This window comes from Rhizobium sp. BK176 (assembly GCF_024808055.1).
Genome location: NZ_JANUBV010000012.1, coordinates 1 through 114,424, shown reverse-complemented (window position 1 = coordinate 114,424; position 114,424 = coordinate 1). Strand labels below are relative to the sequence as shown.

General features: G+C 58.4%; 107 protein-coding genes and 6 pseudogenes (1 of these 113 cut by a window edge). 51 read left to right on the top strand and 62 right to left on the bottom strand.

All coding sequences use genetic code 11. The features are described from left to right. Positions 1 to 311, top strand: partial view of a sensor histidine kinase gene (locus tag FHT76_RS28080; protein WP_259186075.1) — the end only. The gene continues 1,225 nt to the left of window position 1, outside the view; only the last 311 of its 1,536 coding nucleotides appear in the window; its start codon lies off the left edge, out of view; its stop codon occupies positions 309 to 311. A 193-nt stretch (positions 312 to 504) separates the two neighbouring features. Here the strand turns inward: FHT76_RS28080 and FHT76_RS28075 are convergent, their stop codons facing one another. Continuing rightward, entirely contained in the window at positions 505 to 2,271 is a 1,767-nt protein-coding gene (locus tag FHT76_RS28075) for an adenylate/guanylate cyclase domain-containing protein (protein ID WP_259186074.1), read from the bottom strand. A 1,011-nt stretch (positions 2,272 to 3,282) separates the two neighbouring features. Here FHT76_RS28075 and FHT76_RS28065 point away from each other — a divergent pair. Continuing rightward, on the top strand, positions 3,283 to 3,585 hold the full coding sequence (locus FHT76_RS28065) for a hypothetical protein (RefSeq protein WP_183756669.1): 303 nt from the start codon (positions 3,283 to 3,285) through the stop codon (positions 3,583 to 3,585). A 74-nt stretch (positions 3,586 to 3,659) separates the two neighbouring features. Here FHT76_RS28065 and FHT76_RS28060 read toward each other — a convergent pair whose 3' ends face one another. The 3 genes from FHT76_RS28060 to FHT76_RS28045 form a co-directional block, all read right to left on the bottom strand. Then, complete coding sequence (locus FHT76_RS28060; protein ID WP_183756668.1) at positions 3,660 to 4,070, bottom strand: hypothetical protein; 411 nt, start codon at positions 4,068 to 4,070, stop codon at positions 3,660 to 3,662. Positions 4,071 to 4,172: 102 nt separating this feature from the next. After that, on the bottom strand, positions 4,173 to 4,355 hold the full coding sequence (locus tag FHT76_RS28055; RefSeq protein WP_246712726.1) for a hypothetical protein: 183 nt from the start codon (positions 4,353 to 4,355) through the stop codon (positions 4,173 to 4,175). A gap of 1,101 nt (positions 4,356 to 5,456) precedes the next feature. Next, positions 5,457 to 5,789: a hypothetical protein gene (locus tag FHT76_RS28045; protein ID WP_259186072.1), complete on the bottom strand. Its 333-nt coding sequence runs from the start codon at positions 5,787 to 5,789 to the stop codon at positions 5,457 to 5,459. A 275-nt stretch (positions 5,790 to 6,064) separates the two neighbouring features. Here FHT76_RS28045 and FHT76_RS28040 point away from each other — a divergent pair, with 275 nt between their 5' ends. Further along, a complete protein-coding gene (locus FHT76_RS28040; protein ID WP_183864325.1) occupies positions 6,065 to 6,655 on the top strand; it encodes a hypothetical protein in 591 nt (196 codons plus the stop codon). A gap of 18 nt (positions 6,656 to 6,673) precedes the next feature. On the opposite strand, the gene FHT76_RS28035 is transcribed toward FHT76_RS28040, so the two are convergent. From FHT76_RS28035 to gcl, 5 genes are all read right to left on the bottom strand, one after another. After that, positions 6,674 to 7,273, bottom strand: coding sequence for a hypothetical protein (locus FHT76_RS28035; protein WP_259186069.1), 600 nt, complete (start codon positions 7,271 to 7,273; stop codon positions 6,674 to 6,676). Positions 7,274 to 7,317: 44 nt separating this feature from the next. Then, entirely contained in the window at positions 7,318 to 8,586 is a 1,269-nt protein-coding gene (locus tag FHT76_RS28030) for a glycerate kinase (RefSeq protein WP_183756665.1), read from the bottom strand. A 56-nt stretch (positions 8,587 to 8,642) separates the two neighbouring features. Continuing rightward, a complete protein-coding gene (locus FHT76_RS28025; RefSeq protein WP_183756664.1) occupies positions 8,643 to 9,527 on the bottom strand; it encodes a 2-hydroxy-3-oxopropionate reductase in 885 nt (294 codons plus the stop codon). Between the two features lie 3 nt (positions 9,528 to 9,530). Next, a complete protein-coding gene (gene hyi, locus FHT76_RS28020; RefSeq protein WP_183756663.1) occupies positions 9,531 to 10,346 on the bottom strand; it encodes a hydroxypyruvate isomerase in 816 nt (271 codons plus the stop codon). Positions 10,347 to 10,417: 71 nt separating this feature from the next. Further along, positions 10,418 to 12,202 carry a glyoxylate carboligase gene (gene gcl, locus FHT76_RS28015; protein WP_259186067.1) on the bottom strand — a complete coding sequence of 595 codons (1,785 nt, stop codon included), beginning with the start codon at positions 12,200 to 12,202 and terminating at the stop codon, positions 10,418 to 10,420. Positions 12,203 to 12,523: 321 nt separating this feature from the next. Between gcl and FHT76_RS28010 the strand changes: the two genes are divergently transcribed. The 4 genes from FHT76_RS28010 to FHT76_RS27995 all read left to right on the top strand — a co-directional run bounded on the left by FHT76_RS28010 (position 12,524) and on the right by FHT76_RS27995 (position 14,486). Next, positions 12,524 to 13,165 carry a DUF1326 domain-containing protein gene (locus FHT76_RS28010; RefSeq protein ID WP_259186066.1) on the top strand — a complete coding sequence of 214 codons (642 nt, stop codon included), beginning with the start codon at positions 12,524 to 12,526 and terminating at the stop codon, positions 13,163 to 13,165. Between the two features lie 8 nt (positions 13,166 to 13,173). After that, positions 13,174 to 13,989 carry a DUF2182 domain-containing protein gene (locus FHT76_RS28005; protein ID WP_259186065.1) on the top strand — a complete coding sequence of 272 codons (816 nt, stop codon included), beginning with the start codon at positions 13,174 to 13,176 and terminating at the stop codon, positions 13,987 to 13,989. Positions 13,990 to 14,058: 69 nt separating this feature from the next. Next, a complete protein-coding gene (locus FHT76_RS28000; protein WP_259186061.1) occupies positions 14,059 to 14,298 on the top strand; it encodes a hypothetical protein in 240 nt (79 codons plus the stop codon). Beyond that, complete coding sequence (locus FHT76_RS27995; protein WP_183864256.1) at positions 14,295 to 14,486, top strand: DUF6494 family protein; 192 nt, start codon at positions 14,295 to 14,297, stop codon at positions 14,484 to 14,486. The genes FHT76_RS28000 and FHT76_RS27995 overlap by 4 nt, the downstream gene beginning before the upstream one ends. A gap of 392 nt (positions 14,487 to 14,878) precedes the next feature. Here FHT76_RS27995 and FHT76_RS27990 read toward each other — a convergent pair whose 3' ends face one another. After that, positions 14,879 to 15,271 carry a response regulator gene (locus tag FHT76_RS27990; protein ID WP_183756658.1) on the bottom strand — a complete coding sequence of 131 codons (393 nt, stop codon included), beginning with the start codon at positions 15,269 to 15,271 and terminating at the stop codon, positions 14,879 to 14,881. Between the two features lie 278 nt (positions 15,272 to 15,549). After that, on the bottom strand, positions 15,550 to 16,449 hold the full coding sequence (locus FHT76_RS27985) for a LysR substrate-binding domain-containing protein (RefSeq protein ID WP_259186058.1): 900 nt from the start codon (positions 16,447 to 16,449) through the stop codon (positions 15,550 to 15,552). Positions 16,450 to 16,557: 108 nt separating this feature from the next. Between FHT76_RS27985 and FHT76_RS27980 the strand changes: the two genes are divergently transcribed. From FHT76_RS27980 to FHT76_RS27965, 4 genes and pseudogenes are all read left to right on the top strand, one after another. Beyond that, positions 16,558 to 17,811 carry an aromatic ring-hydroxylating dioxygenase subunit alpha gene (locus FHT76_RS27980; protein WP_259186057.1) on the top strand — a complete coding sequence of 418 codons (1,254 nt, stop codon included), beginning with the start codon at positions 16,558 to 16,560 and terminating at the stop codon, positions 17,809 to 17,811. Further along, a complete protein-coding gene (locus FHT76_RS27975) occupies positions 17,801 to 18,883 on the top strand; it encodes a hybrid-cluster NAD(P)-dependent oxidoreductase (protein WP_259186055.1) in 1,083 nt (360 codons plus the stop codon). Before FHT76_RS27980 ends, FHT76_RS27975 begins: the two co-directional genes overlap by 11 nt. 26 nt (positions 18,884 to 18,909) lie before the next feature. After that, positions 18,910 to 20,190, top strand: a complete 1,281-nt coding sequence (locus FHT76_RS27970; RefSeq protein WP_183864252.1) for a Xaa-Pro peptidase family protein — start codon at positions 18,910 to 18,912, stop codon at positions 20,188 to 20,190. 104 nt (positions 20,191 to 20,294) lie between these two features. Further along, a pseudogene (locus tag FHT76_RS27965) lies at positions 20,295 to 20,572 on the top strand (CrpP-related protein). A gap of 185 nt (positions 20,573 to 20,757) precedes the next feature. Here the strand turns inward: FHT76_RS27965 and FHT76_RS27960 are convergent. The 4 genes from FHT76_RS27960 to FHT76_RS27945 all read right to left on the bottom strand — a co-directional run bounded on the left by FHT76_RS27960 (position 20,758) and on the right by FHT76_RS27945 (position 22,747). Continuing rightward, on the bottom strand, positions 20,758 to 21,009 hold the full coding sequence (locus FHT76_RS27960) for a hypothetical protein (RefSeq protein ID WP_259186053.1): 252 nt from the start codon (positions 21,007 to 21,009) through the stop codon (positions 20,758 to 20,760). Between the two features lie 28 nt (positions 21,010 to 21,037). Then, positions 21,038 to 21,268, bottom strand: coding sequence for a hypothetical protein (locus FHT76_RS27955; protein ID WP_183756652.1), 231 nt, complete (start codon positions 21,266 to 21,268; stop codon positions 21,038 to 21,040). 197 nt (positions 21,269 to 21,465) lie between these two features. After that, on the bottom strand, positions 21,466 to 21,873 hold the full coding sequence (locus tag FHT76_RS27950) for a hypothetical protein (RefSeq protein WP_259186051.1): 408 nt from the start codon (positions 21,871 to 21,873) through the stop codon (positions 21,466 to 21,468). Positions 21,874 to 22,333: 460 nt separating this feature from the next. After that, entirely contained in the window at positions 22,334 to 22,747 is a 414-nt protein-coding gene (locus FHT76_RS27945; RefSeq protein ID WP_183756650.1) for a hypothetical protein, read from the bottom strand. A 370-nt stretch (positions 22,748 to 23,117) separates the two neighbouring features. Between FHT76_RS27945 and FHT76_RS27940 the strand changes: the two genes are divergently transcribed. Next, positions 23,118 to 24,638, top strand: a complete 1,521-nt coding sequence (locus FHT76_RS27940; RefSeq protein ID WP_259186048.1) for a nucleobase:cation symporter-2 family protein — start codon at positions 23,118 to 23,120, stop codon at positions 24,636 to 24,638. Between the two features lie 11 nt (positions 24,639 to 24,649). Next, positions 24,650 to 25,255 (top strand): deaminase, encoded by a 606-nt coding sequence (locus tag FHT76_RS27935; protein WP_183756649.1) that lies wholly within the window; start codon positions 24,650 to 24,652, stop codon positions 25,253 to 25,255. A gap of 38 nt (positions 25,256 to 25,293) precedes the next feature. Here FHT76_RS27935 and urtE read toward each other — a convergent pair whose 3' ends face one another. The 5 genes from urtE to urtA all read right to left on the bottom strand — a co-directional run bounded on the left by urtE (position 25,294) and on the right by urtA (position 31,009). Then, on the bottom strand, positions 25,294 to 25,989 hold the full coding sequence (gene urtE / locus FHT76_RS27930; RefSeq protein ID WP_183864248.1) for an urea ABC transporter ATP-binding subunit UrtE: 696 nt from the start codon (positions 25,987 to 25,989) through the stop codon (positions 25,294 to 25,296). A 1-nt stretch (position 25,990) separates the two neighbouring features. After that, positions 25,991 to 26,746 (bottom strand): urea ABC transporter ATP-binding protein UrtD, encoded by a 756-nt coding sequence (urtD, locus tag FHT76_RS27925; protein ID WP_183864247.1) that lies wholly within the window; start codon positions 26,744 to 26,746, stop codon positions 25,991 to 25,993. 6 nt (positions 26,747 to 26,752) lie between these two features. Beyond that, a complete protein-coding gene (urtC, locus tag FHT76_RS27920; protein ID WP_183756646.1) occupies positions 26,753 to 27,916 on the bottom strand; it encodes an urea ABC transporter permease subunit UrtC in 1,164 nt (387 codons plus the stop codon). Continuing rightward, positions 27,913 to 29,529, bottom strand: coding sequence for an urea ABC transporter permease subunit UrtB (gene urtB, locus FHT76_RS27915; protein WP_259186137.1), 1,617 nt, complete (start codon positions 29,527 to 29,529; stop codon positions 27,913 to 27,915). The genes urtC and urtB overlap by 4 nt, the downstream gene beginning before the upstream one ends. Before the next feature lie 187 nt (positions 29,530 to 29,716). Next, positions 29,717 to 31,009 carry an urea ABC transporter substrate-binding protein gene (gene urtA, locus FHT76_RS27910; RefSeq protein ID WP_183756645.1) on the bottom strand — a complete coding sequence of 431 codons (1,293 nt, stop codon included), beginning with the start codon at positions 31,007 to 31,009 and terminating at the stop codon, positions 29,717 to 29,719. Between the two features lie 216 nt (positions 31,010 to 31,225). Here urtA and FHT76_RS27905 point away from each other — a divergent pair, with 216 nt between their 5' ends. The 4 genes from FHT76_RS27905 (at position 31,226) to FHT76_RS27890 (ending at position 37,120) form a co-directional block, all read left to right on the top strand. Then, entirely contained in the window at positions 31,226 to 34,615 is a 3,390-nt protein-coding gene (locus FHT76_RS27905; RefSeq protein ID WP_259186045.1) for an ATP-binding protein, read from the top strand. Next, on the top strand, positions 34,608 to 35,519 hold the full coding sequence (locus FHT76_RS27900; protein ID WP_259129936.1) for a response regulator transcription factor: 912 nt from the start codon (positions 34,608 to 34,610) through the stop codon (positions 35,517 to 35,519). Before FHT76_RS27905 ends, FHT76_RS27900 begins: the two co-directional genes overlap by 8 nt. 632 nt (positions 35,520 to 36,151) lie before the next feature. Then, a complete protein-coding gene (locus tag FHT76_RS27895) occupies positions 36,152 to 36,640 on the top strand; it encodes an HD domain-containing protein (RefSeq protein WP_259129931.1) in 489 nt (162 codons plus the stop codon). A gap of 171 nt (positions 36,641 to 36,811) precedes the next feature. Further along, positions 36,812 to 37,120 carry a hypothetical protein gene (locus FHT76_RS27890; protein WP_259186044.1) on the top strand — a complete coding sequence of 103 codons (309 nt, stop codon included), beginning with the start codon at positions 36,812 to 36,814 and terminating at the stop codon, positions 37,118 to 37,120. Here FHT76_RS27890 and FHT76_RS27885 read toward each other — a convergent pair. After that, positions 37,057 to 38,376, bottom strand: a complete 1,320-nt coding sequence (locus FHT76_RS27885; RefSeq protein WP_259186043.1) for an LLM class flavin-dependent oxidoreductase — start codon at positions 38,374 to 38,376, stop codon at positions 37,057 to 37,059. The genes FHT76_RS27890 and FHT76_RS27885 overlap by 64 nt on opposite strands. Before the next feature lie 401 nt (positions 38,377 to 38,777). On the opposite strand from FHT76_RS27885, the pseudogene FHT76_RS27880 reads away from it, so the two are divergent. After that, positions 38,778 to 39,046: pseudogene (locus tag FHT76_RS27880) on the top strand (NADH-quinone oxidoreductase subunit H); the annotation flags it as partial. 139 nt (positions 39,047 to 39,185) lie between these two features. On the opposite strand, the pseudogene FHT76_RS27875 reads toward FHT76_RS27880, so the two are convergent. Next, positions 39,186 to 39,392 (bottom strand): annotated as a pseudogene (locus FHT76_RS27875) (IS110 family transposase); the annotation flags it as partial. A 328-nt stretch (positions 39,393 to 39,720) separates the two neighbouring features. Between FHT76_RS27875 and FHT76_RS27870 the strand changes: the two are divergent. Continuing rightward, entirely contained in the window at positions 39,721 to 40,488 is a 768-nt protein-coding gene (locus tag FHT76_RS27870) for an SDR family NAD(P)-dependent oxidoreductase (protein WP_259186042.1), read from the top strand. Positions 40,489 to 40,909: 421 nt separating this feature from the next. On the opposite strand, the gene FHT76_RS27865 is transcribed toward FHT76_RS27870, so the two are convergent. The 9 genes from FHT76_RS27865 to FHT76_RS27825 form a co-directional block, all read right to left on the bottom strand. After that, positions 40,910 to 41,653 carry an amino acid ABC transporter ATP-binding protein gene (locus FHT76_RS27865; RefSeq protein ID WP_310503292.1) on the bottom strand — a complete coding sequence of 248 codons (744 nt, stop codon included), beginning with the start codon at positions 41,651 to 41,653 and terminating at the stop codon, positions 40,910 to 40,912. Then, positions 41,650 to 42,624, bottom strand: a complete 975-nt coding sequence (locus tag FHT76_RS27860) for an amino acid ABC transporter permease (protein ID WP_259186040.1) — start codon at positions 42,622 to 42,624, stop codon at positions 41,650 to 41,652. The genes FHT76_RS27865 and FHT76_RS27860 overlap by 4 nt, the downstream gene beginning before the upstream one ends. Before the next feature lie 57 nt (positions 42,625 to 42,681). Next, positions 42,682 to 43,515, bottom strand: coding sequence for a transporter substrate-binding domain-containing protein (locus tag FHT76_RS27855; RefSeq protein ID WP_259186039.1), 834 nt, complete (start codon positions 43,513 to 43,515; stop codon positions 42,682 to 42,684). A 138-nt stretch (positions 43,516 to 43,653) separates the two neighbouring features. Next, complete coding sequence (locus FHT76_RS27850; protein WP_259186037.1) at positions 43,654 to 44,043, bottom strand: carboxymuconolactone decarboxylase family protein; 390 nt, start codon at positions 44,041 to 44,043, stop codon at positions 43,654 to 43,656. Then, positions 44,036 to 44,845 carry an alpha/beta fold hydrolase gene (locus FHT76_RS27845; RefSeq protein WP_259186035.1) on the bottom strand — a complete coding sequence of 270 codons (810 nt, stop codon included), beginning with the start codon at positions 44,843 to 44,845 and terminating at the stop codon, positions 44,036 to 44,038. The genes FHT76_RS27850 and FHT76_RS27845 overlap by 8 nt, the downstream gene beginning before the upstream one ends. 1 nt (position 44,846) lies before the next feature. After that, entirely contained in the window at positions 44,847 to 45,923 is a 1,077-nt protein-coding gene (locus tag FHT76_RS27840) for an LLM class flavin-dependent oxidoreductase (RefSeq protein WP_183756634.1), read from the bottom strand. A 40-nt stretch (positions 45,924 to 45,963) separates the two neighbouring features. Continuing rightward, entirely contained in the window at positions 45,964 to 47,478 is a 1,515-nt protein-coding gene (locus FHT76_RS27835; RefSeq protein WP_259129913.1) for an aldehyde dehydrogenase, read from the bottom strand. 1 nt (position 47,479) lies between these two features. Continuing rightward, a complete protein-coding gene (locus FHT76_RS27830) occupies positions 47,480 to 48,472 on the bottom strand; it encodes a flavin reductase (RefSeq protein WP_183756632.1) in 993 nt (330 codons plus the stop codon). Positions 48,473 to 48,648: 176 nt separating this feature from the next. Beyond that, complete coding sequence (locus FHT76_RS27825; protein ID WP_259186033.1) at positions 48,649 to 50,451, bottom strand: helix-turn-helix domain-containing protein; 1,803 nt, start codon at positions 50,449 to 50,451, stop codon at positions 48,649 to 48,651. A 165-nt stretch (positions 50,452 to 50,616) separates the two neighbouring features. On the opposite strand from FHT76_RS27825, the gene FHT76_RS27820 reads away from it, so the two are divergent. The 3 genes from FHT76_RS27820 (at position 50,617) to FHT76_RS27810 (ending at position 52,172) form a co-directional block, all read left to right on the top strand. Then, entirely contained in the window at positions 50,617 to 51,222 is a 606-nt protein-coding gene (locus FHT76_RS27820) for an amino acid synthesis family protein (protein WP_259129909.1), read from the top strand. Positions 51,223 to 51,230: 8 nt separating this feature from the next. Next, positions 51,231 to 51,731, top strand: a complete 501-nt coding sequence (locus FHT76_RS27815) for an Lrp/AsnC family transcriptional regulator (RefSeq protein WP_259129907.1) — start codon at positions 51,231 to 51,233, stop codon at positions 51,729 to 51,731. Positions 51,732 to 51,824: 93 nt separating this feature from the next. After that, entirely contained in the window at positions 51,825 to 52,172 is a 348-nt protein-coding gene (locus FHT76_RS27810) for a hypothetical protein (RefSeq protein WP_259129906.1), read from the top strand. A gap of 230 nt (positions 52,173 to 52,402) precedes the next feature. On the opposite strand, the gene FHT76_RS27805 is transcribed toward FHT76_RS27810, so the two are convergent. The 5 genes from FHT76_RS27805 to FHT76_RS27785 form a co-directional block, all read right to left on the bottom strand. Then, on the bottom strand, positions 52,403 to 53,959 hold the full coding sequence (locus FHT76_RS27805; RefSeq protein WP_259186031.1) for a PAS domain S-box protein: 1,557 nt from the start codon (positions 53,957 to 53,959) through the stop codon (positions 52,403 to 52,405). 611 nt (positions 53,960 to 54,570) lie between these two features. Continuing rightward, positions 54,571 to 54,825 (bottom strand): hypothetical protein, encoded by a 255-nt coding sequence (locus FHT76_RS27800; protein ID WP_259129903.1) that lies wholly within the window; start codon positions 54,823 to 54,825, stop codon positions 54,571 to 54,573. Positions 54,826 to 55,447: 622 nt separating this feature from the next. Next, positions 55,448 to 55,819, bottom strand: a complete 372-nt coding sequence (locus FHT76_RS27795) for a response regulator transcription factor (RefSeq protein ID WP_259129901.1) — start codon at positions 55,817 to 55,819, stop codon at positions 55,448 to 55,450. A gap of 95 nt (positions 55,820 to 55,914) precedes the next feature. Further along, positions 55,915 to 56,547 carry a response regulator transcription factor gene (locus FHT76_RS27790; RefSeq protein ID WP_259129898.1) on the bottom strand — a complete coding sequence of 211 codons (633 nt, stop codon included), beginning with the start codon at positions 56,545 to 56,547 and terminating at the stop codon, positions 55,915 to 55,917. Continuing rightward, the gene (locus FHT76_RS27785; protein WP_405049518.1) at positions 56,544 to 58,436 is read right to left on the bottom strand and encodes an ATP-binding protein; all 1,893 of its coding nucleotides are present in this window, start codon (positions 58,434 to 58,436) and stop codon (positions 56,544 to 56,546) included. The genes FHT76_RS27790 and FHT76_RS27785 overlap by 4 nt, the downstream gene beginning before the upstream one ends. A gap of 298 nt (positions 58,437 to 58,734) precedes the next feature. Here FHT76_RS27785 and FHT76_RS27780 point away from each other — a divergent pair, with 298 nt between their 5' ends. From FHT76_RS27780 to FHT76_RS27755, 6 genes and pseudogenes are all read left to right on the top strand, one after another. Continuing rightward, on the top strand, positions 58,735 to 60,351 hold the full coding sequence (locus FHT76_RS27780; protein WP_246712732.1) for an arylsulfatase: 1,617 nt from the start codon (positions 58,735 to 58,737) through the stop codon (positions 60,349 to 60,351). Between the two features lie 227 nt (positions 60,352 to 60,578). Continuing rightward, on the top strand, positions 60,579 to 62,213 hold the full coding sequence (locus FHT76_RS27775; protein WP_259186029.1) for an arylsulfatase: 1,635 nt from the start codon (positions 60,579 to 60,581) through the stop codon (positions 62,211 to 62,213). Positions 62,214 to 62,819: 606 nt separating this feature from the next. Then, the gene (locus FHT76_RS27770; protein WP_259129895.1) at positions 62,820 to 63,836 is read left to right on the top strand and encodes an HAD family phosphatase; all 1,017 of its coding nucleotides are present in this window, start codon (positions 62,820 to 62,822) and stop codon (positions 63,834 to 63,836) included. Between the two features lie 108 nt (positions 63,837 to 63,944). Then, positions 63,945 to 64,793 carry a hypothetical protein gene (locus FHT76_RS27765; RefSeq protein ID WP_259129894.1) on the top strand — a complete coding sequence of 283 codons (849 nt, stop codon included), beginning with the start codon at positions 63,945 to 63,947 and terminating at the stop codon, positions 64,791 to 64,793. Between the two features lie 122 nt (positions 64,794 to 64,915). After that, entirely contained in the window at positions 64,916 to 67,141 is a 2,226-nt protein-coding gene (locus FHT76_RS27760) for a tetratricopeptide repeat protein (protein ID WP_259186027.1), read from the top strand. Positions 67,142 to 67,335: 194 nt separating this feature from the next. Further along, positions 67,336 to 67,805, top strand: a pseudogene (locus tag FHT76_RS27755) (tyrosine-type recombinase/integrase); the annotation flags it as partial. 485 nt (positions 67,806 to 68,290) lie between these two features. On the opposite strand, the gene FHT76_RS27750 reads toward FHT76_RS27755, so the two are convergent. Further along, positions 68,291 to 68,938 (bottom strand): IS701 family transposase, encoded by a 648-nt coding sequence (locus tag FHT76_RS27750; protein WP_259186134.1) that lies wholly within the window; start codon positions 68,936 to 68,938, stop codon positions 68,291 to 68,293. A gap of 87 nt (positions 68,939 to 69,025) precedes the next feature. On the opposite strand from FHT76_RS27750, the gene FHT76_RS27745 reads away from it, so the two are divergent. After that, positions 69,026 to 69,517 carry a cupin domain-containing protein gene (locus FHT76_RS27745; protein ID WP_259129888.1) on the top strand — a complete coding sequence of 164 codons (492 nt, stop codon included), beginning with the start codon at positions 69,026 to 69,028 and terminating at the stop codon, positions 69,515 to 69,517. Between the two features lie 593 nt (positions 69,518 to 70,110). Here the strand turns inward: FHT76_RS27745 and glpK are convergent. The 13 genes from glpK to FHT76_RS27680 all read right to left on the bottom strand — a co-directional run bounded on the left by glpK (position 70,111) and on the right by FHT76_RS27680 (position 85,823). Beyond that, positions 70,111 to 71,613 (bottom strand): glycerol kinase GlpK, encoded by a 1,503-nt coding sequence (glpK, locus tag FHT76_RS27740; protein ID WP_259186026.1) that lies wholly within the window; start codon positions 71,611 to 71,613, stop codon positions 70,111 to 70,113. Between the two features lie 20 nt (positions 71,614 to 71,633). Beyond that, positions 71,634 to 73,139, bottom strand: a complete 1,506-nt coding sequence (glpD, locus tag FHT76_RS27735) for a glycerol-3-phosphate dehydrogenase (protein WP_259129885.1) — start codon at positions 73,137 to 73,139, stop codon at positions 71,634 to 71,636. Position 73,140: 1 nt separating this feature from the next. Next, on the bottom strand, positions 73,141 to 74,607 hold the full coding sequence (locus tag FHT76_RS27730; protein WP_259129883.1) for an NAD-dependent succinate-semialdehyde dehydrogenase: 1,467 nt from the start codon (positions 74,605 to 74,607) through the stop codon (positions 73,141 to 73,143). After that, positions 74,604 to 75,374 (bottom strand): sulfite exporter TauE/SafE family protein, encoded by a 771-nt coding sequence (locus tag FHT76_RS27725; RefSeq protein ID WP_259186025.1) that lies wholly within the window; start codon positions 75,372 to 75,374, stop codon positions 74,604 to 74,606. Before FHT76_RS27725 ends, FHT76_RS27730 begins: the two co-directional genes overlap by 4 nt. Before the next feature lie 2 nt (positions 75,375 to 75,376). Then, entirely contained in the window at positions 75,377 to 77,368 is a 1,992-nt protein-coding gene (locus FHT76_RS27720; protein ID WP_259130088.1) for an alpha-glucosidase, read from the bottom strand. 11 nt (positions 77,369 to 77,379) lie between these two features. Further along, complete coding sequence (locus FHT76_RS27715) at positions 77,380 to 78,144, bottom strand: SDR family NAD(P)-dependent oxidoreductase (RefSeq protein WP_259186023.1); 765 nt, start codon at positions 78,142 to 78,144, stop codon at positions 77,380 to 77,382. Between the two features lie 9 nt (positions 78,145 to 78,153). Next, positions 78,154 to 79,038 (bottom strand): SMP-30/gluconolactonase/LRE family protein, encoded by an 885-nt coding sequence (locus tag FHT76_RS27710; protein WP_259129878.1) that lies wholly within the window; start codon positions 79,036 to 79,038, stop codon positions 78,154 to 78,156. Positions 79,039 to 79,048: 10 nt separating this feature from the next. Beyond that, positions 79,049 to 79,849 carry an HpcH/HpaI aldolase/citrate lyase family protein gene (locus tag FHT76_RS27705; protein ID WP_259129876.1) on the bottom strand — a complete coding sequence of 267 codons (801 nt, stop codon included), beginning with the start codon at positions 79,847 to 79,849 and terminating at the stop codon, positions 79,049 to 79,051. Positions 79,850 to 79,859: 10 nt separating this feature from the next. Continuing rightward, positions 79,860 to 81,605, bottom strand: a complete 1,746-nt coding sequence (araD, locus tag FHT76_RS27700; protein ID WP_259129875.1) for an L-arabinonate dehydratase — start codon at positions 81,603 to 81,605, stop codon at positions 79,860 to 79,862. Next, positions 81,602 to 82,456 (bottom strand): carbohydrate ABC transporter permease, encoded by an 855-nt coding sequence (locus FHT76_RS27695; RefSeq protein ID WP_259129874.1) that lies wholly within the window; start codon positions 82,454 to 82,456, stop codon positions 81,602 to 81,604. The genes araD and FHT76_RS27695 overlap by 4 nt, the downstream gene beginning before the upstream one ends. Before the next feature lie 4 nt (positions 82,457 to 82,460). Then, positions 82,461 to 83,396 (bottom strand): carbohydrate ABC transporter permease, encoded by a 936-nt coding sequence (locus FHT76_RS27690; protein ID WP_259129872.1) that lies wholly within the window; start codon positions 83,394 to 83,396, stop codon positions 82,461 to 82,463. A 63-nt stretch (positions 83,397 to 83,459) separates the two neighbouring features. Then, positions 83,460 to 84,695, bottom strand: a complete 1,236-nt coding sequence (locus FHT76_RS27685) for an ABC transporter substrate-binding protein (protein WP_259129870.1) — start codon at positions 84,693 to 84,695, stop codon at positions 83,460 to 83,462. A 51-nt stretch (positions 84,696 to 84,746) separates the two neighbouring features. Then, positions 84,747 to 85,823, bottom strand: a complete 1,077-nt coding sequence (locus FHT76_RS27680; RefSeq protein WP_259129868.1) for an ABC transporter ATP-binding protein — start codon at positions 85,821 to 85,823, stop codon at positions 84,747 to 84,749. A gap of 273 nt (positions 85,824 to 86,096) precedes the next feature. On the opposite strand from FHT76_RS27680, the gene FHT76_RS27675 reads away from it, so the two are divergent. The 6 genes and pseudogenes from FHT76_RS27675 (at position 86,097) to FHT76_RS27650 (ending at position 92,017) form a co-directional block, all read left to right on the top strand. Then, positions 86,097 to 87,128 carry a LacI family DNA-binding transcriptional regulator gene (locus FHT76_RS27675; RefSeq protein ID WP_259129866.1) on the top strand — a complete coding sequence of 344 codons (1,032 nt, stop codon included), beginning with the start codon at positions 86,097 to 86,099 and terminating at the stop codon, positions 87,126 to 87,128. 606 nt (positions 87,129 to 87,734) lie between these two features. After that, complete coding sequence (locus FHT76_RS27670; RefSeq protein WP_259186022.1) at positions 87,735 to 87,893, top strand: hypothetical protein; 159 nt, start codon at positions 87,735 to 87,737, stop codon at positions 87,891 to 87,893. 1,145 nt (positions 87,894 to 89,038) lie between these two features. After that, the gene (locus FHT76_RS27665) at positions 89,039 to 89,275 is read left to right on the top strand and encodes a hypothetical protein (RefSeq protein WP_259129865.1); all 237 of its coding nucleotides are present in this window, start codon (positions 89,039 to 89,041) and stop codon (positions 89,273 to 89,275) included. Between the two features lie 798 nt (positions 89,276 to 90,073). Further along, a complete protein-coding gene (locus tag FHT76_RS27660) occupies positions 90,074 to 90,316 on the top strand; it encodes a DUF982 domain-containing protein (RefSeq protein WP_259129863.1) in 243 nt (80 codons plus the stop codon). Between the two features lie 256 nt (positions 90,317 to 90,572). Beyond that, positions 90,573 to 91,232 (top strand): annotated as a pseudogene (locus FHT76_RS27655) (Crp/Fnr family transcriptional regulator); the annotation flags it as partial. Positions 91,233 to 91,651: 419 nt separating this feature from the next. Further along, positions 91,652 to 92,017 (top strand): response regulator, encoded by a 366-nt coding sequence (locus tag FHT76_RS27650; RefSeq protein WP_405049301.1) that lies wholly within the window; start codon positions 91,652 to 91,654, stop codon positions 92,015 to 92,017. Between the two features lie 145 nt (positions 92,018 to 92,162). Here the strand turns inward: FHT76_RS27650 and FHT76_RS27645 are convergent, their stop codons facing one another. The 4 genes from FHT76_RS27645 to FHT76_RS27630 form a co-directional block, all read right to left on the bottom strand. After that, a complete protein-coding gene (locus tag FHT76_RS27645; RefSeq protein WP_259186020.1) occupies positions 92,163 to 92,351 on the bottom strand; it encodes a hypothetical protein in 189 nt (62 codons plus the stop codon). Between the two features lie 100 nt (positions 92,352 to 92,451). Next, the gene (locus FHT76_RS27640; protein ID WP_259129860.1) at positions 92,452 to 92,679 is read right to left on the bottom strand and encodes a cold-shock protein; all 228 of its coding nucleotides are present in this window, start codon (positions 92,677 to 92,679) and stop codon (positions 92,452 to 92,454) included. Positions 92,680 to 92,738: 59 nt separating this feature from the next. Beyond that, positions 92,739 to 93,140, bottom strand: coding sequence for a hypothetical protein (locus FHT76_RS27635; RefSeq protein ID WP_259129857.1), 402 nt, complete (start codon positions 93,138 to 93,140; stop codon positions 92,739 to 92,741). A 558-nt stretch (positions 93,141 to 93,698) separates the two neighbouring features. After that, on the bottom strand, positions 93,699 to 94,613 hold the full coding sequence (locus FHT76_RS27630; protein WP_183756616.1) for a MurR/RpiR family transcriptional regulator: 915 nt from the start codon (positions 94,611 to 94,613) through the stop codon (positions 93,699 to 93,701). Positions 94,614 to 94,644: 31 nt separating this feature from the next. Here FHT76_RS27630 and FHT76_RS27625 point away from each other — a divergent pair, with 31 nt between their 5' ends. From FHT76_RS27625 to FHT76_RS27600, 6 genes are all read left to right on the top strand, one after another. Continuing rightward, complete coding sequence (locus FHT76_RS27625; RefSeq protein WP_259186017.1) at positions 94,645 to 95,454, top strand: transporter substrate-binding domain-containing protein; 810 nt, start codon at positions 94,645 to 94,647, stop codon at positions 95,452 to 95,454. A 62-nt stretch (positions 95,455 to 95,516) separates the two neighbouring features. Beyond that, positions 95,517 to 96,206, top strand: coding sequence for an ABC transporter permease (locus FHT76_RS27620; protein ID WP_259129851.1), 690 nt, complete (start codon positions 95,517 to 95,519; stop codon positions 96,204 to 96,206). 26 nt (positions 96,207 to 96,232) lie between these two features. Further along, positions 96,233 to 96,946: an ABC transporter permease gene (locus FHT76_RS27615; protein WP_259186016.1), complete on the top strand. Its 714-nt coding sequence runs from the start codon at positions 96,233 to 96,235 to the stop codon at positions 96,944 to 96,946. After that, positions 96,939 to 98,054 carry a succinylglutamate desuccinylase/aspartoacylase family protein gene (locus FHT76_RS27610; RefSeq protein ID WP_259129847.1) on the top strand — a complete coding sequence of 372 codons (1,116 nt, stop codon included), beginning with the start codon at positions 96,939 to 96,941 and terminating at the stop codon, positions 98,052 to 98,054. The genes FHT76_RS27615 and FHT76_RS27610 overlap by 8 nt, the downstream gene beginning before the upstream one ends. A 23-nt stretch (positions 98,055 to 98,077) precedes the next feature. After that, positions 98,078 to 98,839: an ABC transporter ATP-binding protein gene (locus tag FHT76_RS27605; protein ID WP_259129844.1), complete on the top strand. Its 762-nt coding sequence runs from the start codon at positions 98,078 to 98,080 to the stop codon at positions 98,837 to 98,839. Between the two features lie 459 nt (positions 98,840 to 99,298). After that, the gene (locus FHT76_RS27600; RefSeq protein ID WP_310503138.1) at positions 99,299 to 100,000 is read left to right on the top strand and encodes an SDR family NAD(P)-dependent oxidoreductase; all 702 of its coding nucleotides are present in this window, start codon (positions 99,299 to 99,301) and stop codon (positions 99,998 to 100,000) included. Positions 100,001 to 100,103: 103 nt separating this feature from the next. On the opposite strand, the gene FHT76_RS27595 is transcribed toward FHT76_RS27600, so the two are convergent. The 5 genes and pseudogenes from FHT76_RS27595 to FHT76_RS27580 form a co-directional block, all read right to left on the bottom strand. Beyond that, the gene (locus FHT76_RS27595) at positions 100,104 to 100,466 is read right to left on the bottom strand and encodes a DUF2147 domain-containing protein (RefSeq protein WP_183756738.1); all 363 of its coding nucleotides are present in this window, start codon (positions 100,464 to 100,466) and stop codon (positions 100,104 to 100,106) included. Positions 100,467 to 100,738: 272 nt separating this feature from the next. Further along, positions 100,739 to 101,389, bottom strand: a complete 651-nt coding sequence (locus FHT76_RS27590) for a ChrR family anti-sigma-E factor (protein WP_259129841.1) — start codon at positions 101,387 to 101,389, stop codon at positions 100,739 to 100,741. Next, positions 101,386 to 101,955, bottom strand: coding sequence for a sigma-70 family RNA polymerase sigma factor (locus FHT76_RS27585; protein WP_259129839.1), 570 nt, complete (start codon positions 101,953 to 101,955; stop codon positions 101,386 to 101,388). Before FHT76_RS27585 ends, FHT76_RS27590 begins: the two co-directional genes overlap by 4 nt. Positions 101,956 to 102,058: 103 nt before the next feature. Beyond that, a complete protein-coding gene (locus FHT76_RS41470; RefSeq protein WP_405049300.1) occupies positions 102,059 to 102,433 on the bottom strand; it encodes a DUF1365 family protein in 375 nt (124 codons plus the stop codon). A 35-nt stretch (positions 102,434 to 102,468) separates the two neighbouring features. Then, positions 102,469 to 102,594: pseudogene (locus FHT76_RS27580) on the bottom strand (NAD(P)-binding protein); the annotation flags it as partial. Between the two features lie 173 nt (positions 102,595 to 102,767). Between FHT76_RS27580 and FHT76_RS27575 the strand changes: the two are divergent. From FHT76_RS27575 to FHT76_RS27550, 6 genes are all read left to right on the top strand, one after another. Beyond that, positions 102,768 to 103,574: a DUF1295 domain-containing protein gene (locus FHT76_RS27575; RefSeq protein ID WP_259130083.1), complete on the top strand. Its 807-nt coding sequence runs from the start codon at positions 102,768 to 102,770 to the stop codon at positions 103,572 to 103,574. Next, positions 103,571 to 104,599: a cyclopropane-fatty-acyl-phospholipid synthase family protein gene (locus FHT76_RS27570; protein WP_183756607.1), complete on the top strand. Its 1,029-nt coding sequence runs from the start codon at positions 103,571 to 103,573 to the stop codon at positions 104,597 to 104,599. Before FHT76_RS27575 ends, FHT76_RS27570 begins: the two co-directional genes overlap by 4 nt. Further along, a complete protein-coding gene (locus tag FHT76_RS27565) occupies positions 104,596 to 105,162 on the top strand; it encodes a hypothetical protein (protein WP_183756606.1) in 567 nt (188 codons plus the stop codon). Before FHT76_RS27570 ends, FHT76_RS27565 begins: the two co-directional genes overlap by 4 nt. Before the next feature lie 15 nt (positions 105,163 to 105,177). Beyond that, on the top strand, positions 105,178 to 105,708 hold the full coding sequence (locus FHT76_RS27560) for a lipocalin family protein (protein WP_183756605.1): 531 nt from the start codon (positions 105,178 to 105,180) through the stop codon (positions 105,706 to 105,708). Positions 105,709 to 106,080: 372 nt separating this feature from the next. Next, complete coding sequence (locus tag FHT76_RS27555) at positions 106,081 to 106,443, top strand: ankyrin repeat domain-containing protein (protein ID WP_259129833.1); 363 nt, start codon at positions 106,081 to 106,083, stop codon at positions 106,441 to 106,443. 47 nt (positions 106,444 to 106,490) lie between these two features. Beyond that, the gene (locus tag FHT76_RS27550) at positions 106,491 to 106,658 is read left to right on the top strand and encodes a hypothetical protein (protein WP_259129830.1); all 168 of its coding nucleotides are present in this window, start codon (positions 106,491 to 106,493) and stop codon (positions 106,656 to 106,658) included. Positions 106,659 to 106,879: 221 nt separating this feature from the next. Here FHT76_RS27550 and FHT76_RS27545 read toward each other — a convergent pair whose 3' ends face one another. Both FHT76_RS27545 and FHT76_RS27540 read right to left on the bottom strand, forming a co-directional pair. Then, a complete protein-coding gene (locus FHT76_RS27545; protein WP_259129828.1) occupies positions 106,880 to 108,604 on the bottom strand; it encodes an adenylate/guanylate cyclase domain-containing protein in 1,725 nt (574 codons plus the stop codon). Positions 108,605 to 109,212: 608 nt separating this feature from the next. Then, a complete protein-coding gene (locus FHT76_RS27540) occupies positions 109,213 to 110,133 on the bottom strand; it encodes a LysR family transcriptional regulator (protein ID WP_183756603.1) in 921 nt (306 codons plus the stop codon). A gap of 107 nt (positions 110,134 to 110,240) precedes the next feature. On the opposite strand from FHT76_RS27540, the gene FHT76_RS27535 reads away from it, so the two are divergent. Genes FHT76_RS27535 through FHT76_RS27520 form a run of 4 tightly spaced genes read left to right on the top strand, consistent with a single transcriptional unit; the run spans position 110,241 to position 113,965 of the window. Beyond that, on the top strand, positions 110,241 to 111,323 hold the full coding sequence (locus FHT76_RS27535; protein WP_259186015.1) for a 4-oxalomesaconate tautomerase: 1,083 nt from the start codon (positions 110,241 to 110,243) through the stop codon (positions 111,321 to 111,323). A 41-nt stretch (positions 111,324 to 111,364) separates the two neighbouring features. Next, entirely contained in the window at positions 111,365 to 112,369 is a 1,005-nt protein-coding gene (locus FHT76_RS27530; protein ID WP_183756601.1) for an ABC transporter substrate-binding protein, read from the top strand. Positions 112,370 to 112,380: 11 nt separating this feature from the next. Next, entirely contained in the window at positions 112,381 to 113,202 is an 822-nt protein-coding gene (locus FHT76_RS27525) for an ABC transporter ATP-binding protein (protein WP_246712795.1), read from the top strand. Next, positions 113,189 to 113,965, top strand: a complete 777-nt coding sequence (locus FHT76_RS27520) for an ABC transporter permease (protein WP_183756600.1) — start codon at positions 113,189 to 113,191, stop codon at positions 113,963 to 113,965. Before FHT76_RS27525 ends, FHT76_RS27520 begins: the two co-directional genes overlap by 14 nt. A 70-nt stretch (positions 113,966 to 114,035) precedes the next feature. Here FHT76_RS27520 and FHT76_RS27515 read toward each other — a convergent pair. Beyond that, the coding region (locus tag FHT76_RS27515; RefSeq protein WP_259186011.1) for a transposase at positions 114,036 to 114,424 on the bottom strand (389 nt) is incomplete at its 5' end.

Sequence of the window (114,424 nt, the reverse complement as noted above, 5' to 3'; positions counted from 1 at the left end):
ATGATTTTGTTGTCGCCGCCGACAAGGCTACCCCGCTCGCCCTGCTTCTCAACGAACTCGTTGCCAACAGCATGAAATATGCGTTCAGGGGCCGGCAGACTGGGCGAATTCACGTGGGGCTGAAGGTTCTCGACAATGAGGTCTGCCAACTGGTCGTCTCCGATAACGGCATCGGTTACGGTGGACAGACGAAAAAACCAGGCATGGGAACGCGGCTGATCGCTGCCTTCGTCAAACAGCTCAAAGGATCGTTTGAATATACCAGATCCAACGGCACCCATTTTGTTGCGAGCCTGCACCTCATCAAGTGACGTCGGCTGTGCAGCACGCGTCTGATCATTGTAGCGCCCTGTCTTCAGGCCAAATCCTTTCGACGGCCATCGTGGGGCCGGCTCATTGATGACGCTATCACGCGCCTGAACAGGACGCGGGACAGATATGCGCGAGAGACTGGCCGATTGGCGGAGCCGCATGAAAGCTGGCGACGATCCCGGGCGATGACAATCAGTCGGTGAGGCCAGCCTTGCGCAAGCCGTCGACAATGCGCTCGAAATCGGCAGGGTTTTTGTAGGGTAGCACTTTTCGCCTGTGCTCCAGGGAATAATCGGGATTGATCCGGAACACTTCCTCCCACTCCCCGCGCGCTTCCGCGAAGCGGCCCAGGTGACCATAGCTCGCCGCCAGCAACACGCGTGAGATGTCGGTGAATGGATTGCGGACAAGCCGTCGCTTCAGGATGGCAACGGCCTCCTCGTACCTGCCCAGCTGGAACATTGCCTGTGCGTGGAAGTGCAGGAAGATGTCCGGATAATATGGATTTAGGGCCATTGCCCGCTCGAAACAAACGAGGGCTTCGTCGGGCCTGCCCGCATAGTGAAGCGCGTTCCCGAGGCTCTCGTGACCCTCGACAAGGTTGGGAGCAAGCGCGATCGCGCATTCAGCCTCCCGGATGGCCACGTCAAGCCGTCGCAGGTACAAATTGACGACGCCCATCGCCCAATGGGCGTACGGATATCGATCGTCGATCGCCACCGCCTGCGTCGCAGATCCGGACGCCTGTTCCAGCGATCTCAACGGCGATTCGCTCCACTGGTTGACGTAGGCGAGCGCGTGCGCGACGGCGAGGAACGCGTGGGCCGGGGCGAATTTTGGGTCCAGATCAATGGCGCGTTGCAACAATTGGCGGCCCTGAATGTTCTGCTCTCTCGTCAGTCGCCACATCTGTTCACGCCCCCGGAGGAAGAAGTCATAAGCCTCCAGATTTTGGGTCTGCTCGGTTGCGAGCCGCTGCTGATCCCCGGCCGCGAGCTTGACTTGCAGAGCACCGACGATCTGCTGGGTGACGTCATCCTGCACCGCGAAGATATCGCTGAGGTCGCGGTCGAAACGCTCAGCCCAATGGTGGCCGCCAGTGATCGCATTGATGAGCTGCGCGGTGATCCTCACCTTATTGCCTGATTTGCGCACGCTCCCTTCCAGCACGTAGCGCACATTGAGGCTGTGGCCCACCTCCTGCACGTTCACGTTCCGGCCCTTGAACGTAAACGACGAGTTGCGAGCGATGACGAACAACTGCGACAGCTTCGACAAAGCGGTGATGATATCTTCGCAGATGCCGTCGGCGAAGTACTCCTGCTCGGCATCGCCGCTCATGTTGACGAAGGGCAGGACGGCAATCGAGAGCTCGGGTGGCAATGGGGCCGGCGCACGAGCAACAGCGCCGGCGGTCACTGCTGGCTTTGCCTCCGCGGCCGCGCCGATCTGGAGCGAATAGATCCGGATTGGCTCGGCTATGTTCTTTAGATGCGTGTTGCCGAGATCGCTGACGGCGAGCCTCGCCCTGACCTGGCGATAGGCGTCTTCGGACAGGCAAACGGCTCCGGGGGCAGCGATACCCTCCAGACGCGAGGCAATGTTGACGCCGTCGCCCATCAGGTCACCATCGCTTTCCTCCACTACATCTCCCAGATGGATGCCAATCCGGAACTCGATGCGCCGATCCTGCTGAACGCCGGCATTGCGCTCGACCATGCCGTTCTGCACCTCGATGGCGCAGCGCACGGCATCGACAACGCTGCGGAATTCAACCAGCGCTCCGTCTCCGGTGCGCTTGATGACACGGCCGTGGTGCACGGCGATGGTTGGATCGATGAGGTCGCTGCGCAGTGCCCGCAACCTTGCAAGGGTGCGATCTTCGTCCTCGCTGGCGAGCCGGCTGTATCCGACTACGTCCGCGGCCAGAATTGCGGCGAGCTTGCGGTTCTCACTCATGAGCCGTCCCTCATTTCCACGATAGCAGGAAGACAGAGTTAGGGGAACTTCTGCACGGAGCGATCTCGGCTGAGATGAAATTCTCCGGTGGATGCAACCTGCAGCGTGTTCGCCGCGATGTTTTCTTTCGGGCAACGGCAAAGATTCCCCGCAGAAGGCGCGAAGTTCTCTGCCCCACCTGACGCTTGTGACCGGCGAGGAATTTTCACGACCAAGCATTGGCCCTTAGCGCCAACAAATCGATACCTTGTCTGCCTGGTGACGCCGAGCTCGGCGCAAAGGTCGGCGGCCTTCGCCTTAGGCCCAGGGCAGCCCGGACGAGGCGCAGTTTTTCGCCGGTGTCATAAAAAGCGCCCGCCGTTCGACCGCGGGCGGTGCGGCATGAATCCAACCATCAAGCTCTACACTGCGGTCTCGGGCCGATAAGGGCTCTTTCATAGAGATCAGCGCCGCGGCCGCAAGCGACGCGGTTCATGTCCTCGACGCACTGATGGAATGCTGGTCTCGCCGTTACCGGGCCCCATGTCGATGCCCACGGTGTCAGCGATCCGGTCTTCGCATGCTGCCATGCACTCGGTCTCACCTGCAGCCCCGCCGACTCAGGCCTGTTTCCAATTGAGTGATCAGTCTGCGAAGCAACCCACCAGGCAAGCCCCGACATGATTTCGCTTACGCCTCATGTGCCGGGGCGACAGTCCAATACCGTTTCGGCTGAGGCATGCTTCTATCCTTGCGGGCCACGGCCGTTCCTCCAGGCCCTCGTCGGTGGACTGAGCGACTGGCGTGCAGGATGCCCCCATTCTTTCCGAGGCCACCCGGCTTTCGTATCGGTCTTTGACCGATATACCGCTGCCGATCTTGTTCGCAGAAAGGCGGATCTCAGGGTCTTGCTCGCATCCTGATTACCCATCTCAGACAAACGCTCGGGACCGGCTCAGAGGGCGACGAACGGGGTTAAAGTGATCCATAGCTTTCCCTGTCTCGTAGAATGCAGTTTGCGGGAGGCAAGGCGTGGAATCTCCAAAACATCAGAGTGTACGTGAGTTTCACGACCTTTCGCTGGAACAGCGGAAGGTCGTGGTAGCCGAAGCCCGTGATCGCATGCGGGAGCTGTCACGCAACATGCGGAGCATTGGCAGAAACGATATCGTTGAACTTCTCGACAAGATTTGTGAGGGCCTTCACGTCGCGAGTTTTCTGTCCGATCCCGATGGTGCTGGATTGTTGCAACGTGCACTGACTATGATGGACGCGGTCGAATCCGAGATCGCCGCTGTGGCGGCCGCGGCAGGCAAGTGCACAACGAGGCATTGAAGGGAACCACCTGCTCAGCGAAGGGTGCTCTTACGTTTTTTTTAAGCCTTGCTAAGGACGCAGCGTGCTGCCTGTCAGATCCTGAGCGGCCCCGCTTCGAGATTAACCGTCTGCTGTAAAACGCATACCATGCGGCCCTCCTTGTCGCTCATCTGCAGGTCCAATTCAGCGGTAGCGGGCACATCGACGGCAATTTGCACCACTGCCATCGCCCCACCTTTGATCTGATTGGTTTGACGGGGCTGAGACGTACCGGAGGACGAGTGTTTGGACACCGCAATTTCGTATGACCCGTCAAAATCGGCGTTCGCCTCCAGAAATGGAACGATCAGGCCGGAAGAGATACGAACACCGCACTCAGCGATTCGGGGATCGGATATCTTTCCGTTCACAATCTGATCGGTTGTCTCCTCAGCCGAGACCAGGAAGGAGGACCAAAGGGATGCCATGGTACAAAGGCAGATAAGTTTTAGACGTTCACGCATTGGTCCGCCTCCGGTTGAGCCATTCTTTTCATGCACGTGAAAAAGCGAGGTTGAAATGAGACTGGCATTGTCGACGCGACAGGCCTTTGCATATGATGGCTCTTAGAATGGCGCCCCCGTTACGGGATTTACCACAGGACGCTCACTTTCGTCCTTGGCGCCCGAAGGCTGAACCGTTGTCGGCGCAAGGGATTCCCTGTCCGCGGGCTCTGGTTTTTCAGGGACCGGTTTGACACCCTTTGGTCGACGTTGTTCGGCCGTAGCGTTCGTGTCGTTCGTCTTCATGAACTTACTCCAATGAAATATGTCATTGAAGAACGGATGACGTAAGGCTCTGTTCCCCGCGGTGTGACCGCAGCCCTGCGAAGACATTGAGGCCAAAAAACAATTTGAACATACCACCGGAGCGGTGTCGGAAGGCCCGCAGCCCGCATCGTTCTGCTATGCCAGAAAGCAAAAGAGCGGCATGAAGGAGGTGTTGCCACCAAGCTGATTACACGAGGACTGCAATCTCCCGCTGCAGCTCTTCCGTAAGGCCGCCGATCTCGCCCAGCTTCGCTTCCAACTCCCCTGCACCTTCGACCATACGCAGCCCTCCCGAGGCACCCTCAGGAGATAGAATCAGCGTTCATCGGAATCTTGTGGCAATTGTTCCATAATGCCGCAAAAAAGCCTGCCGCGGGAGGAGGTGCGGCAGGCTCTTCTGAAAGAGTAGAACAGCAACTGGGAGGAGGATTGTTGCTGTCCAATGCAAAGAGCCATGGGAGGAGGGTTGGCCCTTCACGTAACGCAGCGCTACGGGAGGAGGTGTAGTGCGTCGTTGAAATTGTCATACCAACCCGATCGCACAAATAGTACGCAAATCTTCGCAACGTAGACATGCGCTCAGCGCATATCCGAAAATACACGCCAGAAAACAATGAAACGCCCGCGACTTGAGCGCGGGCCTTTTGAAGTTCACTCATGACCTCGGAGTTTGGCTGCTCAGCGAGGCTCTCGATATTTGCGATCTCGGAGCCTGCCATACCGAAATCGTCGAGTTCGCGCTTACTCATACGACCAAGCTTGGAAACCGCCCGACGGTACTTGCGCCAATGCGACAAGCACCCGCCTTTTTGAGCGCGAGCTTGCGATCTCAGCCATGATTCGATTGCATAGCTTTCCGTCGAAGGTTTCGAGTTCGCCCGAACAAGAAAAGGCTCGTCACGCGAAACGGGAGACGAGCCTTTGTCATTTCCGTGTTGCCTGTCACGATAACCTGTCCGTGACAATGACGACGATAGCGAAGACAGGTTAAGCAATCCCTAATATGTTAGGCCGAGTATCGCGCTCCATTTCGGCAGGTTGCCGGCAACATCAGGCGGGCCGGCCGCAAAGCCGCAAAGGTCAGGCGGCCCTGGCCGTCAGCTTGTCTTCCCGACCAAACATCCTCTCGAGGTGCAGGAAACAGATCATTCCGTCCGGCTGTCCAACGACACTGTCGGAAAAGCGTGTGCGAATGTCGTCGGCGACATCAGGGCGGCATTGGCGTTTCTCGTCAAGGACGCAGGAGCCTTGGGAGGCGGGCTTCAATGCAACGCCACAGAATGCGATTGCGACCGGAGCGGCGGACTTCCTTGCCCCATCCCCTGCCCGGTACAGCGTCTGGTCGAGATGGCGCACAGCAAAGAAGTGGTCCGCTCGCTCGAAATGATGGGCCGCAAATGATCTTCGCCGCATCGTTGCATTGCTGCGTGCCCGCACAGGGCCATGATTTTTTTGCCTACGAACGCGCTATGGTCATGCACCGGGTGGCTCGCCGCATGCAGGCCTGCCGCACAGATACGCTTGCTGACTAATACCGATTAATCTGCTGACCACCCCCGAGGAGGGCACGTTGGACCGATTGAGCGCTAGCGTACAGTTCTTCCGAAAGGCAGATGATCTGTTGATTCGCGAATCACAGCATGAAACAAAATGGAGCTCTGCTTGTCGCAAGGTTCGGAGCACCATTCATGTCGATTCCTGGCTTCTTGTATGGGACGTTTGACGGAAATGATCTTGCAATCATGCAAGGTGTATTCGACTGCATCAGTGCCGAGAGCTGGTTTACATCGCAGCAGGATCAGCGCGAGGAATTTGCCCGATTTGTCATCGTTATGTATGGACGGGGCCTTATCATTCCTGATCGGCTCGAGAGCCTTTGCCGTGTGGTCGCGAGAAAACAATTTAGCCGCGAGGAGCGCTTTTGTGAGTTGTCGGGAAAACGGATCTTGCTTGTCGAGGATGAATTTCTCGTCGCACTGGACGCAGAAGAACGGCTAAGGGAATTGGGCGTGACCGTTGTGGGGCCGGTCAGCACCGTGAGCGACGCGCTCAGAATTGTCGACACCGATGATGAACCGCTGGATGGGGCGCTTCTTGATATCGTACTCAACGGGCAGACCGTCTACCCAGTCGCCGCCTTCCTGGCAATGAAGCAGATCCCGTTTGCATTTGTCACAGGATATGAGGGGCGGCAGGTTCCGGCCTTCTATCGGTCGGTTCCCACCTTCCTCAAGCCGGCCGACTGGGGTTTAATGGCCTCAGCAGTCTCGAGGGCTTGAGCCGCGGAATTTGGCCGCCTATGCCAAAATGATCAGATCGACATTCATCGAATAGGGTGACATGACGCCAGCCGGCAGGAGGTCACCGGATGCGGCAAGGAACGATGAAACGTCGCTGGGTACGCGAGGTCTCTCTCCAGATGGCCAGATCCAGGAGCACGTGCCGGCATCGACGATGGCCCCCGCGGACCGGAAGCGGCATTGACGACGACCGGTCGCACCGCTCAGAAAGATCCACGGCCGCTGCAGCGGTGACTGTTCGATTGCGAGCGCAAAGCTCAGCGCATGATGTTCGTTGCTGTGCCCTTTTCCCGTCCGGCCGACGATGATTGCAACAGGCCCTTCCAGGTGAGCAGCATTTCTTGCGCGTGCGACCAACTCTGTTGCAGAGGCCGATGTCGCTGGCGCCAGGGATGCGTGGGGCGCCAATACGGTCTGGCAATACCTGAATGCGGCACGGCTGACCGCACCAAGACAGGCAAGCTGGGCGGTCCGCGGATGAAGGTGAACCGGGCCCGTTACGGCCGACGATAGCGCATTTACACCAGCCGCAAACAGTTGCTTCGCGATCAAGCGCATTTCGATGATCGTCTGCGCCGAACTCTGGGGGGATGTCATACCTGTTCCTCTCGCAGAGTGGCGTCTTGTTTCATGGATCCGGACTACTGGACAAGGATGGCGCGAAAGTCGTTGACATTGGTGCCGGTCGGTCCTGGTAGGAAAAGATCCCCGAGTGCGTGGAAGGCAGACCAGCTGTCATTGTTGGCGAGGAGCTGGGCTGGATCCCTTTGTTTTTCGAGGAGTCGCCTCACCGTTGTACCGTCGGCAAAAGCTCCCGCATTGTCTTCGGAACCGTCGATACCATCGGTATCGGCGGCAAGTGCCGAGATGGTTTCCAGACCATCTATGCGACGAGCCAGGGACAGCAGAAACTCGCTGTTGCGCCCACCTTTTCCGTTACCTCTGATCGACACGGTGGTCTCGCCACCGGAAAGAATGACGATCGGCTTTCGAAACGGGCGGTTCCGGCGCGCGACTTCGGCGGCAATCGCTGCATGCACCGCGCCAACGACCGAAGCTTCCCCTTCAATCGCGTCAGAGAGGATGACAGCCTCGACCCCAGATCTGCGCGCTGCCTCAGCGGCGGCTTCGAGCGAGGTGGCAGCGGATGCAACGAGCCTTGTATCATTCCGGGCATAGCGGGGATCGTTGGGCAGCGGCGCATCGTCCTTGCCGTTGCGGATATGGCGGAGAACGGCCTCAGGCAAATCGAGGCGATATTGATCGATGAGACGGAGTGCGTCGAGGCGGGATGTTGTGTCAGCGATGGTCGGTCCAGACGCGACAAGAGCGAGGTTGTCGCCTGGAATATCGGACACAACCAATGAAACAACACGTGCCGGATAGGCAAGTGCAGCAAGGCGGCCCCCCTTGATGCGTGAGATCTGCTTGCGGATGGCATTCATGGCGCCGATCGGGGCACCTGAGGCAAGCAATGCCTTGTTGACCGCCACTTCGTCGGAAAGCGTCAGATCCCCGGCAGGTGCTGGAAGGAGAGAAGAACCGCCACCGCAAATCAGCGCGACGACCAGGTCGTCCTCCGTCAGCCCACGGACAGTCGACATCAGTCGGGCCGAGGCGGCAAGCCCGCCCTCATCCGGTACCGGATGAGCCGCTTCGAGGACCTCGATGCGATCACATGGAACGGCAAAGCCGTAACGCGTGACCACGACACCAGAAAGCGGCCCGTCCCACAGCTTCTCGAAGGCGCGCGCCATCTGCGCGGCTCCTTTGCCGGCTCCGATCACCACGGTCCGCCCTTTCGGCGTTTCCGGCAGGCAGCGTTCGAGCATCCGGTCCGGATCGGCGGCGGCGACCGCGGCATCGAACAGTCCCTCCAGAAAGGCGCGGGGGTCGGCAATGGCCGGCATCGGGATTCTCCACTGGTCAGAACGGCCGGGAACCTCGTTCCCCGGCCAGGTCACGGTCACGCGACAGCGTGGTTCGCCATGCGCTCGAGCGCCCTGACGAGCCCGGAATGATCGAGCCCGCTGTCACCATTTGCGACGCACTGGTTGAAGAGTTCCTGTGTCGCGGCGGTATTCGGAAGCGAGATGCCGAGTGCCTTGGCGCCTTGCAGCGCAAGATTGAGGTCCTTCTGATGGAGCGAGATGCGAAAGCCCGGGTCGAAGGTTCGCTTGATCATCCTCTCTCCATGCACTTCAAGGATGCGCGACGACGCAAAGCCTCCCATGAGGGCTGACCGGACACGTCCAGGGTCCGCTCCCGCCTTCGACGCAAAGACGAGCGCTTCAGAAACGGCCTCGATCGTCAATGCGACGATGATCTGATTGGCGACCTTTGTGACCTGGCCATCGCCGCAATCGCCGACAAGGGTGATGTTCTTTCCCATCAGCTCAAATAACGGTAGCGCCCGCTCGAAGCTTGCCTCCGAACCACCCGCCATGATGGAGAGCGTGGCGTTTTTCGCGCCGACCTCGCCACCGGAGACGGGGGCGTCGATGTATTCGGCACCTGTCTTGCGTATCTTCGTCGCGAAGTCTTTCGTTTCGATCGGCGAGATCGAACTCATGTCGATGACAAGCTTGCCGGCCGACAGACCGAAGGCAACGCCGTTTTCTCCGAAGAGCACATCCTTGACCTCGGGCGTATCAGGCAGCATCAGGATGATCGTGTCGACGGCTTCAGCAAGCGCCCGCGGTGTTTCGACGAACTGCAGGCCGTTATCGACGAGTTCCTGTCGCGGCGGGATGGAAAACCTTGAGGTGACGATCGTGTGCCCCGCGTCCTGCAGGTGACGTGCCATGGGGGTGCCCATGATGCCCAGGCCAATAAATCCGATTGTTGCCATTTTCTAGCTCCTGATCTTAAGAATGCTTGCGCTTTCGGTCGCTTTGCTTGCAGTGGCGAGCCATGCCAGGCCTGCCTCGGTAGTTGTCCGCGGTTTGTATTCGCAGCCGATCCAGCCGTCGTAGCCGAGGCTGTCCAGCGCATCGAAGAGGAAGGGGTAGGCGATCTCGCCCGTGCCCGGTTCATTACGGCCTGGATTATCGGCCAGCTGGACGTGGGCTATCCGTCCCTGGTGTTTCCTGAAGGTGGCGATCAGTTCACCCTGCGTGCGTTGCTGGTGATAGAGGTCGTATTGAATGAAGAGATTTTCACTGTCGACTTCAGCGATGATCGATGCCGCCTGATCGGGCGTATTGAGGTAGAAGCCCGGAATATCGAAGCGATTGATCGGTTCAATCAGAAGCCGGATTCCGCTTTTGTCCAATTCGCGGGCAGCGAAGGTAAGGTTTTTGACAAAGGTCGCCCGAAGCACGTCGTCAGGTACGCCAGCTGGAATGATGCCAGACAGGCAGTTCACCTGCCTGCATCCGAGCGCAGTCGCATAGTCGATCGCAGAGGCGACGCCGCGACGAAACTCGTCCATGCGATCAGGCAGGATCGCAATGCCGCGCTCCCCAGCCGCCCAGTTGCCAGCTGGCAGGTTGTGCAGCACCTGGGTCAAGCCATGACGGGTAAGAGCACTGCGAAGCGTCTCCTTGTCGAAGTCATAAGGAAAGAGAAACTCGACGCCCTCAAATCCTGCTTTGGCGGCATGCGAAAAGCGTTCGAGGAACGGCACCTCGTTGAAGAGCATGGTTAGATTGGCCGCAAATCTCGGCATGGGTCGTCTCTCTGTTGGAGGCAATTTGATGCGGCGGTCTCACTGCATCTGGTTTTGGTTGATCGCCTGTTTCAATCCAGGAGGGCAAGCGTGGCAGTCGGCGCATCCTCGCCCCGCTCGGCGAGTTCCTCGAATTCGACGACCGCATTGATGTCGGTGCCCATGGCGATGTTGGTCACGCGCTCGAGGATGAACTCGATGACAACAGGGACCCGATGCTCCTTCATCAGTGCCTTTGCCGCGGTGAACGCTTCCTGGAACTCGTCCGGACTGCGAACACGGATCGCCTTGCAGCCCAGACCCTCGGCGACCGCTACGTGGTCGACGCCGTAGCCTGGTTCGGCATCGTCTAAAGCGTTGATGTTTTCGAAGGCAAGGCTCACCTCAAAATCCATGTTGAACCCCCGCTGGGCCTGGCGGATCAGGCCGAGATAGGAGTTGTTCACGACCACGTGCAGGTAGGGCAGCTTATGTTGCGCTCCGACCGCAAGCTCTTCGATGAGGAACTGGAAATCGTAGTCGCCGGAAAGTGCGACGATGGGTCGATCGGGATCGGCAGCCCGGACGCCGAGCGCTGCCGGCAACGTCCAGCCAAGCGGACCTGCCTGGCCGCAATTGATCCAGTTGCGCGGCTTGTAGACATGCAGGAACTGAGCGCCGGCGATCTGGCTCAGACCGATGGTCGAGACATAGCAGGTGTCGCGATCGAACGCCTTGTTCATTTCCTCGTAAACGCGTTGCGGCTTCAGTGGCGTCTGATCGAAATGGGTCTTTCGCAGCATCGTGCGCTTGCGTTCCCGGCATTCTTCTGCCCAGGAAGACCAGTCACGCAACTTGCCGGCAACCTTCCACTCCGTCGCCACATCGAGGAGGAGCTTCAGAGCGGCGCCCGCATCGGACACGATGCCGAAGTCCGGAGCAAAGACGCGGCCGATCTGCGTGGGCTCGATATCGACATGGACGAACGTCCGCCCTTCGGTATAGGTCGCAACGTTGCCGGTATGCCGGTTTGCCCAGCGGTTGCCAATGCCGAAGACAAAATCGGAAGCAACAAGCGTGGCGTTGCCGTAGCGATGCGACGTCTGCAGGCCGCACATGCCGGCCATCAGGGGATGATCATCCGGTATCGTACCCCAGCCCATCAACGTCGGGATGACAGGAACACCGATTATCTCGGCGAACTCGACAAGGAGATCCGAGGCGTCGGCGTTGATGATGCCGCCGCCGGCGACAATCAAGGGTCGCTCGGATGCATTCAACATCGCAAGGGCTTTTTCGGCCTGGGCACGCGTCGCAGTTGGCTTGTAGGGCTCGAGCGATGCGTAGGTTTCGATATCGAACTCGATTTCGGCGAGCTGGACATCGACTGGCAGGTCGATGAGAACCGGACCCGGGCGTCCGGACCGCATGACGTGGAACGCCTTCTGGAAGACGAAGGGGACAAGCGCCGGCTCCATGACTGTCACCGCCCACTTGGTGACGGGCGCCGCGATCTTTGCGATATCGACCGCCTGAAAATCCTCCTTGTCGAGCCGGGCGCGCGGCGCCTGGCCGGTGATGCAGAGAATTGGAATTGAATCCGCCGATGCCGAGTAGAGACCGGTAATCATGTCGGTCCCGGCCGGTCCTGATGTCCCGACGCAAACGCCGATGTTGCCAGCGCGGGCACGGGTGTAGCCCTCTGCCATATGGCTTGCGGCCTCGACATGGCGAGCCAGGATATGGCGGATCGAGCCGCGGGCCTTCAGGGCGGAGTAGAAGGGGTTGATTGCCGCGCCCGGAACACCGAAGGCACAGTCGATGCCCTCCTTCTCCAGAACCAGAACCGCTGCATCGACAGCTCGCATTTTCGCCATGGGAAATCCTCCATTTCTTGACTGCAAGCGTAGCCGATCGGCCTGAGGAAGCAACCCAGAAATGGAAATCATTCCCACTATGCGGAAATAAACATATTCAATAAAACCGAAACAATCGGCTCGCGGCTTGCTTGTTTGGGCCAACAGGAATCTTTTGGTTCAGATGCAGGCCGCTGCGCGACACAGGGATGGCGTCGCATGACCTCGCCCGAAGCGCTTTCGCGAAGGTGACGCCCCCGCGTTATGGCCGTTCCACTACCTCCACCGCTGTATTAGTGCTATCTGTATTAGCGGCCATAATGATCGTTTGTGGAGGCAATCATGACACCTTGGGAGATCGATGCCCTCGAGATCGCGAATTGCAATTGCAGCTTCGGATGCCCCTGTCAGTTCAACTCGTTGCCGACGAACGGCAATTGCGAGGCAGCAGTAGGATTTGTCATAAAATCCGGCTTTCACGGCGATGTCCGCCTTGATGGTGTGAAGATGGCGATGACTGCCAAATGGCCGGGTCCGATCCATCTCGGCAACGGAACGATACAGCTCGTGGTGGATTCGAACGCGACCCCGGCGCAACGCGATGCGGTCGCGACGATTGTCTCGGGCGGCGATACCGAAGACATGGCGACCATGTTCTGGGTGTTCAGCAAGATGTCTCCGACCAAACTCGACGTGTTGTCCAAGCCGATCGATCTTGAGGTGGATGTCGACAAGCGCACGGGTCACGTCCGTGTGCCCGATTTCTTCGAGATGGAGGTTCAGCCGATCCGCAATCCCGTGACAGGGGCCGAGCATCGCGCGCGGATCAATCTTCCGCACGGATTCGAATATCGGGCCGCCGAAATCGCTAGCGGCACGACTCGCACCTCCGGTGCGATTTCACTCGAGAACAACAAGGACACGCATGTTCATATCTGCCGGGTATACATGAACGGCAAGGGTGTCATCGAACACGCCGCCTGAGAACCGCCATGCAACGATCGACCGTCGAACGCCTCCTCGCCCGCGACCGGATGATCGTGATCGCGGCGCTTGCCCTTTCCGTGTTCATATCTGCCTGGTACATCCTCCAGGGCGCGGGAACGGGCATGTCCCCGACAGACATGTCGGCCGAAACCGGCCCAGCGGGAGCGCTTCTTGCGGGCATTCCGGACATGATTGGCCCTCATATGTGGTCGCTTCGATACGCGGTAACCGTCTTCATCATGTGGTGGCTTATGATGGTCGCCATGATGGTGCCAAGCGCCGCGCCAACCGTACTTCTCTACGGAGCGCTGCAACGGGAACGAGGTGCGGGGCCACCCCTGGAATTCCTGGCTGGATACCTCGCGATCTGGGCCTTGTTCAGCTTTGCGGCGACGATAATCCAGGCAATCCTGGGCGCGGGAGGCATGATTTCCGTGATGTACATGAGCCTGGCAACGGCCTTCATGGGAGCGGTGGTGCTTATTGGCGCGGGGCTGTTCCAACTCTCACCTTTGAAATCAGTCTGTCTTGACCACTGCCGGAGTCCGGTCGCTTCTCTGACCAAGCATCGGCGGACCGGGAGAGCGGCCGCATTCCGCATGGGTCTTCTCCACGGCAGATATTGTCTAGGGTGTTGCTGGGCACTGATGGCGCTTCTGTTCGTCGGCGGCATCATGAACATCTGGTGGATTGCAGCCATCACCGCCTACATCGCCGCCGAGAAACTCGCTCCGGGCGGAAAGTGGGTGTCACGGATCATGGGAGGAGCGCTCATCGTCTGCGGACTTGTACTTCTTTTGAAAACGGCCGAGGCCGTTTGAAACAAACACTCGAATGCATTCCTGACGGAAGTTCGAACTGCCTGACGCTTAAACCTCGCAGAGCCAATAATGGGCGAAAGGCTCCGAACGACGGGCAGTGTTGCCGGGCAAATGCTGATCATCAACAGCAATGAGGGCAACGCATCCTCTCAAAAAAAGCGTCGCGCGACCGACGATCCGTCGGACTTCGCAGCTGCAACGGCCAGCCCCGGTTGGCTTCGACGATTTATCGCCACCGTCTGTCGCGCTTCCCTGACCATTTGCATTCTCTTACAATTCCGGCCGGATCAAGAGGAGTTCCCGTCATGAGCGACGACGCTTTCAACATGTCGATCCGGAAGTTCTTGAAGGAGGTCGGCGTGACCTCACAGCGCAAGATCGAGGAGACCGTCCGCAATGGGAGAATCGGCGGCAAGACCCTTAAGGTTCGAATGACGTTGACTGCGGATGACACCGACCTACACCACGTGGTCGAGGGCGAGATCGAATTACCCTAGTCCGACGACCCGACCGTGTCTCGTTGATCGAGAACGACCTTGGGGGGTGAAGGATGGTTAGGTCACCCGCTTACTTCTCCTTCGCAGGTGGCACGCTGCCCATAGAATTACCAGGACCCTCATGCCAAAGAAGCAGAGCGCTCATCCCCAAACCCATTCAAGACCCTACGACAGGACAGTCGCGAGCAAGGAGTGCGTGATGTCCGAAGCAATAACATGCGCCAGTCAGGATCATCAGGAAGCAGACGACGTTTGCTCCGATCCTCATCATCGCTAGGTCCTATCATTGTCTGGCCACTGGCGATTTTCATTGTGCCGGGCAGAGGTCTCGTTGGCTGTTCGTGTTTCTACTTACCTGGGACGGTAGCGCTCCCGGCAGGCCGTGCGCGATATTAACGGTCGCTGCGCTCTTCTTTCTCGGCCACCAAGAGCGCTAGCTCCGCAGCCAGTTGTCCAAGGCTGAAAGGCTTCAGGAAGCATCGAACGCTGCTGAAACGGTCCGGAATGTCGTTTGGATTTCCACCTGAAGTAAACACGAACGGTACCCGCGCTTGATCCAGCTTGTCTGCGACCTCGTAAACCAGCTCGCAGCTGCCGAGACGGATATCCAGGACGGCAAGATCGACGGTCGTAGCCTCTAGGTTCCGCAGCCTGGTTTCCAGATCAGGGTATGGCCCGACAACCTCGCTGCCCTGCTCTTCGAGCGTCAGGGCTACGTCGCTTGCCTGCAAGTAATCGTCCTCAACCACGAGCACACGCTTGGAGAATAAGTCCGCAAACTGCATCTGAACTCCCCCAGTGTTTGTGTGTTGGTTAAAAAACCGGCGGTGCTGCAGGAGGCTTAGACCTCGCCCTTCCGATGCCACCGAGACCCACTATCGTCGTGCTGAGATCAATACGCAATCGGCTTTTCCTCCGCTCAAAGGAGTTCCGCTCGATGGAGTGAGAACAGGCATAGGCGCGATGTCATCTGGACGCATTGATACAGAAACGAAAGATTTCAGCCTGGTGCACGAGGATGCGTCGTGCGGAGGGATCGAAACCGTCGCCCCACGATGGTGGATCAGTGTGGTTGCGCACAGGTTAGAGCCTCGCCCAGCCATTTTGCCGCATGCTCAGCGGCAAACGTTCTTCTCGTCCTTAATGGCAAAAGGACGTTGTATCGATCCGCCGTCGGTAGTTCATCTGCCTCAAGCGCGACCAGCGTGCCATCGTCGAGGAAGGTTTGGATCAGGAGGCTCCACCCGAGTGCTACGCCCTGCCCGGCGCGGGCGGCCGCGATCGACTCGGTGTAGTGATTGAAGCGTAGCGTTGGCTTTACCCGCAAATTCCGGCCCGTTTCGTCCGACCATTGCGACCAGGAAAGCCATGACCGGTCCTGGGCATCGGTTTCGATAAATTCGTCGGCATCAGAAAGTCCGGGCGCGGCACGGCGCGCGAGGTAGTCCGGGGAGCACACCGGGATAATGACATCAGCCTGCGAGGCGACAACCTTCGCATCAGTGAACGGCGGTATTCCATAGCGAATGGCAATGTCGATGCCGCCGGCATCAAGGTCGATCCTGGCGTCCTGGGAGACGACCCTGAATTGAACGCCAGGGTTCTGTCGTCGGAGGTCTGCCAATCGGGGGAGTAGCCAGAAGGAGGAGAACGCAACCGTCGCGCCAATCGATACGACGTCCTGCTGCGACGACCTGACCACATCGACCGTGTCGGCGATGTTGGAAAGACTTTGTGCAAGTGTTGCTCCCAACATCAGGCACGCAGGGGTCGGCTCGATCGCGCGGTGCTTGCGGACGAACATCGGAACCCCGAGTTCCTGCTCCAGCGCCGCGATCTGTCGGCTGACCGCGGCTTGAGTAACGCCCAGTTCTGCGGCCGCCGCGGTGAAGCTCCGATACCGAAGGACGGCTTCGAGCATCATCAGGCCCGTCAGCGACGGTATGCGTCTGCGAAAACTCATGATCGTCCCTACGCATTACACAAAGTTATGCATGCGTGAGAATTAATGCCGTTGAGGGCTATGCGATGCAAGTGCAAACTGCCACGCATCGAACCATAAGAGGTCATCATGCTAAACAGGCTCCCATCCGGCATCTCTGCACTTCTCGAAGCACGTGCCGATGGATATTCGCTGCCGGCCGGCCTCTACACGCGAGAGGACGTCTTCGAGGCTGATATCGACGTCTTCTTCCATAAACACTGGATCTGCGTCGGTCTTGACTGCGACGTCCCCGAGCCGGGCGATGCGACGGTTGTCGACATCGGCAAGACAAGCCTCATCCTGCTGCGTGACGACGACGGCGAACTGCGCGTGCTTCACAATGTCTGCCGTCATCGCGGCTCGCGCCTGCTCGGCGCTGGAAAGACAATCGTTTCGAAGCTCGTCTGTCCCTACCACACCTGGACCTATGAACTGACGGGCGAACTGAGCTATGCCCCGCACATGGGCAAGGAGCTGGACAAGCGGTGCCACAGCCTGAAGTCGGTTAACTTCAAGTCGATCGGTGGCTTGATCTATGTATGTTTGTCCGACAATCCGCCGGAGGACATCGCAGGTCTGGAAAAGGCGATGATCGAGCGCCTTGCACCTTATGACATTCGAAATGCCAAGGTCGCGTATCAGACCGACATTGTCGAAGATGGCAACTGGAAGCTCACGTTGGAAAACAATCGCGAGTGCTACCACTGTTCGGCCAATCATCCTGAACTGTGCGTATCCTTCGTCGATCTCGACTTCGGCTTCGACCCCGAGACGCTGAGCCCCGAGGACCGCGAGCAGGCCGAGGAACACTTCCGGCTGTACGAGGAGCGGACGAAAGCTTGGGAGGCCGACGGCTTCCCATCGGCTGCAGTCGAACAGCTGGTCGATTGCGCCACCAACTTCCGCACCCAGCGGCTCATCATCGCAGGTGCGGGCGAATCCCAGACCCACGATGCGACCGCAGCGTCTTCCAAGCTGCTCGGTCAGATGACACGCAAGGATCTCGGCGACACGCATCTGTGGGGTCACAACAGCTGGAACCATTTCATGGGCGACCACGCGGTCGTCGCGATCGTTATCCCGCTCTCCGCCGGGCAAACGCTCGTCAGAACCAAGTGGCTCGTGCACAAGGACGCCGTCGAAGGCAAGGACTACGACCTCGACAAACTGACCGATGTCTGGATCGCAACCACTGACCAGGACGCGGATCTAGTCGCCCGCTCACATGCAGGCGCCCTCGACCCGGCTTACCAGCCTGGGCCCTATTCCAAGTTCTCCGAAACCAACCTCGACAAGTTCGCCACCTGGTACATTGATAGGATGCGCGCTCATGGGTATTGAGTTCCAAAAGATGATCCCCGCCGAAACCGTCGTTTGGGACCCTGAGACCGACGAGACGCTTGTCTGTCTCGATGTCCATCAGGAGACGCACGACGTGAAGAGCTTCACCTTCGCGTCTCCGGAGGGCAAGCGTTTCAACTTCGACGCCGGGCAGTACTTTCTGTTCGACTTCCCGATCGGCCCGGACGGGGAGTCGCGCTGTTACAGCATCTCGTCATCGCCTCATCGCGAAAATGCGTTCACCGTGACGGTCAAACGAGTGCTGGGCGGCAAGGTCTCGAACTGGCTGCACGACAACCTGGTCCCCGGCACGACGGTCAAGGGACAGGGGCCGCTCGGTCATTTCATCCGTCCGAAGGGGCAGAAGACGAAGCTTTTGCTGCTCTTCGGCGGCTCGGGCATCACCCCGGTCATGTCGATCACGCGTGATCTGGCAGACCGCTACGAACCCTTGGACATCGTTTTCCTTCATGCAGCTCGCACCCCTGCAGATCTCATCTTCCGCAATGACCTGTCTGGGCTTGCTACGCGGATGAAAGGACTGCGCCTGCAGTTGCTGCCGGAAACGGTTGCTGGTGAACTCAGCTGGCCCGGATTGACCGGACGGATCTCTCCGGAGTTCATGAAGTTGGCAGTTCCAGATATCGCCGAGCGCGTGGTCATGTGCTGCGGGCCTGCACCCTTCATGGCGGCTGCCCGTTCGATCACAGCCGCCCTGGGTGTCCCCTCATCGAACTATATCGAAGAGAGCTTCGACGCAGCTGTCATCGACGAGCCGGGCCTCAACGTCGAGGTGCAGCCTGCCGGAAAGATCTATCAGGTCGAGTTCTCTAAGCAGAAGAAAACCTTGGCAGTCTGTCCAGATCAGACAGTGCTTGCTGCTGCGAAAAAGGGCAGCATCAGGCTTCCGTCCTCCTGTGCGAACGGCGTCTGCGGCACCTGCAAGTCGAAGCTGGTCTCCGGTTCGGTCGAGATGAACCATAATGGCGGCATCAGGCAGCGCGAGATCGACGCGGGGATGTTTCTGCCGTGCTGTTCAAAGCCACTGAGCGATCTTGTGATCGAACGGTGATAGAGGCTTGATCCGAGGGCATACAGATGCTGCGTAGCGAGGAGAAGTCGTCGCAATCATCAGCCGCGCCCGTCTTCAAAGACGATCGCAAGCTGACCTATCTCAACCCAGAGGGAGCGGACCGTCCGCTGATCAGTCCGATCCCTCCATCGACCCTCGACAGCGCCAGGCGGTATCGTCTCGGGCGCCTGCGAGCGAAGATGGAGGAATCGGATTGTGCAGCCCTTCTGCTCTACGATCCCGTCAACATTCGATATGCGTTCGATTGTTCGAACATGAGCATCTGGACCATGCATAACCCTTCTCGATATGCGCTCATCCTCGCGAACGGACCGGCGATCATGTTCGAATTCGAAGGATCGGAGCACGTCAATGGTGGGCTGCCTGGCATCGACGAGGTCCGGACGTCAAAGTCCTTCCTCTTCTTCACTTCGGGCAATCTTGTCGAAGCCCGGATGAAGGCGTGGGCGGAGGAGATTGCCGACACCGTTCGCTCTCACTGCAGCAACGGCCGGATCGGTGTGGACCGGCTCGAACCGGCGCCTGCCCACGAGCTTCAGAGCCATGGCTTTACCTTGCTGGACGGTCAGGAGCTTGCGGAACGCGCACGTTCGATCAAGAGTGCGGAAGAAATTGAGCTCATGCGGTGGACGATCCGGGTCTGCGAGGCCGGCATGGCACGAATGTACGAGGTTTCCGAACCGGGGCGCACGGAGCGTGAGATCTGGGCCGAACTTCACTTCGAGAATGCGCGCAGCGGCGGAGAATGGCTCGAGACAAAGCTCCTGACAGCGGGACCCCGCACGAACCCATGGTACCAGGAATGCTCCGATTACATCATAAAACGCGGTGACATGATCTCCTTCGACACGGACATGATCGGTCCGTACGGCTATTGCGCCGATCTTTCCCGCTCATGGACCTGTGGGCACGTTGCGATGAATACAAAGCAGAAGGAACTCTATTCGGCAGCGAGGGACCAGATCGACCACAACCTGTCGATCATCCGAGCCGGCATGTCCTTCGGCGAATTCAACGACAAGAGCTGGCGCATTCCAGAGACGTACATTCCCTATCGCTACACTTTGGCGGCGCACGGAACCGGCATGGCCGACGAGTGGCCCGGAATCCTTCTCCATCCCGACTACGATGACGCATTCAGCGGCTTGATCGAAGAAGGAATGGTCCTCAATATCGAGAGCCTCATTGCCGAGGACGGTTCCGAGAGCATCAAACTCGAGACGCAGGCGCTTGTCACACGCCATGGCGCGGAACGTCTGGATAGCTTTCCGTGGGAGGATCTCTGACGTCGCGACGGCAGGGCGTGCGGTCATATCTCGACGACTGTCGGAAACGGACTTAGTCCATCATTCCGGTAGGTAGCATGCCTCCAGGGTGTAGGAATTAGCGCATGACGATCGAAGAGTTGTTAGACCTTCAGGAGGCAGGCTCAAGAGCCCGGATACTCTGTCTTAAGGCACATGAAAATCCATACCTTCAGCAGGAGCGCTTGCCGAACGGGACGATAACTCTCCTGGAGATTGGACGGCGCGTCACGATGCCTGGAAATTCGGTTGGGAGGCCGAAGACGCCAGTCGCGAGGGCAAACTCTCGAAATACGTTCGCGAACTCATTCAATCGTCGGTCAAACCGCTTGGCGCGCGAACCTCACCGTCGAATACGTCCTGACAAATAACAGTTGCGTGATGCTCGTCCGTTGCCGGCACAGTTTTGGCGCTTGAAAAACGACCACCCGTTACGGCGAATAGGGAGAAGAGCAACGCAGGTTTAGGCTCTCCTGTAACTATCAGGGAAAACGCGACCGGAGCGTTACCCCCGCGCTTTGCACAGAGCAGATTTGACGACATGCGTCGCTAAGGGCTGCCCCGGTCGGCGGCGGGCCAATCGTTTGATGGTTCATCGATGACGTCAGATGCTAAAACATCGTCGGCAGGATCCGGATCGTGTTCGAGCTCGTCCCGAAGCCGTCCTACTTCCTTCATGATCTCCTGAAAAACATCCTGTTGCTTCACGCCCAGTGCGACGTACTGATCGACAAGATCTGCGATCTGCGTCGCAAGGTCGGCGCCCCATGTGGAGGGGGCGGTTTCAATATGATCGACCATCGCATCTATCCTGAAGTGCAAGACCAGGTCAGTGTACCGTGTTGGACGATGGCGCATTGATCCTGGTTGCCCATTTGCCGACGTACTTGCCGATCAGGAGCGTCGCAATGTCTTCACTGTCGAAGCCCTGTTCAAGAAGCCCTATCGCGGCCTTGCAGAGTGTTTCGGACGACGCCTCATCCGGCTGAATTTCGTAGAATGAATACCACTGTTTCACCGCTTTCGAGATCAAAGCTGACTGTCCATCACGTCTGGTCATGTGCGATCCATCCTTTTGGTGATCGTCAAGAATCTAGCGCTGCCTTTAGAGTTGTCCACGCGCTTCGTGTTTAGTCTTCTCAAGGAATAGATGAAGAATGGGCGTCTTCACCGACCTGGAAATAGTCCTTGTTTCAAGCTGGTGGTTCACCTGAAGTGAGGGGTGATCAATTCGCGAGCGTTAAACGACCGTCCTGCTCAATAAGCGTCGAATCGGGATAGCATCGCTTTTAGTTGCTCGTTCTGGATACGAAGCTTTTGAGCCAGCTGCTTTCTCAGTTCGTTTATCTCATCTTCCAAGCGTATTGGTTCGACGATGGAATCCATCTTCGGCAATACCTTGGCTGCTCCGCGCGTATTGCGCCGTCTCACCTTTATGGGAGGCTTCGCACCTGCTGTCTGATGCGCTGGCGCCTGTACGTCCGTTCGCTCGATTCGTGTTGTTTGGCCCGTGCCGTCCGGCTTGTTGCCCACATCAGTCTTCAACAACTTGGCGGGCTCGGACGGCTTTTCATCTCCATTGACATTGGCAATGAGAGAAATGTCGGGAGCATGCGTTTCAAGCGCGTCAAGGGCGGCGGTCGAAGCCGCCAGCTCCGCGCGCAAGCTCAACCTGTCCTTCGTCACCAACCTGATCGTTGTCGCCAGCACCGGCTCGATATCGTCCGTCGAGGCAAGCCCGGAAATCGGCCTCAACTCAGGTAATGACGTCAGTCGTGCAAGGCCATCGACTGAGCCGATTGAAGGCGCGACGGACGGCCCCTCCTCGGCGGGATGTATAATGGAATGTGGCGATGCCTGAGTTGCCGGAAGCGGACCGGCAGCCTCTCCCGCATTGGACCCTGGCAAAGCCTGGATTTCACGCTCGGCCTCATCAGACAGTTCCGGCTTGCCCCGGGATACGATCCCGGTGATCAGTTTCCACGGTGATCTCATCGATCCGCCTCCCGACTCGGTGCCCCACAAGTATGATACCGGGCGGGAGACCGGGCTTGCAATGCCAGCCCGGTCATCAGTCTGATCGCTGTGGAGAAGTTAGTATTCTATCACAGCTAAGACGTTCAAATCACGCAGCGCCGAGCCTCTTGCGCAGGTCTGCATTCTCCGCACGAAGTTTCTCGGCCAGCGCCTTGCGGAGCTTCTGATTTTCCTCTTCAAGCTTCAGCAGATCTGCAAAGTCGTCCGACGCAGGCGCAACTGCCTGAGCCTTGCGGGGCCCACGCTTTGCGGGTAGCTTCTTTTCAGCCGTTTTGACCGAAGCAGCTTTCTTCGCTGCCACAGGCACTACCGGAGCAACGGCCTCCGCCTTTTCCACGCTCTTTCGGCGACCCCGCGGCTTCTTCGCCGGTTCACTCACCGAAGTGGAGACGGCCGCTTCAGCGACCGTTTTCGGCTTGCGCGGCGCGCGAGTCTTCTTTTCTTTTGGTGCATTTGCAGGTGCAGTAGCGCTGTTGGCAGTGGCATTCATTTCGTCAGCCATGTGAAACTCCTTGATAAGCGAAATGTCTTTTGACTGTGCAGTCGTGGTAAAGATACGCACAGTATTCTTTACAACTTGTTGACTATGGATTCTGCGCCTTGACGGCCCGTGTGAGACAAGCCTGGTCGACCTCCACTTACCAGCTGTGAAGCAACAGCTACGACAACCGCCCTGACCGGATTACAATCGCGTATTTTCTAGGATCGCCGTTGCAAAGCTGAACAAGTGGTTGGCATCTCGCTCAGCGACCCTTTTGATTTTCGATAAGGTGTTTCAGTTTTTTTATGGAAGCCAACGGTTCCTTCTTACCCTACCGTTCAGTTTGTCCCTCGGGAGACGGGACATTTGCAGAGGTACGGAGGAGACGACCTTGGCAGCAATCATCGAGGAAAACGTAAGAAAGCCCAACCCGGAAGACGAACGGCTCAGCATCTGGGCAAATATAGCATTTGGCCTGCAACACGTCCTGACAATGTATGGCGGCATTGTCGCGGTGCCGCTGATCCTTGGTCAGGCGGCAGGATTGACGTCTGGCGACATCGGTCTGCTTGTCACGGCATCGCTTTTCGCCGGGGGATTGGCAACCATCCTGCAAACAATCGGGCTTCCCTTCTTCGGCAGCCGCCTGCCGCTCGTCCAGGGCGTCTCATTCTCGGGTGTGGCGACGATGATTGCCATCTCGGGCAATGGCGGCATTCCCTCCATCCTGGGTGCAGTCGTTGCGGCTTCGCTGATTGGCCTCCTGATTACGCCCGTCTTTTCGCGCATCACTCGCTTCTTTCCGCCGCTGGTGACGGGGATCGTCATCACGACCATTGGCCTGACGCTCCTGCCCGTGGCGGCGATGTGGGCGATGGGAGGCAATCGGAACGCGCCCGACTTCGGCAGTACGGCGAATATAAAGCTCGCAGCTGTGACACTGGTCATCGTGCTGGTCCTGAGCAAACTCGGAAGTGCATCGATATCACGGCTATCGATCCTGCTTGCCATTCTTATCGGCACGGGCATCGCCTACGCGGTGGGCATGACGGACTTCTCGCACGTGGTTGACGGCCCATTCTTCGGCCTGCCCCAGATCTTCCACTTCGGCTACCCGACCTTCGAACTCGCCGCCATCATCTCGATGTTCATCGTGATCATGGTGACACTCGTCGAAACGTCGGCGGACATTCTCGCTGTCGGCGAGATCGTTGGAACGAAGGTGGATTCCCGAAGGTTGGGCGACGGGCTCAGGGCCGATATGCTTTCGAGTATCCTTGCACCGATCTTCGGCTCGTTCACGCAGAGCGCCTTTGCCCAGAATGTCGGCCTGGTCGCCGTCACCGGCGTCAAGAGCCGGTACGTCGTTGCCACCGGTGGGATCTTTCTCGTTGCACTGGGACTGCTTCCGGTCGTGGGACGCGTCGTTGCCTCAGTGCCGAGCTCGGTTCTTGGCGGTGCCGGCGTGGTATTGTTCGGAACGGTCGCAGCGAGCGGTATCCGCACCCTTTCCAAGGTCAATTACGAAAACAACATGAACCTCGTCATCGTTGCGACGTCGATCGGGTTCGGCATGATCCCAATCGCAGCGCCCGGTTTCTACGAGCATTTCCCAGCCTGGTTCGCCACGATCTTCCATTCCGGGATCAGTTCTGCGGCGTTAATGGCGATCGCGCTCAACCTTCTGTTCAACCACCTGACGTTCGGGAATTCCGATCAGCAGTCGGTCTTCGTCGCCGCGACGGAACGCACAATCCGTTACCAGGACATCGCCCGTCTGCACGATGGCGACTATTTCCTCGACGGAAAACTCTACGACGCCAAAGGAAATGAGGTGCCGCTGGTCGTTGCGGAACCACATCACCGGAGCGGAAGGACAGACGGAAAAGCTATCGCCACACACGCTGTCTGACAGGAGACAACATGACACAGCCAATAGACCAATATGAACTTCTCTGCGCTCTTCTCAGCACCATGGAGAACGGCATCATTCCGTCGACGGAAGCAGGTGTTTCCGCCGGCAACAAGATTTTCGGCGCCGCGCTGATGAGGAAATCCGACCTTTCGACAATCCTTGTCGAGACGAACAACGAGACAGAGAACCCGCTTTGGCACGGTGAAGTCCACACGCTGAAGCGCTTCTACGAGATCACAGGCACAGATCGTCCCGATACGCGCGATCTGATCTTCCTGTCGACACACGAGCCGTGCTCGATGTGCCTCTCGGCAATCACCTGGGCAGGCTTCGACAATTTTTATTACTTCTTCAGTCACGAGGACTCGCGCGACGCGTTTTCGATCCCGCACGACCTGAAGATCCTGAAGGAGGTCTTTACCCTGGATCCTGGAGGCTACAACAGGACAAATGCGTTCTGGAAAGGCGTTTCGATCCATGGCCAGATTGAGAACCTTCCCGAGCCGCAGCGCTCGGAGCTGGCGGACCGTGCCGAGGCCATCCGGCAAAAGTACGACGAGCTGTCCGCAATTTACCAGGCAAGCAAGGGTGACAATGCAATCCCGCTGAACTGAGAGGCTCTGCCTGGCGCATTGTCTCGATGGTAGAGATCTCAAACAGTCAGATGGCGACGCGCTTCCGGTGTGTCGAGTGTTTCGGCAACTCCCTCATGAACGATCTCGCCGCGATCCATGATGTAGACATAGTCGGCAAGCTCGCGGCAGAAATCGAGATATTGTTCGACGAGCAGGATCGCCATACCGGTCGAGTCGCGCAGGTAGCGGATCGCCCGGCCGATATCCTTGATGATGGAGGGCTGGATGCCCTCCGTCGGCTCGTCGAGCACCAGGATCTTCGGCCGCGTCACCATCGCCCGGCCAATCGCCAGTTGCTGTTGCTGCCCGCCTGACAAATCGCCGCCGCGCCGTCCGAGCATCGACTGCAGCACCGGAAAAAGGCTGAAGATATCATCGGGAATGGAGCGATCCCGGCGTCCGAGCGGGGCAAAGCCGGTCTCGAGGTTCTCCCTGACGGTCAGCAATGGAAATATCTCCCGACCCTGAGGCACGTAGCCGATTCCCTGCTTGGCGCGGGCAAAGGGCGGCATTCCGTTGAGCTTCACATCGTTGAAGCTGACACTGCCAGCCGACAAGGGATGCTGGCCGGTAACGGCGCGAAGAAGTGAACTCTTCCCCACGCCGTTACGCCCCAGCACGCAAGTGATCTTGCCCAACTCGGCCTTGATGGAGATGCCGCGCAGCGCCTGTGCCGCGCCATAGTGAAGGTTTGCATTCTCGACTGTCAGCATCTCAGCGCCCCAGATAATTTTCGATGACCTTCGGATCGGCGCTTACGAAATCGATCGATCCCTCTGCCAGCACCGACCCTTCGGCAAGGCAGGTCACCTTGACGCCGAGGTCGCGGATGAACCCCATGTCATGCTCGACGACGACCACCGACCGCGTCCTGGCTATTTCCTTGAGCAGGATCGCGGTTTCCGCTGTCTCGGCATCGGTCATGCCGGCAACCGGCTCGTCGACCAGAAGCAGCTTCGGCTCCTGCGCCAGGAGCATGCCGATCTCAAGCCATTGCTTCTGGCCATGCGAGAGGTTGGCTGCGAGTTCGTCACGCCGATGGGTCAGCCGAACCGTTTCAAGGATCTCCTCGATACGTGCCTTGTCCTCGCTTGAGAGCCGGTAGAACAGTGTCGCAAAGACACTACGCTTGCGGTTCAGCGCCAGTTCCAGGTTGTCCCAGACCGTATGGCTTTCAAAGACCGTCGGCTTCTGGAACTTGCGGCCGATGCCAAGCTGGGCGATGTCGGCCTCGTCCCGCTTCGTCAGATCGACGTCGCCGTTGAAGAAAACCTCGCCTTCGTCAGGTCGGGTCTTGCCGGTTATGATGTCCATCATCGTCGTCTTGCCGGCGCCGTTCGGACCGATGATGGCGCGCAGTTCGCCGGGCTCGATGACGATCGACAGCGAATTGAGCGCCTTGAAACCGTCGAAGGAAACCGAGACATTGTTGAGATAGAGAACGCTGCTTGGTTTGACGTCAGGGATCATGATTGCTCACTCCGCCGGCTGGACTTTTGCATCGACGCGCTCGCCCTGAAGGACAGGCGGTGCGGCCTCCGTCATCGGCTTGCGGCGCGGGAGATACTGGGCGATCGTGCCGACGATGCCCTTGGGCAGGAACAGCGTGACGAGCACGAAGAGCCCGCCAAGCGCGAACAGCCAGAACTCGGGAAACAGACCAGTAAAGATCGTTTTGCCGCCATTGACCAGGATGGCGCCGATGATCGGGCCGATCAGCGTCGAGCGTCCGCCGACAGCCGTCCAGATGACGACTTCGATGGAATTGGCAGGGGCAAACTCACCGGGGTTGATGATACCGACCTGCGGCACGTAGAGCGCGCCGGCAACGCCCGCCATCATCGCGGAAACGACGAAGGTGAAGAGCTTGAAGTGTTCCACACGGTAGCCGAGGAAGCGCGTGCGGCCCTCCGCATCGCGCACGCCGACCAGCACTTTTCCGAATTTCGAGCGCACGATGGCCGAGGCAATCATCAGGGAGAGCGCAAGGAAGATCGCTGTGGCGGCGAAGAGGGCGGCGCGCGTTCCGTCCGCCTGGACGCTGAAACCGATGATTTCCTTGAAGTCGGTCATGCCGTTATTGCCGCCGAAACCCATGTCGTTGCGGAAGAAGGCAAGCAGCAGCGCGTAGGTCATCGCCTGCGTGATGATCGACAGATAGACACCGTTGACCCTGCTGCGGAAGGCGAACCAGCCAAAGACGAAGGCAAGCAGCCCCGGCACCAGGAGAACCATAAGCGCGGCGAACCAGAACTTGTCGAACCCATACCAGAACCAGGGCAGTTCCTTCCAGTTCAGGAACACCATGAAGTCAGGGAGGACAGGGTCGCCATAGACGCCGCGCGGACCGATCTGGCGCATGAGATACATGCCCATCGCATAGCCGCCGAGCGCAAAGAAAGCCCCGTGGCCAAGCGACAGGATGCCGCAAAAGCCCCAAACGAGATCGAGCGCCAGTGCCAGCAGCGCATAGGTCAGATACTTGCCGAACAGCGCCATGATGTAGGTCGGAATGTGCAGCGGATTGGCCGGGCCGGTCATCAGGTTGAGCACGGGGACCAGCACGGCCAGTCCAAGCAGAATGACGATGGCAACGATGATCTTGCGGTCGAGAGACCGGAGCAGGAAGGCCGTAATCATGCTTCCACCGCCCTTCCTTTGAGTGCGAAGAGCCCGCGAGGACGCTTCTGGATGAAAAGAATGATGAGGACGAGCACCAGGATCTTGCCGAGCACGGCACCCGCGAAAGGCTCGAGGAATTTGTTGAGGACGCCGAGTGACAGGGCGCCAACCAGCGTGCCCCAGAGGTTGCCGACGCCACCAAAGACCACGACCATGAAGCTGTCGATGATGTAGCTCTGGCCAAGGTTCGGCGAGACGTTGTCGATCTGCGAGAGGGCAACACCTGCGATACCCGCAATGCCGGAGCCGAGCGCAAACGTGAACGCATCAATCCAGCCGGTACGGATGCCCATCGATGACGCCATGCGGCGGTTCTGCGTGACCGCGCGCATCTGCAGGCCGAAGGCCGAGCGCTTCAGGAGAAAGAGCAGTGCAAAGAACACGGTGATCGAAAAGACGATGATCCAGAGGCGATTCCAGGTGATCGAGAGACCGCCAAGCTCAAATGCACCCGACATCCAGCTCGGATTGCGCACCTCGCGGTTTGTCGGCCCGAAGGCCGTGCGAACTGCCTGCTGCAGGATCAGCGACACGCCCCAGGTTGCAAGCAGCGTCTCAAGCGGACGACCATAGAGGTAGCGAATGACGACGCGCTCGATCACGAGGCCGACAAGCCCGGTAAACAGGAAGGCTGCCGGCACGGAGAAGGCGAGCGAGTAGTTTGCGAGCTCCGGAAACGCGGAGCTGATGTACTCCTGCACGACATAGGTCGTATAGGCCCCGATCATCACCATTTCCCCATGCGCCATGTTGATGACGCCCATGACGCCGAAGGTAATGGCAAGGCCGATCGCTGCCAGCAGCAGCACCGATCCAAGCGATAAACCGTACCAGACATTCTGCCCGACATCCCAAAACGCCAGGCTGCGGTTGATGGCGTTGATATGTGCCTCGATTTCACCCTTCAGTTCCTCCGGGGCTGTCGCCATTGCAGAATTGAGGATGGTCAGGGCCTCACGCCCTCCGCGCGCCGCAACCGTGTCGATCGCCGCCTTTTTCTCTTCGGCGCTGACGTCGCTCTTCAGCACCATGACGGCCCGTGCGGCCTCCATGGCATTTTTGACCTCGGCGTCCTTCTCTTCGGCGAGTGCTGCGGTCAAGAGATCGAGGTTTGCCGGATCGGCGTCCTTGAGCAGGCCTTGGGCTGCCGCAAGCCGTGCGCCTCGATCGGGGCTCAGCAGCGTCAGCTGGCTCGTGACGGTGGCGATCACCGTGCGCAGCGAATTGTTGATCTTGACCTTTGACATGTAGTCTGGATCGACGTCGGAAACGACCTGGCCGGAAATCGGGTCTGCATAAGTCGGCTCGTCCTCGGAGCCACCTTGCACCAGCACAGGACCGCCGGTCTCGGAATTCACGTAGAGCTTTCCGCCGCTCAAAAGCTCGAGGATTTCGCCGACACGCGGGTCCTTGGAGGCAACCAGTGCCTTGATCGCGGCTTCGCGCTCGGGGAAATCACCGGCGCCCAAGGCATCGATCAGGGGATGGATATCGTCCTGCGCTTTCACAGCCGCAAGGGCCGGCAAGGCCAGGCACAGCGTAAGAAGCAGGATTTTGATGGCGCGATACATCGGCTTTCTTGCCTCGGTCATCATTGGCCTTCCGGCGCAATCGGGAACATCGTCCTTCTGTCGGCGCAATCCGACGGATCGATTGCCGCTCGTCTCGAAGGCTGCATGTCTGGGGATGAACCTTCCGCCCGGACAGGAGCCGCCGGGCGGAAGTCTTCAGGCGTCAGAGTGACGGGGTGGAACGCACTCAGGAGCCCTTGCCGCCGCACTTGCCCGAGGCAACGTTGAAGTTGCCGCAGTTCATGGGCTTGCGCCAATCGGAGATCAGGTCCTTGGAGTCGGGCAGGTAGTCGGACCATTCGTCGCCAACGACCGCCGGGGTCTGCTGAACGATTTCGAACTGGCCGTTCGCCTGGATTTCACCGATCAGAACCGGCTTAGTGATGTGGTGGTTCGGCATGACGGTCGCATAGCCGCCCGACAGGTTCGGAACTGTCGTGCCAATGATCGTGTCGAGAACCTTGTCCGTGTCAGTCGTGCCGGCAGCCTGAACAGCCTTGACCCAGGCGTTGAAGCCGATATAGGCGGCTTCCATCGGGTCGTTCGTCACGCGCTTGTCGTTCTTGGTGAACTCGTGCCACTGCTTGATGAACTTCTTGTTCACAGGGCTTTCCACCGACTCGAAGTAGTTCCAGGCCGCGAGATGGCCAACGAGCGGCTTGGTGTCGAGACCGGCAAGCTCTTCTTCGCCGACCGAGAAGGCAACGACCGGAATATCTGTCGCCTTGATGCCCTGGTTGCCGAGCTCCTTGTAGAACGGAACGTTCGCGTCACCGTTGATGGTCGAGACCACGGCGGTCTTCTTGCCAGCCGAGCCGAACTCCTTGATCTTCTTCACTTCCGTCTGCCAGTCCGAGAAGCCGAACGGCGTGTAGTTGATGATGATGTCTTCCTTTGGAATGCCCTTGGATTCGAGATAGGCTTCCAGGATCTTGTTCGTCGTGCGCGGATAGACGTAGTCGGTGCCTTCGAGCACGAAACGCTTAACGCCTTCCTTTTCCATCAGATAGTCGACCGCCGGGATTGCCTGCTGGTTCGGCGCTGCACCCGTGTAGAAGATGTTGCGCGAGGACTCCTCGCCTTCGTACTGGACCGGGTAGAAGAGGATCGAGTTGAGCTCTTCGAAGACAGGCAGAACCGACTTGCGCGACGACGAGGTCCAGCAGCCGAAGACGGCCGCGACCTTGTCCTTCTCGATCAGCTCGCGCGCCTTTTCGGCAAACAGCGGCCAATCGGACGCCGGATCGACGACGACGGCTTCGAGCTTCTTGCCGAGAAGGCCACCCTTCTTGTTCTGCTCGTCGATGAGCATCAGCATGGCGTCTTTCAGTGTCGTTTCGGAGATCGCCATCGTGCCGGAGAGCGAGTGCAGGACGCCGACCTTGATGGTGTCGTCGGCGGCAACGGCTCCGTGGAAAGCGGCGGTGGCCGACATGACGGCGCCGAGTGCGGCGCCCGTGATATAGGACTTGAGATTCATCTGGTTGATCCCCTCTTCTTGTTCGACAACAGGCCGAAAGCGGCAGTTAACTGTTGCTTAGCGGACTATCCGGTGCTGCGGTGCGAAAGCGTATACGCAATATGACGTAGGAGACGGGGCGAAATGTGCAGTTTTGTGCTGCGCCGCACCTTAAGCCTCGTGTCATTCCGTGTTACGAACGCATGACAAGGGGAACAAAGGGGCTGGCACCAAGGCATGGCAGCGCGGCAACGCATCATTCCGGTCAGGCGCGAATACAATCGCTGGGTGGCAAACCAGACGCTGGAAGACTATGCGCTGCGCTTTACGGCAAAGAGCGCCCGGCAATTCTCGTCGCAACGCATCTCGCAAACGGCGATCGGCGCCATTTCATTTCTCGCGCTCGAAGCGATCGGCGGCGCGATCACTCTCTCTTATGGCACGACCAACGCCTTCTTCGCCATTGTCGTCGCCAGCCTTGCCATGCTTCTGATTGGCCTGCCAATCAGTCGCTATGCGATCCGGCACGGCGTCGACATCGATCTTCTGACGCGCGGTGCGAGCTTCGGCTACATCGGCTCGACGGTCACGTCGCTGATCTATGCCAGTTTCACCTTCATGCTGTTTGCGATCGAAGCCTCAATCATGTCCGGCGCGCTGGAGCTGACGCTCGGCATCCCGCTATGGATCGGGTACATCATCAGCGCCGTCATGGTCATTCCGCTGGTTACCCACGGCGTCCGGCTGATCAGCCGGTTTCAGTTGCTGACGCAGCCTTTCTGGATCGTCCTCAACGTCCTGCCCTTCCTCTTCATCGCCGCGATGGATTTTGAGAAATTCGACCTCTGGCGGGCCTTTGCCGGAATCCGCCATGCGTCCGGACCGCCGGGCACGATGGCACCTTTCGATCTCGTGGAGTTCGGCGCCGCCTCTGCCGTCATCCTGGCGCTGATGTCGCAGATTGGCGAACAGGCCGACTTCCTGCGCTTCTTGCCGCCGGAGAAGCAGCGGAACTGGCGACACCGCCTTGCCGTGTTTCTGGCGGGCCCCGGCTGGGTCATCATCGGGGCGCCCAAGCTGCTGGCCGGCTCCTTTCTCGTCGTCCTTACCTTCGCGTCCGGCGTGCCGGTCGATCGTGCCGCCGATCCGGCCCAGATGTATCTGACGGCCTTCGGCTACATGATCCCGTGGCACAACGCTGCGCTTCTGCTGATGGCTGCTTTCGTGGTCGTCTCGCAGTTGAAGATCAACGTGATGAACGCCTATGCTGGCTCACTTGCCTGGTCGAACTTCTTCTCCCGCCTCACCCACAGCCATCCCGGCCGCGTCATCTGGCTCGTCTTCAATGTGGCAATCGCGCTTCTGCTGATGGAGCTCGGCATCTACAAGCTGCTTGAGGAAACGCTCGGCATCTTCTCGATCATCGCCATGGCCTGGCTGTGCACGATCTCGGCCGATCTCTTCATCAACAAGCCGCTTGGCCTCGCCCCTCCGGGCATCGAATTCAAACGCGCCCATCTCTACGACATCAATCCGGTTGGCCTGGGCGCAATGACGCTGTCGGCAGGCATAGCACTTGTCGCCCATTTCGGCGTCTTCGGCCCCGTCGCTGCCTCGCTTGCACCCTACATCACGCTGCTGGTTGCACTGATTGCCTCGCCGGTGATCGCGTGGGCCACGAAGGGCAAGTTCTACCTCGCTCGCAAGCCGCGTCACAGCTGGAAGAACCTCACCAACATCACCTGCTCTGTGTGCGAGCATCCCTTCGAACCGGAGGACATGGCCTGGTGCCCGGCCTATGCGGCACCGATCTGCTCGCTCTGCTGTTCACTCGACAGCCGCTGCCATGACATGTGCAAGCCGAAGGGCCGTTTCAACGCCCAGGTCGGCACGGTCGCGAAGGCGGTTTTGCCTGGAACGGTCGTCGAGAAGCTGACCACTCGCCTCGGCCGCTACGGGATAGCCGTGGTGCTGGCCCTGACGGCCGTCGGCGCAATCCTTGCGATGATTGCCCATCAGGTCTCTGCAGCCTCACCGGAAACCGCCGAGGTGGTCAACCGAACCATCCTGATTGTCTTCTTCGTCTTCGCCGTCATCGCCGGCGTCGTCTGCTGGTTTTATGTGCTGGCGCATGACAGCCGTGTCGTTGCCGAAGAGGAATCCTCGCGCCAGAATACCCTGCTGCTGAAGGAAATCGCCGCCCACAAGAAGACCGACGCCGCGCTCCAGACCGCCAAGGAGACCGCGGAAGCCGCCAACCGGGCGAAGAGCCGTTACGTCGTCGGTCTCAGCCACGAATTGCGCACGCCGCTGAATGCCGTGCTTGGCTACGCGCAGATCCTCGAGCGCGACGACACCATTCCCGCGCCACGACAGTCGTCGATCAAGGTGATCCGCCGCAGCGCCGAGCATTTGTCCGGCCTGATCGACGGTCTCCTTGATATTTCCAAGATCGAAGCCGGACGGCTGCAGGTCTATTCCAACGAGATCAATATTCACGATTTCCTGGACCAGATCGTCGACATGTTCCGTCCGCAGGCCGAGGTGAAGGGGCTGACCTTCCATCACGACCGCTCCCCCGTCCTGCCACACTTCGTTCGCACCGATGAAAAACGCCTGCGCCAGATCCTCGTGAACCTGCTCTCCAACGCGATCAAGTTCACTGACGAAGGCAGTGTCAGATTCGATGTCGGCTACCGCAGCCAGGTTGCAACCTTCACCGTTACCGATACCGGTCGTGGCATTGCCGAGAAGGATTTGGGCCGTATCTACGAGCCGTTCCAGCGTGGCGAGGCCGATAGCATCAGGCCGATGCCGGGCCTCGGTCTCGGGCTGACGATCACACAACTCCTGACCAACACGCTCGGCGGCGAGATTTCGGTGATGAGCGAGAAGGATCACGGAACGGTCTTCCGCGTTCGCCTCATGCTTTCCGCCGTGCTTCGCGAAATGACGGTGCCGCCACAGGAAAAGAAGATCGTAAGCTACGACGGTCCCCGCCGCACGATCGTGGTCGTGGATGACAACGAGGACCATCGCGAGATGATGCGCGAGGTGCTTGTCCCACTGGATTTCGTCGTGCTGACCGCGGCAAGCGGGGCCGACTGCCTGACGTTGATCGAGGGCATTCAGCCCGATCTGTTCCTCGTCGATATCTCAATGCCGGGCATGAATGGATGGCAGCTCGTTTCGCGGTTGCGCGCGAACGGCCAGATCGCGCCAATCGTGATGCTGTCGGCCAACATCGGCGACGCGGCCGCTCACCGCGACAGCGACGACAGCCACAGCGATGCCATCGGCAAACCGGTGGACATCAAGCAACTGCGTGACAAGCTTGCGGTGCATCTGGGCCTGAAATGGATTTATGCGGAGTCAGCTTCTCCCTCGGCACCTGCCAGGCGCGACCGACCGTTGATCAGCCCGGGTCTTGCCCACGTCCAGGAATTGTTGCGGCTCGCCGAAATCGGCTACATCAGAGGAATCGAGGCAAAGCTCGCCGACCTTGCCAAGGTGGAGGCAAATCAGCCATTTACGGAGGAACTCCGTTCCTTTGCGGCATCATTCGATCTGAATGGCCTCATGAACTTCCTGCACCGGTTTGACGAGAAGGTAGATACCCTTGGCTGAGCTCCCGCGCGATATTGTTCTCTTGGTGGATGACTCGCCTGATGCCCTGGGATTTTTGGCCGACGCTCTGGAGCAATCCGGTTTTTCCGTTCTGATCGCGACATCGGGTTCGGCTGCGCTCAGCATCGTGGAACGCATTACGCCGGACCTCATTCTGCTCGATGCAGTCATGCCATCCATGGACGGCTTCGAGACCTGCAAAAAACTCAAATCCAATCCGGCGATCAGCCAGATACCGGTGATCTTCATGACTGGTCTGACGGAAACCGAACATGTGGTTCGTGCCTTGGAATCCGGCGGCGTCGACTACCTGACCAAGCCGATCAATATCGACGAACTGCGTGCGCGGATCGGCGTGCACCTGCGCAATGCCCGTTCGACGCAAAGCGCACGTGTCGCGCTGGACGCCGCCGGCCGGCATTTGCTTGCGGTCAAGGGCAACGGCGACATTCACTGGTCGACACCACAGGCAACACGTCTCGTCAACGCGGCGATGGATCGAGACGATGCCATGGACACGGTTGTCGGCAAGATTGCCGATTGGATGAAGACACGCCCAGCTTCCGGCCGCGACGGTGCGTTTTCCCTCTCGCATGCGGGCAAGGACGTGCTTCAGCTTGCCTTCCTGGGCGCGATCGGTGCGGATGAATATCTGTTTCGGCTCACCGCAAACAATGCACGCGCCGATGACGAGGTGCTGCGCCGGCATTTCTCGCTGACGCAGAGAGAATCCGAGGTGTTACTTTGGATTGCAAAGGGCAAGGCCAACCGCGATATCGGCGAGATCCTGGGCCTCTCGGCACGCACCGTCAACAAACATCTCGAGCAGATCTATGTGAAGCTAGGCGTCGAAAACCGTGCCTCGGCAGCCGTCAAGGCAGCCCACGTCCTGCACGAGACATGACGGATCAGAGGCAGGGAGCCGGTGGACTGAACCATGCTCAGGGACAGACCCCGTGCCCGTTCAGGGGGCGGCACCGATACCAGCTTCCTGGCCATGAGATTGGTGATGCGAGCCATCGGCGCCAGGCGCAATAGGACTTAAGTCGTGCGGGAGGTTGTCGCAGGAACTCTCGGTTTCCTCGGCAGTTATTGCACGGTGGAGAACCCGCTCCAGTGTCGACAGAGGAGACGCTCTTGCGAAACGGCCTGGCTTTATCCCTGCTCGTCGGTTTCCCGGTTTGCGCCCTCGCGCAGTCGCCGGATCTGGAGGCTACCTGTCAGTCGGTCGCCAGGGGTTTCTTCATGACGGACAAACGTCCGGTCGGGACAATTCAGTCCTTTCCGGAACTGAAGCCACCCGGAGTGAGGATGACCTGTTGCGCGCGGGAAGGCGTGGCTGTGCCCGACATGACCGATACCTTGTGCGAATTCGGCAAGACTAACAAGCCGCACCATCTTGTCGGGATTTGTGTGTCCAGCACATGCTATTCTCCGAACGAGGCCGATGGTGATCGAAATGGCCATTTTGACGAGGCCCGAATTCTTCTCGACCTGTCGGAAAAACAATAACGGTGCCCGTGGAGGGATACGATCATGGCTGCCCACCAGCGCGAATGGATCAATGAACACGACGATCAGCCTGCCTCGGATCTCCTGCGTGCAGTCAAGATCGCCTTCAAGGCCCATATGGGACAGACCGACAAGACCGGCGAGCCGTATTTCCTGCATTGCAAGCGGGTGGCTGACGCGGTGAGCGGTGGTGAGCGTGTCGTCGCCTACCTGCATGACGTCGTCGAAAAGGGACCCGAGTGGACGCTGGATCGTTTGCGGGACGAGGATTTCACGCCTGCGGTCATCGAGGCCGTCGACGCACTGACCAGACGATCCGAGGAAAGCGATGAAGAGTTCGTCACGCGTGCCCTGGCAAATGAGTTGGCCCGGCCCGTCAAGATCGCCGATCTGAAGGACAATCTCGCCCAAGCCAAGGAGAGCGGGATGGACCCCTCCAAGTATCAGGAAGGCCTCAGACTTGCCGCGCAGATCTGCTGCGAGCCGACCAGACCCGCCAAGGATCCCCCTTAACGCCGTTCTCGATGTAAACCGAAGCCCGCCGGTCTGGCGAGCGCTACGAACCGACGAAGCGCGGTTCAATTTTGTACGCGATGGGAGCTTAGGAAGGCTTTTCAAGAGGCGGTCTATCTCAAGACCTGGAAGAACATCGAGAAAGCGCCTCAAAAGCCGTTTTCTGGCGAGATGATGCGACGCGTTGCTCCCGAACTCCACCGTCGCGCAGCTCTTGCTGCCGAGCTTTCGGGAAGAGCCACGACCAAGGGGCCGAGGACATCCTGCAAGAAGCCGCCGCGCATTTTGCAAAGTATCGGTCTGATACCCCTTAAAAGCTTGCCTCGTCGCACGCCGCGGCCTTCGGCAGCGCGCCGGCGTCGGCAATTGTCTGTAAGCCCCATTCTCCTTCCTGCAACCTTGAATTCCCGCCGTGATCAGCAAAAGAACCTGTTCCCTGGTCGGGGAAGACCGAGATGTTCACGCAGCGTCGACCCCTGATAGTCATGGCGGAATAGGCCCCGGCGTTGCAGTTCGGGAACAAGCTGCTGCGTCACGTCATCGAGGCCTTGCGGGAGAAACGGAAAGACGACCGTGAACCCATCTGCGGCCTGTTGTGTAAGCCAGGCCTCCATCTCATCTGCAATTGTTTGCGGTGTCCCCACGAAAGCAAGCCCGGCATAGCCGCCGTAACGCTGGGCAAGCTGGCGAACCGTCAATTTCTCTTCCTCCGCCAGACGAATTGCCTGCGCGCGTCCGGTCTTGCTGGCATTGGTCTCCGGTATCGTCGGCAGGGGCCGGTCTGGATCGAAGCCCGAGGCATCGTGTCCAAGTGCGATAGACAGTGAAGCGATGGCACTGTCGTAGTGGACGAGGCTGTCGAGAATGTCGCGCTTGGCCCTCGCCTCCTCGACCGTGTCACCGATCACGATAAATGCCGCGGGCAAGATCTTCAGGTGCTCAGGGTTGCGACCGAACGCCGGCATTCGTCCTTTGATGTCGGCATAGAGCAACCTGGCAGCAGCAAGGTCACGGGGGGAACAAAAGACGAGCTCAGCAGTCTCGGCGGCGAGCTGGCGACCAGGTTCCGATTGGCCAGCTTGGACGATGACCGGCCAGCCCTGGACGGGTCGGGCAATATTGAGCGGGCCACGCACATTCAGCTCGGCTCCCTTGTGATCGAGCACATGCATTTTCCCCACGTCGAAGAAGATGCCACTCTCCTGGTCGCGGATGAAGGCATCATCGGCAAAGCTGTCCCACAGACCTGTTACGACGTCGTAGAATTCACGCGCCCGTGCATAGCGTTCGCCATGCTCGACATGCTCGTCCAGACCAAAATTTCGTGCCGCGTCGGGGTTGGAGGTGGTCACGATGTTCCACGCGGCGCGCCCGTTGCTGATGTGATCCAGCGAGGCGAAACGCCTCGCCACATGATAGGGCTCATCGAAGGTGGTCGACGCGGTAGCCGCGAGGCCGATCTTTTCGGTGACCGAGGCAAGAGCCGAAAGCAGCGTAAACGGCTCGAACGATGTGACGGTGTGACTGCGCACAAGCGCATCGACAGGCATATTCAAGAGAGCCAGATGGTCGGCCATGAAAAAGGCGTCGAACTTTGCGGCTTCAAGTTTCTGGATGAACGACTTGATGTGGGCGAAATTGAAATTCGCGTCCGGATAGGATCCGGGATAGCGCCACGCGCCGGTGTGCAGGCTGACCGGGCGCATGAAAGCTGTAAGATGGAGAGATTTTGCCATGACGCGAAGCCTCTGATATCGATCGGTGTAGAGGTAACCCATTCATCTCTACCAGGCTAAGGCACATCATTGCGCCAATGACAGCGTGCGTGAAAAATCTGTTTGAAACAGACGCTGCAGGTTCATCATCTCTCGATTTCCACTCCATTTTTCGGCCAGGTCGCCTCCCCTCGCCTCGAGGGGCAACGACCTGGCCATCCTCACTTCGACAACAAACTGCCGGCAGCAGTCACGACGTAGGCGATATCGAAAAGTAATGCGGCATGGATCAGTCTTTGCGGCGACACAAGCGCAGTCGCATTGTGTGGTCTGCTTCGCCGTTGTATTCTCGAAGAACTCAGTGCATAGCCGGAGCCAAAGTCTGGTCACGTGTTTCAGCCATGAATATGTCGCTGCGGATCATGCAACTCATTGTCGCCCTCGGTATGATCGCCTTCACGGTCGCGTTGCTGATTGCGATGCTGCTGTTGCTGCCCTTGCGTCTGACCTGGCTAAAACGAAAGATCGCCGGTCACATGCAGCAACGAATGGGGCCCATGCGCGTGGGATGGCATGGGCTGCTACAACCGATGGCGGACGGCATCAAACTCCTGACGAAAGAGGACATCCGGTGGAAGCCGACCGATTCTTCTTCAAAATAGCCCCCATCCTCGCGCTTGCTCCTCCCTTCGCCGCGGACCCTTTATGAGAGAGCGCCGACCACTATTACCGCCTTCATGTCTGTCGGTCCGAAGGCCGCGGGCTTCGCAGTGATCCCGCGCGTCTTCCTCAACCCCCTGGTCGCAGCCTCGAGTTATTGCCCGCAGGGATCGCATATTCTCTTGGGGCTGCGCAAAACGATGCAGCAATGCCGCCACATCGCCGCCAGCCACCGAGTGCTTCGACATCCCGCCGTTTCCCGGCGACAACGATGTGATCAACCACGTTGAGCGAGAGAGTTCCAATAATACGAATATTGCGGCAAGATCAGTGCGGAGAGCGGCCGGCGCATGCGGTTGGGAAGTGACAGTTTCCATAACGGCGACGGCGTCTCCTATGAGGCGAGTGCGTTATCGCAGCCTCACTTTGCCAGAGCGACGACCGCTATTCACTCCCCATGGGATTTTAGCTTAGCTTAGCTCCTTGGGAAACAATGAGGGGTTCGAAAATACCGATGCTTTCGCGGTCATCGCGCACTGCTTGGCCACCTTTTGCCCTAGTTCTATGGTCATACTCGATACCGCTATTTCTCCATATATAAAGGCAGTTGAGGTAAAATTGGCGGGGTGAGCAATCGCCGAAAACTGGACTTGGGCCGCTCCTCGCCTATGTGCAGTGCGGGATCTAACAAATGGGAGTTGCCAAGTGAGCCGTATCCTCATCACCGGATCGACCGATGGCCTGGGATTGGCCGCAGCACGAGAACTCATCACAAATGGGCACGAAGTGGTGCTTCACGCCCGTTCTTCAGAGCGGACGAAGGCAATCGGCCAACTCGCCGCGAAGTCTCTTGGTGTCGTGGTGGGCGACCTTTCAAACGGCGCCGAAACAAGATCAATGGCCGATCAACTCAACACAATTGGCCGAATGGACGCTGTCATTCACAATGCTGGAATTTACTCCGAGCCTGCGCGCGGTGACACTCCCGAAGGGCATCCCAAAGTCCTGGCTGTGAACACGCTTGCGCCCTACATTTTGACGGCGCTGATCGAGCGGCCGAAACGGCTCGTCTACCTCAGCAGCGGGATGCATCAGAGCGGCGGAAGAGAAATCGAGGATATCGACTGGAGACGCCGACCCTGGAACACCGGTCGCGCGTATTCAGAAAGCAAGCTCCATGTTGCAGCGCTTGCTGCCGCTGTCGCACGTTACTGGCCCGAAGTGTTGAGCAACGCCGTCGATCCCGGGTGGGTCCCGACAAAAATGGGGGGTGCCGGCGCTCCCGACAATCTGAGGGAGGGCTATCAGACACAAGTGTGGCTGGCGACAAGCGACGATGAGAAAGCCAGGAGTAGCGGAGGCTATTGGTACCATCGCGAACGGCGGAAGCCCGCAGACGAAGTCACGGATCCAGATTATCAGGACGAGTTGATCAGGAAGCTTGAGACTCTGACCGACGTCAAGCTGTTCTAAATGACCGGAGAGCCGACGCGACGTTGGCTGACGATACAAAGAAGATAAAAGCAGGGGCCTTCGTCCGCGACCGCCCTTCCGCCTTTGAAGGGAATGGACGAACTCACCCGAGCATAACTCTCGTCGGAACACATGTTCGCCATTTGAGTTACCTCAGCATGGAGGATTGACTCATGAGGAATGCGAAAGAGCATTCGGCCAGCGACGGGACCATCAGCGCGCATCGTCCTGGTTGTCGTATTTCGGCCGTCCGGATATTGATGTGGAAGCGCATGGTAATGGCGAATGTTCGCAACGGCTCTTCTACGTCCGAAGTACTCCCTCCACCTATCAGACGAACTCCATTGGCCGAGATGTAAATCTGGCGGCGCGTCGATCGAAACCAATTCATAGGCGGAAAATTCCTGCTCGGACGCCCCATTCAGTGCTTAAGGATCTGGCTCAGGAATAGCTTTAACCTGTCATGCCGCGGATTTGTGAAGAAGTCGTCCGGATTTCCCTCTTCGACGATCTGGCCAGAATTCATGAAGATAACCCGGTCAGCGACAGCACGGGCAAATCCCATCTCATGAGTGACGCAGACCATGGTCATGCCGTCCCTGGCGAGACTGGTCATGGTATCCAGCACCTCCGACACCATCTCCGGATCAAGCGCCGAGGTCGGCTCGTCGAACAGCATGACGGCCGGCTGCATGCAAAGTGAACGGGCGATCGCCACTCGCTGCTGCTGACCGCCAGACAGCTGGATCGGGAACTTGTTTGCCTGCTCGGGAATACGGACCCGTTCCAGAAACTCGATCGCCGTCTTGCGTGCCTTTGCCTCGGATTCGCCCTTGAGCCACATTGGCCCGACCATGCAGTTCATCAGCACAGTCATATGCGGGAACAGATTGAAGTGCTGGAACACCATGCCGACATTTTTGCGCACATCTCCAACATTGCGCATCCTGTCGTGCAGTGTGATGCCATTGACGGTAATTTCGCCCTGTTGATGCGCTTCGAGGCGGTTGAAGCAACGGATCAAGGTCGATTTTCCCGATCCCGACGGACCGCAGACAACGATGCGTTCGCCCTTGCTGACCGTCAGATTGATATCCGTCAGCACCTGGAAACTGCCGTACCATTTTGACACGTTCCTTGCTTCAATGATGTTGTTGCCATTCATCGGATTTTGCTCCTGGCATAGTGGCGCTCGATGCGGGATTGGATGAGCTCCAGGCAGATCGACATGATCCAGTAAAGCATGGCGGCGGAGATCAGCATCTCCATGTGCTGGAAGGTCTTCTGGCCGAGCGTGCGGGCAAGGAACATCAGCTCCCAGACGCCGATGACCGAGACGAGCGAACTGTCCTTCAGCATCGAGATGAACTGGTTGCCCGTCGGCGGGATGATGACCGGAAGAGCCTGCGGCAGGATAATCTTGCGCATCGTGATGCCGAAACCGAAGCCGATCGAGCGTGACGCTTCCCATTGACCGCGATCAATGCTCTGGATCCCGGAGCGGAAAATCTCGGTCATGTAGGCGCCGTAGCAGAGCGATAGCGCGAGAATGCCGGCCGGAACCGCATCGATTACGAAGCCGAGCTGCGGCAGGCCGAGATAGATCAGATAGACCTGCATCAGAAGCGGCAGACCGCGAAAGAAGGAGGTGTAAAAGCTCGCGATTGCATAGGCAAAACCGTTGGTGGAAAGCTTGGCGACGGCGCCCAGTATCGCAATGGCCGAAGCAATGACGATCGATACAGCCGAGACATAGACCGTTGTCACCAACCCCTGTGTAATCAGGAACGGCAGCTTCTCCTCAATGAAGGGCAGGCTGAGATGAAAGGTTTCGAAGAAGGCCAAGAACAACAACAGCAGCTCGAACCAGACGATCGCGATCTGCACCCTGAGAGGTGCAAAGCCGATCAGCACCACGTTCAATGCAAACATCACCGCGACGACGAAGGCAATCGCAAACCGGCCATAGAGACCACTTGTCACCGGATCACCGATGACGGGTCGCATCAATTCCCCCATCGTCGTGCTGCTGAGGTTGAACATCAGGAAGACCGCAAGCACCAACGCAAACAAGGTCGCAACGAACCATGGTTTGTGGACGAGGATCTCGGACTCAACTGTATCGGGATAAAGCATTTCCTGTCCCTTCGGCGGAAAAGACGGCCCGGCTTCCCGGACCGTCGGATGCACCAGTTATTTTATTACCGTGTAGTCGACGCCGTACCACTTGACCGACAGCTTGCTGAGCGTGCCGTCGGATTGCATCCCTTTGACGGCCTCGGCGATCTTGTCGTTGAAATCCTTGTCGCCGTGCTCGGTCGCGACGGCGAGCGGCTCGTAAAATACGGGATCACCGATCCGCTTGATCGGATAGCCGGCCTTCTGTGCATCGAGGATGCTTGGCAACGAAGAGACGACGGCATCGAGACGGGTCCCGTCACCAAGACGCAGGTCGTCAAAAGCAGTTGTCGAGTTGGCATAGGACTTCACGTCCTTCGGCTTGAACTCGTACTTGAAGGGCGGCGCGCCGGCGGCATCGAGCGTTAGCTCGCCCTTGGCATAGGCTTCGAAGGTCGAGGTGGCAGTGGTACCGACAACCTTGCCATCGAGATCCGAAACCTTGGCCGCCTTGCTGTCGTTGTGCACGGCAACGGCAGCTGGGGTGTAATAGTAGACGGCCGGGAAATCGAAGATCTCGGCACGCTTCTTGGTTGGCGTCATCGAACCGACATGCATGTCCCAGCGGCCCGCCCAGTTGCCTGCCGTGATGATGTCCCAGCCCGGAGTGACGAATTCGACCTTCACGCCGAGGCGCCTGCCAATGTCCTTGGCAACATCGATGTCAAAGCCATCGAGTTCGTTCTTCTCGTTCATGAAGGATTGCGGTGCCCAGTTGGCGTCGGTCGCAACCTTCAGATCCTTGGCTGCCATGACGCGGTCGAGCACGGCACCGGCATTTGCCTGCATGGCACAAAAGGCAAGCGCAAGCGATGCTGCGGCTGCGGTAATCTTCGTCAGTCTGTTCATGCGATGGTTCCCTTTGTTGTCATTCTTCGTTCCCGGCGCAGGGGTCCAGTACCCTGAGCCGATCTTGGGGCGGAGAGACCGTTGCGTCTTTCCGCAATGTGAAGCAGAGGCAAGCCGTCTCACCTCGGTCGATGGACGTCAGAGTTCTCCTTTTTGCCGCATCTCGTCGCGGGCCGAACCGGCCACCCGGAACGCCTCGACCCCGGCTGGAATGCCGCAGTAAATGGCAATCTGAATAAGCGCCGCGCGAAGCTCGTCGTCGCTCAACCCGTTGCGGATCGCACCACGGAAATGGATGCCGAATTCATGCATGCGATTAAGTGCCGCCAGCATGCCGAGATTGAGAAGGCTGCGCTGCTTTAGGTCGAGCCCGTCATCCGTCCAGGCCTTTCCCCAGCAATATTCGTTAAGAACGTCCTGAAGTGAGGCAGAGAAGCCGTCGGCGCTTTCAATTGCTCGATCGACATACTCGTCGCCGAGAACCTTTCGGCGGATCGCTTCACCTCTCTTTCGCAACGTTTCATCCATGGGCCGGGTCCTTGCGGTTGAAGAAGCCGCGCATCAGGTTCGCCACCATTTCCGGTGCTTCAATCAGAATGGAGTGGCGCAGGCCAGGCAGGATCGCGAGCGCCGAGCCCGGAATGCGCTCGTGCATGTAGCGCGCCATGCGCGGATTGGACCCGGCATCGTCCTCGCCGGTTGCAATCAGCGTCGGGCAGCGGATCTGATCGAGGAAGCCGCCGAAGTCGGTTTCTGCAAGCACCCGATAGGCCGCGGCGTAGCATTCCGGATCGTTTTCGGAGTCACGCAGCTGCAGCCGTTCAATCACCTTCGGGTTCATCGCCTGGAAATCCTCCGTCAGCCAGCGCGACAGCGACGCGTTGTGATGGTCGGCAGGCGTTCCGGCCCGCAAGGCTGCCAGCCGCTCAAGCACCCGCGTGCGTTCGTCCGGCGTGCGTCCGGCAACGGTCGACAGCAGGACCAGCTTGCGAAGCCGGCCGAGATTCGTCAGGGCAAGACGCTGGGCTATCAGGCCGCCGAGCGAAAATCCGGCAAGATTGAATGTCGCGAAGCCTGCCCTGTCGGCGAGCGCCAGTGCCTCGTTGACGAAATCATCGATCTCGTAGCGACCTTTGACCCTGCTGGACTGGCCATGGCCGCGCAGGTCAAAGGTCAGTATGGTGAACTGGTCCTTCAAACGTTCGACGACGCCGGACCAGGCCTCAAGGTAGGACCCGACGCCATGGATCAAGACCAGCGGCTCGCCGCGCCCCTCGATCCGGTAGTTGAGCGTCACATCTCCAACGGTATGGCGCAAAGCCTCTGTCATGTCAGCCTGCCGCCGTCTTGCGTTGCATGTCCTTCTCTCGCGCGGCGAAGAAGGGCATGATTTCCTTGATGAACAGCTCAAGCGTGCGCTTCTGCAATTCAAACGGAAGGTTGAAGGTCAGTCCGAGGCAGTATTGATCGACGCCTGCGGCTTCAAAGACGAGCAGCTTTTCGATGGCCTCTTCCGGCGTGCCGAACATCAGGTTTTTTCGTATATTGTCCGGGTTGTAGTTGTCCTTGCCTCTGACCGCTTCGTAGGGCACCGCTTCTGGAAAGCCATTGTGGACCCTGCCGATATTCTGCATCAGGTTCTCGAAGGCGCGGCCATAGTCCATGCTGTGCTTTACCGCAGTTTCCCACCCGTCGGGCTTGTCGTAGACGCAGGTGCGGCGCTGCATCATGAAGCGCGGACGCGGCACCTCCGGGTGATCGGCGACGGCCTTGTGGAACTTGTCGGACAGGACCTGGATTTCGGCGGCAGGTGATGAAAGCGGCGTCGACAGGATGCTCGCGCCGTTGGCGATCGCCCAGTCAAAGGTTCCCGGATCGCGCGCTGCAACCCAGATCGGCGGATGCGGCTGCTGCAGCGGCTTCGGGACCGAAGTGGCGGTCGGGAATTTCCAGTAGTGCCCGTCATGGGCATAGTCGCCGGCCCAAAGCTTTTTAACCGCGGGTACGATCTCCTTCATGTAGGCGACGCCTTCCTGCTGCGGCATGCCGCCTGCCATCCGGTCGAATTCGTACTGGTATGAACCGCGGGCAATACCGAATTCCAGCCGGCCGTTGGTCAGGTGATCGCAAAGCGCTGATTCACCGGCGAGACGGATCGGGCTCCAGTACGGGGCAACGAGGGTCGAGGTACCGAGGCGGATTTCTTCCGTATGCTGTGCAAGCCAGACGAGGGTCTGGAACGGATTGGGAGAGATCGTACATTCGATCGTATGGTGCTCGGCCGTCCACAGCGCCTCGAACCCGCCCTCGTCTGCCATCCGCGCCAGGTGCAGGAGGTTGTTCCTGGTCGTCGACATCGCCACGCCAGGCGAGAAGCGTTCCATGGTCAGCGATACTGCGAATTTCATTTGCTAGCCTCCCCTTGGGGTTCAGTTTTCTGGTGACCGGTCACTTCAGGCGGATGACGAAGGGATCCTGCATGGCGCCCGAGTAGTCGATGATGACGTTCTTCAGGCGCGAGAACTCGTGCATGACCTCAAAGCCGCCACGCCGCCCATAACCGCTTTCCTTGAAGCCGCCATTGGCGGACATGAAGGAAGCCGAACGGTAGGTATTCACCCAGACCGTTCCCGCCTCGATCTGGTTGGCAAAGCGCAGTGCCCTGTCGATATCCTTGGTCCAGATGCCGGACGCGAGGCCGTAGGTGCTGTCATTGGCAAGGGCAATCATCTCCGCCTCGTCGCAAAACGGCATGACGCCGACCACTGGCCCGAAGATCTCGTCGCGCATGAAGCCCATGTCGTTTTGCGCCTCGACCATCACGGTCGGCTCGAAATACCAGCCCCCTCGTGCAAGCCCTTCCCTCTCCAGGCGCCGGCCACCGGCAGCGATCCGGGCGCCATCCCTGAGGCCTGATGCCACGTAGCCTTCGACTTTCTTGAGTTGGTCGGCGAGCGCCAGGGGACCGATATCGGTATCGTCGATCGTCGGCAGACCCACCTGAATTCGCTGGGTGCGCTCTACAAGCGCATCGATGAACCTGTCGTAGATGCTGGCTTCGACGAAGCAGCGCGAACCGGCGACACAGGTCTGGCCCGCGGCGGCAAAGACACCGGAAACAACGCCGTTCACCGCATGCTCGATCTCGACGTCGCCGAAGACGACATGTGGTGACTTGCCGCCGAGCTCCATCGAGCATGGAACGAGGTTTTGCGCTGCGTTACCCGCTATGCGACGACCAGTGGCAGTGCTTCCGGTAAAGACATATTTCGAGACCCCGGGATGACGGGTCAGCGCCTCACCCGCACTCTTGCCGGTGCCGGTCACGACGTTGACGACCCCTGCCGGGAAGCCAGCCTCGTGGATCAGTTCGGCAAGCGCCAGCGTCGAAGCACTTGCATGCTCTGATGGCTTGATGACGATGGTGTTGCCGATGGCAAGGCACGGCGCAAGCGTGCCGGTCAAAAGCATCAGCGGCGAATTCCACGGTGTGATCATGCCAACGACGCCGAGGGGTTCGCGCAGATTGAGATTCAAGGTGTCGAGGCGGTTGATCGGGATGGTGTCGCCCTGCAGCTTGTCGGCCATGCCGGCGAAATAGTGATAGCTATCGGGCATCGAACGCATCTGCGCCCGGCTTTCCTTCAGGAGCTTGCCGTTGTCGCGCGTTTCGATCTCGGCAAGGATGTCGGCATTCGCCCCCACAAGCTCGGCGAGACGGCGGACCAGAGCGCCACGATCAGTCTGCGTCATGCGCCGCCATGAAGGATTGCAAAACGCGGCCCTGGCAGCGGCGACAGCTGCCCCCACATCGTCGGCTTCGGCATCGGCAAATTCGTACCAGGGCTGACCCGTCGTCGGATCATAGCTTGCGATGTAAGTGCCGTTCTTCGGGGCGACGAATTCGCCGTTGATGAACAGGCGCTGGCGCGAACCTTGGATGGAGGCGACTGTTGTCTTCATGTCATTGTCCTTGGTCTTGGGAGGCGTGGATCCAGGAACGGGCTTCGCCGTCGATCATCGCAATGCGGCCGCCATCGTCGGAATCCATGTAGATGCCGAAGCGTCCGGCCTGCCGTTCGCGCACAAAGCGCCGCAGCATCGAACGCAGTTCATGGGTGGCGATCGCCTCGTAAGGCAGATCGTCGATCGCAAAGAAGCGGAGGTCGGCGGACAGGTTGCTGCCAGCCCCCTCGCCTGCCAGTCGGGCGCGGTAGACGAGATAGCCGGGATCGCTGTCGGCAACGTCGAAGACGGAATAGAGGAATGTCTCTTCCGGCACGAGGCGAAGAGCCTCACCACCTTCGACCACCAATTGGCTATCGGCCTTGCGCCGGCGGGCGGACGGCAGCACCCAGCCGCCCTTTCCATTGGAGCGTAGCAACAGACTATCGCCCGCTTCGATCAGATAGCCGATGATCATTCCATGCGAGGCAAGCCAGCCGGCAGGCAGCGGATCCTTGACGCTCGCATAACGACCCCGGCAGAAGCCGAGCGGCGCTGTCGGGCTCGTACCGAACGCACGAACCTCCCCGATCAGAACCGCATGGTCTCCAGCATCGACCGTGTTGTAGGTAGTGCAATCGAACCAGGTTAGACTGTCGGTCAGAACGGGTGCGCCGGTATGGATATGATCGTGAGTGACCGACTGGAATTTGTCCGGCGACTTCGATGCAAAGGTACCGGATACATCGACCTGGCCCTCATGCAGGATATTGACTGCGAAGCAGCCAGCATTGGTGAAAGCCTGGTAGCTGGAGGCGGATTTGGCGACGCAGACCAGAAGCAGGGGCGGGTCAAGCGAGACCGAGGTGAAGGAATTGGCGGTCATGCCACGTGGCGTGCCGTCTTCGTCGCGGGTGGTGATCACGGTCACGCCCGTCACGAAGGTTCCGAAAGCCCGTCGCAACGCGATCGGGTCAATCGGCGCATCCGCCCTTGCCGTTGTCTCCGCCATTCCGTTGCGCCTCCTCCGTTGGTTTCAGGAGAAGCTACCGTTGCCGTCGTCGACGTTCTTCCGTCGCTTCGCTGGAACAGAGGAAAAGCCTCTCCTGCGAACCGCAGGAAGTGAGTGGACGGCGCAAAGCGACAGCGTGCAACAGCTGTGTCGTGTTTGCGCAAAGTGCAGGGGGTCTATTTTTCGGTGGCCACGCGGTTGTCGATAACGCCGTAGAGCCGGATCGCCAGCTCGATGGCGAAGCGCTTTTCAGGTGTCTCGACATCGACCCCAAAGAGATCCTGGATGCGCGACAGCCGGTAGCGGAGGGTCGTCACATGCAGGCCCATCGTATCGGCACAGGCCTGGCTGCGACACCCCTCCTGCAGATAGGTGGAGAGGGTTTGGAGATAGGGGGTTCCGTTCTCGCGATCATGCTCGGCAATCTGGCCGACGCTATCATGAACAAAGCTGCGCACATCGCCTGCTTCCGACGCGGCGACCAGCATCGGCAGTGGCCCGAAGTCCTGCGCCGAAACCGCACCGGTCAGACCAAAGGACCGACCAATGCGGATCATCCGGCTGCAGCGTTCCCAGGCGGGGGGATAATCGGATAGCGCGGCACAGCGGTTCCCCGCCACGACGACCGGCGCTTCGTCGAAATAGCGGGCGAGTTCTTCGGCGATGCGACGCGTGAGTTTTGTGGTCCGCTCCTGCCTTTTGCCTGCATCATAGGGCACGAGGCAGACGACGCCGCCATCGATGGCGATCAGGTTTGCCTGCACCGATGCCTGCTGCATGATGCGCGCCAGCGTATGCTCGACGTCGATGGACGCACCGCCGAAGGTTTTCGTTTTTTCCGGAAAATCGACAACGATCATCTGCTGGGGTGTCGCGAAATTAAGCCCCAGCCGCTGGGCGCGTTGGGCGACATCACCGGCATTGCGCCATCGTGCCTCGACAATTTCGAAGAACAGCTCCGTCTGGGTGCGGGTCTCGAAGCGGAAACGGATGAAGCTGCGCATCATCTGGACGCTCAGAGCAAACTTGGCGCTGTCGAGCATCAAATGGTCGAGATCGCTGAACTCACGCAGGGTTGGGAAGATGATCAGCGCCCCGACGAGCTGGTTGTCGACCATCAGCGCCTCGATGCGGGCGGAGATCTTGAAGCGCTGGTTACCGTCATCGAGAAAGATGCTCGCCGCATCCGATGTGCCCTGCCCGATCGCCTCCCGCGCCGCCTTCATCAGCGGGCGCGCGAAAACAGTAGACGCTGCCTCCTGCCATGCCGCCTCATCATAAAGCGCGTTTGGCGGGCGTCCGGCGATGACCTGGTTGGCCGTGAAATCGACGACGATCGTCGGGTTCGAAAGCATCATGCCCACCATCGCCGAAAGCGGTGCGACCGACCCGTCGCTCAACACATGCTCAAGGAGTGATGTATGCGCCTGCAGCGCGCGCTCCAGTCGCTGCGCGGAGCGCTTTTCGGCTTCGAGACGATGCTCGCGGTCGACGGCAATGGCCCCCATGTGAATGATGGCGCTCAGGAAGGCAAGGTCATCCTCGCAAACCTCGGTGATCTGGCGGGATATGACACTGAGCACCATCGGACGGCCCTCGGCGTCCTTGCAGTTCATCGGCAGGACGACCACCGTCCGGTAGTCACGCTCGAAGGCCTCCTTGCGATAGCCTGGAAACTCGACGGATTCGCGGGCATCGCGAATATAGACCGGCTCGTTGCGCTGTAGGGCGATCAAGGACGGACTTGTCGCCAGCTCCCATTTGTCCGGAAGGTGCCGCTCGATCAGCGTCGGGTCATAGCGCACGATGACATGCGCATAACCGTGGGCAGCGTCGATGCCCATGATGGAACCGAGCGCCCAATTGGCATGGCGACAGGCTGACGCGATGAGTTGCTGCAGCACGGTCTGAAGATCGCCGCCGCTGTTGATTTGGCTGGCGACGTCGCGGAGCGACAATATCCGGGATTTCTGTTCCAACTCAGCTCGTCTCTCCAGATTGACCATTCATTGCGAATGCGGGAGAGACAAGTCTACTCGGTTTCAATGAAACCTGCAGCGAATCTTTCCGCCAAATTGAGGAAGACCCCGCTGGTGGCCGCGCTAATGTTGGGCGCAATCTCAACAATTCGAATTGGCGCATCTATGACGATCGGCATCCGGAAGATCTCAACGTTCCTGGAAGAAACGCTGGTGGAGGGCGGCAGGGCCGCACCACGCCCCGCCAATGTTGTCGTGGTGGCGGCGGTGATCAGGAACCCATGGGCTGGCCGCGGCTTTGTCGAGGATCTGAGGCCGGAAATCATCCGCATTGCCGGCGAGCTCAGCCACGAGATGACGGATCGGCTGTTACGACAGATGCGACCTGAGGCGATCGAGGCCTGCGGCAAGGCCGCAGCAGTTGGCATTCATGGGGAGATCGAACATGCCTCGGCAATGATCCACACGCTCCGTTTTGGAAATCCATTCCGTGAAGCGATCGGTGGTACCAACTATCTCGAGTTTACCAACACCCGCAATGCCCCGGGAGCTCTGCTGAGCTTGCCGATGATGCACAAGAGCGAGAACGGCAAGCGCTCCCATTTTCTCACCGCCAACTTCCAGATTGCCGATGCGCCGGGACCGGACGAGATCATCGTCGCGATCGGTGCGTCCGACAGCGGACGAGCCCACGCGCGCATTGCCGATCGTTTCCAGGATATCGCCGAAATGGAAGCAGAGAAGGGCGCTTCGCTCCAGAACGCCCGATGAGCTCGGCGATGAAGCTTGATGCGATCGACCTGCGCATACTCGACGCAATCCAGCGCGACGGTCGCATCACGAAACTGGCTCTCGCCGAAAAGGCGGGGCTTTCTGCCACCCCCTGCTGGATGCGCCTACGAAAGCTGGAGAGGGCTGGCATAATCATCGGCTATCATGCACAGCTGTCGCTGCGCCGGGTTGCGCCCGTTAGCAACGTCATGGTCCAGTTGACGCTTTCAAACCATCGGCAAGCCGATTTCGATCGGTTCGAACGAGCAATCCGCGAGATCCCGGAAATTGTCAGTTGCTGGTCGGTCGGCGGCGGTATCGATTATATCCTGAAGATCGTCGCGGCAAATATCGATGCCTATCAGCGACTGATCGATGAGCTTCTCGACCGGGAACTTGGCATATCCCGCTACTTCACCTACATCGTCACCAGGACCGTCAAGGAAGGTCCTATTGTTCCGGTATCGCTGCTGCTGGCCGACGACACTTGTACGGCCGCGGCTTTGTGATAGCTAGCACCTAAAAACCCGCCAGCATTCCCACCACTGCTGCAACCAACCTCGGCGCGTCGCGTTCTTCACGTGCAAATCCGAGATGCGACAATGAAAACCATTCTGCCTGTTGCGGCCGTAACCATGGCTTTGTCTGCTGGCGCCACTCTCGCCCAACGCAAAGAGGTGCGCCGTCGGCGCCCAGCAGACGCGCAAATTGAAACGGGAAACTGGCCGATGGCTATCGAGCACTCGTCCGTCGACGAGGAGGAGTCGCCACTCCAAACCGTCCGTATCATCGGCCAGACCGCCAGCTCCGCCGCCCGAGGCAGCGTTGGTGCACAAGCTGCCGAGATTCTTGAACGCGTTGATGCTCTCCTCTCAGCGGAAGGCACAGACAAGTCAGATCTGATCCAGGCCATATTTGGCGCCGCGATCTCCGGTCATTTGCCGAAATGAACACCGTTTGGGAACGTTGGGTGCCTCCAGGCATAACCCCTCGCCGAACAACGTTCGAAGCTCACAAATATGCCCCCCATGCGATCTTCGGATCGACATCATCGCCTGGCGGAGGAGCCAGGAACCTACTTAGTCATAAAGCCGTTGAGGATGGCCATTGAACAGACAGCGCCGCCTCTCCTGAACTCGCTAAACGTGGTGCGGTTCTGCAATGCTTGGCGTTGCCTCCATTACGAGATTGCGGACGCCACGGATTCAGCCAACTGGCTCTGTGTAAAGGGTTTCGCCAGTCTGGGCAGATCACGGGACACGCCGCCTGGGATTTCCGCATATCCGCTGGCAAGAACGACGGGCAGGCCGGGTAGCCGTTTGCCTATTTCCGCGGCAAGCTCGCCACCAGTCATTCGGGGCATGGCATGGTCGGTTACGACCAGATCTGGCAGCGGCCCTTGTTCCAGGAGCCGAAGCGCCTCCTCGCCAGAATACGCCTGCAATGTCTTATGACCGAGATCCTCCAGCATCAGGACGGTATTCATCAGGACAAGCGCATCGTCATCGACGACAAGCACGGTGAGTTCCCGCAGTAAAGGCACGCTGGAAGTATCAGGGTGCACGTCCGGCTCGATCGCCTCCCCTTCCTCTGCCAGAGGCACCCATAGTTCGGCGGTGGTTCCTCCTCCAGGGGACGAGTTCAGAGCGAGCGCACCTCCGCCCTGAGCCATCAGTCCTTGGACCATCGACAGACCCAGTCCGGTGCCTTTGCCTATTCCCTTGGTGGTGAAAAAGGGCGCCGTCGCCTTCTCCAAGGTCTCAGCATCCATCCCCTCGCCGTCATCCGTCACGCTCAGGCATACGAATTCTCCTTGAATACCTTTCCCCTCAGCTTTGCGAACCGACTGCTTTCTGGCCGAGAGCATGATGACGCCACCACGAGGCATGGCGTCGCGCGCGTTTACCACCAGGTTCAGGAGTGCGGTCTCCAATTGGTTGCCGTCGGCTTGAACTCTCGGCAGAACAAGCGGAAAGCTCGTGACGATTTCGATAGAGGGGCCAATCGACCTCTGAAGCAGGCCGGCCATTCCCTTCACGAGGTCGGACACGTCCACAGGCTCGAGCTTGAGTTCTTGCTTGCGGGAGAAGGCAAGCAACCGCTGTGTCAGGGCGGCACCGCGCTTCGCCCCTTGGAGGGCGTTCTCGATCAGATCGGCATTGTCCTGACCCGCAAGAGCCCGTTTCTTCGCGATCTCGAGGCTGCCCAGTATGGCCATCAGCAAATTGTTGAAATCATGCGCGACACCGCCAGTGAGCTGGCCTACGGCTTCCATCTTCTGAGCCTGAAAGAGTTCGAGCTGTGCTCGTTCGAGAGCTTCCTGCGACTGCCGCTTCTCGGTGATGTCGCGTGTGATCTTGGCAAAACCGATAAGCGTGCGATCTTCGGCAAGGATTGCATCGATGATTACATTCGCCCAGAAGCGCGTCCCGTCTTTTCTGACCCGCCAGCCTTCCCTTTCGAACCGGCCCTCGCATGCGGCGATTTCTAGCGCCCTTCTTGGCAGGTCATCGGCCTTGTCCTCGTCGGTGTAGAACTGCGAGAAATGCCTTCCGATGATCTCCTCTGGCTCGTACCCCTTGATGCGGCGAGCCCCTGCATTCCAGCTCGATACGTGACCATTCGGATCGAGCATATAGATCGCGTAGTCGGTCACGCCTTCGACCAGAAGACGAAACTGCTCCTCGCTCCGGTTCAAATCTTCGGTCTGCCTACGCTTTAAAGGGTCAATGGCCATGCGGAATTCCAATTGCGTGTTTTTCGGGTAACTAGACCTCTGTCGTTCATTCGCAAGTCCAGCAGGCCCGACGCAAGCGCAATGGCTCGTTTACCCCCAGCCGATCGAAGGTATCGGCAAAAGAATCAATGGCCTGCCTAGGTGCTTGACCGAGCCTTCGAGGCGCGCGCCAGTCGACCCTAGTGCATCCCGTTTCCGCTGCAAACCTTCCCCCGACTTCGCAGTAAGCTCGATTACGTTGGCGGCAGGTAACGCCCGGTGACCTCTCCCTGTCCGCGAAACGATACGCGTCCGCGTTTGTTCCACCACGTTATCGGCTCCACCAGATGATCACGACCAGCACTTTGGTCTTGACCGTGCTTGGGCCAAACGCTGTGCAGCGGACCAGCGGCGTTGCCCGACGTCCCGCCCGCACGATTCAACGCGTTCGTCAGGATGAGGCTGCAGGCGCGTTCGACGAAGGGCAGATTTTGATATGAACAAGCGGCACCCGTGTGTCGCGACTATCATATTGGGATCATGGCAACCGCCGTTGCTCGTCATGCGATGTTAGGTGTCGGCGACCGTGTGTTGTCTCCGCAGCTCACCGAGAGCGACCGGTCGTGGGGAGATTATCTCGTATCGCATTCACAAACGACTTCGGGGACACTGTCAGTGTGGGGACCAGCCTTCGGCTGGTGAACGATGGCAGACTTCTGCTCGAGATAGAGGAGGTTGAGGAGGTCCACCAGGTCGTCAGCTTCTTCCCAATCGAGCGAATTGATCCGCACGTCGCCGACGACCGCGACCAAGCCCGTCGTCCTGTCAACGATCGCCCAGCGATTTGTCCCATCCCGACTGGCTTGAATTTCGAATCGTGTGAGCATGGGCGCCTGTTTAACGAAAGCTCTGGCCGTTGGGAATTGTTCGCTATCGAGCTGAACGCGATGAGACAGCCAGTCTCATAAGGCCTTTCGGCTTCTTCGACAACCTTCAAACTGCCACTGCAGTGTTTAAGTGCACCGTCTGTTACCCTCAGATCTGCAGCAATCCCCGAGATCGTCGCCCAACTGTCCGGGAAACCCGAAGCGAAACGGCCACGCGGCGACGCGGACTTCCCACAAGGACAATAGATCCGCCAAAGGAGCACCGATTCCAACCACGCCGTCCGTTCCGTTTGCAGCCGGAGGATCGGCATAGACATAGCTGATCTGGTTGCTGCGCGTGCCTTTGACAAAAGTATTCGGCGAAAGGCGTTTCATCGTCGCCAAACGCTTGAGCGTGTTGGCGCGCTGAGCCACAAAGCACGCGGCTGCCAGGTTACTTCCGTTGGTTGCGACCGAGCCCTGGGCTGTCGTACAGCCACAAAAGGGCGATCGCCAGTAATGTTGCAAGCACCGCAACCGGAGCTGCGCGTCCAGCACGACCCACAATTAGATCGATGTTCATGTCAGTGCCTGAGATAGATCCATTGGCACTCGCCATTCGACATGTGTGCTATCTGAAAAATCACGATTGCAGTGCCTTGTTGATCGCGGCGATGAGAGCGGCTCCTGCAAACGGTTTTTGCAAATATGCAATGCACCGCGTCCGCTCGGCGGCCTTCTTCAGGAGCTCGTCCTCGAGGGCAGTGATAAATATGACGGGCAGCGTTGAACCAGCCATGTTCAACTTCGACTGCAATTCGAGACCGGTGATCCCCTCCAGATCGATATCCAACACGAGACAATCAATCGCAGCCTCCGAATCTCTGTTGAGAAAGGCCTCAGCCGATGCGTACTCGACGGCCGAAAACCCGTAAGCATTTACAAGCCGTGCGACGCTTCGGCGAAGACTCCCGTCATCATCGACGACAGCCACTGTACGGCTCTTCTTTCCCACCTCAGGCCCTCCACGTGAAAGTGCGCGAGATCCGATGGGTCACTGTAGGCGTGTTGGCGGTTGGGGGATATTGCCCTAAGGGGAAAACCCATCGATCATGGCTCTGAACCTCCCGCAGGACGGTCGACGAAACCCGCATTTGCCGCAATCAACACTACGTCGGCCAGCGAGCGTGCTCCGAGCTTCTCCATCACCTGGTGGCGGTGAACCTTGACGGTTCGCTCAGATATGCCAAGCGCGAAGGCTATCTGCTTGTTAAGCTGCCCACGCACGATCATCTCGAAAACGCTGGTTTCCCGCAGGCTCAAGCTCTTCACCCGCATTTGCTGCGCCTTGATATGCTCGCGCTGCGCCCGCCGCTTTTCAGATCGATTGAGCGCACGCTCGATCGTCTCAATCAGGACCGCTGCAGAACCTGGTTTCTCCAGAAAATCCTCGGCACCTGCCTTCATCGCCTCAACGCTTGCCTTGATATCTCCTTCTCCGGTGAGAAAGACGATCGGAAGCAGCGGCGCCCTGTCCCGCAATTGCTGTTGAATTTCCAAACCGGACAGCCCAGGCATTTGCAGGTCAAGCAGAACACAGCCGGTCGCGCCGTCTTCCACGCAAGCCAGGAACTCGTCTCCGGACCCGTACCCCCTGACTGTGCGCCCATAAGCCGAAAGCAGCCTCTCGGTCGCAATACGGTAGGATTGGTCATCATCGACAATATGGACGATCGGTTTCATTCCGGTTCCTCCTGCCGCTTGACCAAAGGCAGGTCTATACGAAAAATCGCGCCACCCTCAGGCAGGTTGTAGGCTGATATCGCGCCACCATAGGTCTCAACAATGGCCCGCGCTATGGAAAGGCCAAGGCCTGTCCCTGCCTGCTTGGTTGTATAGAAAGGCTCAAATATACTGGGCAGACAGTCTTCTGGTATTCCTGTGCCGGTATCGGCGACACACAGGGCCGCCCTGTCATTTGATACGCCCGTTATGAAGGTCAAGGTCTTTCGCACCCGTGCAACCTCCGACATGGCGTCCATTGCGTTGGCCGCAAGATTGAGGACGACCTGCTGCACGTGGACCTTGTCGGCGCGGACCATGAGCTTGTCGGCCGCCTCGGTCGCCTTCAACGTGACCCCTCGCCGTTCCGCCTCCCCGTGGATGATTTGAATGGCACTCGAAGTAACGTCGTTGAGGTCGAACTCCTGCCAATCGATGTCGCTTCTCTTTTTCAGAAGCCCCCTCATCCTGCCGATGATGTCGCTTGCCCGCTTGTCGTCTTCCTGGATGTCGACCATAATCTGCTGGATCAATTGCAGGTCCGGGCTCCTCCCCCGGAGCAATTCGGACGCGGCCTCAGCGTTGTTGCGAATGGCTGACAGCGGCTGGTTCAGCTCGTGGGCGATCGACGAAGACAGGGCTCCCGCTGTTGCCGACTGGTTCAGGTGAACGGCTTCGAGCAGGTGAATGCGCGCCCTGCTCTCTGCTGCACGACGACGGCGCCGCTCCAGCAACAGAATGGCGATGACGGTTGCCTGCATCGTTACGACACCGAATGTCGCTGTCACCACCAGCCAGTGCTCCTGCCAGAGGCTCATTTTCTGGTGCATTATGATTGTGCCGGCTGGCAGGTTCTGCAGCGAAAGGCCCCAGCGCTGCAATTGCCGCGCATCGGCAAAATAGGTCTGAGGTGCGTCGACATCCTGCCCCGGTCTGCCGGCAATCGCATTGAGGACCAGATCGGCAACGGTTTGACCGAGGCTATCGAATGTGACGGTGTTGCCTCCGACAACACCATAGTCGACGTAGGTTTGATAGGGCCCGTAGATCGGTGCACTGGCAGTCGCTGCGATCTGCCTGACGGCCTCGCGTGGGATGAAATTGCGGCCGGTCCTGTCCTTGAAGATCGTCAACATAAGGATAATGCTATCCCTTGGCACGTGAGCTGATCGGTCGACAAACTCGTCAATCGTCAGATCTTCCACATATGTCGTGTCATAACGGGCGGCGAACTCGCCAAGAGCGGCGCGCGCCGATGCCAGCCATTCCCGGTCGAAGTCTGCCGATCCGCCGATGATATAGAGGTGACGGGCGTCTGGCTGGAGGCGGCGGGCCATCTCCGCGGTTTTCAGGATGTCGAAGGTTGAGAAGGCACCGATCACCTCCTTCGGCAGGCCGATCTTTTCTGCAGTCGAGCTGCCGAAACCGGCCGCGACTATTTTCGCACCGGGAGCAATCGCGTCCCGATTCGCCGTTATGAAGATGGCGGCTTCTTTTCCGAGGGCAACGACGACATCGGGGCGACGAGCTTCGTATTTTCTGGCGAGGTACTCTCCCATGCGTTTGGCATGATCGGTTTCCGGAAACCTTGATAGATCCAGGAACTCGGAAAACAGGTCGATCCTGCTGTTCGTCGCCTCGATCAGGCGGCTTCGCAGTGCTTCTCCGGCAACGGTCGTTGCCACGATCCTCTCGTCATAGGGGTAGACAATAAGGATGCGTGGTGCCCGGCCTGCAACGGGGGGGAGTATTTCGGAGGCGGCGGGAAAGCAGTTGAATGCAACGAACAAGATCGTCGCCAGCCAAAGCCTGGTATATTGAGTTCGAACCCGTGCTTCGCCCCAACACATTTGTCCGCCCCCCAAAGGCGGGCAAACAATAACAGCTGCCCGCTGTAGTGTCACCTACCGAAATACTACTGATGATTGCCCGGATTCCCTAAAGGGCAATTTCGGCGGATTCCCGCATCGAGTAGGATCTGCTCCGGTCGGCTGGAGCACACTCCCCTTATCATTCGACCGCTTGAAGCCCGCCCGGGTGAGTTGATGCGGGCGTAGCCACCGTCGTCAATCCAGGCATCCAATGGAAGGATTTGAGATGAGTAGCAGAACCTATTTTGGCTGCATCGGAGCCCTTGCATCTCTCACGATGCTATGCGGGACCTCTCCCGTGCAAGCTCAGGAGCCTCAGCGTAAACCAAATATCCTGTTCATCGTTTCGGATGATACCGGCTTGGGCGATCTTGGCCCTTATGGCGGCGGCGAAGGCCGCGGCATGCCAACCCCCAATATCGACCGGCTCGCGGATGAGGGCATGACCTTCTTTTCCTTTTACGCGCAACCCAGTTGCACCCCTGGACGCGCCGCGATGCAAACGGGGCGGATCCCGAACCGCAGTGGCATGACGACGGTCGCGTTCCAGGGCCAGGGCGGCGGCCTGCCTGCGGCAGAGTGGACACTCGGATCGGTATTGAAGCGCGGTGGCTACCACACCTATTTCACCGGGAAGTGGCATCTCGGAGAGTCGGACTACGCATTGCCCAACGCCCAGGGCTACGACGAAATGCGCTATGCGGGCCTCTACCACCTCAACGCCTACACTTACGCCGATCCGACCTGGTTCCCCGATATGGATCCCAAATTGCGGGAGATGTTCCAGAAGGTCACCAAGGGGGCATTGTCGGGAAAGGCCGGTGGTCCGGTGACGGAAGATTTTAAGATCAATGGCCAGTATGTCGATACACCTGTCATCGACGGCAAGGAAGGCGTGGTCGGCATTCCGTTCTTCGACGGCTATGTCGAGAAGGCTGCGCTGGAGTTCCTCGATGAGGCCGCCAAGAAGCCGGACGAGCCCTTCTACATCAACGTCAACTTCATGAAGGTCCACCAACCGAACATGCCGGCGCCGGAATTCGAGCACAGGTCGTTGTCGAAGAGCAAGTATGCGGATTCGGTCGTCGAACTCGACACCCGAATTGGCCGGATCATGGACAAGTTGCGTGAAACCGGAATGGACCGCAACACATTGGTTTTCTACACCACGGACAATGGGGCCTGGCAGGATGTCTATCCCGATGCCGGGTATACCCCATTGCGCGGCACAAAGGGTACGCTGCGTGAAGGCGGCAACCGGGTTCCGGCCGTTGCCGTGTGGCCCGGCAAGATCAAACCGCGAAGCAAAAATCACGATATCGTAGGAGGCCTCGATCTGATGGCGACCTTCGCCTCGGTCGGCGGTGTTCCCTTGCCAGACAAGGACCGCGAGGACAAGCCGATCATTTTCGACAGCTACGACATGTCGCCAATCCTGCTCGGTACAGGAAAGTCGGAGCGCAAGTCATGGTTCTACTTCACGGAGAACGAGCTTTCGCCTGGCGCGATACGCGTGAACAACTACAAGTTTGTGTTCAATCTTCGTGGCGATGACGGCGCCCTGACCGGTGGTTTGGCGGTCGATTCAAACCTCGGCTGGAAGGGACCGGACAAATACGTCGCCACAGTGCCGCAGGTGTTCGACCTCTGGCAGGATCCCCAGGAACGCTATGACATCTTCATGAACAACTTCACCGAGCGGACATGGATGGGCGTCGTCATGGGTGAAGAACTGAAGAAAATCATGGCGACCTATATCGAATATCCGCCGAGAAAACTGCAAAGCATGGGCTACACCGGTCCGATCACGATCTCTAACTATCAACGGTTCCAGTGGGTACGAGACGAGCTTGCGAAGGAAGGCGTATCCATCACTTTGCCGAGCGGCAACTGAATTTGATCTGGCGGCCTACCCCGCCGCCACCGCACAACATCGGTAATGAAAGGAGGCTGTCGGGGGCACGCATCGGAAATTCCTCTTATCTCGGCGAATTGGCATCTCCGGGATCGTCCTGTTCAATCGTCACCCTGGAATTTCTTCGCGCGTCTTCGCGTCCAGGGTGCGACGAGGACTGGATCCTTATGTCAAGTGGGGCGACGGAAACTCAAGGGAGAAATGCGATGAGACAAGGCATTCTGGCGACCGTCCTGCTATGTGGCAGTACGCTGTTGTTCGGCGGGCAAGCGCCCGCACGGGCTCAAGAGCAATCGAAACCCAATATTCTGGTCATCATGGGCGATGATATTGGCATGTGGAACATCGGAGCCTATCACCGCGGCTTAATGGCCGGCCGCACCCCCAATCTCGACAAGATCGCCAAGGAAGGCATGCTGTTCACGGACTATTATGCCGAGGCCAGTTGTACGGCGGGTCGGGCCAACTTCATCACCGGCGAGCTGCCGATCCGAACGGGCATGACAACCGTTGGGCAGGCCGGCGCCGCGACTGGCCTGCCGGCGGAGGCGGTGACTTTGGCCACTGTCTTAAAGTCAATGGGCTACGCCACCGGCCAATTCGGCAAGAACCATCTCGGTGACAAGAACGAGTTCCTGCCGACCGTTCACGGCTTCGATGAGTTCTTCGGCTACCTGTACCATCTCGACGCGATGGAGGATCCGGCTCATCCGAACTATCCGCAGGATCTGTTGAACGTGGTCGGGCCGCGCAACATGGTTCACAGTTGGGCGACTGACACGGATGATCCAACCGAGATGCCGCGTTGGGGTAAAATCGGCAAGCAGAGGATCGAGGATGCAGGCACTCTCTATCCCAAGCGGATGGAAACGGTCGACGACGAGATCCGCGACTTCGCAACAAGCTTCATGGCGAAGGCAAAGCAGGACAACAAGCCCTTCTTCGTCTGGCTGAACCCCACCCGTATGCACATCGTCACCCATCTCTCTCCGAAGTACGAGGCGATGCGAAATGCTGAGAACGGCTGGTCGGAAGAGGAAGCCGGGATGGCACAACTGGACGACGACGTTGGGCTCGTCATGCAGAAGATTAAAGAGCTTGGCGAGGACGACAACACCATCATCCTGTTCACGACCGACAATGGAACGGAAGTGTTCACGTGGCCCGATGGGGGACAGACACCTTTTGCGCAGTCAAAGGGTACCGTTCTGGAAGGTGGATTCCGCGTGCCTGCACTTCTTCGCTGGCCTGGACATGTCCCGGCGGACGTGGTGCAGAACGGCATTTTCTCCGGTCTGGACTGGTTGCCGACCTTTGTTGCGGCAGCCGGCAATCCCAACATCACCAACGAATTGCTGCAAGGCAAAACGATAGGAGACCGGACATACAAGAACCATCTTGACGGCTACGATCAGACGGCGGCAATCACCGGCAAGGGGCCGTCTGCACGTCACGAGATCTTCTACCTCGGTGAAAGCACGGTCGGCGCGGTGCGCATCGACGACTACAAGTTCCGTTTCATCGACCAGCCCCAGGGATGGGTTGGCGAAAAGACCCATCCTGACGTTCCCTACATCACTAACCTGCGACTCGACCCGTTCGAGCGGACTGGTTGGCCCAACAACGGAACGAAAGAAGGCGGGCAGCAGTACTTCGACTGGTTCAAATACCAATTCTGGCGTTTCGTGTTCGTTCAGCAATTGGTCGGAAAGGAACTCCAGACCTTCCTTGACTTTCCTCCAATGCAGCGGGGCGCCAGCTTCAATCTGGACGCGGTCAAGGCCGAGATGCAGACACGCATGGCCCAGGCTGCGGCGGCGGCAAAGGGTACCGGCAACTGATGGAGCCGATCTTGCTGCAGGCGGTCTCACCAGACTGCCTGCAGGCGAAAGGTGCCGACAAAGCACGCAACAACCGACTGTGTTGACAGGGTGACTTTGTTTCTAGCGAGAAGCCGGTTCGTCGTTACCCGACTGAGGCGCGGCAAAACTGCATCCTTCATCCTGTCGTCCGACTGGCCTGTCTCCCTCGGCGGCGAGGTAGTGCCACCGACGAAAACACTGCCGTTGATTGCTCGCGGGCTTTGATTCCCGAAAGGGCAATATCGAAAAAAAGCGCCATGGGATACGGTTTTATGGCAGCGGGAGCCCCTCCCCGCGCCATGCGGTCTTTTCGAAAAGAGGTCGTGTTCCGCCCCATGCGACACCCGTATCAACCGACATCCAATGGAAGGATTTGAGATGAGTAGCAGAACCTCTTTTGGAGGCATCGGGTGCGGTGGAGTTGGGCTGTACTCGTCCGATCACGATTTCGAACTCTCAACGTTTCCAGCGGGTATGCACGAGCTTGCGGTCGTATCCACCACCTTGCCGAGCGGCAACTCATTCCGATGTGGGGCCAACAAGGCCGCCACTCCCCACGACATCAGAATTCAGGAGGATGCCGAAATGGAGGCAACGCGTCGCAAATTCCTCACAAGTTCACGAAATGGCATCCTCGCGATCGGTCTTCCTCTGTGGGCCGGGCCGACAACCGCCTGGGCACAGAGTGACCCGTTGCCTTCCTGGAACGAGACCGCGTCCAAGGCCGCCATCGTCTCCTTCGTTGGTAGGGTGACAAAGCAGGGCTCTGCGGACTTCGTAACGGAGGCGGAGCGGGTCGCGGTGTTTGACAATGACGGCACTCTTTGGGTCGAGCATCCGATGTACACGCAGCTTGCCTTCGCCCTCGATCGCGTGAAGACGCTCGCTCCGCAGCATCCGGAATGGAAAGATACACAACCGTTCAAGGCCGTGCTTGACGGCGACATGAAGGCTCTCGCCGCGTCAGGCGAAAAAGGCCTCGTGGAACTCATCATGCTGACCCATGCGGGAATGACGACAACCGAGTTTAGAAAGGTTGTCACCGACTGGCTTTCCACCGCACGAGATCCGAAGTTCAAGCGTCCTTACACGGAACTTGTCTATCAGCCGATGGTCGAACTGATGGCCTATCTTCGCGCCAATGGATTCAAGACCTTCATTGTTTCGGGAGGCGGCGTGGAATTCATGCGGCCGTGGACAGAAAAGGCCTATGGCGTGCCCCCGGAACAGGTGATCGGTTCCTCTATCAAGACCGAATTCAGGATGCAGGACGATATGCCGACCTTGTACCGGCTGCCGGAGGTCAATTTTATAGACGACAAGGCCGGGAAGCCGGTTGGGATCAATGAAGCGATCGGGCAAAGGCCGATTGCCGCCTTCGGCAACTCGGATGGCGACCTCGAAATGCTGCAGTGGACAACCATGGCAGGGGCGCCTGCGCGCCTTGGCATGCTCGTTCATCATACCGATGCCGACCGTGAATATGCATATGACCGCGAAACGGACTTCGGGCGCCTGGACAAGGCCCTCGACGCAGCCGCGATAACTGGTTGGAGCTTGATCGACATGAAAGCCGACTGGAAGCAGGTTTTCAAGGATTGAGACCGGGCGACTTGCGTCAGGACGACAGCAACAGTGTCGAGCTGAGCTCCATCATCACGTCAAGTATGGACAGGGCTTTTACCTGTCCCCACCTTGGAGGCTACGGCCATGAACGTCTTTCAGATTGCCAGCCTGATCGTTACTGCAGGCGTTACTCTTGGTAATGCCCATGCGCAGGACGCTCCGAAAAAGCCGCATGTACCGCTCGAAAAAGGCATCGGCGTCGTCACGCCGACCGGGCCGGTACCGTCTCTGGCAGTGATCAACTCTGCGGGCGCTCGGATTGAAAACGGAAAACTCGTACTCAATGGCGTTGCCGCCAATTCGATCGTGTTTGCCGACCGGCCGGTACGGGCTGCCGGACATGTGATGACGGATCAGTTCATCATGCAATGGGACGATGGCAAGGACAATTTCGCGGTCGATCCACCGAATGCGACGGTCTCGGTGCTGGGGGGCGACGGGTCTGATGTGAGCGACGCTGTCGTGACATTGAAGACCCCGAAACTTGATGGCACGACGCTGACATTCGACATCACCGTTCTTGAGGGAAGCCTCAATGGCGCGACGGGGCCGGCCGCAGTCTTTATTGATCACTTCGGCGGAGGGGGTGGATTTGGCGGAGGTGGGTTTGGCGGAGGAAGTTTTGGCGGCGGTGGCTTCCGTGGAGGCGACTTTGGCGGAGGTAGCTTTGGCGGAAGAGATTTTGCAGGGGGCGACTTCCGTGGAGGTTTCCGAGACGACGACGTTCATACCGGCGATACCAACATCAACCGTGTGAGTGGTACCTACTGGCATGCCCCCGTCTATCGCGGCGCCTGGTATCGCGGTGCCCCTGTCGCCACCGGTGTCGTAGCGGGCGCGGCTATCGGCGCGGCAGCAACACGCCCCTACTACTATAACAACTACTACAACAGCCAGCAGTGCGGCTACTATCCCTTCACGCCGTGCTACTGATGCCCGCCGTCGTCACGCCGCCAGGGCGGCGTGACATTCCACAAGAGCAGCGTTGGAGCAGCTGAGTGATAACGTTCGATCGGTCATTGGCCGCGTGGATAACAGTTTTGCCGGTCCTTCTGATGATTTTGTTCCTGGGACGGAGTGCTTTTGCCGACACTGTCCCTGCCTCCAGTCCTGACCCCCGGATAAGCATCCATAATGGTTTCGTTGATGAAACCGCTTGCGCTTCCTGCCATCAAGATCAAGCCGCTGCTTTCAAGCGATCCCACCACGCCAATGCAATGGCGCTTGCCAACGACAGTACAGTTCGCGGTGATTTCAACAATGTCAGGTATGAGCACGATGGCATTGTAACGACTTTCCATCGCCGCGATGCCCGGTTCTTCGTGAAAACCGAAGGATCGGACGGAAAGGAAACCGAGTTCGAAGTTCGATACACCTTTGCCTACGAGCCGCTGCAGCAGTATCTCGTTGAAACCGGCGCAGGACGACTACAGGCACTCGACGTCGCATGGGACACGACCGGAAAGCAATGGTTCTGGCTTGGCAATGACACACCGCGCAAACCCGGCTCGACCTATCACTGGACCGGGCCGTTTTATCGTTGGAACCGCACCTGCATCGACTGCCATTCGACCGACCCTCAAGCAAACTTCCAACCTGCGACGAACGAATACAAATCGACCTATGTCGCAACGAGCATCGGCTGTCAGTCATGTCACGGACCTGGTGCAAAACATGTCGCCTGGGCGGCAAAGGGCCAGGACCATCCAGGTGATCAGGCGGACCCTGGACTTTCCAGGGTCGATGCCAATGCCTGTCTGGCTTGCCATTCCAGACGAGTACGCCTTCGAGACGGCTACGAACCCGGAAAGCCGTTTCTCGACTACTTTTCTCCCGCATTGCTGCGAAGCGATCTCTATTTTCCCGATGGACAGATACGTGACGAAGTCTTTGAGTACGGTTCGTTTCAGCAAAGCAAAATGGCAGCGGCTGGAGTGACATGCCTTGATTGTCATCGTCCACATGAGGCGGGTTTGAAGGCCGAAGGCAACGCGCTTTGCACCCAATGTCACACGCAGACCAAGCTGGACCGCTTCGTCAAGCAGGATCCGAGCGGCCTGTTCGACGACCCTTCTCATACCCATCATCCTGTCGGATCGGCCGGCGCGCAATGTGCCAACTGTCATATGCCCGAACGGACATACATGAAGGTCGATCCGAGACGGGACCATTCGTTCGTCATTCCCCGGCCGGATCTGTCGATGACCTTCTCAACGCCGAACGCATGCACGACGTGTCATACCGATAAAGATGATGACTGGGCCGCCAGGACCATGGATAGATGGTACGATTTTGGCTGGCGCAATCGTCCAACCATCACCCACGCATTCGCAGCTTTGGAAAACCGCACGGAAGCAGCGGAGCAGGCATTGCGAAAGCTCGTCAATGACCGAAATCAGCCGGGAATCATAAGGGGAAGCGCCATCACCCGATTGAGCCAGATCGCAGGTGAGGATGTTACCGCAGATATTCACGCAGCATCATCTGATCCGGATCCATTGGTCAGACTCGGCGCATCCGAGGCCGCATCGAACATTCCGCCGGAGCGCAGGCTGGATGCGATCGGGGATCTGCTCGGTGATGAAATGCGAGCGGTTCGTATCGCAGCGGCGACTGCTCTCGGCAACACGCCCGCCGAGGTGTTCGGCAGCCAACGACCGGGCTTCGAGGCCGCGGTCGAAGACCTGCGCAGCTACGTCAGTTCAAACGCTGATTTTGCAGAGACGCAGAGCAATTACGGATTTTTCCTGTTTGGCCAACACCGTATACCGGAGGCCGAGGGATACTTCAAACGAGCGATTAGCCTTGACCCGACACTTGAAGGTGTCCACGTCAACCTTGCGGAATTTTATCGTGCCATCGGGCAGAACGATAAGGCCGAACAGGCCTACGCCGAAGCAATTTCAGTGTCGCCGGAGCGCGCGGAGCTGCGATTTGGGCATGGGCTCGCTCTGGTTCGCAGCAAGCGACTGGACGATGCGATTGTCGAGCTTGAACAAGCGGTGCGGCTGGATCCCCGGAGCCCGCGGTACAAGACGACGCTTACCGTCGCGCTGGACTCAATCGGAAAGACCCAAGAGGCTCTGAACAGGCTCGATCACTGGGCATCCGAGACGTCCGATCCGGCCATTTCAGGCCTGGCACTGGAATACAGTCTGAAGCTGCAGCTGCTGCCGCAGGCGTTGAAGTTTGCGGAGCAATTGGCAAGGCTGAGACCGCAAGACCAACGGATTTCTGACCTCATCCGACGGTTGCGAGAGGCGACAACCAATCCCAACTAGAGCATCGCACTTGAATTGAGAATCGAGTGGGGGTTTTAAGAGGGTATTGGTGTGATTGAACGAAGGCGCTAGCACGCCGCCTGGGCGCGGATAGCGCAAAGGTGCCCTGCCTGTGGGGATTGCGGTTGCTAAAGCCCAAACCTGACAGACAGGAGACACCCGATGTGTGAAGTGATCAGCCATTGCGCCGCCGCATGATCGAGGACATGAGCATCCGCAATCTGTCGCCGGCGACGCAGCGATGTTACCTCCACGCAGTGTCAAAGTTCAGCCGTTATTTCGGCCGCTCGCCAGACAAGCTTGACCCGGAGAATGTCCGTGCCTTCCAGGTGCACCTGGTTTCGGGGGGAATTTCATGGGGGGCGCTGAACCAGACGTGTGCGCCTTGCGCTTCCTCTACGGTATCACGCTGGGTCGTGACTAGATCCCGGTGCGCATTGTCTATGCGCGCGAGCCGCGCAAGCTGCCGGTGGTGCTTTCGACCAATGAAGTGGTGCGCTTTCTGGAGGCGGTACCGGGCCTGAAGGCGCGCGCGGCACTGACTATCGCCTACGCGGCGGGCCTGCGCGTCTCGGAGGTCGTCAACCTTAAGGTCGGCGATATCGACAGTGACTGGATGGTGATCCGCGTCGTGCACGGCAAGGGCGGCAAAGATCGTTATGTACCCTGCCAGATGGCTTCCACCGGATCCGCCACTATGGTTTTCTCGCCAATGGCCAGCGAGGCAAGCAGATCGCCCAGTGCCGGCAATTGCTGCAGGCCGAGGCGCCACAGACTGCGTTTCGTGCCGAGGCATCAAATGAAGATCAGAAGCCGGAACACCCATGCCCCTGCTGCGGCGCGGCAATGGTGACCCTGGCCGTGTGGTAGCATGGCCAGGCGCCACCCCTTCGGCCAAACTTGGATGACACTTCATGAGGGCTCAAGGCACATCACACCATCGTCGGCTGGCCTCCAGCGGGACCGGCCCACTCGCGCGGGCAGCATAAGCGCTGCTCACCGTTCCGGCTGCGTGGGCAGACCATTGAGGGCCCAGCGGCACAGCTTTTCTCGTCAGATGCAGCCAGTACGGCCCACGCCAGGCGCCGGTTCCACATGGTTCAGCCCTGTTGCGGGCCATTCATCGACCACTTCACGCCAGCCCGATTGTTACTTTCCCCATAGCGCCAAACTTCCCGCGCCTATTTTAAAGCCGCAGGCTATGGGTTCGATTAAACGTACAGGGCTCTGTCTGAACTTATGATCCGATCCGTAAACTGCATCCGCCAGCACGAACGCGCACGGAATGCCTTCATCGAGAATTCGCGAGACCATCTCGCGGGCCATCGCCGGCTTGGAAGCAAAGGCCGCGTCCTCTGGCACACAGGCATTTACGCGCCGAGCCTGGTTCTCCGCCCATCCCTTGGGCAGATAGAGCCGGCGGTCGATAAGAGCGTGGAAGAAACGACTTGCATAGGCGGCAAACACACCCACCTGGCAGTTCTCTACGCGTCCGGCCGTGCCGGAATATTGCCGCGTGACGCCGACAGAATGCTCACCCTTCTTCACAAAACCGGTCTCGTCCACCACAAGCACACCATCGGCGTCGCCAAGTGTGTCGGCCACATACCGGCGAACCCGATCACAAAGCGCGTCCGCCGACCGGGACGAACGCCCAAGAAGCGATTGCAGTCGATACGGGTGGTCAAGGCCAGCCTCTTCTGCCAGCATCCAACCCGTCTTGCGCTCCCCTCGCGGCAGAACGCCATCAATAAACGTGCTTGCCGAGGCCCTCTGTTCTACGCGAGGAGGAGACAGGAGGCCTCGTTCAATGTATTAGCAAAGAACTCATATGTGCCGCACGCAAGGCGACTTTGTCCAGGCAACCGAGGTAGGAGCAGGGTCTTGGCTGATACCCACCACCACGACAACTATTCTGATCATTGGAAGCACAATGGCGTGCGCGTCATAAAAGGCGATCAGCTTGATTCAAATACTGCGCAAACACCTGGGATGTTTCGCCAGGCGGCGATTAACCACGCTCGTGTTGGCGCGCAGAAGATCTGGGCCGGCACGGTTGCAATCGAGCCCAATGCGAAAACCGGGGTCCATCACCATGGTGCGCTCGAGAGCGTGATCTTCGTCGTTCGGGGCAAGGCGCGCATGCGCTGGGGGGACCGCCTTGAGTATGTTGCGGAAGCAGGACCGGGAGACTTTATCTTCGTCCCGCCATATGTTCCGCACCAGGAAATCAATGCCGATCCTAACAACATTCTCGAATGCGTTCTTGTTCGCTCGGACAATGAAGCGGTTGTCGTCAACATCACTGATGTCGAACCGGTCGAGCAGCCTGAAGCGGTCTATTGGATCGACCCCATCCATAGCCGCCCGGGGTGAAACGATCATCAGTAATCGGGGCGAAGCCCCTCAAATCCGTCTGTTCGCCTGGCGGTGCAGCATGTCCGCGTCTCAGCTTTCGTCCTCTATCGGCACGCGGCTGATTTAAGGCAAATGTCTGCTAATTTAAATCGAACGCTGCCAAGAGCGTCCGACGTGGCGAGCCGCACTTGCTCCGCGACGACGGGTCGAGGGCCTTGCAGAGCGTTTGGAAAGACGACCGGAAACGTGAGAAAAGCGGCTCCCATCAGTTTCCAATCGCGCGGGCAAAGGCTGGTGGCGCCAGGAAAGCCGAGATCAGCTTCACCGCCATTGCCAGAGAAATGGCCGCATTCCTGTGGACGGACTAGGCAGAAAGATGTCCGCGTTCACAGTTGCTTCGGCTTCGTTATAAGGTTTTGGCAGACACTTATAACGGCGGGATTACACGACAACAAACGCCGTTGTCATCAGGCCGCGTCAACCTCCCATCTGCCCTCCCGCGGTGAGTGCGCACGCGCCGACGCGCCCTCCGATCACGCCAACCCCGATTTTTTCATTTGCCTGGCGGCATTTCGGCTAGCGGCGCGCGCAGGTTAATCCTCTAGGGCTCGCTAAGCCACCTGAGAAGCGAACTGGATGGTTGCCCGCACTGCTGCCTTCCACCCTCGAACCAACTGGAAATTCTGGTCAGCGTCCACGGATGGATGAAAGCCTTGTCCGATCTCCCGTTCGGCGGCGAACTGCTCCGGGCCGGGCCAGCACCCGGCGCCATGACCAGCCAGCCATGCAGCTCCGAGTGCTGTCACTTCGCTTGAACTTGATCGCTGGACAGTAAGGCCGACGATGTCTGAAAGGCGCTGCATTGCCCAGGCGTTCTTCGACACACCGCCATCGACGCGAAGCAGCGATATGGAGGCATCCGGCCAATCGCTTCGCATTGCCTGCATCAAATCATGCGTCTGGAGACAGATCGAATCCAGGGCCGCACGTGCAAGCTCCGCTGGACCTGAATTCCTGGTCATGCCGAAGAGGGAGGCGCGGGCGCTCGGATCCCACCAGGGCGCGCCGAGGCCAGTAAATGCTGGAACAAGATAGAGCTGCTGCTCAAGGTCTGCCTGCTGGGCGAGGTCGGCGGTCTGATCGGCGCAGCCGATAATGCCGAGACCATCCCGCAACCACTGAACCGCAGCCCCCGCAATAAAGATGGAGCCTTCCAGTGCATAGGTTATCTGCGGCCCGATCTTGTAGCCTACAGTCGTCAGAAGACGGTTCTGTGAGACAACTCGATTGCTGCCGGTATTGAGCAACGCAAAACATCCCGTGCCATAGGTCGCCTTCATCCTGCCCGGTTCGAAGCACGCCTGGCCGACGAGGGAAGCGTGCTGATCGCCTGCCATCCCCCGTATGGGGACCGTGGCTCCGAGGATGTCGCCTTGCGCCAACCCGAAATCATCCATGTTATCAAGGATTTCCGGGAGAATGGAGCGAGGAATGTTGAAGCAACGCAGCAGCTCATCGTCCCACTGACCCGAGCCAATGTCGCACAGCATTGTCCGAGCGGCGTTGGTGATATCGGTTACATGTCGCTGACCGCCGGTCAGCCGGTAGACCAGCCAGCTGTCGACGGTCCCGAATGCCAGGTGACCTGCATCAGCTGCCTCTCGCGCCCCGCTGACGTGGTCGAGAATCCAGGCGATCTTGCTTGCCGAGAAATAGGCATCAATCAGCAAGCCTGTACGCGAGGCGATGAGGTCACTTGCTCCTTCAGCCCGAAGGCGGGCGCATGCATCGGCCGTACGACGATCCTGCCAGACAAGGGCGTTGTATATTGGCTTGCCGGTGCGACGATCCCACAGGATCGTTGTCTCCCGCTGATTGGTGATACCGATCGCGGCAATCTCCTGCGCTCCGACGGAGGCAGCTGCGATCGCATAGCGGGCCGTTTCGACAGTCGTACGCCAGAGGTCCTCAGGATCGTGCTCGACCCAACCCGAACGAGGAAAGTGTTGCGCAAATTCCTGTTGGCCGAACCCTTTTGCGCTGTAGTTCTTGTCGAAGACGATGGATCGTGTCGACGTTGTGCCCTGGTCAATTGCAAGGATGTAACCGCTCATTGTGCCCTCAATCGTCAGGTTCAGCCGGATGCTGCCTGGCTTGCAGACTGTTGGAGAAATGCCTCCAGTGCCTTGACGTCATCTGTGCCAAACCGGAGGCCGAGCTTGGTGCGCCGCCAAAGAATGTCATCGGTAGAGACGGCCCATTCTCGCCTGACGAGGTGCTCAATTTCATTGACGCCGAGATCCCCGGCTATGATCCTGCCGAGTTCACCCTGGGCACCGAGGATGTCAAAGGCCGACGTTCCATAGAGGCGAGCAAGACGACGGAGCGTCGCCTTCTCCACGCCTGGAGCATGCCGGACGAGCCTAGCAACGAGTGCATCGAACCCATCGACGGGAAAGTCGCCTCCGGGCAGAGGTGCGGTTGCCGTCCAGCTCGGCTTGCGGGCGCCGAGAAGCTGCTCGATCTCGGACAGCACGGACTCCGCCAGGCGACGGTACGTGGTGATCTTGCCGCCAAACACGTTGATCATCGCCCCACGTGCCTTATCGCCATCGACCTTCAGGACGTAGTCACGTGTCGCTTCCTGAGCGCTTGACGCGCCCTGTTCAAAGAGCGGGCGTATTCCGGAATAGGACCAGACGACATCCGTGGGAACGATCTGCTGCTTGAAGTAGGCACTCGCCGACACACAAAGGTACTCGGTTTCCTCGGCGCTGATCTTGACGGTTTCGGGGGCGCAAATATGGTCGCGATCCGTCGTGCCGATCAAGGTAAAGTCATCCTCGTAGGGAATGGCGAAGATAATCCGCTTGTCGTCGTTCTGGAATATATACGCCTTGTCATGTGCAAAGAGTTTGCGAACGACGATATGACTGCCTTGAACAAGGCGAACGTTGCGCGCTCCTTTTCCTTGCGCGGCCATTGACAGGACGCGGTCGACCCAGGGACCAGCCGCGTTGACGACGAGGCGCGCCGTGACCGAGCGGCTCGACTTCGTGATGCGGTTGACCAGGGAAACGGCAAATCCTTGCGCCTTGCGCGTCACCTCTGTGACCTCGGTGCGTGTGAGTATCTCCGCACCTCGTTCGGCCGCATCCCTTGCATTGAGCACGACCATGCGCGCATCCTGCACCGATGCGTCCGAGTACTCGAAGCCTTTCCTGAACTGATCGCTGAGCGGTGCGCCCGCAGCGTCCTTCTGCAAGTCGAGGACCTTGGTGGGCGGCAACTTCTTGCGCCCGCCAATGTGATCATAGATGAACAGTCCAAGGCGCAGCATCCAGGCAGGCCGAAGCGCCGAATGATGGGGAAGGACGAAGCGCAGTGGCCAGATGATGTGGGGCGCGAGGCTCCAGAGCACTTCCCGTTCCATGAGCGCTTCGCGAACCAGCCTGAACTCGTGATGCTCGAGATAGCGCAATCCGCCATGGATAAGTTTGGTGGAGGCAGACGACGTGCCGCTGGCAAGGTCGTTCATCTCGGCCAGCAATACCTTGTACCCGCGGCCTGCCGCATCGCGTGCGACGCCGCAGCCATTGATGCCGCCGCCGATGATGATCACATCATAGTCGAACGGCATCTCAGATCCCCGCGACGCAGACATACTTCAGCTCGAGGAAACCCTCGATGCCATACTTCGACCCTTCACGGCCCATGCCAGACTGCTTGATCCCGCCGAAGGGTGCCATTTCGTTGGCGATCATGCCAGTATTGACGCCCACCATGCCGGCCTCAAGGGCTTCGGAAACGCGCCACACGCGCGCCATATCGCGGGCGTAGAAGTAGGATGCGAGCCCGAACTCGCTGTCGTTTGCCATCGCGATGACATCCTCCTCGTCCTTGAAGGAGATAATCGGGGCGAGTGGCGCAAACGTCTCTTCCTTGGCAACCTTCATGGCCTGCGTGACGCCTGTGATGACGGTCGGCTGGTAGAAGTTGCTCCCAATATCGCTCTTGCTGCCACCGGCAAGAAGCTTGCCGCCATTGGCGAGCGCGTCGGCAACATGCTCCTCCATCTTGGCTACGGCGCGCTCGTCGATGAGAGGCCCCTGACTGACGCCCTCCTCGGTCCCGCGGCCAAGCCGCAGCTCGGACACCTTGGCAAGCAGCTTCTCCGTGAAGCTCTTCACGACGCCCTCCTGCACATAGATGCGGTTGGCGCAGACGCAGGTCTGTCCCGCGTTGCGGAACTTGGAAATCATGGCGCCAGCCACTGCGGCGTCGATGTCGGCATCGTCGAAGACGATGAATGGCGCGTTGCCGCCAAGCTCTAGCGACAGACGCTTTATGCCGTCGGCCGCCTCCTTCATCAACCACCGGCCAACCCCTGTCGATCCGGTGAAGGTGATCTTGGCAATCTTCGGATTATGGCAGAACTCGAGGCCGATCGGCTTGGCTTCCCCCGTAACGACTGAGAAGACACCTTTTGGCACGCCGGCGCGTTCTGCCAGCACGGCAAGCGCCAGCGCCGATAGCGGCGTCTGTGACGCGGGCTTCAGGATCATGCTGCAGCCAGCTGCAAGCGCAGGCCCGGCCTTGCGGGTGATCATGCCGTTTGGAAAGTTCCATGGGGTAATGGCGGCACAGACACCAACGGGTTGCTTCAGAACCATGATGCGCTGGCCCGGATTGGCACCCGGGATGATGTCGCCGTCGATGCGCTTTGCCTCTTCGGCAAACCATTCGAGATAGGCCGCGTTCGAGACGACCTCGCCCTTAGCTTCAGAAAGAGGCTTGCCCTGTTCCGTCGTCAGGACGAGAGCCAGGTCGTCGGCATTTGCAACGATCAGATCATACCAGCGCTTCAAGACCTGAGCGCGTTCCTTCGCGGTTTTCCGCGCCCACAATTTTTGCGCAATATCGGCGGCATCGATTGCCTTTTGGACAGTCTCGCGATCGAGGTCGGGGACCTTTGCGATCACCGTGCCATCGAACGGGTCGGTCACTGCGAATGTCTTGCCGGTGGGCGAGGAAATCCATTCACCGGCAACAAATGCCTTGTCGGTCAGAAGGGTCGAATCCTTGAGCGAGAGAGTGGATGCAGTCATGACAGACCTCCGATGATCTTGAAGAGAGCGGGTAAGGCGAGCGACAGGCCCGACAGGAAAAGCAGACCGAAGGCCATCCTGCGAAGTGACAGGTTGGAAATCGGCGGCGGCCAACGCTTTGCAGCGAAGGTAAACAGGATGACCACGGGTATTGCGAGCAGCCCCCACCAGAAGCCGGCCCGCGGCATGTCTCCGGCCAAGGCGACGACGGCAAGTCGAATGACGGCATTGATGGCAAAGACGGCAACAAGGGTCTCGCGGATCGTCGGCTGTGGCAACGGCTGACGATAGAGGTGATAGACGAGCGGCGGTCCGGCTGTTGAAAACAGCCCTCCCATCAATCCCGCAATGGCACCGAAGAATGCAAAGGATCCGGTGGAAGAAAGTCGGTCAAGCGGCTGGGGTTTCATTGCCAATTGTATGCTCGAGACCACGATCACCAGACCGAGCACGATCTTCAGCCAATCGATCGAGTGAGCCGCCATCAAGCCGAGAAGCCAGTAGCCGACAAAAAGCAAGAGAACGCTGGCGACAATGATCGGCACGAATCCACGCGCGGCAATGTCGCGCCAGCCTCTCACAAGAACCTGCACGGCATTGACGAATGTGAGACAGCTGACGAGGACGGCGGCGTCGGGTACGGCGATAACGCCGGTGAGCCCCACACCACCCATCATGATGAGGCCGAATGCAAATCCGGTCAGCGTCTGCAGATAAGCAGCGACCGCTGAAAGAAGCAGCAGAATGGCCAACCCGTGAAGATCCATCCCTAGAGCGCCCGTAGCTCTGCGAAATGGTCGGCAAATGGCGAGTCCGAGCGATAAAAGACCGGTGGCTCACCAAGCGGCGAGGCAACCGTGATCTCGTTGCCACCACGATATTGCTCGCCACTCCAGGCGTGCGTCCAATTCGAACCCTCAGGGAGGTACACGGTGCGCTCGTTTTGAGCGGCCTGCCAAACCGGTGCGACAAGCATGTCGGAGCCGTAGAGGTAGCTGTCCTGGATCCCGTAGGTCTTGCGGTCGTGTTCATAGTGCAGAAACAGCGGCCGCTGTACTGGCAGCCCCTTGTCCGAGGCTACCTGCGACAGCGATTTCAGGTAGGGCGCCATGTGGACATAGACGCCGGTCATGCGGGCGAAGTGCGCAAGGACGGCCGGATCCTGATCGATCTGGACGTTGTCGCGAGGGCGGTTGCCTTCATGGCTGCGCATGACGGGCGTGAAGGCTGCCATTTCAGCCCAGCGCATCAGCAGCTCGGGAGTGCGGACGTTACCAAAGAGGCTGGTATATCCACCGATGTCGGAGTGGTGATAGGCATTCCCCAGGAGACCGGCAGAAAGGGCCGCGCAGATGACGGTTACCAGGCCATCGTGTCGAGAAAAATCGACAGACTGGTCACCGCCCCACAAAAGCGGGCAGTGCTTCTGTACGCCGGTAAAGCCGGCACGCATGAAGAACAGCGCCTCGCCGGTTTTGCCACGGCTTGCAACCGCCTTGGCATTCACCTCGGCCCAGAGCGTCGGCCATTGATTGTGCATGATCTTCGCGTCGATGCCATTGGCCAGCTCGACGTCGATCGGCAGGTATTCGCCGAAGTCTGCCATCCATCCGGACAGACCGTAATCCAGCATCTTGCCGCCGATGACCTCGTCGGCAAACCAGTCGGCCGCCTCCGAGTTGGTGAAGTCGACGACGCCGCAGTCAAATTCGCCGAAGTCGACAAGCGCGGTGCGGCCAAATTGGTCCTTTGCGAAGTAACCGGCTTGGTCGGCTTCCTCAAACAGCGGCCCGTCAACGCAGAGATAGGGATTGACGTAGCCCAGGAAGCGAACGCCCTCGTCGTGGAGCTGTGCAATGCGCTGACGAAGACCTGGGTAACGTTCCTCGTTTGCCTGCCAGTCCCAGAACAGTCGGGCGCCGAAGGAGGTATGACGAAGGCCAACCCAGTCTTCGCACCAGAGACCGGAAACCTTGACGCCCGCTTCCTTCATCTTCTCCAGGCGGGTAAATGAATTCGTCCCGTCCTTGAGGCCGATGATCGCACCGTTGTAGATCCATTCCGGTAGCTGCGGCTGCCTACCAAAGCGTGCGGAGAGAGTTTCCACGAGTGCGACGAAGGTCGCTGCTGCGTATAGCTCGATGCGCTCGGGGACCGCCCAGGCCTCGATCTCATGAAATGTCTTGCGCCGGAAGTCGAACACTGAATAGGCGCTCGTCTCGACGTGAAGCGCATATCGGTTGGAGGAGATGAAGGTCGGCTGCGGGTAGTTGGTGTTGTAATAGTCTCCACCTGCCTTGCCCTCGACGTTCGACTTGAAGGTGATTTCGCTCATCTTGTCGCGGCCGACACCCGGTTCGGATGTCCAGAGCGGGAAGCGGCGCCCGCGCATGTCGAAATAGGACATCTGCTCGCCACCGCCCCAGACATGCTCGTCATGATCGGCAACGACGCGCATCCAGAAGCGGTTGATCGAAGGATCCTCCGACGATAACTCCAGTGCATTGTCCGTCAGCCTGAGCACCAGGCGGGCGGGCTGGCCTTCGCGCTCGCACAACGTGACTGCATCACCGTCGACCACCGCGTAACGAAGTGCACTGCGTTCGATCACGTAATCTTCGATCTCGAAGTTGCCGCGATACATGTCCATGCGCTCATCGCCATGGCCGACATAGATCGCCGGCATCGATGCACTGTGGCGCAGTATTGCGCGGCCGTTCAGCGAAATGGTGAAACCGTTGGGTGTTGTTTCGAGTATCATGTCCGTCATGCTCAGTTTTGTGTGAGGCCAGCGTCGACGACAAAGTTCGCGCCAGTGCAGCCGTCGCTCTCGTCGGAACCAAGGAAGAGTGCCATGCGGGCGACGTGGGTCGCGTCGAGCCGGAATTTCAGCGCCTGCAGATCGATGAACTGTTGGTTCTGTTCAGGCGAGGTCCAGAGCTTCAGCTGCCGCTCGGTGACGATCGCACCAGGCACGATGCAGTTGACGCGAATTCCGGATGGCCCAAGCTCGCGCGCCAATGTTCTGGTCATGCCATTGATGGCCGCCTTCGCCGTCGTATAGCCGACCATCCCCGGGCGGCCGCGCATCCATGAAATCGACCCCAGCATGATCACCGAGCCGCGAGCCTGCTCGGCCATGCGGCGGCTTGCTGCCTGTGTCGCAAAGAATTGATGATCAAGATTGAGCGCCAGTGCACGACGCCAGTAGTCGGGCTCGACCTCACCGATCGGGTGACGATCGTCCTTGCCGGCGTTGTTGATCAGCACGTCGATGGCGCCATGCTTGTCTTCGACGGCGCTGATCGCGCTCCGCAGCCGATCGATATTTGTTATATCGCAGCTCAGGAAGTCTGTCCCAGTCGCTGCGGCCGTGCGCGCACCGGTCTCGGCATCGATGTCGATGAACGACACTCTCCCGCCCTGTTCGGCAAAGGCTTTCACCATTTCTTCGCCGATGCCCGACGCACCGCCGGTGATCAGCACATTGCGGCCATAGAGCGAGGCGTAGCGGACGGAATCGTAAGGCGACGACATGAGTGGATCTCACACTTCGGGATCAAACAGGTTTTTTGGAAGACCGGCGACGTCGGTGCGCATGGAGAACAACGCGCCCGACAACGGGTATCTGGCAAGCTCGGCATCAGACCGCCCGACCCGCGCGCTGGTGCAATAGAGCGTTTTCATATCCGGGCCGCCGAAGGTCACCATGGTCGGGCACAGGGCCGGAACCGGATATTCCGCCAACAGCTTGCCGCTTTGATCGTAGCGCTGGACGCGTCCGCCCTCGAAAAGCGCCGTCCAGTAGCAGCCTTCCACGTCGACTGCACCACCATCTGGCCGCCCCTTGTCGGCTCCGCTCCCGAACCGGGCGAAGACCTGCCGATTGCTGACCGAGCCGCGTGTCGGGTCATAATCGAAGGTGTAAAGCGTGTAGCGAAGCGTGTCGGCGTGATAGAGCCGCTTTGCACCCGGCGAGAATGCAACGCCGTTCGATGTCAGTAGGCCGGAAGCAAGCTCGGCAAGCCCGTCGCGATCGAACCTATAGAGGCTGGCGATCCCCCGCTGCCGCGTCTCATCGACGGTGCCGGCGACAAAGCGCCCGGCCGGATCGACCATGCCGTCGTTGAAGCGACTGATCGACTGGTCCTCGGGATTGTCGGCGAGTTTGCGCAGAAGCGCGCCCTTTTCGTCAAGCAGCCACAAGCCGGATCGGAGACCTGCAATGAACCCGCCACCCTTTGCAAGCCCGATGCATCCGACCTCTTCAGGCAGTTCCATGGCCGTCAGGTGCCGCGACAATGGATCGAAGCGGTGGATCCGGCAGGCTTTGATATCGACGAAGTAAAGCACCTGTTCGGCAGATGACCATAGAGGGCACTCGCCAAGAAGGGTGTTCGCTTCGAGAACGGGTATGAAGCCGGTGCTCACCTTCGCCACCTCAATAGGCAGCTGCCGGCAATGCCGGCTTGGCAGCACTACCGTTCAGGACACCCAGCCATTCGTTGGCGCGGCCGGTCATCATGGCAACGTCGGACGCCATTGCCGCAAAGCTGTAGCCATACCCGATAAACCTTTGAACCATCTCGGGATTGGGACCGACGATGCCGATCGGCTTGCCGGCGGAACGTGCAACTTTGGCTGCTTTCTCGATCAGCGTCTGAACCTCGGGGTGTGCGATGTTGCCAATGTGTCCCATGGCCGCCGACAGGTCGCCGGGGCCGACGAAGACGCCATCGATACCTTCGACGGCGGCGATCTCCGGCAGTCGCTCGATTGCTTCGGGCGTTTCGAGCTGAACGATCGTGCAGATCTGGTCATTGGCCCACTTCAGGTAGTCGGGGATCGTCCCGAACTTCGAGCCGCGGTGAACGGCAGCGACACCGCGAACACCTAGCGGCGGATAGCGCGTGTAAGAAGCAGCCGCCTTCGCCTCGTCGGCGGTCTGGACGAACGGCAGCATGACGGTACGTGCGCCGGCATCAAGGACGCGCTTGACCAGCACCTGATCGTTCCAGGCGAGGCGAACAACCGGTTCGGCCGGCGTGCAGCCTACGGCTCTTAGAATCTGGGCAAGGTCGGAGACTTCGATTGGCACATGCTCCATGTCGACCACGAGGAAGTCGAAGCCGACGTAGCCAAGCGCCTCCGCCGTCGACGGAGCTGCGGCCATCAGCCATGTCCCAAGCGGGGTGCGTTCGCCAGCTTTGATCCAGCTCTTGAAATTGTTGGTGAGGCTCATGCTTGTATCCTTAGAAAATGACGGGATCCGGCACGACGGCCGTACCGCTCAGGAAATCGAAATCGCACCCTTGATCTGCCTGGCTGACATGCTGCTGGTAGAGAGCAGCAAAGGAGCGATGGTAGACGGGGGCTGCGGGCTTCCACTCGCGACGGCGCTGTTCGAGTTCCGCCTCGTCGACCCTCATGTTCATGGAGCCTGCCGCAACGTCGAGCTCAACCAGGTCACCGGTCTTCAAGAGAGCAAGCGGGCCACCGATCGCTGCCTCTGGAGAGACGTGAAGAATGCAGGTGCCGTAATGGGTACCGCTCATCCGCCCGTCGCAAATGCGCACCATGTCGCGCACCCCCTGCTTGAGGAGTTTCTTCGGGATCGGCAGATTACCCCACTCCGGCATGCCGGGCGCGCCGACAGGACCGGCGTTGCGAAGGACGATAACGGTATCCTCGTTGATGTCGAGATCGGGATCATCGAGGGTCTTGTTCATGACGGCAGGATTGTCGAAGACGATTGCCGGGCCGACATGCTTCAAGAACTTCGGATTGGCGGCCGACGATTTCATGACAGCGCCATTCGGAGCCAGGTTGCCGCGCAACACCTCGAGCGTCTTGCCGCGCGACAGCGGCACGACAGGATTATCTTCGCCGCGGATGACGTCGTCGTTCCAGCACTCGGCGTCCGCGATGTTGTCACCGAGCGTGCGTCCGTTCACGGTCAGGCAGTCAAGATCCAGCCGGTGTGAAAACTTCTTCAGGAGGGCCCGCAATCCGCCCGCAAAATAGAAATCCTCCATCAGGAACTCGCCCGACGGGAAGACATTGGCCGCGACCGGAACCTTTGCCGCCATGGCCGCCATATCGTCAAGCGTGAGTGCAATGCCGGCGCGCCTGGCCATGGCGATCAGGTGGACGGCGGCATTTGTCGAGCCGCCAAGCGCCATATAAGCGACGAGCCCATTCAGGAAGCTTGCGCGATTGAGGATGCTTGAAGGCTTCAAATCCTCCCAGACCATTTCGACGATGCGCACGCCGCAGGCAGATGCCATGCGCGGATGTCCAGAATCGACTGCCGGGATCGAGGAGGCGCCAGGTAGCGTCAGCCCCATGGCGTCGACGATCGAGGTCATGGTCGAGGCCGTTCCAATGGTGTTGCAGGTGCCCGCCGTGCGGGTCATGCGGCTTTCGAGGTCAACCCAGTCCGACTGGGTAATATTTCCAGCCCGCAACTCGTCCCAGTATTTCTTCGTGTGGGTACCGGCGCCGGTCTTCGTTCCGCGCCATTGTCCATTCGACATCGGGCCGGCTGGACAGAAGATGACCGGAATATCCATCGAGATCGCGCCCATCAGAAGCGCCGGCGTGGATTTGTCGCAGCCACCAAGCAGGACAGCACCGTCGATCGGATGTGATCTGAGCAGTTCCTCGCATTCCATCGCCAGGAAGTTGCGATAGAGCATGGTGGTCGGCTTGACCATGACCTCACCGACAGAAAGGGCCGGCATCTCGACCGGGTAGCCACCGGCCTGCCACACGCCACGCTTGACCGCCTCGGCGCGGTCACGCAGGTGGGCGTGGCATGGACTCATTTCGCTCCAGGTGTTGATGATCCCGATGACCGGTCGGCCCAGGAACTCATCGCGGCGCATGCCCATCTGCTGGGTGCGCTGGCGATGCGCGAAACCGCGCATGTCGTCGGAGGCAAACCAGCGCTGGCTGCGCAGGTCGGCAAGATCACGTTTTGCTTTCACGCCGGTCATCCCTTGATACCACCCGCTGTCAGACCGGACACCACGCGCTCCTGGAAGATGACGATCAGGACCGCAACCGGCACGATGCCTACTACGAGTGCCGCCGATATCACCGGCCACGGGAACGCAAACTCGCCCTGATAGAGCTGGATGCCGACGGGAAGCGTCCGAAGTTGCGGATTTGAATTGAACGAGAGGGCGAGAAGGAATTCGTCCCAGGCGTTGACGAAGGCGAGGATGCCGGCGGTAAAGACGCCAGGTGCGCACAGCGGCACCACGATCTTGAAGAGCGCGCCAAGCCGCGTGCAGCCATCAATCATCGCAGCGCTCTCAAGATCGCGCGGAATCCCCTCGAAAAACGAAACCAGCATAAGCGTGCACACCGGCAGGCTCAGCACCGTGTAGGGCAACACCAGGGCAGTCCAGGTGTTAAGGAGGTTCAGTGTCCTCATGATTTCGAACAGAGGAACAAGCAACGTTACCAGCGGGAATGTCGAGACAGCGATGATGGCAGCGAGAATGAGACCGCGATGCTTCAGGTTCAGGCGTGCAAGGGCGTATGCCGCAAGCACCGAGACCAGCAGTGTCAGCACGGTCGACAGGAGCGCCACCATGAAACTGTTGAACAGAAACAGGTGAAGCGGCTGGTCGGAGAAGGCCTGCATGTAGTTCTGCAGCGTCGGCGCGTACGGAAACCAGGTGATCGGCTTGGCCGTCAGCTCGCCTTCCGTCTTCAGCGACGTGAACAGGATCCAGAGCGCTGGAAACATGCCGTTGACGAGCAGGATGATGGCGGCGATTGCGCGAAGCGGCTTGCCGGAAAGAAAGCTACCGGGACCCGATGCAGTGGTGGTGGTCATTGCGCTACTCCTTGGTGCGGATCATGCGCAGGTAGACGGCGGTGACGCACATGGAAAGCGCGAACATCACGACGGCAAGCGCAGAGCCGTAACCGAGATCGAGGAAGGAGACGGTGTTCTGGTGGATATACATGGCAAGTGTCGCCGTCGATGTGCCGGGACCACCACCCGTCATCATGTAGGGGATATCAAAGGTTTGCAGCGACGTGATCGTCCGGAAAATCAGGGCGACGACGATCGAGGGCTTAAGCAGCGGCAACGTGATCTCGAAGAATTGGCGCAGCCGTCCAGCGCCGTCGACATCGGCTGCCTCGTACAGTGAACGCGGAATGGTCTGTAGGCCCGCCAGGATGATCAGTGCCATGAAGGACGAGGTCTTCCAGATGATTGTCAGACAGATTGCAGCAAATGCCCAGTTCGGCGAGTTGAACCAGATGACACCAGGCAGGCCGACGCGGTTTAGAACATCATTGACAACGCCGTATTCTGAATGGAAGAACCACGCGAAGATCAGGCCCGCAAAGGACAGGGGAAGCGCCCAGGGGACCAAGAGCGACAGGCGGACGGGCCACTGGGAGCGAAACGGCAGGTTTGCCATCAACGCGAGCCAGAGGCCAACAATAAGGGCGCCTGGGACGGTGATCAGGGTAATGAGCACGGTATTCCAGGTGGTTTCCCAGAAGACCGGATCGTCGATCATCAGACGGTAGTTTTCGAGGCCGGCGAACTCGGCCGGCAGGCCCGATGTAAGCGACAGGCTGAAGAAGCTCGTATAGGCCAGCCGACAGACGGGATAAACGATGATCAGCGCAAGCAGGAGCGCTGCCGGTGCAAGCAGGAGAATGGCCAGCGATCTGTCACTGAGATCCAGCCACCGCACCCATGCAGCCTGGCGCGGCTCGACATCGGCGCTGATCTTGAGGGAGGTTGTGGTCGCCATGACAGGTGTTCCGGTCCATTGGGTGGTTTTTTGAAGGGCGACCAGAGGCCGCCCTTCGATTAATCAGCGAAGGATGCGCTTCAGCCGCGACTCGATCTGGCTTGCGCCCTCTTCCGGTGTCGAGACGCCGGCAAGAACCGCGTTGACGGTGGTGCGGATCGTTTCGCTCACCTCGTTATAGCGAGGGGTGACCGGGCGCGGCTTGGCGGTTTGGACAACGTGGAGCGCATCGGCGAACCAGGGAGCGGCCTTGGTTACATCGCCATCCTTGTAGAGATCGGCGTAGGTCGGCAGCAGCGATGCGTTGATGGCCATGAATTTCGAAACCTCGGGGCTCGAAAGGTAGGCAACGAGCTTCTTGGCTTCATCCTGATGAGCGGAGAAGGCTGAAACGCCCCACTCCCAGCCACCGAGGCAGGTCGCGGATTCACCACCCGTCATCGCCGGCAGGCGGGCGACACCAACCTTGCCCGCAACAGCCGACTCCGGTCCCTGTGACTGTGCCCAGGCATAGGACCAGTTTACTGCGAAGACCACGTTGCCGGCCTGGAATTCCTTGCGCGTGTCGTCAGTTGCCACTTCAGCGATGTTCTTCTTGGCAACACCGTCATCGGCAAAGCTCTTCCACAGTGCGAGCGACTTGACGGCCGCATCATGATCAAAGGACAGGCGACCGTTGTTCGTCAGCGCCTTGCCCTGGCTCCAGTACGGCAGCAGGAAGGTGCACACGGCGCCCTCAATGGCTTTTCCTTGGAACGACAGCCCCTGGAGATCGGGGTTTTTCTCGCCGTCGGTGATGGTCTTTGCGGCGGTCTTCAACTCCTCCCAGCTCTTCGGCGGCTGGATGCCGTATTTATCGAGCAGATCCTTGCGATAGTAGAGGAACTGGGCGTCGGCAAAGGCCGGCAGGGCAACGGTCTTGCCACCAACGGTATTGGCTTCGGCATAGGCCGGCAGGTAGGTGGAAAGATCCTTGCCTTCGACGTCGACGGTCCAGCCAGCGGCGGCAAACTGGGCAGGACGGATGACGTCAAGGATGAGCACATCCAGGGACGAATCCTTGGCCGACATCACCGTGTTGAGATATTGCGCCTGCGCTTCCGACGTGTTGCCGCCGGTCTCGATCGTCACCTTGACGCCCGGCGTCTTGGCTTCGTACTGATCGAGCGCCTTGCGCCAGACGTTCGGCTGGTGCTGGCTCGAAATGTAGATTTTCAGCTCCGTATCGGCGAGAGCTGGTGCCGCGAAACTAAAGATCGTGGCGCAGGCGAGAGCGGCAGCTCTGATATTGCGGTTCATGTTTTCCTCCCATTGAAGTTCGTAAGGACCAGGCGCGCAAACGCCTGGACGTCAGTGAATGGCGCGCTCGCTGGCGGCGTCGAAAAGGTGGATTTTCGTTGGATCAATGCCGACCGTCAGGGTCTCGCCGACGGTTGGACGAACCTCAGGCGGCATTCGCGCCGTCAAGGTGGCGTCCCCCATGGAGAAGTGAACGAGCGTATCGGACCCGAGCGGCTCGACGACCTGAACACGACAGTTCAGGCTCGAACCACCAGACTGGGATTTGATGAAATGCTCGGGTCGGATACCGACGACAAACTCGCGGCCGTCGACGGCGGACAGTCCATTGCCTGGTATGGCCGAGAGCGGAAGCTGGTCGCCATTTGGCAGATGCAGGCTGGAGCCCTGCGCCTTTGCCTTGGTGAAGTTCATCGCCGGAGAGCCAACAAAGCCTCCAACAAAGACGCTTGCCGGACGGTTATAGACCTCGTCCGGGGTGCCCACCTGCTCGATATCGCCGCCCCTGAGAATGACGATGCGATCGGCAAGCGTCATGGCCTCGACCTGATCATGGGTGACGTAGATGATCGTTGTGCCAATGGTCTGGTGCAGCCGCTTGATCTCGGTGCGCACCTGTCCGCGCAGCTTTGCGTCGAGGTTGGAGAGCGGTTCATCGAACAGGAAGACCTGCGGACGGCGGACGATTGCGCGGCCCATGGCGACGCGCTGGCGCTGGCCGCCCGACAATTGCCCTGGGCGACGGTCGAGCAAATGACCAATTCCGAGCATCTCGGCCGCCTGACCGATCCGCTTGTCGATCTCTGCCTTACTCATGCCGCGGACCTTGAGGCTGAAGCCCATATTTTCGCGGACGGTCTTGTGGGGATAGAGCGCGTAGTCCTGAAACACCATCGCGATATCGCGCTCGCGTGGAGCCAGTTTGTTGACGACCCGGTCGCCAATTCGAACCTCACCGCCGGTGATCGCTTCAAGACCCGCAACCATTCTGAGTGTCGTCGACTTCCCGCATCCCGACGGGCCGACAAAAACGACAAACTCGCCGTCCTGGATTTCCAGGTCGATACCTTTGACGATGCGCAGCGCGCCGTAGCTCTTGTCGAGCTTGCGTAAACTTACCGAGGCCAAGATTTCCTCCCTAACGCGATGTCAATTGAGCGCATCGCTGTCTCAAAAAGATGGAGGAATCATAGCGCTACGATTCACGAAGATCAAGAGGGGAGCAGCGCGGCCAGACCTCACGCAACGAATCCCGTGAATAGAGCCGCCCTACTAAGTGCCTTAACCTACTGTATAAACATACGTTTACTCATTTAGTCACCTTGCGCATGTTGCAAGCATCACCGTTCCGGCATACAATAATTTTAATTTGCAGCGCTATGATTTTGCGAGAGGCAGTCGATGGAAGCTATGAAGCGGCAACGCCGCAAGATGCAAAGCGTCACGATGATGGACGTCGCCGAAAGGGCCGACGTGTCGCCGTCGACAGTCTCGCTTTATCTACGCAAGCCTGATGCGGTCTCGGCTGCCGCAAGCAGAGCCATCGCAGAGGCGATCGATGCGCTGAAATATGTCCCCAACCTCATGGCAGGCGGGCTTGCCGCAGCATCGTCGCGCGCCGTGAGCGTGATCGTGCCGTCGGTGCGCAACGCATTCTTTGCTGAAACGGTTGCAAGCATGCAGACCGAGCTTGGCAAGGAACGCCTGCAGGTCATGCTTGGCCACTCCGAATACAGCGAGCGCGAGGAGGAAAACCTCGTCAAGATGGCGCTGTCGTGGAAGCCTGCAGCGATTGTCCTCACCGGTCTCTCGCACACCGCCACGACACGCCGGCTGTTGAGGGATAGCAACGTGCCTGTTGTCGAGCTGTGGGAACTTGGCGGCGAGCCGATCGACATGGCCGTCGGCTTCTATCATGAACAGGTTGGAAGTACTGCAGCGACGCACCTTGTCCAGCGCGGGCGAAAGCGATTGATCTATATCGGCGCCCGTCTCCAGGAAGACCGCAGGGCCGCATTTCGCGCAGACGGCTTTATCCAGGCCGCCCGCGAGGCAGAGGGTGTCAGCGCCGAGATAGTAGAGCACCCGGCGCCCGCCAGTGCCGCCATTGGAGCAATGCTGCTTGCTGAAGCAATCAAGCGATATCCTGATGCGGATGCCATAGCCTGCTCGAACGACCATATTGCGCTTGGTGTCATATTCGAATGCCAGCGCATCGGCATTGCGATTCCCGAGCGGCTTTCCGTCATTGGCTTCGGGGACCTGAGTTTCAGTTCGGCATGTAACCCGGCACTGACGACGATCAGGCCACCTGGGGACCTGATCGGCACTGAAGCTGCCAGGCTTATCCTGGAAAGGATGAACGGCACCGTACGCCCCAAATCATATGTGATTGATACGCGCTTCACCCTGCTGCAAAGACAGAGTAGTTGACCGCTTCTCATCTACTGCGCGGGCGGTGGGCTGCCCGATCGCCAACCATGACCAAAACTGCGATCAAATGCGCCACCTCGCCAGCCGAAGTCATCGGGCCGGCGGACGACCCGTTGCCATCGACTTCACGGCGTCAAATGCCGCCTGCCCGCCAGCTTTCCTCACCATTCTTTGATTGGCTGCGACCGCACCGACGATAAGCCCCCACCGAGCAAATAGGCTCCCTTTGCTGCAATGTTTTGCCAATCGTTTTCCTGGCGGCAAATCTCATGGAGAGGAAACATGGCATTGCTTCCCGTGAGTTTTGCCGGCCTTGGGCTGGCTGCCCTGGGCGACGGATTGACGGTTGCCTACCCACGCGGCGATCGATATAGAGCTCGGCTCCGGGGTGGTTCTTCGACATGAGCCGCGGGACAATCGATGGCCCATTCAACGTTGATCCTCGACGGTACGGACGCTCGCACTTGTGCTGCACGAACTGGAAACAAGTGCCATCAAGTACGGCGCGCTTGGCCAGTCCGGTGCGTCGCTATCTATCAGTGGCGCGTCCAGCCGGGCTGGAACAGCAAACCATGGCTCAAGGTCAATTGGAACGAGTCAGATTGGATGCCTGCTGAATACGCTTCGCACGGACATGCCGGCTATGGACGCGAGTTGATTGAAAAGACGTTGCCCTACCAGCTCCGGGCAAAGACGAGCTTCGTTCTCGGGGAGAACGGCCTTCGTTGCGCGATCCACCTGCCTATCTCCGAAAGACAATATTAGCATGAAGCGACGACAGCAGTCGTCGAAGACGAATATTTCATCGCAATGGGACATCGAACTGGCCTTAGCCACGCGCGGTGCGACTGTGTTGGGACCCCGTTGCACATCGGGAGATAGCAACAGAACTGGTGGAAAAAGAACATGTCGACGCAGCACTTCGTAATGTCAATGTTCATAGCGAGTTGGATTTCACGATGGCTGACATCCTGGCGAAAAGGAACATACCGTTCATTTTTACAACCGGCTATGACCTCTCCGGTACAGATCGGCGGATCGACTTCAGAAACCTGTCGATTTGCGAGAGCTGATAACGAAGCCGCTTGCAATGTGTTGAGATCCTGATTCTGGCCAGGAGCTTTCCTGGAGACCTACTGATCAGGCTTTGTTGACGGCGGGCGGAGTGGCCCTAGGGCGGCCAAAAGATCTCTCGATGTCTTATGGCCCTTGAGAAAAAGGTCCAATAGTCTGGACGCAGCAACGCTGCCGACGAGACTGTTCGGATCAACCTTAGTCTCCTTGCACCACTCGGAGAACGCGTCGAATACCGGAGAAAGATCATCGAACGAAATTGTACGGAGCATTTCCGACACTCATCGCCCTCCAACTTAGAGGGGCGAAAGCAACTCGTGTGCTTCCAGTCGATCGTAGCCAGGAGATGCCGACCGATGGATAAAACCCTATGGAGGATTAAGAACGGCCGCAATTAACTTTGACATAGCGTGATGCGCTGATGTTAATCGTATTTTACATCTTGTCGGTCGCCGGCGTGCTACTGGGCGGCATCCTGGGAACCATGATAAGACGGTGTACCGCGCATCATCTGGATTTCAAAACCGGGCCCTGCCCCGGTCCCTGCACTTCCCAACGGGCGCCCACCCTCCCCTTTCACATGCGCCCGGTCGCGCGGCTGGGCGCCTCTCGACTGCGAAGCGCGTTTCGTCGGCGAGGAGGCGTCTGGGACGCCACGATTTTACCATCCCGCGATTAAATAAGGCAAAAAGAAGAATTAACTTAGAAGGCGGGGCGGTCAAACCCTTCGCGTTTCCTTTTATTTCTAACACCCTATGTATCCCGGGTCGGCCCATAGACACTGGCGGGACCGCTTGAGAGATGACTGTGCTCTTGCCGCCCAGGAGAGCACGGACATGACGAAGTCTTTATCTTCCTCTCTCGATGAACTTCAGATGAAGATTGTTCTGGACGCGGTTCAAGAGTGGTGCTCAACACGTCGAGTGGATATCGATAGTGATGAAGGCCGCTGGGCAATGACAGTGGCCGTTGACCGTATTCAGACTGTCGATCCATATTCTGCCGCCGCCACTAATGAAATGGTGCGGTACCTTAGTTCCGCTTGCAGTTCCGAAGCGACCCACAAAGCGTAACCAAACTCCCGCGCTTGCCGATAATTTGCTGATGGACAGCCTGCGCAATTCTGCCCGTACGTGCCGAACCTGCGGGATGGACTGCAAGAGGATAGCTACCATGCCTCTCTGTAAGAGTGGTGGACGTACTGGCCATGTCGATCGGCATTGAGCGATGCCCCGTGAAGCCGAGCACGCTGCCGAAGCCCCGTGGAAATACAATCTCAATTTTTGGTTTTACTGCAAAGGCTGATAAAAACAAAAAATTGCATTAATTCTTTGCATCCCGAGCCACTCTCGGGCATGATGATTTCATCAGCAGCCATTGTTAAGGGCGCTTCTGACCAGGGCTTGGGCCCTCGCCCCAATTAGAAGGAGGACCTCAGTGTCTTCCCCACTCGGCTACGTCTTACATTCCAGGGACCTGACGATGCTGCAAGGCGTCTTGGAGGAAGCTGGATACAATTCTGCCAAAAGTGTTGCGCATCCTGAGCGATACGACCTTGCGGCGAAGCTTCTCATACAACGTTTTCAAGGCGGGATGACTTCCGCCGACGACCTAACCAGGGAACTGAAAAGGGTCTTCGGCCCGACGATTTCTGCAATGTCTCCACCGAGCTTCGAGCGGACGCGCGCCTCTATTCAGGGACTGCCATTGCCGTAGAAAAGTCGGGGAACGGCCTTGCTTCTCCAACTGCCCATGTAGACTGACAAGCGGGATTCGAGGAAGGATCGCGCGGGTGACCAATGTTTCTCACTCACATTGTGCGCGGGCTAATCGTGTAATCCACTAATCCGCGAATTTGGCCGGCCACGCCTATGTCAACACTTGAATGGGTCATCGTAATTGTAGAGCGCAACCGGTCATTCCACACCGTGTCGTCTGCAGAGCAAGCTCTTGAGCTGCTTCTCAAGAACTGGCCAGTTACCACCGGCACCACCTTTATCTCGGCGATGGAGGCTTGCGCCGGCGCGCTTAGAGGGGCGGTCAGCCAGGGAGAAGCGCAAGCCGCATTTCTCGCCGCAGCCCTTCAAGCGGGAGTCGTGTTTCGGAACGCCTAATTCCTCCCGTACTTCCTGGCGGCCGTTGCGTTAAAGCCCCGCCTTATCAGATCGATTGCGTAAAAAGCTGTGGCTGGGCGAAACGGCAAAGAGATGTGGGTCGCAAGTTAAGAAAAACTAGAACAATGCCTGCGCACGGTAACACCGAAATCGTACGAACCTGCTGTGGCACTGGCGGAACATTTGACCACGCCGTACGGTTAGACTTCTATTCATAGGCGTTTGGTAACACCCAAGCTCCGGCATGGAGCAAGTAGTGGTACGCCTCGACCAATCGAATGTCGGCAACACTCTTCTGCGGACGATCAGTGCGCAAACCTTCGGCCGGCTCGCTCACGGCATGGAGCGCGTCGATCTGCCACCAAACATGTTCTCGTCGAGGATAGTGTCCCTCCCGACTACATCTATTTTCTGGAGAGCGGCCTTGGGTCCATGGTCGCCACCAGTTCCAACGACGAAGCTATCGAAGTGGGGCATATCGGCCGGCAAGGCGCGTCCGGTATGCATCTGATGCTCGCCATAGAGGGAGCGCCCGGGCGGACCTTCATGCAAATGGCTGGCAGTGGCATCCGCGTCCCAGCATCGCTATTCATGAAAGCAGTCACTGAGGATGAGGAGCCCGGGCCGTTTTTCTTTGTTATTTTCATACCTCCGTCGTCCAGCTCGCTCATTCGGCCTTGGCCAACGCCCGATACAACATGCAGGAACGATGGCTCGATGGCTTTTGATGTGCCATGATCGCCTCGATGGCGACAATCTCGGTGTGACCCACGAGTTCCTAGCGCTGATGCTGGGAGTTCGGCGTTCGGGTATTACCGAACAGCTTCACGTCCTGGAAGGTATACGGGCCATTCGGTCCACACGCCGAAACATCCACGTGCGGGATCGAGAGAAGCTGATAACTATCGCAGGCGGCAGCAGCAGCGACGACGTTACCTTGATACCAACAGGCAAAACGTTGGCGGCAGTATTTCGTTGCTCTCACCGCGCGTCCGGCCCACTTAGCCTACAGGAGTTTCCTGTCGCTGAGAACCGTGATCCGTTCCGGGCGATGCAGGCACGGCGGTCGAAAGCGTTTCTCGGCGTCCGTGGCGACCAAGGGAATCGCGACGTTCTCCTAACCTCTGTGTGTGAAGAATCCAGGCGTTTGAGGACCTCGGTCATTTTCCCTTCACTCATTCTTCGCTCTTGGCGTCTAACAGTAATGTCGCCACGCTTTTCCGGTCGCAAATTTCCTTGCTGGAACCAGGCAGTCGATGGCGCGTTTGTACGCCAACGTACATTCCCTCGCGGTTTGGCCCTAGAGCATTCCTCCAAAGAGAAAAGCGAGCAAACGTGCCTGACTCTCAGCCAGTCGTGCTTGTCGTGGAAGACGAGCCATTCTTGCGTTTGTCGACCGTCGCAGATCTTGAGGACGACGGTTTCATCGTGCTCGAGGCATCGAGCGCAGATGAAGCGATTGAGATTATCGAGGGTCGCCCGGACATCCAGGTGATCTTCACTGATATTGACATGCCCGGCAGCATGGATGGGCTGCGGCTCGCCGCGTTTGTTCGGGATCGCTGGCCGCCAATCAAGATCATTATTACATCTGGCAACAATTTGCCCGGTGCCAGTCTTCCACGCGACGTTCCTTTCATGGGCAAGCCATACAAACGTCAGGACGTGACGTCGGCGATTCGAATGATAATTTCACAGTGACGCTGCGAAGGGTTCATTTTTGGGAGGAGCAACGTCGGTGGCCGTTGCACCAAGCCTGTGGAATCAAGCGACGCCTGGCCACAGTGTCGAAATAGAGTTTTGAGCAGCCCCTGGAACGGCTGCTAGTAATCTGCGTAGTGGTCGTTCAACGGCTAGCATAATCCTGCCCGTCCCGCGCTAGCCGCGCGTCTCGAAGACGCTGTGTCTTGACTTGGCGCGCTTGCTCTTCAGTTTCCAGTTCCTGGACGCCTTGGCCGTGCGCGCAGAACTGGGACTGGATAAGGCTAAACGCAATTTCGGCCTGCTGCGGGGATTTGCTGTAGGTCTGAGTCATGAAAATTCCCTTAGTCTGCAAAGCGATGGATAGGAAAATGCCGGGCAACCTGCCCGGCCTTTCAGATAATCGTGCCGTCCCAGTGCCACTAGATCCGTGGTCAAAGAGATGGCAGGTCACAATTGGCGACCTGCAGGTTGCAGGCCGACATCTTCCCCGACTTGATGTCGCGCTCGAGCTCGTAACCAATCTTCTGACCCTCTATGATTTCGCGCATTCCGGCGCGTTCGACGGCAGAGATGTGAACGAGCGCGTCCGCGCCGCCGTTATCGGGCTGGATAAAGAAGCCCTTCGTGGAGTTGGACCATTTTGCTGTGCCAATGGTCATGATGAACCCTTTCAAAGCATAGAGTGCAGGACTGCAGAGGCTGCGCTTCCCGGACGACGTTACGATTGTTTCTGAAAGAGAAGGTTCGAATAGAGCGCGGTGCCAATCGCGCGGTAGACAAAGCTTGGCAAGCAAAAGATCGATAAAACTAAGAATAGAGACATTCCAGAAGAAGTCAACCGGACGTGGGCCAGCCGTTTACCAGCAGACCCGCCGTGCTGCGAGGAGAGGAAGATGCCGGACACCGAAGGTCTTTCCCTGCCCGGCGCAACCTTCTCATGGCCTCGTTTGCAGCTCTTGCGGCTCCAGCTCTGCCGACGCCAATGGATGCAACACAGAAGAGAACAAACGCCTACGCGAACGACGACACCGGGTTCGCCGAGAAACATGTCGAACGCAACGGACGTCGGATCTACGTGCGCGACTATCCCGACGGCGGCACCGCGTTCGTGATGATCCATGGCTTCCGGACAATAGCCGTATCTATAGGGACGTCGCTCCGCTATTATTTGCCGCCGGGCGCGGGGTTATCGCCTTCGACTTCCTCGGATTCAGTGCGTCTCAAGGCGCGGCCTGGTCTAACGGGCGATGACGAAGGTAGCTGCGGGGCACGTGGTCAGATACGGCGCCGTGTTCTAACCATCTGGGCTCCGGGCTCCACACCCCAGTTGCTCAGGAGCTGAAATAGTTCAACGGATCGATCGCGCTTCCCGCGGCAGGATCCGCCGCCAAATCCGCAGGCTAGCGCACAACCTTGGCTGCTGGCAATTGCGCGGCGACCTTCGAAAGCGTTCTCAGTTGAGGCGGCGGCATGGCTTCTCTTGGGTCGTTGCGATAGGCCGGTAGCAGGTTTCGAATTCAGAGAAGAGGGTCGCAAATACGGGTGAGACTAAGGATTGAAGACGCCGCAGTAGCGATCACGCCCTCGAGCCCGGGAACATCAACCTTCCGCTTGTTGCCGCCCCCGCTGGCGATGTTACCTAGAACACTGCGTCGCTGACGTCGCTGGTATGTTCTGATCAGCCGCTGCCCGCGAGATAAGTTGCTATGGCACTTGCAAGTCTTTCGGCTTTTTTGAGGTTTTCTGGGTCAGAAATCAAAAACTCTGAAACCAAGGCCTCGATCAACACCAGACCTGGCACGCTGCTGCTGGAAATCACCGGATGCTGAGCGGGCGCGAGCAGCAACTCATTCGCGTATTCGGATATCGGTGATGCAGTGGAGTCGGTCAAAGCGATTACCTCTGCACCTCGCTCCCGTGCGAAGCGGACCATTTCAACCGCGTCTTTCGAGTAACGAGGGAAAGAGATCGCTACGACGAGATCTCCCGTCGTGGACGAAGCCAGGCGCGCCGCAGCGGATTCGGTACCACCGTACTGCGCAATATTGACGACATTCTCTCGATAGGGCTGTAAACCCAACGTCAACATCGCCGCCAAGTGGGCGCTCAAGCCAAAACCGACGACGTACACACGATTGGCTGACCCTATCTTTCTGGATGCCGCCTTCAGCCTGTTCGCGGTTTCGGTCTCTTGAAGTTGGGCAACCAAAACTGCTGCTGATGCGAGACTTCTTTCAACCGCCCCGTTCCGCGAGCTGTCATCGCTCATTGTTTCGTTGAGCTTGCTGACAGGCGCGATGAGCGAGCCGATGATATTCCCGACAGCGGCCCGAAACTCGGCGAAACTGGCAACACCCAGATCCCGGGCGTATCTACTTATTGTCGAGGTCGAGACGCCTGTGATTTGCGAGAGGTCTTCAATGCCCCGGGTTGCTACAAAAACAGGATCCCTGAGCGTGAACTCCGAGAGTTGACGCTGGGACGCGGTTCCCTCCCTGAGTAATCGCGAGATTCTCTTTCCCAGCTTCGAAGTCGAGAATTGGCGGTCTGACTCCGCTGACCAGACTTTTGGATTATGGGAATCTGTTTTCATAAATTGACACCGTGAAAAAAAGTTGCCATCCTTGGAGCATACTAACGCTGAGGAGGAAACTATGCGTCTGAAAATTGCTGGGGTAATAGCATTAACACTATTTGCAACGCATCTTCGTGCCGAGGAGGCGACGGTCAGAGTGGGAGTTGAAGGCAACTACCCCCCATTCTCCCAAGTCAGCCCCGATGGGACCTTGAGCGGATTTGACATCGACATAGCCAACGCGATCTGCACGGAGATGAAGACAAAGTGCGCGATGGTCCAGCAGGAATGGGACGGCATGATTCCAGCCCTGAATGCGAGCAAGTTCGATATGATTGTCGCTTCCATGAGCATCAACGAGAAACGCAAAAAGGCGGTCAACTTCTCGAAACCGTACTATGATGTCCCCTCGCGCTGGATCGCGAAAGACGGCGCTTTCAAGTCGTGGAAGCCTGAGGACCTCAAGGGCAAGACGATCATCGTCCTCAGAAATTCGCCCCGGGCAGAATATCTGGCGAAGAACTACCCCGACAGCAATGTCCTGGCAGTAGACAAGGAACCAGCGGTCTACCTCGAACTTGCCGCAGGTCGCGGAGACATCGCATTCGGCTCGTCTGTCGTCTCAGCCGAGTCGTTCCTGAAAAAACCTGAAGGAAAAGGATTCTCACAGGTCGGTGATACTCTATTCCTCGATGAGGGAACCGACGGCGGTGTGGGAATAGCACTTAGGAAGACCGACGACAATTTGCGGGCCAAGGTCGACGAGGCGCTAACAAACGTGATGAAGAACGGCACTTACAAGCAGATCGCTGCGAAGTATTTCGATTTCGACGTCACGCCGCTGTCCGCCAGGAAGTAAGTGCGTTCGGCTCCAGCGCAGGCAAAAAAAGGCGCTGGAGCTGCTCAAGGGGGTTCAAGATATTGTTTTACGGTTACCTGCCCATGATTCTCTCGGGGCTTAAGGTCACGCTCTCCGTCGCTTTCGCGTCCCTGGTGGTTGCCTCAGCTCTCGGCCTCGTCGGGGCGGTGGCGAAGGTTTATGGCAGCGGTTTGGCAAGGGGAGCCGCGACAGCTTATACGACGGTCGTACGTGCGCTTCCGGACCTCCTGGTCATGCTTGTCGTGTTCTATGGCGGGCAAATTATGCTCAACAGGTTCGGTGAGCGGGTCGGCTGGGGCTACGTGGATGTCGATCCCTTTCTGGCCGGGACTTCGACCCTGGGTTTCATTTTCGGCGCGTACCTGACCGAGACGTTTCGCGGGGCTATTTTAAGCGTTCCAGCGGGACAGATCGAGGCGGCTTTTTCGTGCGGCCTTCGCCGAAGGCAGGTCCTGCGGTTCATTCTCTTCCCCCAGATGATGCGGCACGCGATACCTGGATTGACGAATAATTGGTTGGTGATGCTCAAGGCAACCGCCCTGGTGTCGATCATCGGCCTAGACGATATGGTGCACCGAGCCGATCTGGCGTCCGCCGCCACGAGAGAGCCGTTCACTTTCTATGCGCTGATCGGATTGATCTATTTATCCGTCACCACGATTTCCGTAGTTATTTTCCAACTCGTTGAGCGCCGATTCTCGAGGGGCGTCAAGACATTGGGTGCCACATGATAACTTGGTCCATAGTCCTGGAATCATTGCCGGCATTCCTGTCTGGCCTCAAAATTACGATGGCTCTTCTCGCGCTGGTGACGCTGACTGGGTTTGCACTGTCGGTGCCGCTCGCGGTCGCCCGCGCCTCCAATTCGTTTTGGATTTCAAGACCAGTGTGGCTGTTCACTTACGTCATCCGCGGCACGCCGCTTCTGGTCCAGCTCTTCATCGTCTACTATGGGCTGGCGCAGTTCGCCGTTCTTCGAGAAAGCGCCCTGTGGCCTGTTCTCCGGTCGCCGTGGTTTTGCGCCTGGTTCGCATTGAGCTTGAACACCACCGCTTACACAGTCGAGATATTTTCTGGTGCCATTCGAGCCGTCCCTGGAGGCGAAGTCGAAGCTGCACGATCGATCGGCCTTAACCGCTTGGCCGTCTTCACCAGCGTGATATGGCCCGCAGCCTGGCGGCGGGCTCTGCCCCAATATGGCAACGAGGTCATCATGATGATGCACGCAACGGCGTTGGCGAGCACAGTCACTATCGTAGAAGTCATGCGGGTCGCGCGGGACGTCTACACAAACTACCTCGTCATTGCGGAGTCTTTTGGCGTAGCGGCCCTGATTTATCTGTTTCTGACCATCGTCCTAGCACGGGCATTCAGGATGCTGGAGCATCGCTTTCTGCGTCACCTCTCGTCTTCACTAAAGAGTAATTTTGACTCAAAACATCCGAAATTGGATCGTGAAATTCATGCTTGAAACCGAATATCAGATTAAGGGGCGCGGAATTGGGACGGCTCATCTCCTGAAGTCCTTCACGTTTGGCGATCCCAATGCCCGTCCGCATGTCTATATCCAGGGTGGGCTACATGCGGACGAAGGTCCAGGAATGCTCGTCTCGAGGACGACATGCGAAAAACTGCTGATTTTAGAACAGACAGGCAAAATAAGCGGTCGGGTGACAGTAGTGCCTGTTGCCAATCCCATAGGTTTGTCGCAGTTCGGCCTCGGACAGCAAGAAGGCCGATTTGACGTCTACGACGGCCGAAACTTCAACCGGCATTATCCGGACCTCACCCTCGGCGTCGTCAGTAGGCTGGATTGCCTCCTCGGGGAAGATCCCAAGGAGAACGTCGCGATTATCCGCGAAGCCCTTCGCCAGGAAGTGGACGTTTGGCCGGCCGATACACCTGCTGATTTGCTTCGCAAAAGGATTCTGCAGACATCTGTCGATGCAGACTACGTACTCGACCTTCACTGCGATGGGGAAGCCGAGGTCCACATTTATACCCAACCGGAGTTCATTGAAGCACTTGAGGCGCTGTCAGCATTTCTAAAGGCGCGCGCGGTGCTTATCGCCGAGGTTTCTGGTGACAACCCCTTCGACGAGGCCGTCTCCCAGCCGTGGGTCGCACTGCGCCAACTGTACGGCCGTCATGCTATCCCGGTTGGCTGCGTCGCAACTACGATCGAGCTACGGGGGCGATCAGACGTTCAAATTGACCTTGCGGCGCAAGATGCCGACGCGATTATCCAGTTCCTGATCGCAATTGGCGTGGTGCAAGGCGAAATGCAGAAGCCTCCTGAGATGCTCTGCGAACCTACGCCGCTTTCCGGTTCTCAAGCTCTGATCTCTCCGGCAGCCGGGCTGCTTTCCTATCGGTGTCAGCTAGGACAGTTCATCAATCGAGGCGACATCGTCGCCGACATAATCGATCCTTTGACGGGCCGAATAGATCACATAGAGGCAGCAACTTCCGGCATCTTCTATGCCCGGGCAGACACACGGATCGCGGAAGTAGGCAAACGCCTCGGCAAAATCGCGGGCAAAGACCCGTTTAGAACGGGCTTGTTGCTAAGCCCATGACGAAGGAACATTCGGTGACGCCGATGCTACAAGCTAAGAATATCAAAAAACGTTTTGGAACTGTTGAAGTTCTCAAGGGAATCTCGCTCACCGCAAAGCGAGGCGACGTCATTTCCATGATCGGCTCCTCGGGCTCCGGGAAAAGCACCTTCTTGCGCTGCCTGAACATGCTTGAGCGCCCCACAGAAGGCGAACTCACATGGAACGGTGACGCTCTGCGCCTCGTTCGAGACCGGAGCGGAAATCTATCGGCCTCCGATAGAGGTCAGTTGACCAGTCTTCGCTCGTCAATCGCCATGGTCTTCCAACAATTCAACCTTTGGAGCCACATGACAGCGCTGGAGAACGTCATGCTTGGACCCCTCAAAGTTCAAGGAGTGTCAAAGAGTGCCGCCGCCGAGAAAGCGCAGGCATACCTCGAAAAGGTGGGCGTTTGGCATAGACGACATGCATATCCAACGTCGCTTTCCGGAGGTGAGCAACAACGGGTCGCCATTGCAAGAGCGCTTGCGATGGAGCCAGACATCATCCTCTTCGACGAACCAACATCGGCGCTCGATCCCGAACTCGTCGGCGAAGTGCTTAGGGTAATGAGGTCGCTCGCCAACGAAGGGAGGACGATGATCGTCGTTACGCACGAGATGGCGTTCGCCAGAGAAGTCGCAAACAGGGTCGTGTTTTTGCACAATGGCGTAATCGGCGAGGAGGGCAATCCAGCGGAAATTTTCGTGCATCCCAAGAGCGAGCGACTGAAGGCGTTTCTCTCCAATAATCTGACGCACTGACCCTTGGCTACATTGGGGGTTGGCTACTGTCCGAACCGCTGACTGGCGGTTCGGCACGAGCGCCACACGAGTGGGATCTGGCTGGTTGCTGGCGATCAAGGAACCATCAGCTGGCCTAGCTGCTTTTGCGCTGCCCGTTTTGAACTAGGCGGGACTTGCCATTAATGATTAAAAGCTGGGTGGCAAGTGATCTGTTTCGCCGGAGCACCGTAGAATGTTTCAGGCCGATAAGCCGGGGTTGGCCTGCGATGGGAAGCAGGCCTAAGTGCTTTCCACGCACGACTGGCCCTCCATAGGCTGTGGACCGGCCGCATGCTTGGGTGAGCTGGGTCACGGCTGACAAAGGTGAAGACATGTCAGGCGTGCGAAGCGTGTGACTATAAAGACTGACCACGAAACGGCTATCGAGAAAATTTTCGGCGGAAGTGAACGCAGTAACGCCTGGCGTGGAGCGAACCGATGGAGATTATGCAATCGCTGCCAGATCACTACAACGCACTGGTGATCGGCGCGTCTGGCGGCATCGGCTCGGCCCTTGTCGATGCTCTCGAGAACGACACAAGGATCGGTTCGATTGTCGCCCTTTCTCGTTCGTACGATGGAATCGACATTACCAACGAAGCGACGATCGAGAACTGGGCGGCGCGGCTTAAGGACCGAGAGTTTCACCTTTTGATTTGCGCGACGGGAGCTTTGACGATCCAGGGAGCCGGGCCTGAAAAGTCGCTAAAGCAATTGAGCCCACAAAGTATGGCAAATCAGTTCGCAGTCAATGCGATCGGTCCGGCCCTCCTCTTGAAGCATTTTGCTCCGTTGATACCGCGCAGAGATCGCGCGCTCATTTGCGTTCTCTCCGCTCGTGTCGGGTCAATTGGCGATAACTATTTGGGCGGCTGGATTTCTTATAGAGCCTCTAAGGCGGCTCTCAATCAGATCGTCCGGACAGCATCAATCGAAATTGGGCGAACACATCCAAACGCGATCGTTTTGGCAATCCATCCGGGGACTGTCGCGACAACCCTTTCTGAGCGATTTTCGAGCGGTTATGACCGGTTTTCGCCGCCGGAGGCTGCGCAGATGATACTACAGACGCTAGACTCGGCATCGACAATTTCGAGCGGAAGGTTTCTAGCTTATGACGAATCCGAAATAGTTTGGTAAGGTAAATGGTCAGAACGAAAGCCGACGATGGCGGCAGAACGGAGCTTGTAGTTTTCCTGATGGGACCGCTTTTAAAGATCTATGTTGTAAATGAAGCCCGTCGTCATTCGAACCGTTGCCACGTCACGGCCTTGCAGACTATGCCGGCGAGCACGCACCCTCGCGTGGTCATCCGCTGCCCCGTTACTTCCACCGTCAGCTTGTAGGTAAGTCCCCGCTGGGGATCGAAGGCGGTTCCCGAATACAGGCCGCCGCCGTCTGGTCGCACTGTCATGACGAGCGTGTCGCCGGCTTTTTCCCGTGGGGTACCGGGCTTGATCCATAGGTTTGTTGCACACATATTGGAGCCGCAGGATGCGATTTTCACCCGCGCGTTTCCGTCGCCCCTCGCCCATTGCCCTGTCATGTCCGCCGCTGCCACTGGCGAAGCGATGGCGAAGGCCAGCATTGCTAAGATAGCAAACATCAACCCCGACGAGTTCGTGCCTCCAACTGCCTTCCGTAAAGACACGAGCTTTTCCTTCGCGCTTCTTTGACTCATCGAACAATCCTTCGTATTTCAAGGAAAGTACGAAAGCAGGGGAACTTCGGATCACTTCAACCCGGCGTGGTCATCTCGCTAAAAGGGTGCTGCATCACCTTTCAAAGGCCCTCGCGCCGGCGGTTGGATCGGAGGTTTTGGATCTGGTCCTTCCCGGTCCGATTGGGCGTCAACGAGAGCAGACTACTGATGCTGAATCAAATGCGGAAAGCTTTCTGAAGAACCCTCATCAACAAGCTCTTGAACTTCAACGGCGCGTCCGTAACCGCAAGGCAAATACAATCTTTTGCATCCGTCGCTTTGGGGGTGTGCGTGAACGAGCCGTCGGCGATCTCGACGTCACCCGGGCCAAAGGTGGAAATCTCATCCTCAAAGCTTCCATCCAGCACAAGCGTGAGTTCGGTTCCGTTGTGCGAATGCTCGGGCACAGCTTGGCCTGCCGGTATCTTGAGAAGGCGCACGATCGTTGTTTTATCTTCTGTCGGGATGATCATTTGCGCCGCGCCACGCCCTAGAGCCCTCCACCTCAATCCACCAGCCATGTCGACGTACGACGCGAGAGGCTCGGGCAACAGAGCGCTCGCGCTGCGAGTTTGCTTTTTCGGAGGCGCTTCATCGGGTTTCGTTGAGATGATACGTTTTGTCATATCGCTCCAACCGTCATCGAGGTTCCCATCGGCCACTTCTGTCTCCAGAAAATATCCACCGATGCACTCATAGTTGCGGAACATAGCGCGGCAGGAGGAGCACATCGTCAGGTGGGTTGCGGCACCCAGGGCCCAACCAGCCTCGAGATTGCCCGCTGCGAGCCCACCGAGGAAGTGGTCGTCCAGATGATGACGGATCATTTGAGGTCCCTCAGCGCTTCCCGGAGCCGGTCGCATGCCAGGCGGATCCTCGATTTGACCGTTCCCAGAGGTATACCTAAGCGAACCGCGATCGCGCCGTGCGCCATTCCTTCGAAATATGAAAGTTTGAGCACTTCGAAATAGTCTTTCTTCAACTCGCTCATTGCCCTGACCAGCGCGTCAGCCTCCTGAGTTCGAACAAGGATATCGTCTGCTGGTTCCACGTCGTCCGGCCGGAAGATCGGGTCCTCAAGGTCGAAATCCGGCTTCGGCCCTCGCCTCAACGCGTCAATCCTGACGTTTCGCGCGATCGCAAACATCCACGTAGAAGCTTGGCCCCGCTCGGGATCGAATAGATGCGCCTTCCGCCAGACTTGCACCATGGCTTCTTGCACGTACTCCTCGACGACCGCAGGCTCCTTGGACGTCCGCGACATGAACGATCTAAGCTTCGGAACGAAATACCTGTAGATCGCCTCAAACGCCTGCTTGTCCCGATCGTCTCCAACCCTTTTCATCAGAGCGTTGATCAACTCGCGATCCATTTGACCCGTATTGTTAGGCAATATTGATACCCTTGACAGCGAACATGGTCCGCCTGGCCGTTGTAAAACGGTTTGTGCGGTGCCATCGATTCCCGGCTCAGAATACGCTCGTAACAACATATGATTAATACGTCGGAAAAAGGAAACGGATCACTCGCTCATGGAGCCCACGCCCCCATTTGAAACTCGCCATCGAATTGAAGCATGGTCGGATCACGCGCGTGCGATAAGAAATCGGCGCTTCGGAATCAGAGGACGCAACGAAAGAGGCGGCCACCTGCCCCTTCAGGTTGAAACCAGATCGATCTCCTCGATCCTTGCAGTGAAATGAGCAGGGGTTGAAGCGGTCGACGGAGAACAGTTTCAGCCGTCGGTCGAGTGCCTCGAGTTCGTCTAGATCGAGGAGCAGCGAGTAGACGCTATAGGCAAGACTATGGCGCGTCGGCCTTGAAGGTGAATGCGGGCCAGGTAGAAGCACCAATTTTGATACCGTTGTCATGCAAGCACTTCCTGCCCATCTGGCAGTGCGGCCGGCGCCTCGAAAACGGTGACTTCGCGTCGCTGCGACAACAGCCATGCCGCAGGGAGGCCAGAAATCCCGCTCCCCACAACTGCTATCTTCAATCGCTTACCGCCCTCAGTCCGATCTGAGAGTGCCATTAAACCCTCTTCTCCGGCCATCGATCGTGGCCTTGCGTTGTTTTACATACGAGAAATTGCCCGGGTTGGTTTCATGAATCGAAAATTTTTGAACATTTCGGACTTTTTCGAAACCAAAACTCTATTGCGTCCGTAGACATCGGCTGTGTCGCTTCGAGCTGATCGAGGAAATGATGGAGTTGGATGTTCTCATCATAATCGCAACTTGGCTGTCGGTTGCCATGTCGATCGCTTGGGCGGTACAGCGCGCCACGGGCCTGAGTGGTTGGATCGATACGATTTGGACTTTTGCGGTCGGCAGCAGCGGGGTCTTTGCCGCACTGTCCGCCAATGGAAATTTCGATAGGCGCATCGCCGCGCTCGTCATCATCACTTCTTGGTCGCTTCGACTCGGCGGCCATATTGGATCGCGGACCAGGGGCGGCAGTGAAGATCCCCGGTACGCGAAGTTCATGGAGGAATGGGGGGATCGTGCCGCCTGGCGGCTTTTCGTCTTCCTGCAGATCCAGGCCGTGGTGGCGTTTGTTTTGGTCCTTGCGGTTTATCTCGCAGCACTGAACGATGCACCCTTTCCCCGGCTTATAGATGGACTGTCGCTATTGGTCGCTGCACTGTCGCTCGCCGGAGAGGCATTTTCCGACTTACAGCTGGCGCGGTTCCGCAAGACGCCGCAAGCAAAGACTGAAATTTGCGAAACTGGTTTCTGGCGCTATTCACGCCACCCCAATTACTTCTTCGAATGGCTTTTCTGGTGCTGTTGGCCGTTCTTTGCGCTAGGCCCCACACCATGGAGCTGGCTGTCTCTACTCGCGCCGCTGCTAATGTACTGGCTGCTCGTGCGTGTCTCCGGCATCCCGCCTCTTGAAGAACACATGATGCGCTCGCGCGGCGATAAGTTCCGCGCGCTGCAGGGACGCGTGAACGCCTTCTTTCCTGGTCCTCGAAAATCCGGCATCGCCCATCAAGGAAAACAGTCATGAATGTATTGGCCTTCGCCATAAATACCGCCGAACGCGCTCCGCTCACCGACGGCATGACGCTCGCCGGGATTGAGCTCCTCTGTCGGCGCTCCAAGCTCAAGCTTGCCGCGACCCCGGTCGAAACGGAGCAGGAGTTCGTCGAGACAATGAGCAGGTTTCCCATCGCGACCCACCCTAACGATGCCAACCAGCAGCACTACGAAGTTCCTGCGGAGTTCTTCGCGTTGGTACTCGGACCGCAGCAGAAATACTCCTGCGGCCTTTATCCGCACGCCGGCACCGCTCTTGAGGCAGCAGAGACCCATGCGCTTGCCGAAACGGTCAACCACGCTGCGATCGAAGATGGCATGAGCATCCTCGAACTGGGTTGCGGTTGGGGATCGCTGTCACTGCATCTCGCCACGCGATTTCCGAACTCGAAAATAACCTCGGTTTCGAATTCCGCTTCTCAGCGAGAATTCATTTGTGGGCGTGCGCGGGATCGCGGACTGACGAACCTCAAGGTGATAACCGCAGACATGAACGACTATGCGACAACCGATCGCCATGACCGCGTGGTCTCAGTAGAAATGTTCGAGCACATGTCCAACTGGCGCACCTTGCTGGCGCGTGTCCGTGCCTGGATTAAACCGGATGGAAGACTCTTTCTGCATGTCTTCACCCACAAGGATCGGTCTTACCGCTTTGATCACGACGATCCGACAGACTGGATCGCCCGCCATTTTTTCACCGGGGGAATCATGCCGGCACACGATCTGCCGCATCGGTTCGGCGACTTATTCAAAGTGGAGCAGGAATGGCGCTGGTCCGGCATGCATTATCGCCACACGGCACTCGGCTGGTTGGCGAATTTCGATCGCAACATCGAGCGCATCGAGCCCATTTTCCGTCAGGTCTACGGCAAGCGTGCGTCGTTGTGGCTTCGCCGTTGGCGGTTGTTTTTCCTCTCGACCGCCGGCCTCTTCGGCCACGACAACGGCGACGTCTGGGGCGTTGGCCACTATCTATTGGTTCCGACCCCGTGACCGACGGTGCGCGAAAATCGTTGGACCCTTTGACCCAGGCAAGCGTGACTGTCGCGTGGATCATTGTACTGAACAAACCGTTCTATCCGGTTTACGTATGGTATCTTGCCCGAGAAGGTGCCGCGGCATCGCTTGGCACGTTAATCGCCACACCATTCTTTGCCGCGATCCCATTCATAGCGCGGCGGTCAAGTCTGGCAGCTCGCGTTTCCCTTCCCCTTGTCGGCACCGTCGATACACTGTTCGAAACGAAGCTCTTTGGTCCGGCATCAGGTACCGAACTTTTTTATGCCGCGTGCATCCTGCTCGTGGCGGTGTCTTTCAAAGCTGAGGAGCTTTGGTGGCAACGCTGCGCGGCCTTAATCGTTTTCCTAATTTTCGTGTATTCCCGAAACTGCATCGGAACGCCGCTCTCTGTCTGGGACCGCGATGATCTATCGACGTTGCTAAGCCTAAACGCCTTTGCGGTCGCCGGTCTCACAACCTTTATCGCGCTCCGCTCCGCCGGAAACTTACGCGCTGCCGGACTCGGCGCTGGAAATGAGCATCAAAAGCACGGGTAATCTTAGGAGAGTAACATGTTGCCTACTCGCTTCGCAGCACTTCTGACTGCTGTGGTTAGCTTGGCTCTTACTACCGGAACGCAGGCTAACGCTGCGCCCGAGGTCGTCAAGGTTGGACCCGACCACTATCGGGGGACTTGGCTGGAGGTTGGGCGGACTCCGATGTTTCTCACAGACGGTTGCGTTGCGGGTTATTCGACTTACCGAAAGGGCAAAACGCCGAGCGAGGTTATGGTCGAGGATGGCTGCCACGACGGTACTCCCAAGGGTCGGCTGAAGACCGTCCGCGGCACGGGAAAGATCCAGGATTTCGGGACGACAAACGCAAAGATGCGCGTCCGTTATCCATGGCTCATCACCTTCAACTACTGGGTACTCTATGTATCACCTGATAAATCCTGGTTCATCAGTGCTAACCCAGCTATGACCAATCTCTGGATCTATTCGAGAACAGTTCCTTCCAAGGCGCTCCTTCGAAAGATGGTCCGCAAGGCCGACGAGCTTGGCTATGATGTCCGGAGGCTGGAGTTTCCGCCAGCCCGGTAGATAAATGTGTTCGAGATCAACAAGACGACACCAAGCCCTAACAGCAAGTCTCTTGATGCACCATGAACCGGCGCGATCCTGGTGCGAAGTTTGAAAAGGCCGGCGAACGCATACGGGTTCTTTACTTGATTCTCCCACGTTGATCAGTCGGAGCCGAGTGTGCGCCCTGCTCACTCATAGGAAATTGGGAATTATTTTGGGTCGGCAAGGAGGCTCGAGGATTGGCTCCAATATCATTGCGCTCTCTCAACCACGCCTCTCGTTGTCGCGGTGCGTAGCGGCCATTCCGATGCAGCAGAACCTCTTGTTAAAGCGGGGCCGACGTGAAAAAGGAGTCCTCGCTCGGACACCTCTACCGCTGCCGTCCTGACGGTGTCTTCGGATCACGTCCGCTTGCTGGTTGCACATGGTGCCAACCCAAATGCCGCCCCACGTGGCGAGGGTATGTTGCACTTCGCGGTCGCCAGCAACTGCCTCGACTGCGTCAAGGCGCTCGTTGAATCGGGGGCAGACGTCAACGCTATCAGGGTGCGGTGTGATCCTAAACGCAACCCCTCTATAATAACGGCTTACCCCCTCGCAAAACACGTTCATGCGGATATTGCCGGCTACCTTCAACGGTATCGTTGTTCAGAAGTCTGCGCCGATTTCAGCGAAACTGGCGAACGGCGATCCAATCAAAGGTGCATCTGCTCTTCGCCTACACTTGCGCCAGCCGCCATGTCACTGGCGTGAAGGACCTGCCAAGAAGGGGCCCGAACCTGTGGAGCGTCGTAGGACGAATGAAGACCTCGACACCGTTCGGCCACTGCACCAAGACACCGATAGTCTGGCCGGGTCCCTGTACATACGAGGACCTCAATATCTTCATCGCCGGTCCTCCTCTCACAGCGCCAGAGGTAGATATGGACATTGGTGGCGCACCCGACGAGGCCGATCGGCTGAACTGATCGCTCGCTTGAGAACGCTCAGCGACTCGCCTGTGCCTCTGCGCTGAGCCACGTCGAGGAGGTGAGACAAGGCGGCTAAAGTGGCTTTGGCACCCTTTTATGTCGTGTGGTCGATCCAGAGCTTCGTAGTGACCAGCAGCTCACTTCGATCTTCCGGGCAGCTTTTCTTACGGCGTGAGCCAGGTCGCTAACTTTATGAAACGATGGCCAACGAGCTTGATTTATTCAGGAAGGCCTGCGCTACGAAGCCCATCAAGGAAACGTTGCCGATCGGCGTCGAATTTATAAGACAGCCTCTTGCCCCATTCCGTGATTGAAAAATCGGGCTTCGCTTCGACTGCCATCGCAGCATGCTTCCGCGCGTCCTCGATTTGACCAAGCTTGGCGTGACAGGCTGCGACATAGGCATGGTAGAACGAGGGGCGGTCTACTACGCGGCTATACGCATCCAAAGCTTCGCAATAGAGTCCTGCATCGTGCAGCACGTATGCAAATGAACGCCAATACCAGTTGGGATGGTACGGGTTGAGCGACATCGCCTTGCGAGCCCATTCGACGCCCTCATCTGCTCTCCCGAGGTCTCGCAACATCTGCGCTCGGTACATCGCGGATAGCGCGTCACCGGGGTTGAGAGAAATGCTCCTCTCTGAATGAAACTCCGCTCGATCATATTGTTCAAGCCGCTTGTAGAGGAGGGCCAGAACCCTGTGGCAGCGGGTATCGTTGTCGTCGAGAGCGAGCGCCCGACGCGCACTCGCGAGCGCACGCTCGAGTTCCCCCGACGAGCGCGGCCCGACCCATTGCACGTAGATCGCCAAGGCGAGACATGCATGACCAGCCGCATAGTCTGGATCCAGTTCAACCGCCTTCTCGAACAGACATCGCGCTTGTGTGTTATGCTCCTCGCCCTCCAGGTTCAGCTCCTCGAGGCCGCGCAGGACATAGTCGTAAGCAACCATGTCATCGGGCCGCTTGCGCTTGGCGAACCGGGCGCCCGCCGCCTCGACCTGTCCCACGAGGGTCGCCACGATCGTCCGCACGACTTCGTCCTGCACCGCGAAGACGTCCTCCAACTCCCGGTCATACCTTTCGGCCCAGAGATGTGCATTGCTCACCACATCGATGAGCTGGGCCGTGATCCGGATCCGGCTGGCGGCGCGGCGAACGCTGCCTTCGACGACGTATTGCACGCCGAGCTTATGTGCCACTTCAGCGATGCTGATCTTCTCGTTGCGAAAGGCGAAGGCCGAATTGGGGGCGATGACGAAGAGGGTTCGGAAGCGGGACAGCTCGGTGGTGATATCCGCCGTGATACCGTCGCTGAAATAGACTTGCTGCGGGTCGTCGCTCATGTTTGCGAACGGCAAAACAGCGATTTTGACTTTGCCGAGCATGGGGGCCGGCGCACGCACCGGCTGGTTCGCGGGGTCGGCACGCCCGCGCAGGTGAAATACGCGCAGCGGTTCGGCTATGTTCTTGACCTTGCGTGGACCGAGGTCCTCAAAAATGAAGTCGAGTTTATTCGTGACCTGCTCGTGCACGCTGGCGGCGACGCAAATTCCGCCGGGCTCCGCTAGCCCCTGCAGCCGATCGGCGATGTTAACCCCGTCGCCCTGAATGTCGTCGTCTTCGACGATCACATCCCCGAGATTGATGCCTACTCGAAATTCGAGCCGACGTTCTGGCATCCGTTTTGCATTTCGTTCAGCCTCGACGGCCTGCACGTCGGCGGCGCACCGAACGGCGTCGACGACACTGTGGAATTCCACCAACAGTCCGTCGCCCATGAGCTTGACCAGACGTCCGTGATGCTCGCTTATTTTTGGCTCGAAGACATCACGCAGTTCAGCCTGAAAACGGGCGCGCGTTCCCTCCTCGTCGAGCTGGCTGAGACGAGTATAGCCGACGACATCGGCTATCAGGATGGCGGCGAGGCGGCGCTGCATTTCCAATCGTAATTCAAAGCTGTCACTCGTGCGAGTATACAGATAGTCGGAGATGTTGCCATTCCCGTTTCTCACCGCACCTTAGCTGCTGCGTCGGCAGTGTTCCTCCATGATCGTCGGTCACCTCGCCAGTTCGTTTACCCCAAGGGCGCCCTCCCTCCATCAGTGCTCCTGTATTTTCTGCCCAATGTGGATACGTATGAGAGCTCCCTCGCGCTCGAGCACGCGACTTCGCCTGGCTGTCACGATCGATGTAGACCATCTTTTTCACGAAGCTGTGCGAGGAAGCGGCGTTGTCGACCTTGACCTGCTCGCCTCGGGTCCAGTTGTAGACATTCTGCCCTGTGCAGCCAAGCACAGACCCGATCTTCTCCCATGAGACGCCCGTGATCCTTTTGATCGCGGCGAGGTACGACGGAAGTCCTTTCTCAAACGGCGGCATCGACGAGCAGTGAGAGTTCCAGCCGCCACGGCGATGCCATTTCGAGCGGAGGAGCATCGCTGCGCCTCTTAACTTAGGCGGGTAGTAAAGACGCAGCCTCGTTCCGCCCGCAGCGAGTTCGGATTCTTCCGGCTTCAACATATTTCCGCGAACAACGCATTGAATGCTAGGCAACAGCCGGAACGGGCGTGCCGTCCTTCCAAGTCTTGAGTAGCACTTCAATGAACTTCTCGGCGGCGGGCGACAGCTGCGCGCCGCGTCTGCGGACGATCCCGATGGTGCGCGTGACCACTGGGTCAACGATAGGGCGCGAGACCAAATACGGGTGCTCTTCCTGAGGGGTCGCCAGTCTTGGAAGAACTGAGATGCCGAGCCCAGCCTCGACAAGCCCCAATGAAGTATTGAGATGGGTGACCTCATAGAACCAGTTCAGCCTGAGGTTATGCTTCGCGAGCGCGCCATCCAACAAGGCCCGATTTCCGCTTGATCGATCGACGACAACGAGTGGGTAGCCATCGAGCTGTCCCCAGTTCAGTTGTTGATGAGCCGCAAGGGGGTGATCCCTGCGCATTGCAAGCACGAACGGGTCATCGATCAATGGCTCAAAGGAAAGATCCGGGTCCGAATTTCCCATGAGATTGATTCCGAATTCCACCTCCCCCCGTGCCACGGCTTGAAGGCCCTCGTTTGCCGTCAAATCACGTATACGAAGCCTGATATGGGGATAGTCAGATCCGAACTGCTTGATCACCGTGGGCAGAAAATAGAAGGCCGCGGTCGGAACACAGGCCATCGTGATTAGTCCGCGGCGCTTAGACCCTCCATCCTTTAAGGCAAAGAGGGAGCCATCAAACTCCTCGAGCATCCGCCTTACCAGCGGAAGCAACTCCTGCCCTGTGGCTGTCGCTGCAACGTGACGGGTCGTCCGATCGAGTAGTGGCGCGCCGATGGACTGCTCCAGCTTCTGAATGCGTCTTGTCAGAGCTGGTTGAGAGATATTGAGTGCCTCGGCGGCCCGATTAAAACTTTCGAGATCCACGACTGCCTGGAAAGCGCGGAGATCCAGAATCTCGCAATTGATGCTCATTTCGCAATAATCCCCTCAAAGATTGCATTTAACAAATAGCCTGATGTTTCGCATATTGCAATAAGCGGGCGGATTGATCCGACTGACGCAATATTCGAGGACATGTAATGAACGACCTGATACGCATACCTTGCGTCCTTATGCGCGGCGGCACTTCGCGGGGCCCGTTTTTTCTGGCCTCCGATCTGCCCGCAGATCAAGCTGGTCGTGACGCAGCGCTGCTCTCCATCATGGGATCGGGCCATCCGTTGCAGATTGATGGAATTGGAGGAGGAAACCCGGTAACGTCTAAAGTTGCAATCATCGGTCCCGCCAGCGTTCAGGGGGCAGACGTCGACTACCTGTTCGCCCAAGTGCGGACCGATCGACAGCTCGTGGACTACTCACCGAACTGCGGCAACATGCTCGCCGCTGTGGGTCCATTTGCGATCGAGGCTGGACTTGTGCCCGCCGGTAATTTCGACACGCTCGTACGGATTCATAACGTGAACACGGGAAAGATCATCGAGGCTAAGGTCCCGACCCGGAAAGGCGAAGTCATCTATCTGGGGGACGCGTCGATCGATGGAGTTCCGGGCCTCGCCGCGCCGATCGCCCTCACCTTTCTGGACGCAGCCGGCGCAAAGACGGGAAAGCTCTTTCCTACGGGCAAGCCGCTAGACGTGATCGCCGGGGTCGAAGTCACTGCGATCGATTGCGCAATTCCGATGGTTCTTGTTCGCGCCACAGACGTAGGCGTAACTGGCTACGAAGACGCTGGATCGCTATCAGCGAACCATGAGCTCATCGACCGCCTTGCCTCCATTAGGACTGAAGCAGGGCGATTGATGGGAATGGGAGATGTGTCCGACACGGTCATCCCCAAACCCGTTTTGATTTCCGCAGCCAAGAAAGGTGGAACTATATCAGTGAGATACTTCATGCCCAATGACTGCCACCCTGCTCTCGCTACCACAGGTGCCGTCGGGATTGCCACGGCCGCCACGACCCCAGGGACCGTAGCAGCACAAATCGTCGGCGAACGATCACTGCCGGCGCTAGTTCGTATTGAACACCCCAGCGGACGGATCGACGTGCAGCTGGAGACTCGAAACGGATCGACGGTCGCGGGCCTTGTGAGGACCGCGAGGAGACTATTCGAAGGATACGCCTTCGCTAAGCCGAAAGAGCGTGTTGAAAACGCTGCATAAACCGCTCCGGCGAAGACCCGAGCACATAGGGAGGAATTCTCATGCGTAAATATCTCTTGGCAGCAGCTACAGCGCTGTCTCTCACTTCCGCAGCTCATGCCGCCGACCCTGTTCGCATGAGCGTGGGCTCCTATAATCTCAACAACTTGCCCTTCCCGGTGGCTGAAAGCCTCGGGTTCTACAAGGAGGAGGGTTTGGACGTCACGACAGAGAACTTCGCTCAGGGTGGCTCGAAAGTCCTCCAGGCCCTGGTGGCTGGGTCGACCGACGTCGCTGTCGGTTTTTATGACCACACGATCCAGATGCAGTCCCAAGGCAAACATGTCGTCGGCTTCGTCCAGCTCGCAAGGAATTCAGGTCTTGTTCTCGCTGGCAAGAACGATACTGACTTCGATCCGGCCAAGCCAGAAACGATCAAAGGCAAGAATGTCGGCATCACTGCTCCAGGTTCTTCGTCTGACTTCTTCATCCGCTATTATCTCAAGCAGCATGGTCTGACCGATAACGATATCTCGATCATCGGCGTCGGCTCGGGCGCCGCGGCTGTAGCCGCCCTCCAGCAAGGGAAGATCGACCTCCTGGTGAACTATGACCCCGCCGCCACGATCGTCGTTGAGCGTGAGCTGGGTAAAATTCTAATCGACGCAAGAAGCGACGACGGTGCCAAGGCCGTATACGGAGGCATTTATCCAACATCCGTACTCTATGCCAACCAAGACTACATCAACGAGCATCCTGACGTAATTCAGAAGGTCACTAACGCAACCGTGAAAGCACTTCATTGGATGAAGGATCACTCTGCTGAGGAGATCGTGGCCCAGCTCCCGGATGATTTCGTTTCGGGCGACAAGCAGACGTACATCAAGGCAGTCGAGAATGCGAAGGCAATCTTCTCGCAGGATGGCCGGTTCACGCCCGCGGACCTCGAGGTTCCTCTCGCAGTGCTCAAGAGCTTCAACGAAAGCGTTGGCAAGGCCACAATCGACCTCAACACGACGTACACAAACAAGTTCGTCGAAGCCGCTGGCCATAGTGCTGAAAATTAAGGGGTGTAATAATGGCAAACGCAGTAAGGAAAATCGAGGCGGTGTCTCAACCTGGCCTTCCCCCGATGGTCACCATAGACAACGTCACCATGGCGTTCGGATCCTTTGTCGCAGTTGAAAACGTGAACCTCACGGTCGGCAACGGGGAATTCCTTGCCATCGTGGGCCCTACGGGTTGCGGTAAATCGACAATTCTCAATGCGGTCGCGGGCCTTCTGAAGCCGGCAAAAGGAGAGGTCTGTATTGACGGGACGCCCGTCAAGGACGTGCAAAACAACATCGGGTACTTGTTCCAGCAAGACGCGTTGCTGCCGTGGAAGACGGCATATCAAAACGTCGAGTTGGGTTTGTTGTTTCGCGGGGTGGCAGCCGAAGAGCGTCATCGCAAGGTCACTGCTTGGTTGGAGAAAGTTGGACTCAAGGGTTTCGAGAAACGCTTTCCACACCAACTGTCGGGCGGCCAGCGCAAGCGCGTACAGATGGCGCAGGCGCTAATCACCGAACCAAAAGTCATCTTGATGGATGAGCCCTTCTCGGCGCTGGACATTCACACTCGCCACTTGATGCAGAACGAACTGCTCAAGCTTTGGCAAGAAGACCGGCGCGCGGTGGTGATGATCACCCATGATCTGGAAGAGGCTATCGCTCTGGGCGACCGCGTTATTGTTCTAGCTTCCGGACCACGCAGTCGTGTGATCGAGAGCTTCGGTGTAGATCTCGAACGTCCACGAGACGTGGCCGAGATCAAACTCGACCCAAAGTTCATGACCCTTTACCGCGATATCTGGGCGTCCCTACGGGGAGAAGTGGAGAAAAGCTATGCAGGCCATTAACGTCCGCCTAATCCAAATCACACTGCTGATAGTAATCCTCGGCGCTTGGCAGTTGGGCGTCACATACGGCCTTATCGATCGCTTCTTCTTCCCGGCACCCTATGACATCGTCAACCAGGTGATCAGTTGGGTAAGCGATCCGGGCTTTTACAAGCACGTCGGCATTACGCTCAGCGAGACTGTGCTAGGCTATCTCATAGGGACCGGTCTTGGTGTCGCCGCCGGCGTATGGCTCGGTCTGAGCCCCTCTATCGCGCGTATCCTCGACCCGTTCATTAAAGCCGTCAACGCGATCCCGCGCGTGGTGCTTGCTCCTATTTTCGTCCTGTGGCTGGGGCTCGGCCTGTGGTCGAAGGTAGCCTTGGCGGTCACGCTGGTCTTCTTCGTCACGTTCTTCAACGCGCTTCAGGGCGTCCGCGAAGTAAACCCAGTCGTGCTGTCGAATACCCGCATCCTCGGGGCGCGGCGGTCCGAGTTGCTACGCCATGTCTACTTCCCAGCAGCTGCAACGTGGATTCTCTCCTCGCTGCGTACCTCCGTCGGCTTTGCCGTGGTCGGCGCAATCATTGGCGAATACCTCGGCGCATCTGCCGGTCTCGGCTATCTAATCGCGCGCTCTGAGGGTAACTTCGACGCGGTGGGCGTGTTCGGCGGGATCATCATCCTCGCGGTATTCGTTTTGATCATAGACCTGTTCCTCGATGTGGCCGAGAAGCGTCTCATCACATGGAAGCCACGGCCTGGCGAAGAACGGCCGGCTTAGTGGTGATCTATCTCATTACGCGAAAGGGCGGCTTATGAGCCGCCCTTTCTTTTGCTAGAGCGCCGTACGTTTAATCGAACCCATAGCCTGCGGCTGTAAAATAGTTTCGACATTCTTGGCTATTGAAGAGGTTGCAGATTGATCCGAGCGCATTTGAGAGTGCGTCAAATGTGCGAGCGGCGGCGGCTCTGAGATGGGCCTTAATTTTGGCGAAGGCCATTTCGATCGGGTTCAAATCTGGCGAATAAGACGGCAGAAACAGGAACCACGCGCCAACCTCCTTGAGGCAGGCTTTGGCTTTATCGCTTTTGTGAGCGCGAAGATTATCCAGGATGACGACATTGCCTGGTTGGAGTGTCGGCGCAAGCTGGGTCTCTATGTAGGTGTCGAAGATTTCCCGATTCATCGGCCTGTCGATAATCCAGGGCGCAGTAAGACCGAAACAGCGCAAGCCTGCAA

What these genes read in the sequence shown, in the direction of transcription:
- FHT76_RS27610 (WP_259129847.1), top strand. Translation starts at nt 96,939, where the DNA reads ATGCTTGAAACCGAATATCAGATTAAGGGGCGCGGAATTGGGACGGCT.
- FHT76_RS27840 (WP_183756634.1), bottom strand. Translation starts at nt 45,923, where the DNA reads ATGAAATTCGCAGTATCGCTGACCATGGAACGCTTCTCGCCTGGCGTG.
- FHT76_RS27605 (WP_259129844.1), top strand. Translation starts at nt 98,078, where the DNA reads ATGCTACAAGCTAAGAATATCAAAAAACGTTTTGGAACTGTTGAAGTT.
- FHT76_RS27645 (WP_259186020.1), bottom strand. Translation starts at nt 92,351, where the DNA reads ATGACTCAGACCTACAGCAAATCCCCGCAGCAGGCCGAAATTGCGTTT.
- FHT76_RS27890 (WP_259186044.1), top strand. Translation starts at nt 36,812, where the DNA reads ATGATGCGACGCGTTGCTCCCGAACTCCACCGTCGCGCAGCTCTTGCT.
- FHT76_RS27945 (WP_183756650.1), bottom strand. Translation starts at nt 22,747, where the DNA reads ATGGCTGACGAAATGAATGCCACTGCCAACAGCGCTACTGCACCTGCA.
- FHT76_RS28075 (WP_259186074.1), bottom strand. Translation starts at nt 2,271, where the DNA reads ATGAGTGAGAACCGCAAGCTCGCCGCAATTCTGGCCGCGGACGTAGTC.
- FHT76_RS27675 (WP_259129866.1), top strand. Translation starts at nt 86,097, where the DNA reads ATGGAAGCTATGAAGCGGCAACGCCGCAAGATGCAAAGCGTCACGATG.
- FHT76_RS27715 (WP_259186023.1), bottom strand. Translation starts at nt 78,144, where the DNA reads ATGTCGTCGCCTTACGATTCCGTCCGCTACGCCTCGCTCTATGGCCGC.
- FHT76_RS27885 (WP_259186043.1), bottom strand. Translation starts at nt 38,376, where the DNA reads ATGGCAAAATCTCTCCATCTTACAGCTTTCATGCGCCCGGTCAGCCTG.
- urtD (WP_183864247.1), bottom strand. Translation starts at nt 26,746, where the DNA reads ATGATCCCTGACGTCAAACCAAGCAGCGTTCTCTATCTCAACAATGTC.
- FHT76_RS28035 (WP_259186069.1), bottom strand. Translation starts at nt 7,273, where the DNA reads ATGACATCCCCCCAGAGTTCGGCGCAGACGATCATCGAAATGCGCTTG.
- FHT76_RS27815 (WP_259129907.1), top strand. Translation starts at nt 51,231, where the DNA reads ATGAAGCTTGATGCGATCGACCTGCGCATACTCGACGCAATCCAGCGC.
- FHT76_RS27660 (WP_259129863.1), top strand. Translation starts at nt 90,074, where the DNA reads ATGTCAACACTTGAATGGGTCATCGTAATTGTAGAGCGCAACCGGTCA.
- gcl (WP_259186067.1), bottom strand. Translation starts at nt 12,202, where the DNA reads ATGGCGAAAATGCGAGCTGTCGATGCAGCGGTTCTGGTTCTGGAGAAG.
- urtA (WP_183756645.1), bottom strand. Translation starts at nt 31,009, where the DNA reads ATGAATCTCAAGTCCTATATCACGGGCGCCGCACTCGGCGCCGTCATG.
- FHT76_RS27775 (WP_259186029.1), top strand. Translation starts at nt 60,579, where the DNA reads ATGAGACAAGGCATTCTGGCGACCGTCCTGCTATGTGGCAGTACGCTG.
- FHT76_RS27790 (WP_259129898.1), bottom strand. Translation starts at nt 56,547, where the DNA reads ATGAAACCGATCGTCCATATTGTCGATGATGACCAATCCTACCGTATT.
- FHT76_RS28040 (WP_183864325.1), top strand. Translation starts at nt 6,065, where the DNA reads ATGTCGATTCCTGGCTTCTTGTATGGGACGTTTGACGGAAATGATCTT.
- FHT76_RS27935 (WP_183756649.1), top strand. Translation starts at nt 24,650, where the DNA reads ATGACACAGCCAATAGACCAATATGAACTTCTCTGCGCTCTTCTCAGC.
- FHT76_RS27685 (WP_259129870.1), bottom strand. Translation starts at nt 84,695, where the DNA reads ATGAACCGCAATATCAGAGCTGCCGCTCTCGCCTGCGCCACGATCTTT.
- FHT76_RS27690 (WP_259129872.1), bottom strand. Translation starts at nt 83,396, where the DNA reads ATGGCGACCACAACCTCCCTCAAGATCAGCGCCGATGTCGAGCCGCGC.
- FHT76_RS27635 (WP_259129857.1), bottom strand. Translation starts at nt 93,140, where the DNA reads ATGGATCATCACGAACGCGGTGCCGCCGTCGGGATAGTCGCGCACGTA.
- FHT76_RS28060 (WP_183756668.1), bottom strand. Translation starts at nt 4,070, where the DNA reads ATGCGTGAACGTCTAAAACTTATCTGCCTTTGTACCATGGCATCCCTT.
- FHT76_RS27805 (WP_259186031.1), bottom strand. Translation starts at nt 53,959, where the DNA reads ATGGCCATTGACCCTTTAAAGCGTAGGCAGACCGAAGATTTGAACCGG.
- urtB (WP_259186137.1), bottom strand. Translation starts at nt 29,529, where the DNA reads ATGTATCGCGCCATCAAAATCCTGCTTCTTACGCTGTGCCTGGCCTTG.
- FHT76_RS28005 (WP_259186065.1), top strand. Translation starts at nt 13,174, where the DNA reads ATGCAACGATCGACCGTCGAACGCCTCCTCGCCCGCGACCGGATGATC.
- FHT76_RS27800 (WP_259129903.1), bottom strand. Translation starts at nt 54,825, where the DNA reads ATGCTCACACGATTCGAAATTCAAGCCAGTCGGGATGGGACAAATCGC.
- FHT76_RS27850 (WP_259186037.1), bottom strand. Translation starts at nt 44,043, where the DNA reads ATGGATGAAACGTTGCGAAAGAGAGGTGAAGCGATCCGCCGAAAGGTT.
- FHT76_RS27730 (WP_259129883.1), bottom strand. Translation starts at nt 74,607, where the DNA reads ATGACTGCATCCACTCTCTCGCTCAAGGATTCGACCCTTCTGACCGAC.
- FHT76_RS27600 (WP_310503138.1), top strand. Translation starts at nt 99,299, where the DNA reads ATGGAGATTATGCAATCGCTGCCAGATCACTACAACGCACTGGTGATC.
- FHT76_RS27995 (WP_183864256.1), top strand. Translation starts at nt 14,295, where the DNA reads ATGAGCGACGACGCTTTCAACATGTCGATCCGGAAGTTCTTGAAGGAG.
- FHT76_RS27520 (WP_183756600.1), top strand. Translation starts at nt 113,189, where the DNA reads ATGCAGGCCATTAACGTCCGCCTAATCCAAATCACACTGCTGATAGTA.
- FHT76_RS27560 (WP_183756605.1), top strand. Translation starts at nt 105,178, where the DNA reads ATGTTGCCTACTCGCTTCGCAGCACTTCTGACTGCTGTGGTTAGCTTG.
- FHT76_RS27705 (WP_259129876.1), bottom strand. Translation starts at nt 79,849, where the DNA reads ATGAGCCTCACCAACAATTTCAAGAGCTGGATCAAAGCTGGCGAACGC.
- FHT76_RS27835 (WP_259129913.1), bottom strand. Translation starts at nt 47,478, where the DNA reads ATGAAGACAACAGTCGCCTCCATCCAAGGTTCGCGCCAGCGCCTGTTC.
- FHT76_RS27855 (WP_259186039.1), bottom strand. Translation starts at nt 43,515, where the DNA reads ATGAACAGACTGACGAAGATTACCGCAGCCGCAGCATCGCTTGCGCTT.
- FHT76_RS27725 (WP_259186025.1), bottom strand. Translation starts at nt 75,374, where the DNA reads ATGGATCTTCACGGGTTGGCCATTCTGCTGCTTCTTTCAGCGGTCGCT.
- FHT76_RS28010 (WP_259186066.1), top strand. Translation starts at nt 12,524, where the DNA reads ATGACACCTTGGGAGATCGATGCCCTCGAGATCGCGAATTGCAATTGC.
- FHT76_RS27975 (WP_259186055.1), top strand. Translation starts at nt 17,801, where the DNA reads ATGGGTATTGAGTTCCAAAAGATGATCCCCGCCGAAACCGTCGTTTGG.
- hyi (WP_183756663.1), bottom strand. Translation starts at nt 10,346, where the DNA reads ATGCCGAGATTTGCGGCCAATCTAACCATGCTCTTCAACGAGGTGCCG.
- FHT76_RS27770 (WP_259129895.1), top strand. Translation starts at nt 62,820, where the DNA reads ATGGAGGCAACGCGTCGCAAATTCCTCACAAGTTCACGAAATGGCATC.
- FHT76_RS27695 (WP_259129874.1), bottom strand. Translation starts at nt 82,456, where the DNA reads ATGACCACCACCACTGCATCGGGTCCCGGTAGCTTTCTTTCCGGCAAG.
- FHT76_RS27980 (WP_259186057.1), top strand. Translation starts at nt 16,558, where the DNA reads ATGCTAAACAGGCTCCCATCCGGCATCTCTGCACTTCTCGAAGCACGT.
- FHT76_RS27905 (WP_259186045.1), top strand. Translation starts at nt 31,226, where the DNA reads ATGGCAGCGCGGCAACGCATCATTCCGGTCAGGCGCGAATACAATCGC.
- FHT76_RS27780 (WP_246712732.1), top strand. Translation starts at nt 58,735, where the DNA reads ATGCTATGCGGGACCTCTCCCGTGCAAGCTCAGGAGCCTCAGCGTAAA.
- FHT76_RS27670 (WP_259186022.1), top strand. Translation starts at nt 87,735, where the DNA reads ATGCCTGCTGAATACGCTTCGCACGGACATGCCGGCTATGGACGCGAG.
- FHT76_RS27765 (WP_259129894.1), top strand. Translation starts at nt 63,945, where the DNA reads ATGAACGTCTTTCAGATTGCCAGCCTGATCGTTACTGCAGGCGTTACT.
- FHT76_RS41470 (WP_405049300.1), bottom strand. Translation starts at nt 102,433, where the DNA reads ATGACAACGGTATCAAAATTGGTGCTTCTACCTGGCCCGCATTCACCT.
- FHT76_RS27990 (WP_183756658.1), bottom strand. Translation starts at nt 15,271, where the DNA reads ATGCAGTTTGCGGACTTATTCTCCAAGCGTGTGCTCGTGGTTGAGGAC.
- FHT76_RS27970 (WP_183864252.1), top strand. Translation starts at nt 18,910, where the DNA reads ATGCTGCGTAGCGAGGAGAAGTCGTCGCAATCATCAGCCGCGCCCGTC.
- FHT76_RS27570 (WP_183756607.1), top strand. Translation starts at nt 103,571, where the DNA reads ATGAATGTATTGGCCTTCGCCATAAATACCGCCGAACGCGCTCCGCTC.
- FHT76_RS28025 (WP_183756664.1), bottom strand. Translation starts at nt 9,527, where the DNA reads ATGGCAACAATCGGATTTATTGGCCTGGGCATCATGGGCACCCCCATG.
- FHT76_RS27640 (WP_259129860.1), bottom strand. Translation starts at nt 92,679, where the DNA reads ATGACCATTGGCACAGCAAAATGGTCCAACTCCACGAAGGGCTTCTTT.
- FHT76_RS27820 (WP_259129909.1), top strand. Translation starts at nt 50,617, where the DNA reads ATGACGATCGGCATCCGGAAGATCTCAACGTTCCTGGAAGAAACGCTG.
- FHT76_RS27955 (WP_183756652.1), bottom strand. Translation starts at nt 21,268, where the DNA reads ATGACCAGACGTGATGGACAGTCAGCTTTGATCTCGAAAGCGGTGAAA.
- urtE (WP_183864248.1), bottom strand. Translation starts at nt 25,989, where the DNA reads ATGCTGACAGTCGAGAATGCAAACCTTCACTATGGCGCGGCACAGGCG.
- FHT76_RS27525 (WP_246712795.1), top strand. Translation starts at nt 112,381, where the DNA reads ATGGCAAACGCAGTAAGGAAAATCGAGGCGGTGTCTCAACCTGGCCTT.
- FHT76_RS28000 (WP_259186061.1), top strand. Translation starts at nt 14,059, where the DNA reads ATGGGCGAAAGGCTCCGAACGACGGGCAGTGTTGCCGGGCAAATGCTG.
- FHT76_RS27985 (WP_259186058.1), bottom strand. Translation starts at nt 16,449, where the DNA reads ATGAGTTTTCGCAGACGCATACCGTCGCTGACGGGCCTGATGATGCTC.
- glpK (WP_259186026.1), bottom strand. Translation starts at nt 71,613, where the DNA reads ATGAGCGGTTACATCCTTGCAATTGACCAGGGCACAACGTCGACACGA.
- FHT76_RS27830 (WP_183756632.1), bottom strand. Translation starts at nt 48,472, where the DNA reads ATGGCGGAGACAACGGCAAGGGCGGATGCGCCGATTGACCCGATCGCG.
- FHT76_RS27595 (WP_183756738.1), bottom strand. Translation starts at nt 100,466, where the DNA reads ATGTTTGCTATCTTAGCAATGCTGGCCTTCGCCATCGCTTCGCCAGTG.
- FHT76_RS28055 (WP_246712726.1), bottom strand. Translation starts at nt 4,355, where the DNA reads ATGAAGACGAACGACACGAACGCTACGGCCGAACAACGTCGACCAAAG.
- FHT76_RS27845 (WP_259186035.1), bottom strand. Translation starts at nt 44,845, where the DNA reads ATGACAGAGGCTTTGCGCCATACCGTTGGAGATGTGACGCTCAACTAC.
- FHT76_RS27960 (WP_259186053.1), bottom strand. Translation starts at nt 21,009, where the DNA reads ATGGTCGATCATATTGAAACCGCCCCCTCCACATGGGGCGCCGACCTT.
- FHT76_RS27895 (WP_259129931.1), top strand. Translation starts at nt 36,152, where the DNA reads ATGGCTGCCCACCAGCGCGAATGGATCAATGAACACGACGATCAGCCT.
- glpD (WP_259129885.1), bottom strand. Translation starts at nt 73,139, where the DNA reads ATGCCGTTCGACTATGATGTGATCATCATCGGCGGCGGCATCAATGGC.
- FHT76_RS27550 (WP_259129830.1), top strand. Translation starts at nt 106,491, where the DNA reads ATGAAGACCTCGACACCGTTCGGCCACTGCACCAAGACACCGATAGTC.
- araD (WP_259129875.1), bottom strand. Translation starts at nt 81,605, where the DNA reads ATGACCGGCGTGAAAGCAAAACGTGATCTTGCCGACCTGCGCAGCCAG.
- FHT76_RS27540 (WP_183756603.1), bottom strand. Translation starts at nt 110,133, where the DNA reads ATGAGCATCAATTGCGAGATTCTGGATCTCCGCGCTTTCCAGGCAGTC.
- urtC (WP_183756646.1), bottom strand. Translation starts at nt 27,916, where the DNA reads ATGATTACGGCCTTCCTGCTCCGGTCTCTCGACCGCAAGATCATCGTT.
- FHT76_RS27785 (WP_405049518.1), bottom strand. Translation starts at nt 58,436, where the DNA reads ATGTGTTGGGGCGAAGCACGGGTTCGAACTCAATATACCAGGCTTTGG.
- FHT76_RS27760 (WP_259186027.1), top strand. Translation starts at nt 64,916, where the DNA reads ATGATTTTGTTCCTGGGACGGAGTGCTTTTGCCGACACTGTCCCTGCC.
- FHT76_RS28030 (WP_183756665.1), bottom strand. Translation starts at nt 8,586, where the DNA reads ATGCCGGCCATTGCCGACCCCCGCGCCTTTCTGGAGGGACTGTTCGAT.
- FHT76_RS27720 (WP_259130088.1), bottom strand. Translation starts at nt 77,368, where the DNA reads ATGATACTCGAAACAACACCCAACGGTTTCACCATTTCGCTGAACGGC.
- FHT76_RS27545 (WP_259129828.1), bottom strand. Translation starts at nt 108,604, where the DNA reads ATGCAGCGCCGCCTCGCCGCCATCCTGATAGCCGATGTCGTCGGCTAT.
- FHT76_RS27860 (WP_259186040.1), bottom strand. Translation starts at nt 42,624, where the DNA reads ATGCTTTATCCCGATACAGTTGAGTCCGAGATCCTCGTCCACAAACCA.
- FHT76_RS27630 (WP_183756616.1), bottom strand. Translation starts at nt 94,613, where the DNA reads ATGAAAACAGATTCCCATAATCCAAAAGTCTGGTCAGCGGAGTCAGAC.
- FHT76_RS27665 (WP_259129865.1), top strand. Translation starts at nt 89,039, where the DNA reads ATGACGAAGTCTTTATCTTCCTCTCTCGATGAACTTCAGATGAAGATT.
- FHT76_RS27865 (WP_310503292.1), bottom strand. Translation starts at nt 41,653, where the DNA reads ATGAATGGCAACAACATCATTGAAGCAAGGAACGTGTCAAAATGGTAC.
- FHT76_RS27575 (WP_259130083.1), top strand. Translation starts at nt 102,768, where the DNA reads ATGGAGTTGGATGTTCTCATCATAATCGCAACTTGGCTGTCGGTTGCC.
- FHT76_RS27590 (WP_259129841.1), bottom strand. Translation starts at nt 101,389, where the DNA reads ATGATCCGTCATCATCTGGACGACCACTTCCTCGGTGGGCTCGCAGCG.
- FHT76_RS27810 (WP_259129906.1), top strand. Translation starts at nt 51,825, where the DNA reads ATGAAAACCATTCTGCCTGTTGCGGCCGTAACCATGGCTTTGTCTGCT.
- FHT76_RS28045 (WP_259186072.1), bottom strand. Translation starts at nt 5,789, where the DNA reads ATGCGGCGAAGATCATTTGCGGCCCATCATTTCGAGCGAGCGGACCAC.
- FHT76_RS27535 (WP_259186015.1), top strand. Translation starts at nt 110,241, where the DNA reads ATGAACGACCTGATACGCATACCTTGCGTCCTTATGCGCGGCGGCACT.
- FHT76_RS27530 (WP_183756601.1), top strand. Translation starts at nt 111,365, where the DNA reads ATGCGTAAATATCTCTTGGCAGCAGCTACAGCGCTGTCTCTCACTTCC.